General features: G+C 70.4%; 115 protein-coding genes (1 of these 115 cut by a window edge). 70 read left to right on the forward strand and 45 right to left on the reverse strand.

The features are described 5' to 3' along the window. Nucleotides 1–213 precede the first annotated feature (213 nt). The 3 genes from cobO to AB0M02_RS13235 are packed head-to-tail and all read left to right on the forward strand — an operon-like array spanning nt 214 to nt 2,502. The gene (gene cobO, locus AB0M02_RS13225; RefSeq protein WP_364225537.1) at nt 214–810 is read left to right on the forward strand and encodes a cob(I)yrinic acid a,c-diamide adenosyltransferase; all 597 of its coding nucleotides are present in this window, start codon (nt 214–216) and stop codon (nt 808–810) included. Continuing rightward, nucleotides 804–2,141, forward strand: coding sequence for a cobyrinate a,c-diamide synthase (locus tag AB0M02_RS13230; RefSeq protein WP_364225540.1), 1,338 nt, complete (start codon nt 804–806; stop codon nt 2,139–2,141). Before cobO ends, AB0M02_RS13230 begins: the two co-directional genes overlap by 7 nt. A gap of 7 nt (nt 2,142–2,148) precedes the next feature. Next, nucleotides 2,149–2,502, forward strand: a complete 354-nt coding sequence (locus AB0M02_RS13235; RefSeq protein WP_364226068.1) for a cobalamin biosynthesis protein — start codon at nt 2,149–2,151, stop codon at nt 2,500–2,502. On the opposite strand, the gene AB0M02_RS13240 is transcribed toward AB0M02_RS13235, so the two are convergent. The 4 genes from AB0M02_RS13240 to AB0M02_RS13255 form a co-directional block, all read right to left on the reverse strand. Beyond that, the gene (locus AB0M02_RS13240) at nt 2,495–3,973 is read right to left on the reverse strand and encodes a glutamate--cysteine ligase (RefSeq protein WP_364225542.1); all 1,479 of its coding nucleotides are present in this window, start codon (nt 3,971–3,973) and stop codon (nt 2,495–2,497) included. The two genes, AB0M02_RS13235 and AB0M02_RS13240, sit on opposite strands and share 8 nt — an antisense overlap. 202 nt (nt 3,974–4,175) lie before the next feature. Next, nucleotides 4,176–4,697 (reverse strand): hypothetical protein, encoded by a 522-nt coding sequence (locus tag AB0M02_RS13245; protein ID WP_364225545.1) that lies wholly within the window; start codon nt 4,695–4,697, stop codon nt 4,176–4,178. A gap of 426 nt (nt 4,698–5,123) precedes the next feature. Then, entirely contained in the window at nt 5,124–5,342 is a 219-nt protein-coding gene (locus tag AB0M02_RS13250; protein ID WP_364225547.1) for a hypothetical protein, read from the reverse strand. Nucleotides 5,343–7,428: 2,086 nt separating this feature from the next. Next, nucleotides 7,429–7,638: a hypothetical protein gene (locus AB0M02_RS13255; protein WP_364225549.1), complete on the reverse strand. Its 210-nt coding sequence runs from the start codon at nt 7,636–7,638 to the stop codon at nt 7,429–7,431. A 105-nt stretch (nt 7,639–7,743) separates the two neighbouring features. On the opposite strand from AB0M02_RS13255, the gene AB0M02_RS13260 reads away from it, so the two are divergent. Then, complete coding sequence (locus AB0M02_RS13260) at nt 7,744–8,079, forward strand: hypothetical protein (RefSeq protein ID WP_364225552.1); 336 nt, start codon at nt 7,744–7,746, stop codon at nt 8,077–8,079. A gap of 122 nt (nt 8,080–8,201) precedes the next feature. After that, nucleotides 8,202–9,338, forward strand: a complete 1,137-nt coding sequence (locus AB0M02_RS13265) for a SigB/SigF/SigG family RNA polymerase sigma factor (protein ID WP_364225555.1) — start codon at nt 8,202–8,204, stop codon at nt 9,336–9,338. Between the two features lie 18 nt (nt 9,339–9,356). Here the strand turns inward: AB0M02_RS13265 and AB0M02_RS13270 are convergent, their stop codons facing one another. From AB0M02_RS13270 to AB0M02_RS13285, 4 genes are all read right to left on the reverse strand, one after another. Further along, nucleotides 9,357–10,070 (reverse strand): ATP-binding protein, encoded by a 714-nt coding sequence (locus tag AB0M02_RS13270; protein ID WP_364225557.1) that lies wholly within the window; start codon nt 10,068–10,070, stop codon nt 9,357–9,359. A gap of 68 nt (nt 10,071–10,138) precedes the next feature. After that, nucleotides 10,139–11,977: a CheR family methyltransferase gene (locus AB0M02_RS13275; RefSeq protein WP_364225560.1), complete on the reverse strand. Its 1,839-nt coding sequence runs from the start codon at nt 11,975–11,977 to the stop codon at nt 10,139–10,141. A gap of 21 nt (nt 11,978–11,998) precedes the next feature. Next, a complete protein-coding gene (locus AB0M02_RS13280) occupies nt 11,999–13,036 on the reverse strand; it encodes a chemotaxis protein CheB (protein ID WP_364225563.1) in 1,038 nt (345 codons plus the stop codon). Beyond that, on the reverse strand, nt 13,033–13,773 hold the full coding sequence (locus AB0M02_RS13285) for an ATP-binding protein (RefSeq protein WP_364225566.1): 741 nt from the start codon (nt 13,771–13,773) through the stop codon (nt 13,033–13,035). Before AB0M02_RS13285 ends, AB0M02_RS13280 begins: the two co-directional genes overlap by 4 nt. Before the next feature lie 134 nt (nt 13,774–13,907). Here AB0M02_RS13285 and secA2 point away from each other — a divergent pair, with 134 nt between their 5' ends. The 7 genes from secA2 (at nt 13,908) to AB0M02_RS13320 (ending at nt 20,066) form a co-directional block, all read left to right on the forward strand. Then, a complete protein-coding gene (gene secA2, locus AB0M02_RS13290) occupies nt 13,908–16,199 on the forward strand; it encodes an accessory Sec system translocase SecA2 (protein WP_364225569.1) in 2,292 nt (763 codons plus the stop codon). A gap of 423 nt (nt 16,200–16,622) precedes the next feature. Beyond that, complete coding sequence (locus tag AB0M02_RS13295) at nt 16,623–17,180, forward strand: winged helix-turn-helix domain-containing protein (RefSeq protein ID WP_364225572.1); 558 nt, start codon at nt 16,623–16,625, stop codon at nt 17,178–17,180. 226 nt (nt 17,181–17,406) lie between these two features. After that, nucleotides 17,407–18,039 (forward strand): uridine kinase, encoded by a 633-nt coding sequence (locus AB0M02_RS13300; protein ID WP_364225575.1) that lies wholly within the window; start codon nt 17,407–17,409, stop codon nt 18,037–18,039. A gap of 202 nt (nt 18,040–18,241) precedes the next feature. After that, complete coding sequence (locus AB0M02_RS13305; protein WP_364225578.1) at nt 18,242–18,664, forward strand: TraR/DksA C4-type zinc finger protein; 423 nt, start codon at nt 18,242–18,244, stop codon at nt 18,662–18,664. Nucleotides 18,665–18,713: 49 nt separating this feature from the next. Beyond that, entirely contained in the window at nt 18,714–19,607 is an 894-nt protein-coding gene (locus AB0M02_RS13310; protein WP_364225581.1) for a DUF72 domain-containing protein, read from the forward strand. A gap of 17 nt (nt 19,608–19,624) precedes the next feature. After that, the gene (locus AB0M02_RS13315; protein ID WP_364225583.1) at nt 19,625–19,888 is read left to right on the forward strand and encodes a hypothetical protein; all 264 of its coding nucleotides are present in this window, start codon (nt 19,625–19,627) and stop codon (nt 19,886–19,888) included. Nucleotides 19,889–19,892: 4 nt separating this feature from the next. Then, a complete protein-coding gene (locus AB0M02_RS13320; RefSeq protein WP_364225586.1) occupies nt 19,893–20,066 on the forward strand; it encodes a hypothetical protein in 174 nt (57 codons plus the stop codon). On the opposite strand, the gene AB0M02_RS13325 is transcribed toward AB0M02_RS13320, so the two are convergent. From AB0M02_RS13325 to AB0M02_RS13345, 5 genes are all read right to left on the reverse strand, one after another. After that, nucleotides 20,056–20,763 carry a hypothetical protein gene (locus tag AB0M02_RS13325; RefSeq protein WP_364225588.1) on the reverse strand — a complete coding sequence of 236 codons (708 nt, stop codon included), beginning with the start codon at nt 20,761–20,763 and terminating at the stop codon, nt 20,056–20,058. The genes AB0M02_RS13320 and AB0M02_RS13325 overlap by 11 nt on opposite strands. Next, nucleotides 20,760–23,507, reverse strand: coding sequence for an FtsK/SpoIIIE domain-containing protein (locus tag AB0M02_RS13330; RefSeq protein WP_364225591.1), 2,748 nt, complete (start codon nt 23,505–23,507; stop codon nt 20,760–20,762). The genes AB0M02_RS13325 and AB0M02_RS13330 overlap by 4 nt, the downstream gene beginning before the upstream one ends. Before the next feature lie 39 nt (nt 23,508–23,546). Beyond that, the gene (locus AB0M02_RS13335) at nt 23,547–24,449 is read right to left on the reverse strand and encodes a hypothetical protein (protein ID WP_364225594.1); all 903 of its coding nucleotides are present in this window, start codon (nt 24,447–24,449) and stop codon (nt 23,547–23,549) included. A 4-nt stretch (nt 24,450–24,453) separates the two neighbouring features. Then, entirely contained in the window at nt 24,454–24,714 is a 261-nt protein-coding gene (locus AB0M02_RS13340) for a hypothetical protein (RefSeq protein ID WP_364225597.1), read from the reverse strand. A 270-nt stretch (nt 24,715–24,984) separates the two neighbouring features. After that, the gene (locus AB0M02_RS13345) at nt 24,985–25,425 is read right to left on the reverse strand and encodes a hypothetical protein (RefSeq protein WP_364225600.1); all 441 of its coding nucleotides are present in this window, start codon (nt 25,423–25,425) and stop codon (nt 24,985–24,987) included. Nucleotides 25,426–25,548: 123 nt separating this feature from the next. On the opposite strand from AB0M02_RS13345, the gene AB0M02_RS13350 reads away from it, so the two are divergent. Then, nucleotides 25,549–28,146 (forward strand): ATP-dependent Clp protease ATP-binding subunit, encoded by a 2,598-nt coding sequence (locus AB0M02_RS13350; protein WP_364225603.1) that lies wholly within the window; start codon nt 25,549–25,551, stop codon nt 28,144–28,146. 40 nt (nt 28,147–28,186) lie between these two features. On the opposite strand, the gene AB0M02_RS13355 is transcribed toward AB0M02_RS13350, so the two are convergent. Beyond that, on the reverse strand, nt 28,187–29,176 hold the full coding sequence (locus tag AB0M02_RS13355) for a LysR family transcriptional regulator (protein WP_364225606.1): 990 nt from the start codon (nt 29,174–29,176) through the stop codon (nt 28,187–28,189). Between the two features lie 116 nt (nt 29,177–29,292). Further along, nucleotides 29,293–29,871, reverse strand: coding sequence for a hemerythrin domain-containing protein (locus tag AB0M02_RS13360; protein ID WP_364225609.1), 579 nt, complete (start codon nt 29,869–29,871; stop codon nt 29,293–29,295). Between the two features lie 68 nt (nt 29,872–29,939). Between AB0M02_RS13360 and AB0M02_RS13365 the strand changes: the two genes are divergently transcribed. Both AB0M02_RS13365 and AB0M02_RS13370 read left to right on the forward strand, forming a co-directional pair. Further along, nucleotides 29,940–31,250 carry a M20/M25/M40 family metallo-hydrolase gene (locus AB0M02_RS13365; RefSeq protein ID WP_364225612.1) on the forward strand — a complete coding sequence of 437 codons (1,311 nt, stop codon included), beginning with the start codon at nt 29,940–29,942 and terminating at the stop codon, nt 31,248–31,250. A 22-nt stretch (nt 31,251–31,272) separates the two neighbouring features. Further along, a complete protein-coding gene (locus AB0M02_RS13370) occupies nt 31,273–31,953 on the forward strand; it encodes a hypothetical protein (protein WP_364225615.1) in 681 nt (226 codons plus the stop codon). A 66-nt stretch (nt 31,954–32,019) separates the two neighbouring features. Here AB0M02_RS13370 and AB0M02_RS13375 read toward each other — a convergent pair whose 3' ends face one another. Continuing rightward, a complete protein-coding gene (locus AB0M02_RS13375) occupies nt 32,020–32,211 on the reverse strand; it encodes a DUF5703 family protein (protein ID WP_364225617.1) in 192 nt (63 codons plus the stop codon). A gap of 132 nt (nt 32,212–32,343) precedes the next feature. Here AB0M02_RS13375 and AB0M02_RS13380 point away from each other — a divergent pair, with 132 nt between their 5' ends. The 4 genes from AB0M02_RS13380 to AB0M02_RS13395 all read left to right on the forward strand — a co-directional run bounded on the left by AB0M02_RS13380 (nt 32,344) and on the right by AB0M02_RS13395 (nt 34,988). Continuing rightward, nucleotides 32,344–33,177, forward strand: coding sequence for a tyrosine-type recombinase/integrase (locus AB0M02_RS13380; RefSeq protein WP_364225620.1), 834 nt, complete (start codon nt 32,344–32,346; stop codon nt 33,175–33,177). Between the two features lie 270 nt (nt 33,178–33,447). Next, nucleotides 33,448–34,005 carry a helix-turn-helix domain-containing protein gene (locus AB0M02_RS13385; RefSeq protein WP_364225623.1) on the forward strand — a complete coding sequence of 186 codons (558 nt, stop codon included), beginning with the start codon at nt 33,448–33,450 and terminating at the stop codon, nt 34,003–34,005. Further along, nucleotides 34,002–34,676 (forward strand): DUF2637 domain-containing protein, encoded by a 675-nt coding sequence (locus tag AB0M02_RS13390; protein WP_364225625.1) that lies wholly within the window; start codon nt 34,002–34,004, stop codon nt 34,674–34,676. The genes AB0M02_RS13385 and AB0M02_RS13390 overlap by 4 nt, the downstream gene beginning before the upstream one ends. A 15-nt stretch (nt 34,677–34,691) precedes the next feature. Beyond that, a complete protein-coding gene (locus AB0M02_RS13395) occupies nt 34,692–34,988 on the forward strand; it encodes a hypothetical protein (protein WP_364225628.1) in 297 nt (98 codons plus the stop codon). Nucleotides 34,989–35,384: 396 nt separating this feature from the next. Here the strand turns inward: AB0M02_RS13395 and AB0M02_RS13400 are convergent, their stop codons facing one another. After that, the gene (locus AB0M02_RS13400; protein WP_364225631.1) at nt 35,385–35,567 is read right to left on the reverse strand and encodes a hypothetical protein; all 183 of its coding nucleotides are present in this window, start codon (nt 35,565–35,567) and stop codon (nt 35,385–35,387) included. A 156-nt stretch (nt 35,568–35,723) separates the two neighbouring features. On the opposite strand from AB0M02_RS13400, the gene AB0M02_RS13405 reads away from it, so the two are divergent. From AB0M02_RS13405 to AB0M02_RS13420, 4 genes are all read left to right on the forward strand, one after another. Further along, on the forward strand, nt 35,724–36,518 hold the full coding sequence (locus tag AB0M02_RS13405; RefSeq protein ID WP_364225633.1) for a helix-turn-helix transcriptional regulator: 795 nt from the start codon (nt 35,724–35,726) through the stop codon (nt 36,516–36,518). Between the two features lie 3 nt (nt 36,519–36,521). Then, entirely contained in the window at nt 36,522–36,854 is a 333-nt protein-coding gene (locus tag AB0M02_RS13410; RefSeq protein WP_364225635.1) for a PPC domain-containing DNA-binding protein, read from the forward strand. Nucleotides 36,855–36,998: 144 nt separating this feature from the next. Then, on the forward strand, nt 36,999–37,661 hold the full coding sequence (locus tag AB0M02_RS13415) for a hypothetical protein (RefSeq protein ID WP_364225638.1): 663 nt from the start codon (nt 36,999–37,001) through the stop codon (nt 37,659–37,661). Continuing rightward, nucleotides 37,658–38,368 carry a hypothetical protein gene (locus AB0M02_RS13420; protein ID WP_364225640.1) on the forward strand — a complete coding sequence of 237 codons (711 nt, stop codon included), beginning with the start codon at nt 37,658–37,660 and terminating at the stop codon, nt 38,366–38,368. Before AB0M02_RS13415 ends, AB0M02_RS13420 begins: the two co-directional genes overlap by 4 nt. Nucleotides 38,369–38,413: 45 nt before the next feature. Here the strand turns inward: AB0M02_RS13420 and AB0M02_RS13425 are convergent, their stop codons facing one another. From AB0M02_RS13425 to AB0M02_RS13460, 8 genes are all read right to left on the reverse strand, one after another. Then, complete coding sequence (locus AB0M02_RS13425) at nt 38,414–39,583, reverse strand: phage major capsid protein (protein ID WP_364225642.1); 1,170 nt, start codon at nt 39,581–39,583, stop codon at nt 38,414–38,416. A gap of 108 nt (nt 39,584–39,691) precedes the next feature. Then, nucleotides 39,692–40,192, reverse strand: a complete 501-nt coding sequence (locus AB0M02_RS13430; protein WP_364225645.1) for an HK97 family phage prohead protease — start codon at nt 40,190–40,192, stop codon at nt 39,692–39,694. Nucleotides 40,193–40,195: 3 nt separating this feature from the next. After that, complete coding sequence (locus tag AB0M02_RS13435; protein ID WP_364225648.1) at nt 40,196–40,366, reverse strand: hypothetical protein; 171 nt, start codon at nt 40,364–40,366, stop codon at nt 40,196–40,198. A 1,192-nt stretch (nt 40,367–41,558) separates the two neighbouring features. Beyond that, entirely contained in the window at nt 41,559–41,795 is a 237-nt protein-coding gene (locus AB0M02_RS13440) for an HNH endonuclease signature motif containing protein (RefSeq protein WP_364225651.1), read from the reverse strand. 1,323 nt (nt 41,796–43,118) lie between these two features. Next, a complete protein-coding gene (locus tag AB0M02_RS13445; protein ID WP_364225654.1) occupies nt 43,119–44,225 on the reverse strand; it encodes a hypothetical protein in 1,107 nt (368 codons plus the stop codon). 64 nt (nt 44,226–44,289) lie between these two features. Beyond that, a complete protein-coding gene (locus AB0M02_RS13450; RefSeq protein WP_364225657.1) occupies nt 44,290–44,931 on the reverse strand; it encodes a response regulator transcription factor in 642 nt (213 codons plus the stop codon). Next, the gene (locus AB0M02_RS13455; protein ID WP_364225660.1) at nt 44,928–46,058 is read right to left on the reverse strand and encodes a histidine kinase; all 1,131 of its coding nucleotides are present in this window, start codon (nt 46,056–46,058) and stop codon (nt 44,928–44,930) included. The genes AB0M02_RS13450 and AB0M02_RS13455 overlap by 4 nt, the downstream gene beginning before the upstream one ends. Beyond that, nucleotides 46,055–47,050: an aldo/keto reductase gene (locus tag AB0M02_RS13460; RefSeq protein ID WP_364225662.1), complete on the reverse strand. Its 996-nt coding sequence runs from the start codon at nt 47,048–47,050 to the stop codon at nt 46,055–46,057. The genes AB0M02_RS13455 and AB0M02_RS13460 overlap by 4 nt, the downstream gene beginning before the upstream one ends. A 132-nt stretch (nt 47,051–47,182) precedes the next feature. Here AB0M02_RS13460 and AB0M02_RS13465 point away from each other — a divergent pair, with 132 nt between their 5' ends. The 8 genes from AB0M02_RS13465 (at nt 47,183) to AB0M02_RS13500 (ending at nt 53,834) form a co-directional block, all read left to right on the forward strand. Continuing rightward, nucleotides 47,183–48,235: an LLM class F420-dependent oxidoreductase gene (locus AB0M02_RS13465; protein ID WP_364225664.1), complete on the forward strand. Its 1,053-nt coding sequence runs from the start codon at nt 47,183–47,185 to the stop codon at nt 48,233–48,235. Continuing rightward, nucleotides 48,236–48,928 (forward strand): histidine phosphatase family protein, encoded by a 693-nt coding sequence (locus tag AB0M02_RS13470; RefSeq protein ID WP_364225667.1) that lies wholly within the window; start codon nt 48,236–48,238, stop codon nt 48,926–48,928. A gap of 110 nt (nt 48,929–49,038) precedes the next feature. Further along, complete coding sequence (locus AB0M02_RS13475; protein WP_364225670.1) at nt 49,039–49,632, forward strand: DUF3090 domain-containing protein; 594 nt, start codon at nt 49,039–49,041, stop codon at nt 49,630–49,632. A 17-nt stretch (nt 49,633–49,649) separates the two neighbouring features. Continuing rightward, nucleotides 49,650–50,444, forward strand: a complete 795-nt coding sequence (locus AB0M02_RS13480) for an SCO1664 family protein (RefSeq protein ID WP_364226071.1) — start codon at nt 49,650–49,652, stop codon at nt 50,442–50,444. 56 nt (nt 50,445–50,500) lie between these two features. Continuing rightward, nucleotides 50,501–51,745: a cysteine--1-D-myo-inosityl 2-amino-2-deoxy-alpha-D-glucopyranoside ligase gene (gene mshC / locus AB0M02_RS13485; RefSeq protein WP_364225673.1), complete on the forward strand. Its 1,245-nt coding sequence runs from the start codon at nt 50,501–50,503 to the stop codon at nt 51,743–51,745. A gap of 226 nt (nt 51,746–51,971) precedes the next feature. Beyond that, nucleotides 51,972–52,376 carry a hypothetical protein gene (locus tag AB0M02_RS13490; RefSeq protein WP_364225676.1) on the forward strand — a complete coding sequence of 135 codons (405 nt, stop codon included), beginning with the start codon at nt 51,972–51,974 and terminating at the stop codon, nt 52,374–52,376. Between the two features lie 148 nt (nt 52,377–52,524). Beyond that, the gene (locus AB0M02_RS13495) at nt 52,525–53,253 is read left to right on the forward strand and encodes a thioredoxin domain-containing protein (RefSeq protein WP_364225679.1); all 729 of its coding nucleotides are present in this window, start codon (nt 52,525–52,527) and stop codon (nt 53,251–53,253) included. Nucleotides 53,254–53,288: 35 nt separating this feature from the next. Continuing rightward, nucleotides 53,289–53,834: a vitamin K epoxide reductase family protein gene (locus tag AB0M02_RS13500; RefSeq protein ID WP_364226074.1), complete on the forward strand. Its 546-nt coding sequence runs from the start codon at nt 53,289–53,291 to the stop codon at nt 53,832–53,834. Here AB0M02_RS13500 and AB0M02_RS13505 read toward each other — a convergent pair. Next, entirely contained in the window at nt 53,813–54,514 is a 702-nt protein-coding gene (locus tag AB0M02_RS13505) for a response regulator transcription factor (RefSeq protein WP_364225682.1), read from the reverse strand. The two genes, AB0M02_RS13500 and AB0M02_RS13505, sit on opposite strands and share 22 nt — an antisense overlap. Further along, complete coding sequence (locus AB0M02_RS13510) at nt 54,511–55,641, reverse strand: histidine kinase (RefSeq protein WP_364225685.1); 1,131 nt, start codon at nt 55,639–55,641, stop codon at nt 54,511–54,513. The genes AB0M02_RS13505 and AB0M02_RS13510 overlap by 4 nt, the downstream gene beginning before the upstream one ends. 161 nt (nt 55,642–55,802) lie before the next feature. Between AB0M02_RS13510 and AB0M02_RS13515 the strand changes: the two genes are divergently transcribed. Then, the gene (locus tag AB0M02_RS13515) at nt 55,803–57,185 is read left to right on the forward strand and encodes a hypothetical protein (protein ID WP_364225688.1); all 1,383 of its coding nucleotides are present in this window, start codon (nt 55,803–55,805) and stop codon (nt 57,183–57,185) included. Between the two features lie 422 nt (nt 57,186–57,607). Here the strand turns inward: AB0M02_RS13515 and AB0M02_RS13520 are convergent, their stop codons facing one another. Then, on the reverse strand, nt 57,608–58,276 hold the full coding sequence (locus AB0M02_RS13520) for a response regulator transcription factor (protein ID WP_364225690.1): 669 nt from the start codon (nt 58,274–58,276) through the stop codon (nt 57,608–57,610). After that, on the reverse strand, nt 58,264–59,400 hold the full coding sequence (locus AB0M02_RS13525; RefSeq protein ID WP_364225693.1) for a histidine kinase: 1,137 nt from the start codon (nt 59,398–59,400) through the stop codon (nt 58,264–58,266). Before AB0M02_RS13525 ends, AB0M02_RS13520 begins: the two co-directional genes overlap by 13 nt. Before the next feature lie 109 nt (nt 59,401–59,509). On the opposite strand from AB0M02_RS13525, the gene AB0M02_RS13530 reads away from it, so the two are divergent. The 4 genes from AB0M02_RS13530 (at nt 59,510) to AB0M02_RS13545 (ending at nt 62,644) form a co-directional block, all read left to right on the forward strand. Further along, complete coding sequence (locus tag AB0M02_RS13530; RefSeq protein WP_364225696.1) at nt 59,510–60,898, forward strand: alpha/beta hydrolase; 1,389 nt, start codon at nt 59,510–59,512, stop codon at nt 60,896–60,898. 92 nt (nt 60,899–60,990) lie between these two features. After that, on the forward strand, nt 60,991–61,401 hold the full coding sequence (locus AB0M02_RS13535; protein WP_364225698.1) for a DUF6232 family protein: 411 nt from the start codon (nt 60,991–60,993) through the stop codon (nt 61,399–61,401). A gap of 91 nt (nt 61,402–61,492) precedes the next feature. Then, the gene (locus tag AB0M02_RS13540; RefSeq protein ID WP_364225700.1) at nt 61,493–62,410 is read left to right on the forward strand and encodes a helix-turn-helix transcriptional regulator; all 918 of its coding nucleotides are present in this window, start codon (nt 61,493–61,495) and stop codon (nt 62,408–62,410) included. Between the two features lie 36 nt (nt 62,411–62,446). Continuing rightward, nucleotides 62,447–62,644, forward strand: a complete 198-nt coding sequence (locus AB0M02_RS13545) for a DUF397 domain-containing protein (protein WP_364225703.1) — start codon at nt 62,447–62,449, stop codon at nt 62,642–62,644. A 48-nt stretch (nt 62,645–62,692) separates the two neighbouring features. On the opposite strand, the gene AB0M02_RS13550 is transcribed toward AB0M02_RS13545, so the two are convergent. Then, complete coding sequence (locus tag AB0M02_RS13550) at nt 62,693–63,484, reverse strand: GntR family transcriptional regulator (RefSeq protein ID WP_364225706.1); 792 nt, start codon at nt 63,482–63,484, stop codon at nt 62,693–62,695. 456 nt (nt 63,485–63,940) lie between these two features. Here AB0M02_RS13550 and AB0M02_RS13555 point away from each other — a divergent pair, with 456 nt between their 5' ends. Continuing rightward, entirely contained in the window at nt 63,941–64,138 is a 198-nt protein-coding gene (locus AB0M02_RS13555) for a DUF397 domain-containing protein (RefSeq protein WP_364225708.1), read from the forward strand. Between the two features lie 61 nt (nt 64,139–64,199). Here AB0M02_RS13555 and AB0M02_RS13560 read toward each other — a convergent pair whose 3' ends face one another. Beyond that, a complete protein-coding gene (locus AB0M02_RS13560) occupies nt 64,200–65,069 on the reverse strand; it encodes a PAC2 family protein (protein WP_364225711.1) in 870 nt (289 codons plus the stop codon). Between the two features lie 109 nt (nt 65,070–65,178). Here AB0M02_RS13560 and AB0M02_RS13565 point away from each other — a divergent pair, with 109 nt between their 5' ends. The 5 genes from AB0M02_RS13565 to AB0M02_RS13585 are packed head-to-tail and all read left to right on the forward strand — an operon-like array spanning nt 65,179 to nt 70,136. After that, nucleotides 65,179–65,733: a hypothetical protein gene (locus AB0M02_RS13565; RefSeq protein ID WP_364225714.1), complete on the forward strand. Its 555-nt coding sequence runs from the start codon at nt 65,179–65,181 to the stop codon at nt 65,731–65,733. Between the two features lie 57 nt (nt 65,734–65,790). Further along, complete coding sequence (locus AB0M02_RS13570; RefSeq protein WP_364225716.1) at nt 65,791–66,123, forward strand: metalloregulator ArsR/SmtB family transcription factor; 333 nt, start codon at nt 65,791–65,793, stop codon at nt 66,121–66,123. Continuing rightward, nucleotides 66,120–66,560 (forward strand): SRPBCC domain-containing protein, encoded by a 441-nt coding sequence (locus AB0M02_RS13575; protein WP_364225719.1) that lies wholly within the window; start codon nt 66,120–66,122, stop codon nt 66,558–66,560. The genes AB0M02_RS13570 and AB0M02_RS13575 overlap by 4 nt, the downstream gene beginning before the upstream one ends. Nucleotides 66,561–66,618: 58 nt before the next feature. Beyond that, nucleotides 66,619–67,125, forward strand: coding sequence for a hypothetical protein (locus AB0M02_RS13580; RefSeq protein WP_364225722.1), 507 nt, complete (start codon nt 66,619–66,621; stop codon nt 67,123–67,125). After that, nucleotides 67,122–70,136 (forward strand): M48 family metalloprotease, encoded by a 3,015-nt coding sequence (locus AB0M02_RS13585; protein ID WP_364225725.1) that lies wholly within the window; start codon nt 67,122–67,124, stop codon nt 70,134–70,136. Before AB0M02_RS13580 ends, AB0M02_RS13585 begins: the two co-directional genes overlap by 4 nt. Before the next feature lie 275 nt (nt 70,137–70,411). Here the strand turns inward: AB0M02_RS13585 and AB0M02_RS13590 are convergent, their stop codons facing one another. Both AB0M02_RS13590 and AB0M02_RS13595 read right to left on the reverse strand, forming a co-directional pair. Further along, the gene (locus AB0M02_RS13590; protein ID WP_364225728.1) at nt 70,412–72,949 is read right to left on the reverse strand and encodes an ABC transporter permease; all 2,538 of its coding nucleotides are present in this window, start codon (nt 72,947–72,949) and stop codon (nt 70,412–70,414) included. Further along, the gene (locus tag AB0M02_RS13595; RefSeq protein WP_364225731.1) at nt 72,949–73,716 is read right to left on the reverse strand and encodes an ABC transporter ATP-binding protein; all 768 of its coding nucleotides are present in this window, start codon (nt 73,714–73,716) and stop codon (nt 72,949–72,951) included. The genes AB0M02_RS13590 and AB0M02_RS13595 overlap by 1 nt, the downstream gene beginning before the upstream one ends. 213 nt (nt 73,717–73,929) lie before the next feature. On the opposite strand from AB0M02_RS13595, the gene AB0M02_RS13600 reads away from it, so the two are divergent. Continuing rightward, a complete protein-coding gene (locus AB0M02_RS13600; protein WP_364225733.1) occupies nt 73,930–74,610 on the forward strand; it encodes a neutral zinc metallopeptidase in 681 nt (226 codons plus the stop codon). Between the two features lie 84 nt (nt 74,611–74,694). After that, nucleotides 74,695–75,351, forward strand: coding sequence for an HAD family phosphatase (locus AB0M02_RS13605; protein ID WP_364226076.1), 657 nt, complete (start codon nt 74,695–74,697; stop codon nt 75,349–75,351). Here AB0M02_RS13605 and AB0M02_RS13610 read toward each other — a convergent pair. Beyond that, the gene (locus AB0M02_RS13610; protein ID WP_364225735.1) at nt 75,335–76,021 is read right to left on the reverse strand and encodes a response regulator transcription factor; all 687 of its coding nucleotides are present in this window, start codon (nt 76,019–76,021) and stop codon (nt 75,335–75,337) included. The genes AB0M02_RS13605 and AB0M02_RS13610 overlap by 17 nt on opposite strands. 101 nt (nt 76,022–76,122) lie before the next feature. Then, a complete protein-coding gene (locus AB0M02_RS13615) occupies nt 76,123–77,253 on the reverse strand; it encodes a PD-(D/E)XK nuclease family protein (RefSeq protein WP_364225738.1) in 1,131 nt (376 codons plus the stop codon). Nucleotides 77,254–77,436: 183 nt separating this feature from the next. Here AB0M02_RS13615 and AB0M02_RS13620 point away from each other — a divergent pair, with 183 nt between their 5' ends. From AB0M02_RS13620 to AB0M02_RS13630, 3 genes are all read left to right on the forward strand, one after another. After that, nucleotides 77,437–78,510, forward strand: coding sequence for a site-2 protease family protein (locus AB0M02_RS13620; protein WP_364226079.1), 1,074 nt, complete (start codon nt 77,437–77,439; stop codon nt 78,508–78,510). A gap of 10 nt (nt 78,511–78,520) precedes the next feature. Continuing rightward, nucleotides 78,521–79,459 carry a tRNA (adenine-N1)-methyltransferase gene (locus AB0M02_RS13625; protein ID WP_364225740.1) on the forward strand — a complete coding sequence of 313 codons (939 nt, stop codon included), beginning with the start codon at nt 78,521–78,523 and terminating at the stop codon, nt 79,457–79,459. A gap of 62 nt (nt 79,460–79,521) precedes the next feature. After that, the gene (locus AB0M02_RS13630) at nt 79,522–80,112 is read left to right on the forward strand and encodes a hypothetical protein (protein WP_364225743.1); all 591 of its coding nucleotides are present in this window, start codon (nt 79,522–79,524) and stop codon (nt 80,110–80,112) included. A gap of 22 nt (nt 80,113–80,134) precedes the next feature. On the opposite strand, the gene AB0M02_RS13635 is transcribed toward AB0M02_RS13630, so the two are convergent. Continuing rightward, entirely contained in the window at nt 80,135–80,428 is a 294-nt protein-coding gene (locus tag AB0M02_RS13635; protein ID WP_364225746.1) for a ferredoxin, read from the reverse strand. 174 nt (nt 80,429–80,602) lie between these two features. Here AB0M02_RS13635 and arc point away from each other — a divergent pair, with 174 nt between their 5' ends. The 10 genes from arc (at nt 80,603) to AB0M02_RS13685 (ending at nt 90,435) form a co-directional block, all read left to right on the forward strand. Continuing rightward, nucleotides 80,603–82,384, forward strand: a complete 1,782-nt coding sequence (gene arc, locus AB0M02_RS13640; RefSeq protein ID WP_364225748.1) for a proteasome ATPase — start codon at nt 80,603–80,605, stop codon at nt 82,382–82,384. A gap of 57 nt (nt 82,385–82,441) precedes the next feature. Further along, complete coding sequence (locus AB0M02_RS13645) at nt 82,442–83,668, forward strand: acyltransferase (protein ID WP_364225751.1); 1,227 nt, start codon at nt 82,442–82,444, stop codon at nt 83,666–83,668. 47 nt (nt 83,669–83,715) lie between these two features. Continuing rightward, the gene (gene dop / locus AB0M02_RS13650) at nt 83,716–85,233 is read left to right on the forward strand and encodes a depupylase/deamidase Dop (RefSeq protein ID WP_364225753.1); all 1,518 of its coding nucleotides are present in this window, start codon (nt 83,716–83,718) and stop codon (nt 85,231–85,233) included. A 101-nt stretch (nt 85,234–85,334) separates the two neighbouring features. Continuing rightward, a complete protein-coding gene (locus AB0M02_RS13655) occupies nt 85,335–85,550 on the forward strand; it encodes a ubiquitin-like protein Pup (protein ID WP_364225755.1) in 216 nt (71 codons plus the stop codon). A 6-nt stretch (nt 85,551–85,556) separates the two neighbouring features. Continuing rightward, nucleotides 85,557–86,240 carry an endonuclease VII domain-containing protein gene (locus tag AB0M02_RS13660; protein ID WP_364225758.1) on the forward strand — a complete coding sequence of 228 codons (684 nt, stop codon included), beginning with the start codon at nt 85,557–85,559 and terminating at the stop codon, nt 86,238–86,240. After that, nucleotides 86,159–86,998 carry a proteasome subunit beta gene (gene prcB / locus AB0M02_RS13665; protein WP_364225761.1) on the forward strand — a complete coding sequence of 280 codons (840 nt, stop codon included), beginning with the start codon at nt 86,159–86,161 and terminating at the stop codon, nt 86,996–86,998. The genes AB0M02_RS13660 and prcB overlap by 82 nt, the downstream gene beginning before the upstream one ends. Nucleotides 86,999–87,037: 39 nt before the next feature. Then, nucleotides 87,038–87,856: a proteasome subunit alpha gene (gene prcA, locus AB0M02_RS13670; RefSeq protein ID WP_364225764.1), complete on the forward strand. Its 819-nt coding sequence runs from the start codon at nt 87,038–87,040 to the stop codon at nt 87,854–87,856. 347 nt (nt 87,857–88,203) lie between these two features. After that, nucleotides 88,204–89,562, forward strand: a complete 1,359-nt coding sequence (gene pafA / locus AB0M02_RS13675; protein ID WP_364225766.1) for a Pup--protein ligase — start codon at nt 88,204–88,206, stop codon at nt 89,560–89,562. Between the two features lie 22 nt (nt 89,563–89,584). After that, entirely contained in the window at nt 89,585–89,791 is a 207-nt protein-coding gene (locus tag AB0M02_RS13680; RefSeq protein ID WP_364225768.1) for a hypothetical protein, read from the forward strand. An 11-nt stretch (nt 89,792–89,802) separates the two neighbouring features. Further along, entirely contained in the window at nt 89,803–90,435 is a 633-nt protein-coding gene (locus AB0M02_RS13685; protein ID WP_364225771.1) for a class I SAM-dependent methyltransferase, read from the forward strand. Here the strand turns inward: AB0M02_RS13685 and AB0M02_RS13690 are convergent. Continuing rightward, complete coding sequence (locus tag AB0M02_RS13690; protein WP_364225774.1) at nt 90,416–91,510, reverse strand: DUF3866 family protein; 1,095 nt, start codon at nt 91,508–91,510, stop codon at nt 90,416–90,418. The two genes, AB0M02_RS13685 and AB0M02_RS13690, sit on opposite strands and share 20 nt — an antisense overlap. A gap of 69 nt (nt 91,511–91,579) precedes the next feature. Here AB0M02_RS13690 and AB0M02_RS13695 point away from each other — a divergent pair, with 69 nt between their 5' ends. The 8 genes from AB0M02_RS13695 to AB0M02_RS13730 all read left to right on the forward strand — a co-directional run bounded on the left by AB0M02_RS13695 (nt 91,580) and on the right by AB0M02_RS13730 (nt 97,358). Continuing rightward, the gene (locus AB0M02_RS13695) at nt 91,580–92,575 is read left to right on the forward strand and encodes a WYL domain-containing protein (protein ID WP_364225776.1); all 996 of its coding nucleotides are present in this window, start codon (nt 91,580–91,582) and stop codon (nt 92,573–92,575) included. Continuing rightward, nucleotides 92,572–93,531: a YafY family protein gene (locus AB0M02_RS13700; protein ID WP_364225779.1), complete on the forward strand. Its 960-nt coding sequence runs from the start codon at nt 92,572–92,574 to the stop codon at nt 93,529–93,531. The genes AB0M02_RS13695 and AB0M02_RS13700 overlap by 4 nt, the downstream gene beginning before the upstream one ends. Nucleotides 93,532–93,540: 9 nt before the next feature. Then, nucleotides 93,541–93,789 carry a hypothetical protein gene (locus tag AB0M02_RS13705; RefSeq protein WP_364225782.1) on the forward strand — a complete coding sequence of 83 codons (249 nt, stop codon included), beginning with the start codon at nt 93,541–93,543 and terminating at the stop codon, nt 93,787–93,789. Nucleotides 93,790–93,922: 133 nt separating this feature from the next. Further along, nucleotides 93,923–94,237, forward strand: a complete 315-nt coding sequence (tatA, locus tag AB0M02_RS13710; protein ID WP_364225785.1) for a Sec-independent protein translocase subunit TatA — start codon at nt 93,923–93,925, stop codon at nt 94,235–94,237. Nucleotides 94,238–94,247: 10 nt separating this feature from the next. Next, complete coding sequence (gene tatC / locus AB0M02_RS13715) at nt 94,248–95,204, forward strand: twin-arginine translocase subunit TatC (protein ID WP_364225788.1); 957 nt, start codon at nt 94,248–94,250, stop codon at nt 95,202–95,204. A 458-nt stretch (nt 95,205–95,662) separates the two neighbouring features. Then, nucleotides 95,663–96,562: a diacylglycerol kinase family protein gene (locus AB0M02_RS13720; RefSeq protein WP_364225790.1), complete on the forward strand. Its 900-nt coding sequence runs from the start codon at nt 95,663–95,665 to the stop codon at nt 96,560–96,562. A gap of 42 nt (nt 96,563–96,604) precedes the next feature. Further along, a complete protein-coding gene (locus AB0M02_RS13725; RefSeq protein ID WP_364225793.1) occupies nt 96,605–96,790 on the forward strand; it encodes a hypothetical protein in 186 nt (61 codons plus the stop codon). Nucleotides 96,791–96,809: 19 nt separating this feature from the next. Further along, nucleotides 96,810–97,358, forward strand: a complete 549-nt coding sequence (locus AB0M02_RS13730; RefSeq protein ID WP_364225795.1) for a methyltransferase domain-containing protein — start codon at nt 96,810–96,812, stop codon at nt 97,356–97,358. On the opposite strand, the gene AB0M02_RS13735 is transcribed toward AB0M02_RS13730, so the two are convergent. Continuing rightward, complete coding sequence (locus AB0M02_RS13735) at nt 97,355–98,089, reverse strand: HAD-IA family hydrolase (protein WP_364225798.1); 735 nt, start codon at nt 98,087–98,089, stop codon at nt 97,355–97,357. The genes AB0M02_RS13730 and AB0M02_RS13735 overlap by 4 nt on opposite strands. A gap of 87 nt (nt 98,090–98,176) precedes the next feature. Between AB0M02_RS13735 and AB0M02_RS13740 the strand changes: the two genes are divergently transcribed. From AB0M02_RS13740 to AB0M02_RS13750, 3 genes are all read left to right on the forward strand, one after another. Further along, a complete protein-coding gene (locus tag AB0M02_RS13740; RefSeq protein WP_364225800.1) occupies nt 98,177–100,936 on the forward strand; it encodes a DEAD/DEAH box helicase in 2,760 nt (919 codons plus the stop codon). Nucleotides 100,937–101,075: 139 nt separating this feature from the next. After that, nucleotides 101,076–101,903, forward strand: coding sequence for an ATP-binding protein (locus AB0M02_RS13745; RefSeq protein WP_364225803.1), 828 nt, complete (start codon nt 101,076–101,078; stop codon nt 101,901–101,903). After that, on the forward strand, nt 101,904–102,245 hold the full coding sequence (locus tag AB0M02_RS13750) for an STAS domain-containing protein (protein ID WP_364225806.1): 342 nt from the start codon (nt 101,904–101,906) through the stop codon (nt 102,243–102,245). Here AB0M02_RS13750 and AB0M02_RS13755 read toward each other — a convergent pair. Continuing rightward, nucleotides 102,242–102,622: a VOC family protein gene (locus AB0M02_RS13755; RefSeq protein WP_364225809.1), complete on the reverse strand. Its 381-nt coding sequence runs from the start codon at nt 102,620–102,622 to the stop codon at nt 102,242–102,244. The genes AB0M02_RS13750 and AB0M02_RS13755 overlap by 4 nt on opposite strands. A 56-nt stretch (nt 102,623–102,678) precedes the next feature. On the opposite strand from AB0M02_RS13755, the gene AB0M02_RS13760 reads away from it, so the two are divergent. Then, complete coding sequence (locus AB0M02_RS13760) at nt 102,679–103,455, forward strand: inositol monophosphatase (RefSeq protein WP_364225812.1); 777 nt, start codon at nt 102,679–102,681, stop codon at nt 103,453–103,455. Nucleotides 103,456–104,124: 669 nt separating this feature from the next. On the opposite strand, the gene AB0M02_RS13765 is transcribed toward AB0M02_RS13760, so the two are convergent. Then, entirely contained in the window at nt 104,125–105,426 is a 1,302-nt protein-coding gene (locus AB0M02_RS13765; RefSeq protein ID WP_364225814.1) for an MFS transporter, read from the reverse strand. Nucleotides 105,427–105,696: 270 nt separating this feature from the next. On the opposite strand from AB0M02_RS13765, the gene AB0M02_RS13770 reads away from it, so the two are divergent. Next, on the forward strand, nt 105,697–106,224 hold the full coding sequence (locus AB0M02_RS13770) for a snapalysin family zinc-dependent metalloprotease (RefSeq protein ID WP_364225817.1): 528 nt from the start codon (nt 105,697–105,699) through the stop codon (nt 106,222–106,224). Between the two features lie 7 nt (nt 106,225–106,231). On the opposite strand, the gene AB0M02_RS13775 is transcribed toward AB0M02_RS13770, so the two are convergent. The 5 genes in view from AB0M02_RS13775 to AB0M02_RS13795 are tightly spaced (at most 21 nt apart) and all read right to left on the reverse strand, a layout consistent with a single transcriptional unit that may run on beyond the window. Further along, on the reverse strand, nt 106,232–106,900 hold the full coding sequence (locus AB0M02_RS13775) for an FHA domain-containing protein (protein WP_364225820.1): 669 nt from the start codon (nt 106,898–106,900) through the stop codon (nt 106,232–106,234). Next, on the reverse strand, nt 106,897–108,162 hold the full coding sequence (locus AB0M02_RS13780) for a VWA domain-containing protein (RefSeq protein WP_364225823.1): 1,266 nt from the start codon (nt 108,160–108,162) through the stop codon (nt 106,897–106,899). The genes AB0M02_RS13775 and AB0M02_RS13780 overlap by 4 nt, the downstream gene beginning before the upstream one ends. Before the next feature lie 21 nt (nt 108,163–108,183). Beyond that, entirely contained in the window at nt 108,184–109,668 is a 1,485-nt protein-coding gene (locus AB0M02_RS13785; RefSeq protein WP_364225825.1) for a protein phosphatase 2C domain-containing protein, read from the reverse strand. Nucleotides 109,669–109,688: 20 nt separating this feature from the next. Continuing rightward, nucleotides 109,689–112,025 (reverse strand): tetratricopeptide repeat protein, encoded by a 2,337-nt coding sequence (locus AB0M02_RS13790; RefSeq protein WP_364225828.1) that lies wholly within the window; start codon nt 112,023–112,025, stop codon nt 109,689–109,691. Further along, nucleotides 112,022–112,034 carry the 3' end of a hypothetical protein gene (locus AB0M02_RS13795; RefSeq protein ID WP_364225831.1) on the reverse strand. It continues 1,169 nt past the right edge of the window, so 13 of the gene's 1,182 nt are visible here — the last part of the coding sequence; its start codon lies beyond the right edge, outside the window; it ends in the stop codon at nt 112,022–112,024. The genes AB0M02_RS13790 and AB0M02_RS13795 overlap by 4 nt, the downstream gene beginning before the upstream one ends.

Raw genomic sequence — 112,034 nt, forward strand, 5'->3', positions numbered from 1 at the left:
GAGCGGGGCGCAACTCCACACGTGTACGGGTGGCGGTGGTTGTGTGTTGAGTTGGGGTGCGGAGGGGGGCGCAAGTCAACACACGGGGGGTGGGGAGTGGGGGTGCAACGGGGGTGAGTGGTGGGAGCCGGGCCTGGTGCCTTCGGGTGGCGGCGGGGCGGCTTGGATTCGGCGGTGTGGGGCGTTTACTCCGTACTGGAAAGGGGTTTGAAGTTGCCGCAAGGGAAAGTCGCGACAGTGCCCCAGGATGGGATGACCACCCGGCAGCGGCGGCGGCAGGCTGTGTTCGCCGTGCACACCGGGCCGGGGAAGGGTAAGTCGACGGCTGCGTTCGGGATGGCGCTGCGCGCGTGGAGTGCGGGGTGGCCGATCGGGGTGTTCCAGTTCGTGAAGTCGCAGAAGTGGAAGGTGGGCGAGGAGGCGGCGCTGAAGGCGCTGAACAGCCCGGAGACGCCGGTCACCTGGCACAAGATGGGTGAGGGATGGTCCTGGATCCAGCGGCCTGGCAGTGAGCGGGACCATGCCGCCGAGGCCGCGGAGGGATGGGCGCAGATCAAGCGGGACCTGGCCGCGGAGAGTTACAAGTTCTACGTGCTGGACGAGTTCACCTATCCGATGAAGTGGGGCTGGGTGGACGTCGCCGACGTGATCGAGACGCTGAACGGCAGGCCGGGTACGCAGCACGTGGTGATCACCGGGCGGGACGCGCATCCGGATCTGATCGCCGCGGCGGATCTGGTGACCGAGATGACCAAGGTGAAGCACCCGATGGACGCCGGGCGTAAGGGGCAGCAGGGCATCGAATGGTAGGCAGGGTGGTGATCGCGGCGCCGGCCTCCGGGCACGGTAAGACGACCGTCGCTACAGGGCTGCTGGCGGCGTTCGCGCGGCGCGGGGTGAGGGTGGCGCCGTTCAAGGTGGGGCCGGACTACATCGATCCGGGTTATCACGCGCTCGCCGCCGGGCGGCCCGGCCGCAACCTGGACCCGGTGATGGTCGGTGAGGAGCTGATCGGGCCGCTGTTCGCGCACGGGGCGGCCGGTGCCGAGCTGGCGGTCGTCGAAGGGGTGATGGGCCTCTACGACGGGCGGACCGGTGCCGGGGAGACCGGGTCGACAGCGCAGGTGGCACGGCTGCTCGGCGCGCCGGTGATCCTGGTGGTGGACGCGGCCGCGCAGGGCCGGTCGATCGCTGCGGTGGTGCACGGGTTCCGCAGCTTCGGCGACGTGCGGATGGCCGGGGTGATCCTCAACCGGGTCGGCTCGGACCGGCACGAGGCGATCCTGCGGGAGGCGTGCGAGGAAGTGGGTACGCCGGTGCTGGGAGCGCTGCGGCGGGCGGACGCGGTGGCGGCGCCGTCGCGGCATCTCGGGCTGGTGCCGGCGGTTGAGCGGCGTGCCGAGGCGGAGGAGTCGGTGGCGGCGCTCGCCGATCTGATCGCGGCGTCGGTGGATCTTGCGGCGGTCGAGGCGATTGCCCGGTCGGCGCCGCCGCTCTCGTCCGCTGCCTGGAGTCCCTCTGTTTCGGCGCCGGTCGCCGGCCGGCCGGTCGTGGCTCTGGCGGGGGGACCCGCGTTCTCGTTCTCCTATGCGGAGACCTCGGAGCTGCTGACCGCCGCGGGCGCTGACGTCGTGATCGTCGACCCGTTGCGTGACGAGAAGCTGCCGGACGGTGCCCGTGCGCTGGTGGTCGGTGGCGGGTTCCCGGAGGTGTACGCGGCCGAGCTGTCGGCGAACGTGCCGCTGCGGGATGCGGTGGCGTCGTTCGCCGGGCCGATCGTCGCGGAGTGCGCGGGGCTGCTGTGGCTGTGCCGGACCCTCGACGGAGCCCCGATGTGCGGCGTGCTGGACGCGGACGCGGCCATGACGCCGACGCTGACCCTGGGGTACCGGGACGCGGTGGCGCTGACCGACAGCCCGGCCGGGCCGGCCGGGATGCGGGTCACCGGGCACGAGTTCCACCGGACGACGGTGCATCCGCGCTCGGGGCTGCTGCTGTCGCCGGCGGGCGGTGCGGCGTGGGCGTGGCGCGGTGCGGACCCGGAGGGGTTCGCGACTTCGCGGCTGCACGCGTCCTACCTGCATCTGCACTGGGCGGGTGTGCCCGGATTGGCGTACCGCCTTGTCTCGTCGTTGGGGTGAGGTGGCGGTGGGTTTCGGGGCCCGGCCGTCCGCATCCGTGAGTGGCCCGGTCCACGCCGCGCTGGCCGCGGCCGGGCTCACCTCCTCTGACGTCACGGTGCTGGCGACCATCGACCGGCGCCTTCCGTTGGCGGCGGCGCTTGCCTCGGCCTCGGGCTGGCGTGTCGCTGCCTTCTCCGCCGCTTCACTGGCGGAGCAGCCCGTGACCGATATTTCGGGTATTTCGGGATTTGTGGCGGCCGCCGTCGGGACACCGAGTGTTGCCGAGGCGGCCGCACTGCTCGCGGCCGGGCGATTTTCTCGACTTATCATGCCGAAGACGGTTTTCTCCGGTGTGACGGTCGCGATCGCCGTTACTTGATCGTCGGCCATTCGTGGACGGGGATGTTCTCGTGCATCAGCGGCAGGTAGCGGCGCAGCATCTCGTGCAGCGCCTGCTGCCGGTCCTGCCCCTGCGCCTCCAGCGCGTGCAGCGTGTCCACCTGCCAGGACGCGCCGTTGCGGTGCAGCAGGCAGCGTTGCTCGACGATGCCGAGCAGCCGGTCTCGCTGTGCCGGGCTGACACCCCACAGGTCCAGCCCGTCGGCGGCCTGTGAGAGCAGCCGGCGCAGCACCAGCTCGGTGACCGGCAGGGTGCCGTGGCCGGGCCAGAACACGCTCGCGTCGATGCCGTGCCGGGCGCAGTTGTGGAAGTTCTCCTCGGCCGCCCGGAAGCTCATCTGGCTCCACAGGGGGCGTTCCGCCTCGGCGAGGGTGCGTACCAGCCCGTAGTAGAACGCGGCGTTGGCGATGGTGTCGGCGACCGTCGGGCCGGCCGGGAGCACGCGGTTCTCCACCCGCAGGTGCGGGCGGCCGTTGACCACGGCGTAGATCGGGCGGTTCCACCGGTACACCGTGCCGTTGTGCAGTCTCAGCTCGCTGAGCTCGGGGATGTCGCCGCGCTCCAGGATGTCGGCCGGATCGTTCTCGTCGCAGATCGGCAGCAGGGCCGGGAAGTAGCGGACGTTCTCCTCGAACAGGTCGAAGACGCTGGTGATCCAGCGCTCGCCGAACCACACCCGTGGCCGGACGCCCTGCGCCTGGATCTCCTCCGAGCGGGTGTCGGTGGCCTGCTCGAACAGCGGGATCCGGGTCTCTCGCCACAGCTCACGTCCCAGCAGCAGCGGTGAGTTGGCGCCCAGTGCCAGCTGGATGCCGGCCGCGATCTGCGAGGCGTTCCAGTACGCGGCGAACTGGGCCGGGCTGGTCTGCAGGTGGAACTGGGTGCTCGTGCAGGCGGCCTCGGGTGCGATGCTGTCGGTCGTCACCGCGAGCCGGTCCACCCCGTCGATGCGGATGTCCAGGTCCTCGCCGCGGGCGGCGAAGATCTGCTCGTTGAGCAGCTGGTAGCGCGGGTTCACGGTGAGCGCCTCGCCGGTGAGGTGCTCGCGGCGCAGCGTCGGCAGGATGCCGATCGTGACCATGTGCGTCCCGGCCGTGCGCGCCTGCCGCTCGGCGTGGTTCAGGCTGGCGCGCAGACTGCGCTCCAGCTCGGCGAAGTCGTCGCCGGCCAGCCGCCGCGGAGGCAGGTTGATCTCGATGTTGAACTGGCCCAGCTCGGTCTGGAAGTCCGGATCGGCGATCGCGCCCAGCACCTCCGCGTTGCGCATCGCCGGATCGGCGTTGTCGTCGATCAGGTTGAGCTCGATCTCCATGCCGGTGAGTGGCCTTTCGAACTCGAAACGGGACTCCCGCAGCATCGTCGCGAAGACGTCCAGACTGCGCCGGATCTTCTGCCGGTACCTGGTCCGGTCCTCACGGGTGAAGTTGGTCTGCTCGACTTTCTCGCCCACCGCGCACCACCTCTCGAGCCGTCAGTGACGGAGGAGATCGCGCGGCGCCGTGAGCGGGATCCCCTCGGCCATATGATGACGGCTGTCCTTCGCGGTTCCCATCGCGCCGACCGTCCATTCTCGCCAGATGGGCAACGGGCTGTGTACGTCGAACATGGACGGGGGGCTTTACCCGGCGGAATGACCTTCTACGCCTCGGCTGTCATCGCAGCACCGCCGCCAGCACCGCCCCGATGATCGTCACGCCCGCGGCGGCCTGCAGCAACAGTGCCGGGCCGATGTGCGACCAGCGGGTCGGGATGCGCGGGGTGAGCGGCTGCATCGTGGTCAGGTTCACCACCTGCATCATCTTCACCGGAAGCGTGTGATCGGCCTGCGGCTGGGTGCGCAGCTGGACCAAGTCGCCGCGGTGCAGGGCGGACTGCGGCAGCTGCCCGTGCATCTCCACCTCGTAGGTCTGGCCGAGGTCGTCGCGCAGGCGTACCGGCGTCACCAGGAACTCCGGGCCCTTGCGCAACTCCTTGAGGGTGCGCCGGGCCGGATTCATCCGCAGCAGCGAGGCGATCATCTGTGCGACGCCGGCCGCCACGAACACGGCCATGGCGAGCGGCCGCCCTACCTGGACCTCCCGCGTGTACGAGGCCTGGAAGCCGAGGAATCGGCCGGTGATGATCGGACTGACATGCCGGAGGATTCGCTCGCGGTGCAGTTCGGTGTCGTCCATGGGGGGTCACCTCCTGGAAGTTTCTTCATGCTACGGAGAGAAAGCATGTATGCACCGTGAGTGAATATCCCTCTTCGGGTCACGGCTGACGGCGGTTTCCGCCGAATCCCCGGAACGTCCCACTGATCTGCGGAAACTCGCCCGGCGGATACCCCCTTCAGGGTGAACTTGACTACGGGGCGCGTGGATGGGGGCGAGACCAGTGGCGTCGACGAAGGCGTACGTGAAACCCGAGAGCTTGCTGGCGCGCACCGCCCGGAAGATGGTCGAGGCGCACGGGGGAGGGCTCGGCCCGCACGACGGGATCACGGAGTGCCCGGCCTGTGGGGAGATGCTGCCGTGTCGTACGGGGCAGGCCGCGATCGAGGTTCTGGAGGCGGCCGGGCTCGCGGAGAGTTCGGGGCTGGTGGCGGCGGGGCGGCCGGCTTATGTGGCGCCGGCGTCGGAGTCGTTGTTCCCGTCCGGGGTTCCGGGGGAGTCGTCGCCGGGGGATTCGGCGGTTCCGTTCCCGGCTGGGTCGTCGGCTGCGTTGTTCCCGTCCGGGTCCTCGTCGGTGTCGGGGTCGGTGTCGTCTTCGGGGTCGGGTCGGGGTCGGATTCCGTTCGAGGAGGCGATTTCGCGGGCTTCGGCTGGGGGGTCGTTCACTGAGGCTCTGCTTTCGTCCCGGGAATCGGAGTCGGCGTCTGCTGAGCCGGTGCCGCCTTGGGCTGTGCCGGAGGTGTCCAGGTCTCGGCATCGGGCTGACGACGATGACTCGGTGGGGGTGGGGGATCGGTTCCCGCCGGATGCGGCTGGTGCGGTGGTTGGCGGGTTCGTGTCTGCGGCCGGTGGGTCGGTGCCTGCGGTTGGCGGGTTCGTGTCTGCGGCTGGTGGGTCGGTGCCTGCGGCTGGTGGGACCGTGCCTGCGGCTGGTGGGACCGTGCCTGCGGCGTCCGGTGCGATTCCGTTGCCGCCGCTTCCGGACAGTGGGCCGGGTGGGATTCCGTTGCCGCCGCTTCCGCCTCTTCCCGGTGACAGTGACCGGCAGGCTCAGGGTGTGCCGGCGGGGTCGTCGGTGCCCCCGTGTGAGATACCCGAAGAGGCTTCCGGCGGGCAGGCCTGGCCGCCGCGTGTCTCCGGCCCTTCCGCGGAGACGCAAACGTCCGGCGCTGCCGTCGCGGGCGCCGCAACTGGATCGGGGATCTCCGGTGGTGCTGGTTTGTCTGCTGCTCCTGCTGGCGCTGACGGTCCTCTCGCGGTTCCTGAGGTCGCCGGGACTGGTTTTTCCGCAGTTGGCGGTGTTTCCGCGGCGGTCGGTGTTTCCTCTTCTGGCGGCAACTTGCCCGGTGGCGGAATTTCCGATATGTCGGGTGCTGCGGGTGAGTCCGGCGGGGTGCCGTGGGACGGTGGCGGCCCGTTCGGTGCGCGTGCCGTGGGAAGCGGCGACGCCGGATCGCCGGACGGTGCCGGGCGGGGCGCCGGCGGGCCGGGCGCCGCTGGGCCGGGCGCCGCTGGGCCGGGCGCCGGCGGGCCGGGCGCCGCCGGGTCGCAGGGGGAGGCCTGGCCACCTCGTTCCGGCGGGGGTGGTGTCGGTTCGCCGGACAGCGTGGTGACCTTCGGTTCGACCGCTCAGTCTTGGCCGCCGCCGATTCCGGGTAGTGCGATGACACCCGGCCAGCCCTGGCCACCCTCCTCGGGGGCCGGCGAGCAGGGCCAGCCGTGGGGGACCGGCGAGCCTGCCGGTCCAGCGGCGCCCGGCGCGCCTGGTGGGATCGGCGGGCCCGGCGCACCCGGCGCACCCGGTGGGCCCGGCGGAGTTGGCGTTCCCGGTGGGCCCGGCGGAGTTGGCGTTCCCGGTGGGCCTGGCGGGCCCGGCGGGATTGGCGCGTCCGGTGTGCCTGGTGTGCCCGGCGGGGTGGGTGCGTCCGGTGTGCCCAACCCGGCTTGGCCTCCGCCGGATCCCGCTACGGTCGTCCAGCCGGGGAGTGTGATGCCGCCCGGGTCCGCGGGGCAGTGGGGGCAAGGTTCCCCTGAGGCTCAGCCGCCGCCGTGGCAGTCCGCGCAGGCCGGCGCAGGTGCGGCTCCCGGCTCGCAGAACTTCGGTCAGCCGCCGAACGGTCCGGGGGCGCCGTCCTCAGGTCACGGTCCCGGTAACGCCGTGCCGGCTGCGAGTCAGCCGCCGAGCGGTTCGGGACTTCCCAACGCGATGCCCGGGTCGGGCCACCTTCCGGCTGGGCCGGGACAGCCCCCGGCCGGCTCGCATCCCGGGACGCCGGCCGCTGCCGGGCCGTTCCCTGGTATGCCGCCTGCACCCGGCGCGGTGCCGGGTATGCCGCCTGCGCCCGGCGCGGTGCCGGGTATGCCGCCTGCGCCCGGTCCGCTGCCGGGGATGCCTCCCGCCGCCGGTGCACAAACCGGCATGTCGGGTATGCCGCCTGCCTTGGGTCAGCCGGGCATGACGGCACCTGCTCCCGGGTCGCTGGATGACATCGATGCGTTGATGCGGCAGCCGATGTCCTACAGCCAGCAGAACAGCCCGCTCGACGCGCCTCGCTTTCCGCGGTCGGCTCGGGCCGGCGGGGAGGGTGGTCAGGTTCGGGCTTCGGAGATCATCATGGGGACGCCGCCCCAGCCTCCGAACGGTGCGCCGCAGATTCCGCCGCCTGATACGACCTCGGCCGTACTTCCGTCAGTCGCGATGCTTGCCCAGACCGCGGAGGGTGGGCAGCCGCCGGCCGTGCTGCGACCGCCACTACAGGCGCCGGACATGGGTCAGCCCGGCGCCCCGGGTCAGCCGGGTGATGCCAGTCCGGGTGGTGCGCCGGGTCAGGTTGGCGGAGCCGGTCAGGGTGGTGGGCATGGCCAGGTCGGAGCAGGTCAGGGTGGTGGGCTCGGCCAGCAGGGTGGAGCAGGCCAGGGGACTGCGCGGCCGCCTTTGCAGGCGCCGGACATGGGGCAGCACAACGCCGCTAGGCCGCCGTTGCAGGCGCCCGACATGGGGCAGCACAACGCGGCTGCCCCGCAGGCTGCCGGTGCTGCTCAGCGACCGCGGCTGCAAGCTCCGGACATGGGCCAGCACAACCCGGCGCGCCCGCCGCTGCAGGCGCCGGACATGGGCCAGCACAACCCGGCCGGCGCGGCACCGGCCACCGCGCCCCCGGCACCCGGCCCAGCACCCGGCCCGGCACCCGGCCCGGCACCCGGGACAGCACCCGGGGCGGGCCAGGGGGCGACTCAGGCCGGGCCACCGATGAACGAGGCGGACGCGCCTTCCGGGCTTCCCGGGCGGGCGGCTGCCCCGCCCGCTGGGCCGAGGCCGGAGCGGCCGGCCGCGCCCGAGGTGCTGGAGGATCCCGCGAATGCGCCGAGTGGTCTGCCCCCGCGCCGGAACGCGCAGGGATGACCCCTCGGGGCCAAGACACGAGCGCACGTACGGCGGATGGTGTTTGGGCCTTTCAGCAAAGGGGCAGTAGCGTCCCGATGACTGGGCGCCCGCGGACGCGGTGCTGCCCGGAAAGGGATGCCATGCCCTCGCGGAGTCCGATCAGTGAACCGGCCGAGCACACTCTCGAGGATCTCGACGCGGCGGCGGGCGCCTATGCGCGGCGCCGGAGCGGTGCGTCGCCGAGCGAGGCGGACGCGATCCGTGAAAATCTGGTGCGCTACTGCCTGCCGTTCGCCGGTCGTCTCGCGCGGCGGTACCGGGGGCGCGGTGAGTATCTGGAGGATCTGGAGCAGGTCGCCCGGCTGGGCCTGGTCAAGGCCGTGGATCGGTACGACCCGGAGCGTGGATCTTTCACGGCGTACGCGGTCATCACCATCTCCGGTGAGTTGAAGCGGCACTTCCGCGACCGCACCTGGGGTGTGCACGTGCCCCGCCGGGTGCAGGATCTGAGCCTCGAGGTCGGGCACGCGTCGATGGTGCTGACCAGCATGCTGGCGCGAAAGCCGACCACCGCCGAGCTCGCCGACCAGCTCGGGGTGACCGAGCAGGCCGTGCTGGAGGCTGTCGAGTCGGCCGCCGGATACTCCCCGGCCTCGCTGAACGCGCCGGTGGCCGGGGACGGCGCGATGGAGTTCGGCGACCTGATCGGCGACGTGGACGACGAGCTGGAGGCGGTGACCGACAAGCTCACGGTGACCGAGCTGCTGCTGCGCCTTCCGGCGAGGGAGCGCCGCATGCTGGCGATGCGTTTCTACGGCAACCGTACGCAAGCCGAGATCGCCACCGAGCTCGGCATCTCCCAGATGCACGTCTCCAGGCTGCTCAGCCGAGCGCTGACCTGGCTGCGTGAGGCCATGCTCTCCGACGTCCCGCCGCGCTGGGACGGCGCCGAGGCGCAGGCGCGGCACGGCATGCAGGTCTCGGTGACGCGTGACGGGTCGTCGCTGACGGTGCGGGTGCGTGGCGAGGTCGACCGGGACACCGCCGAGCGGCTGGGCGCCGGGCTGCGGCACGCCGTCGGTACGCCCGGGGTGTCGGCCGTCGTCGTGGACATGTCCGGTGTGCCGCTGATCGACGCCGCGGGCGTGGCGGTGCTGGTGGAGGCCCTGCAGCTGGCCGCTTCCCGGGATGTCGGGTTCGGGGTCGCGGGCGCGCAGCCGTACGTTGCAAGGATCTTGGCCGTCTCCGGCCTGGCCGGAGTCCTCCGCAAAGCGTGACCGGGGACGGCGCGGGGTTCACCGTCGCAAGGCGGCCCAGACCACCTTGCCGTCGTGGGACGGCAGCCAGCCCCAGTTCGCCGCGACCGAGCTGACCAGCAGCAATCCCCGCCCGCGGGCCGGACTCGCCGGCGGCGGCGGCTTCATCTCGACCGGCTCACCCGGTGCCCCGTCCCGGACGGCGATGTTCAGGTGACGCGGGCGCAGTGACAACCGCAGCGTCATCATCGTGCGGGCGTGGTCCACGACGTTGGCCACCAGCTCGGTCACGATCAGGCTGGCCGGCGCGACCAGGCCGGGCAGGTCCCAGCGCAGGCAGACCTCGGTGGCCACGTTGCGGGCGTGCCGGGTGGACCCGGAGACCGGCAGCAGCTCCTCGCTGATCGCGGGCATGGTCAGGCGGCTGTCGCGCAGATGGTCGCGGGCGCGGGCCAGGGTGTCGAAGAGTGGCATCCGCTGGTACGCACCGGTGACCAGGTGTTCCCGGGTCGCCGGCGGCGGCGCGCAGAGCAGGACGGGAGTGCCGGGCCAGCGGGCGGCCTGATGCAGCACCGCGGTGAACACCGCGAGCGCGAGCGGCTGTTCCACGTCGAGCCCGGAGAGGTCGATCAGCAGTGCGCCGGGCTGCTCGGCCAGGCACTTGAGCAGCGTCTCGCGCATCGGCGCGGCGTCGGCCAGCCGTAGCCGCCCGGTCACGGCGACAGTCGTGATGGCGCCGTCACCGTGAACCACACACCGCACCGTCATCGCAGCCGCCCTTCCGAGCCGCCCGGATACCCCCGGAAGGGGCCGGGGAAACGTCAGGCCGTCTCCATGACGACGATGGCCCCGTCGCCGCCGCCGACTCCGCCGTCCCGTCGCCGCAGCGGGGTGCAGGCCACGCGGATGGTCACCGCCCGCCCGCGCCGGTTGACCGCGTCGAGCTGGATCTCGGCGGAGACCCCGTCGGGCCCGAGCGCGCCGCGCAGCAGCGGCCGGAGCCCGTCGATGGGCAGCCCGATGTCCAGGTTGAGGAAGTGCTGGCCGATCGCCTCGCTGGAGCGCAGGCCCCAGAGGTCCTCGGCGTGCCGGTTCCACATCCGGATCCGCAGGTCCGGGTCGACCACGGCGACACCGGCCTGGAGGCTGGTCAGCACGGTCTCCAGGAAGACGTTCGCCTCGTCGAGCTGGCCGGTGCTGATCCGCAGCTGGTCGTTGATGCTCTGCAGTTCGTCGTTGGTGGACTGGAGCTCCTCGTTCATCGTCTCCAGTTCCTCGTTGGTCGACTGGAGCTCCTCGTTGGTGGTCTCCAGCTCCTCGACCGTCGACTGCAGTTCCTCGTTGGTGGTCTCCAGTTCCTCGTTGGTGGACTGGAGTTCCTCGTACGCCGCCTCGAGCTGCTGGTTGGCGTGTTCCAGGTCGTCCTGCAGCCGGCGTGCGGAGGTGACGTCGTGGAAGATCAGGTTCACGCCGAGGAGGCTGCCGTCGGCGCCGCTGAGCGGGCTGATCTGGACCTCGAGGTACGTCACCTCGGTGCCTCGGTGGTACTCGACGTCGCTGACCCGCAGCGTGCGGCGTTCCAGCTGGGCCTGTTCGATGAAGCGGCGCAGCTCGACCGGGCGATAGGAGACCTCCAGGTCGCGGAACGGGCGGCCGATGTCGCGGGAGGAGACGCCGAACAGCTTCTCCAGCTGCCGGTTGGAGAGCGCGACGAGGCCGTCGGAGGTGAGCGAGAGCTGCGCGAGCGGACTGGCCGCGAAGACCTCGTTGCGCAGCTCGTCGAGACCGGTGACGCCGCTTCCGGCGGACGGCGGGGGATCGGCGAACGTGACGCCGGGCGGCGCGTACAGGCGGGGGACCCGGCGGAAGACCCGGCGCTTGAGGTCGATCGGCGTGAACAGGCTCGCGTGGCTGAGCAGCATCTCGGCCTTGCCGAGGAAGAGCACGCCGGTCTCGGAGAGCGCGAAGTGGAACCGGCTGAGGATCTTCGCCTGGGTCTCGGCGTTGAAGTACATCAGCGTGTTGCGGCACGTGAGCAGGTCGATGCGGGAGATCGGGGCGTCCTGCACCAGGTCGTTGCGGCCGAAGATCACCGAGCGGCGGAGGTCCTTGCGGAAGGTCCAGCGCCCGTTGACGGTCTCGAAGTAGCGCTCCAGCAGGTCGGGGTCGAGGCTCTGTGTCTCGCGTTCGCCGTACGTCGCCTGCCTCGCCTCGTTGAGCTGCTCCTCGTCGACGTCGGTCGCGTAGATCTTGACCCGGTCCTTGAACTGGTCCACGCCGATCAGCTCGGCGAGTGCCATGGCCAGGGTGTAGGCCTCCTCGCCGGACGCGCACCCCGCGGACCAGATGCGGATGAGGGAGCCGGCCGGTTTCGACGCCACCATCGGCTCCAGGACCTCGGTCCGCAGGTAGTCCCAGGCGTCGGCGTCCCGGAAGAACGCCGTCACGTTGATCAGGATGGTGTTGAAGAGCGCGGTGAACTCGTCGGGGTGGACCTGGAGATAGTCCAGGTACTCCAGGTAGTCGCCCATCTCGACCTGGGTCATCCGGCGGCTGACCCGGCGCATGAGGCTGGACCGCTTGTAACCGGTGAAATCGAAGCCGCGCGACTCTTTCAGATAGAGCAGCAGTGCCTCGAAGTGCGGGTCAGTCGCTTGCACGAACTGGAACGCTACCGCACGTCACGCCGGTGCGGTCGCGCCGGACGGCGGGGTTTCACCCGATGCCGCGGACGAGCCGAGCCGGGCGATCAGACGCCGGATCGTGTCGCCGGCCGTCTCCGCGTCCTCGGCCATGGCCTTGAACCGGTCGGCGCCGCCCTCCAGGGACCGGCCCGCGGCCATCCGCCGGCTCAGCGCCGCCTTCTCCTCGAGCGAGCGCAGCGCCATCCAGAGCGCGCTCTCCAGGGTGACGGCCTGTTCGTCGAGCAGGCTCTCCGGCGACCAGGCGTGCCCGACCCGGCACCGGAACCGGGGCAGCGGCCGGTCCTCGACGAGGAACAGGCTGCCGCCGCAGTCCGGGCAGCCGTAGCCGGCGGGCAGGGCGAACTCGTCGGTGTGCAGCGGGGCCAGGCCGGACATCGCCACCTCCGCGTCGAGAATCGGATCCACCATGGAGTTCGGCCCCTCCGGCAGTGGCCTGGCGGCGATCTCCGCCAGCAGGCCGCCCAGCTTGGCGGAGGGAACCACGTGATCGGGCACCACCCGCGCCATGGCGGCCCGGGGCATCCAGGGGCAGAGCGCGTCGTCCGGGTCCTGCACCACGGCCAGCCCGCCGGCGGCGGTGATCGCGGCGAGCCCCGCCGCGCCGTCGTCGCGCGAGCCGGAGAGCACGACGCCGACCGTCCGGCGTCCCGCGACCCGGGCGACCGAACGGAACAGCGGGTCGATCGCCGGCCGGTGGCCGTTCTCGGAGGGCCCTCGGGTCAGCCGGAGCCGCCCGTCGAGGACCAGCAGATGGTGGTCGGCGGGGGCCACGTAGATCCGGCCGGCGGCGAGCGGCTCACCGTCCTCGGCGGCGCCCGCCGGCAGGGAGCCGCTGCGCCGGAGGATGTGCGGCAGCGCGCTGGGTGCGGACGGGGGCACGTGCAGGACGACCAGGATCGAGCCCGGATAGTCGGTGGGGAGCCCGGCGGCCAGCGCTCGCAGTGCCTCCACCCCACCCGCGGACGCGCCGACGGCGACCAGGTCGCGGTACTCGGGTTCCGGGGGCTCGGTCACACGGCGGCTCCGGTGGTGAGTTGACTCCACACCACCTTACCGTCGGTGACCGGCAGAACGCCCCAGGCGTCGGTCAGGTCGTGCACCAGGCGAAGACCGCGACCACCCGCGTCGGTGACGGTGGGGTCGAGGCGGCGGGGCATCCGGCGGCTGCCGTCACGCACCGCGACGGTGAGCCGGCCGTCGCGCAGGGCCAGGGTGAACTCCATCGTGGTGTGGGCGTGGCGCACCACGTTCGCCACCAGCTCGGTGGCGACCAGGGCGACGGTCGAGCTGACGTCGGCGCGGTGCCAGCCCGCGCAGGTCTGCGCGACCAGGGTACGGACCTGACGGCAGGCTTCCGGCACCGGGCGTAATCGGACTCGGATCTCTCGGCCGGCCGGCTGGGCGTACGCCTCGGCGCGCGCGGTGGAGCAGCTCGCGGCCAGTTCGAGGCCGGTGCAACCGGGCGTCTCGGCGAGCGCCCGCCGGACCGCCTCGTCGGCACCGCAGATCACGATCGGGACGGCCGGGAACTCCTCGGCCTGGCAGACGACGGAGCCGAGCACGGTGAGTGCGAGCGGGTCGGCGACCCGCAGCCGGGTGACGTCCAGCAGCAGTTTGGCCGGCTGCACCGAGAGACTGCGCCGTACGGCCGTTCCGAGCGCGTCGCCGGTGAGCTTGTCCAGGGTGCCGCTTATCGTCAGCACCGCCACGGGGAGGTCCTGTTCCGGCCGGCAGACCAGCTGGCTCGGCATGCGCCTCCCTTCGGCGTCGACGAGCAGAGGCGTGGGACGACCAGTGAGGTGCCCCCGTATCCGCCCCGGCAAACGTGCGTACCGTGGGGAGTCCGTCACCAGACCCGGGACAAAATGAAGTACCGTTGCGCGCCATGGGTGTGTCGCAGCGGCTGAAGAGCCGGTTCCGCAAGTTTCTCCAGCGTCCGGGCGCGACGGTGGATCTCGGGCCGCTGTCGAAGCGGCTCCCGGCGATCGAGGAGCGTGAGGACGCGCTCAAGGAGCGGGACGACGCTGCGCTGACCGAGGCCGCGCGCGAGGCGAACGACTACGTCGAGATCTGCGCGATCGGCCGTGAGGCGGCCCGGCGCGCGATCGGCCAGAGGCCTTACGACGTGCAGCTCCTCGGTGCCATGTCACTGCTCGACAAGCGCGTCGCGGAGATGGCCACCGGTGAGGGCAAGACGCTCACCGCCACGATCGCGGCATACGGGCACACCCGCCTCGGCCACGGACCGGTGCACGTCCTCACCGTCAATGACTATCTCGCCAAGCGCGACGCCGAGTGGATGGAGCCGATCTACACGCTCCTCGGCCTCACGGTGGGCTCGGTGACCGAGGCCTCCACCCCGGAAGAGCGCCGGGAGGCGTACGAGGCGGACGTCACCTACGTCTCGGTGAGCGAGGCCGGCTTCGACTACCTCCGCGACCAGCTCGTCACCGACGTCGCCGACCGGGTCCAGCGCGATCTGGCCACCGCGATCGTCGACGAGGCCGACTCGATCCTGATCGACGAGGCCCGCGTGCCGATGGTCCTCGCGGGCAGCACCTCCACCGAGAGCGACCCGGTGCACGAGGCCGCCGCGCTGATGCGGACCCTGCGCAAGGGCAAGCACTACGAGGTGGCCGAGGACGGCCGCAGCGTGGCCTTCACCGACGACGGCCTCAAGTACCTGGAGGAGGAGCTCGGCGGCATCGACCTGTACGCCGACGACCAGGTCGAGCACCTGTCCGCGGTGAACGTGGCCCTGCACGCGCACGCCCTGCTGCGCCGCGACGTCGACTACATCGTCCGCAACGGCTCGGTCGAGCTGATCGACGAGATGCGCGGCCGGGTGGCACAGCGACGCCGCTGGCCGGACGGTCTGCAGGCGGCCGTGGAGGCCAAGGAGGGCCTGTCCGCCACCGCCGAGGGCGAGGTGCTGGACACGATCACGGTTCAGGCGTACATCGCGCTGTACAAGACGGTCTGCGGCATGACCGCGACCGCGGTGCACGTCGGCGAGCAGCTCCGGGAGTACTTCAAGCTCGAGGTGGCGGTCATCCCGCCGAACACGCCGAACATCCGTGAGGACGACCCGGACCGGATCTACTCCGCGCACGAGACCCGCGACGAGGCGCTGGTCGAGGAGATCAAGATCGCGCACGAGTCGGGCCGCCCGGTGCTGATCGGCACGCTGGACGTGAAGGCCTCCGAGCTGCTGGCCCGGCAGCTGGCCGACGCCGGTGTCTCCGCCAACGTGCTGAACGCGAAGAACGACGCCGAGGAAGCGGTGATCATCGCGGAGGCGGGCGCGCTCGGCGCCGTCACCGTCTCCACCCAGATGGCCGGCCGCGGTGTCGACATCCGCCTGGGCGGCAGCGACGAGAAGGACCGCGACGCGGTCGTCGAGCTCGGCGGGCTGTACGTGATCGGCGCCGGCCGCCACGACAGCCGCCGCGTCGACGACCAGCTCCGCGGCCGGGCCGGCCGGCAGGGCGACCCGGGCCGCTCGGTGTTCTTCGTGAGCCTCGAGGACGAGCTGGTCACCCGGCACGCCGGTGACATCATCCCGGCCTCGCCGCGGATGGACATCGACGGTGTCGTGCACGACCCGCAGGTCGACTACGCGGTCGAGCACGCCCAGCGGGTCGCCGAGGGCGTGAACCACGAGATCCACCGCAACACCTGGCGGTACAGCGTGGTGATCGAGCAGCAGCGCCTGCTGCTGGCCGAGCGCCGGGAGCGCCTGCTGACCTCCGAGGTCGCGGCGATCATGCTGCTGGAGAAGTCGTCGGAGAAGGCCAAGGAGACCGACGAGGACATCCTGTCCGACGCGGCCCGGGCGATCGCGCTCTACCACCTGGACCGGCTCTGGGCCGACCACCTGGCGTTCCTGTCCGAGGTCCGCGAGGGCGTGCACCTGCGGGCGCTCGGCAAGCTCGACCCGCTCGACGAGTTCCACCGTGCCGCCGTCCCGGCGTTCCAGGAGCTGCTGACCAAGGTCGAGGCCCGGACCATCGAGACGTTCGACGAGGTGGACCTGACCGACGGCTGGGAGCCGGACCGCGCGGAGATCGTGCGGCCCAGCGCCACCTGGACCTACCTGGTCCACGACAACCCGTTCGGCTCCGAGCTGGACCGGCTCATCGCGGCCGTCGGCCGCCGCCTCACGTCGGGCGGCTGATCTCCCAGGAATCGCGGAGATGGCGGGGCCTGGCGGCTCCGCCATCTCCGGTAGTGCTGTATCTCTCTCGCCGGCGGCCACCCGCGGCGAGTCGCGCTCGCCGGCGGGCCCACCCGCGGCGAGCAGCGTGCGCGCGGTCTTCGACAGCGTGCCGCCCCGTCGCTGGTGAGGTTCCCCGGCGGCCCTGAAGCGCGGCATCGTCTCTTCACCCAGGTCTGCCACGCACGTTCGGCAATCTTTAATGAGGCTGACAGAAAACGTTCCCGGAATGCATTTGTGTGACCGAGAACAATATGGAACGTCTTTCCCACACTGTGGTTGGCGACTTGACCGCCCAACCGGCGGTTCGGAAATATCGTCCCCGCTTTACGCACAGTGATCAGTCGTATTCGCTTGCCGCAGCAAATTCTGGGGGATGCATCAATGCCGGTCAGCGCATTGTCGCCGCGTGCCGATCGCCGTTCTGCCGGGCCGGGCCGAGGCTCCGGACGGCGTGCCGCCGAGCCGGCGCTGACCGTGACGCTCGCCATTCCACTCACCGGGGACGCGGTGTCTCCACAGGCTCACCGGCTGCTGGCGGCGGTCCGGGAACTGGTGGAGTTGAGCCGCGGCACGGTCACCGTCGAGCAGGCGCCCGCCGCCGACGTCCCGGAGGCCGCTGAGCCGCCCCTGGAGGGCCCGGAGGTGCGTTTGCTCCTCGGGTCCCGGCAGGCGCTCCTGGACGGCGCGGCGCTGCCTCTGACACGGCTGGAGTTCGATCTGCTGCTCTATCTGGCCGAGCGGCCGCGCCGGGTCTTCACCCGGTCCCAGTTGCTCACGGCGGTGTGGGGTTATGAGCGGGCCGGTGAGCGCACCGTTGACGTGCATGTCCGGCGCCTGCGGCTCAAGCTGGGCAACACCCTTCCGCTGATCACCACGGTCTACGGAGTGGGCTACCGCCTGGCCGACGACGCCCGCGTCACGATCATGCCCCACGACTGACGCCGCGGCCCGCAGCGCCGCGGCCTGCGACGCGCGGCTTGCGGCTTGCGGCGAGATCTTGGCGAGTTTGGGTCCGCATATGGGCGCAACTCTCCAAGATCTCGGGAAAAGTCGGCCGCGCGAGCAGCGAGCGTGGGTGGGCCGCAGCCCACGGGCAAGGAGCGTGGGCGCGTGGGTGACCACGAGCCAAGATCGCGGGTGGGCGCGCGGCGACTAGAGTGCACCCGTGCAGGTTCGCCCGATCTCCTTCGACCTCCTCGTCGAGGACCTGGCCGACCGCCTCGCGAGTCGGGAATCCGACAGAAGGCTGCGAGTCGCCGTCGACGGCCCACCGGCCGCCGCCCCGGACCGGCTGGCCGACGCGCTCGTGGATCCGCTCCGGGTCCGTGGCCGCCCGGCCGTCCGCGTCGACACCAGGGACTTCCTGCGCCCCGCCTCGCTGCGCCTGGAGTTCGGGCGGACCAACCCGGACTCTTTCTACACCGGCTGGTTCGACGAGGCCGGGCTGATCCGCGAAGTGCTGTCCCCGGCGGGCCCGAACGGCTCCGGCCGGATCCTGCTGCGGCTCTGGGACCCGGCCGTCGACCGCGCCGCCCGCGAGCCCTACCGTGACCTCCCCGGCGACGCGATTGTGCTGGTCAGCGGCCCGCTGCTCCTCGGTTCCGGTCTGGATTTCGACTTCACCGTCCATCTTGAGCTCTCCGCCGCCGCACTCGAGCGGCGTACCGGGCAGGACGAGCGCTGGACCTTACCGGCGTACCGGCGCTACACCGACGAGGTGGCCCCGGAAACCTTCGCTGACGTGGTCGTACGCCTCGACGACCCGAAGCGCCCGGCCCTGGTCGAGACCGGCCGGTGACGACCGGCACAAAGACCCGCATGCCGAGTCCGTGGCGGAACTGACCACTGACAGTTATGCTCCGGTTACTTTTTCGCGGGGGGTCCCGTTTGGGATCTCCAGTGGTGGGTATCGACCGGCGCTACATGGCGAGCCGGACCGGGACGAGGGTGACCCGGGCGATGCCCACCGGCTGGGGCTGAGTGAAGGGCAGGGGGACTGCATGCTCGTCAACGGAGCGGTTGTTACGGGTAAGGGCGCGAGCACGGCGAAGGTGCGCTCGGCCGATGAGATCGACCAGATCCGGACACTCCTCCGGAGCCGGTTCGAGGAGCTCAACACCGAGTACGAGGAGGCGGTCGCGCAGAACCACCGGCTGCGCCTCGTGGAGATCGGCGACGCGGCCGGCGACGACCAGGCGGACAGCGGTTCCAAGACCGCCGAGCGCGACGCGGCGACGTCGCTGATCAAGACGCTGCTCGACCGGCGCACGCAGGCGGAGCACGCCATCCAGCGCCTGGACGACGGGACTTACGGCAACTGCGAGGGCTGCCACAACCCGATCCCGGTGGAGCGGCTCGAGGTCTTCCCGTCCGCCACCTCGTGCGTGAACTGCAAGTCGGTCCGCGAGCGCCGGGCCAGCTGATCGGCCGCACCCGGGGTTCGCGGCGGCGAGCCCCGGGAAAGGACCAGCGATGGGCACTGTGAAGGTCGGCACCGCCTCGTGGACGGACAAGACCCTGCTCGCCTCCGGCTGGTACCCGCCGGGCGCGGACACCCCGGAGAAGCGCCTGGCGCACTACGCGAAGCACTTCCCGGTGGTCGAGGTCGACGCCACCTACTACGGCCCGCCGAACGAGCAGACCGCGAAGCTGTGGGCCGATCGCACACCGGACGGCTTCACCTTCGACATCAAGGCGTTCAGCCTGCTGACCGGGCATCCGACGAAGGTGTCGGCGCTCTACAAGGACCTCCGGCCGGAGACCGGCAAGGCCAACGTCTACCCACCGGACCTCGAGCCGCAAGCGTACGAACAGGTGTGGACCCGCTTCCTGAGCGCGCTGGACCCCCTCGCCGGGGCCGGCAAGCTGGGGGTGCTGCTCTTCCAGTTCCCGCCGTGGTTCGGCATCCGCAGGTCCAACAAGGAGTACCTGCTCGAGGTCGTCGCCCGCTGCAGGCCGTTGCGGCCGGTCTTCGAGTTCCGCAACGCGTCGTGGTTCGACGGCGGCAACCGCGACGAGACCCTCGACTTCCTGCGGGCGCACAGGCTCGCCTATGTCTGCGTCGACATGCCGCAGGGCCACAAGTCCTCGGTGCCGCCGCTCCCGGTCGCCACCGCGGACATTGCCGTGGTGCGATTTCACGGGCACAGCGACAAGTGGACGAGCAAGAACATCCACGAGAAGTTCGGTTATCGCTATTCCGACGCCGAACTCGCGGAATGGGCGCCGAAACTGCGATCGCTGGCGAGCGAGGCGAACGTCACACATGCGTTGATGAACAACTGTTACTCGGATTATGCGCAGCGGAATGCTTCGACACTCATCGACTTACTCGGCGACGCTGCGGCACCTGCGGCATACGCGTGACTTCAAGGCATCTCGGTGTGACCGGCCGCCCGCCCCGGTCCGCCCAGCACAGCGCCGCACCGGCGCCGAGATCTCCGACCAGGTGCTCCGTCGCGCTGCGGCTCGCCGGGCGGATGCTGCGCTTTCCGGCATACTGCGCGGCGGCCCTCCGCGCCGCCCTCGACGGTGCGCCGCACCCCGTCGCTGACCTGCCCCTCGACGACGACGAGGACCGCCTCGTGCCGGCCCGGCGCCTGCTCACCGAAGGTCTCGTGGTGCCCGCGCCGAGCGGGTTACCGTGACCCCATGACGGATCCGCAGGACGACATCCGGCCCGCGCCCGAGGTCGAGGCGACCGGACCGGAGTACGACGAGGCCGGCGACCTGAACTACGACGAGTCGCACGGCGCAGGCGAGCACCTGGACGTGCCCGCCGCCCTCCAGGAGGAAGCCGAGCGGGCCAGGTCCCTCAGCCGCTAGGCGGCTGGGCGAACTGGACGACCGTGAACAGCAGCCCGGCCGTGACCAGTCCACTGATCAGCACGGTGGCGACCGCCGCGGTGTCCAGCCCGACGCCGCGCCGGTCGGCCACCAGCTTCGCGGTGACCACCGCCAGGACGGGGAAGAGCAGCAGCACGAGCAGCGCCACCACCGGAGCCGCCTGCGGCCAGTCGCCGCCGGCTGCCTCGGCGGTGCGCCGCACCACGACGTTGCCGACCACGCCGAGCACGCCGCCCACCACGCCGAAGATCCCGAAGAGCAGCTGCGTGCCGAAGGTCAGCGGCCGGGCCGGCGGTGTGTACTTCACCCGCGCCTCCACCTCGTCGAGGTAGTCGGCGGCGTCCCGGTCGCGCTGGCGGGGGATGCTGGCGGCCGGCAGCGTACGCCCGAACCGCTCCGCCGCCGGGCCGACCCGGTGCACCAGGTCGGACCAGAGGCCGGCCGCGCGCGCGTCCACCTGCTCCAGATCGCGTTGCGCCACGCGGACGGCGTGCTGCGCCTCGCGTACCTCTCGTTCCGCCACCCGGACCGCCTCCTCGGCCGCGGTGGCCCGCTCGGCGTGCCATCGCTGCGCCTCCTCGCGCAGCGTGGCGGCGCGCTGGTCCAGCGTGGTGAGCCTGCGCAGGACGGTGCGGTAGTCGGCGCGGTCGAAGTCGGCCGGTTCCAGTTCGCTCATGAGGTTCCGTAGGGGATGATCACCTCGGCGCCACGGTGCACCGAGCGGTCGAAATGCAGGGCTCGCCACGGCCGCGGGTACCAGTTCGGCGCGCCCGTGCCGGGGTAGTAGGGCGACAGTTCGCTGCCGTGCACGTCCAGCGCCACCCAGGCGCCGATCGCGTCGGTGCGGGCGCCGTGCCCGCCGAGGCTGTCGCGCAGGAGCCCGGCGCCGCGCCACCAGCCGATCACGTGCAGCCGCCGCTCCGGGCCCTGCCGCAGGATCGTGCGCAGCTGCTCGGCGGTTGCCCGGCCGCCCGGCATCGCGTCGGCGGCGTAGATCAGGATGAAGTGCGGCCGGTCCGCCGGCCAGGCGGCGCCCGCGTCGGCGGCGGCGTCCTCCAGGAGCCAGTTCACGTTCTCCGCGTCGTACCACCCGCACTCCGGCAGCCGCGCGTGCAGCGCCTCGGCCGCCGCGCGGGCGTCGGGGTCCAGGCAGACCACCGAGAAGCGTGCGCCGTCCGGTGCGAACTGGGCGGCGAGGGAGCGCCCGGCCGTGGCCAGCACCGCGCACGCCTCCTCCAGCCGGGTGCCCAGCACCGCGATGTTGCGGCCCGGCGCGCGCCGCAGCACGGTCCGCGCCGACCGCGCCGCCACGTCGATCGTCTCGCCCAGCATCGCCACCGGGGCGGACGGCGACTCCGACGGCCGCAGCGACCGGAAGTCGGGGCTCTCCGCCAGCCGCGGGACCACGTCACCGTCGAAGAGGCGCGGCGGGCCCGGCTCGGTGGCGCGGCGCCGCCACAGCCGGTGCTGCAGGGCGCTCCACTGGTCCCGGTCGCCCGCGGCGGGCACCCGGACCACCTGGTTGGCCTCGGCCGCGCCGGAGTCGGCGTTGACCACCGCGTGGTAGCGGGGCAGCGACTCGGCAGCCTGGTTCGTCTCGGCGAGCACCCGCCGGGCCCGGGGCAGGGCGATCCGCAGCGAGAACTGGGCGACCAGCGCGGGCCGGCCCCAGAGCGCCTCGATGCCGGAGACGTCCTGGCTGGCCAGGATCAGGTGGATGCCCTGCGACCGGCCGCGCCGGGCGAGGTCCTCGAGCAGTTCCACGGCCTCGCCGGCGACCGCGTCGCGCCCGGCGAGCAGCACCTGGAACTCGTCGACCACCGCCACGATCCGCGGCCAGCTGCCCTCCGGGTCCTCCGCGCGCAGCTCGCCCAGGTTCGTCACCTCGTGCTGCTTCGCCGCGTCCGCCCGGCGCCGCAGCTCGCCGCTGAGGAACCGCAGCAGCGCCAGCCCGAACTCGCGGTCGGTGTTGACGTTCACCCCGACCAGCCGGACGTGCGGCAGCCAGCTGGGGTCCCGCCGACCCGGAGCGAACCGGGCGAACGACACGCCCTCCTTGAAGTCGAGCAGGTAGAACGCCAGCTCGGCGGGGGAGTAGCGGGCGGCGAGCGCGCCCAGCCAGGCGTAGATGAAGTTGGTCTTGCCGGTGCCGGAGGGCCCGGCGATCAGCGCGTGCGGCGGGTAGTCGCTCAGCGTCACGGTCACCCGGTCGCCCTGCGGACTGTCGCCGAGCGGCGCGGTGAGGCCGGCCGCGGAGTTCTCCCGCCACTCGGCGCCGGCTTCCGGCAGGAGGCTGTCCAGCGCCACGGGCGCCGGCCCGGCGGCGACGGCCTCGGCGATCTGCCGGCACGTCGCGGTCACCACCGCCTGCGGCGGACCAGGATCCAGACGTACGGGCAGAGCACCCGCGCTCGCCACCCGCGCCTCGTCGCCCGCGGCCGCCGTGACCACCTCGATGCCCGGACCCGGTTCCACGGCGAGCCCCCGGATCACCAGGTGCACCCCGCACGCGGCTCCGGTGCGCAGCAACCGGTCCAGCTGGGTCCGCTCGTGCCGGGACAGCTCCCCGCCGCCGAGCAGCACCGCGACCCGCCACGGTTCCGGGCGCCGCCGGGTGGCCGCGTGCAGTTCCCGCAGCGACGTGTACTCGCCGGCCAGCACCTTCTCGTTGATCCGCCGCACGTGGCCGACCAACTCGTCGAGAAGCGGCGCGAGGTCCTGCGGCCCGGTGAACGTGAGCACGCCGGCCGAGGCGAGCGGGGCGAAACCGGCCAGCCCGCCGCCGAGGTTGTCCGGGTCGAACCCGATCAGCTGCACCGCGCCGGGCGCGCTGGTGCCGAGCGCGCGCAGCAGCAGCCCGGCCACCACGTTGTCACCGATGCGCTGGTCGCCCTCGACCACGATGTGCCCGTGGTCGAGCAGCCGGACCAGCGCGGGCGCCTCCGGCGGCGCCTCGTCCTCGACCGGCGGCGGTTCCTCGTCGTTCTCCCGCGGTGTGCCCGGCGCGGTCGCCCAGGGCCCCTCCGGCCGCTTGGTGCGCTCCGGGTGCGGCAGTGGGGCGTCGGGCAGCATGAGCCGCCCGACGCGCAGCTCGGCCGCCGCGGTGAGCGGGGTCGGCTCCCAGCTGTGCCAGAGCTCGCCGGCCGCACCGGGTGCCGCCCGGTCCGCCGCCCCCGCCGCCGCTCCGGCCAGCGCGGCCAGCTCGGTGTCGTGCCAGGTGTCGATCTCCCGGAGCCGCTCGTCGCGGGCGGCGGCGAGTTTGCGCCGGCGTGAGGTGGCCGCGACGCTCACCCGTTCCCAGCGGGCGACCGCACCGGTCTCCGAGTGCTGGGCGCGTTCGAGAGCCGTCTGAGCGGCGCCGAGCGCGTGGGACAACCCCGCCCGGATCTCCATCACCCGCTGTTTGGTGGATTCAGCCATGACCTGCCGGCATCGACGCAGTTGTGGATTCGTTCGGGATCATCGCCGGCGCTCACCGGTCTCGGCGCCGTCCTCGCGGCGCACCGGCTCCGGCGCGTCCGGGTTCAGCGTCTGCGCGTCGCGGCCGAGCCGGGCCAGCAGGACGCCGGTGAGCACGCTCGCGGTCACGGCGTTGTCGGCCGGGTGGCCGGGCGGCCGGTTCTTCTGCTGCTGTTGCTGCACCGGGACGCGGCAGATGCGGTCGATCAGCGTCTCCAGGATCGCCGGCGAGGTGCCCGGCAGCAGCGACTTGACCCGGCCCTCGGCGGCGGAGCGCAGCCGGGGCACGTCCTCCGGGCGCGGTTCGTGACCGAGCAGGTCACCGGCGAGCCGGTGCAGCACCGGTGAGGTGACCGCGGACAGCCCGAGACCGGTCGAGGCGTTCACCGCGTGCAGCTCACGGCCGAGGCGGGCCCGGTCACCGGCGCGCACGCCGGCGGCCACTCGGCGCAGCAGCTCGGCGGTGTCGGTGCCGTCCTTGCCACCCTGCTTGTCCGGTGCCGGCTCGCCGGTCAGCTGAGCCACCCGCTGCTGCCACCACGGGCCGAGCGCCTCGGCCTCCGGCTCGCTGTCCGGGTCGGCCGGCGGAGCGGCATCCTCCGGCTTCAGCGCGGCACGCCACTCCTGCCCCGGTGCGGCACCGGGCTGCCCGGACAGACCGGCCGCGGCGAGATAGGCCGCGATCGCGTCCTGCGCGGCACGCAGGGCCGCGGCGGCGCGTTCCACGTGCTCGGTGGCGTTTCCCAGCTGGGGCACGCCCATCTGCTGGTGTGACTGTTCGCGCACCCAGTTCAGAATCTCGGTGGCCGTCCGCAGCCGTTCCATGGCGGCGGTGACCAGACCGGTGGGTAGCTCGTCGGAGGCGGCGCGAAGCTGGCCGCCGAGTTCCTGAAGCAGCGACATCGCGTCAGAGCATCGCCGTGTAGGTCTGCGCCTGCTCGACGGCCAGCAGTGTGGCGCTGAGGCACTCCTCGAGCTGCTGGTCCGCCTGCGACAGCGAGGCGTGCGCCGCGCCGACCGCGTCGTGGGCGCTGCCGTCGAGGGCCGCCGCCAGGCTCTGCTGGGCCTCGCCGAGCTTCTCCCGAGCCGCCTGTATCGCCGCCTGCCCCTCGGTGACCTGTTGAAGCGCGGCGTCGACGGCAGCTCTGACCTCGGCGACACTGGCCACCCGTGCAGCCTCCTGTAGGAATCCTTGCTGTCACTTGCAGACTACCGCCCGGTTCCGTTCCCGCCGTCCGCGGTGCCCGGATTTTGCGGCACCTGGCGAACCGGAAGTCACTGACCGGCCGTACCGTGCCCGGCGGTCACCACGGGAGATCTCCCTGGTGATCGCCACACCCGGCGGTCGTCCATTGTGGATCATGCGATTTCCCGGCGCCACCCGGGGGGCTCCTGCGCGGGCCGCCGGTTCCACCGCAGGAGGGTCACCCGACGGCGATCAACGGGGGACCGAGGTGGGGCCGCGCAGTTCCGCCCCGAGCGCCGCGACCCGGGCGCGCAGCCCACGGTCGGCCGTCACGACCACGACACGGCGACCGGAGTGCTCCCCCCGTACGATATCGACGATTTTGTCATCGCCGGAGCCGGGCGCGCGCTCGATGCGCACCCCGCCCGGAGCTTGCGGGATGTCCCGCGCCCTGCCCTCCACGACGAGAACGACCTCGACGGGCCCGGGGAGATCCGGCAGGCCCGCGGCGGGCACCGCCGCGAGATTGTCGCGGAGCCGGACCGCCGCGCCCGCCCGGTCCCGCCACCAGCCGTCCGGAACCGAGCCGACCACGTTGGCGCCGTCGACCACGACCAGCGGGACAGCCTCGCCGGATATCGCCGCCGGGCCGCTCGCCTGCTGCGATGCTGGCTGCGAGGGTGTGACGTCCATGAAGTTGAGCCTACTCCTGTCAACTTTTCGTGCGATCAGGGAATGCACCGGGGAGCCGGCGCGCTGACAACACTCGGCGGCGCGCACCTTGCCGCCCACGAGGTACCAGGAGAAGAGAGACTGATGAGCATCGGACCGTTCGGGCCCAGCGGGCCCGGCCAGTGGGACGACCTGTTCGCGCGCTTCTTCGGTGCGGCGGAGCCGCGCCGGGCGGCGCAGCGCTTCGACATCGCGCGGTACATGAGCAACGACGCGCGGCAGGTGCTCACCGAGGCGGCGCGGCGGGCCGCGGAGATGGCGACCGGCGAGCGGGCGCTCGCCGACCTGGACACCGACGACCTGCTCTGGGCGGTGCTCCAGCAGGAGCCGATGAAGCAGACCGTGCGCAAGGCCGGCACGGACCCGGAGACCCTGCTGCGCGACCTGGACAACCAGGCGGGCGGCGAGACGGCGCGCACCGCCGCGGCCAACCGCCGGGCCGAGATGGGCGCCGCGGGCCGTGACCTGCCGGAGCAGGTGGCCCTGACCCCGGCCGCCAAGCGCGCGCTGCTGGACAGCCTGCAGATCTCGCGGGCCGTCGGCGCGTCCTACATCGGGCCGGAGCACATCCTCATGGCGCTCGGCCTCAACACCGACTCGGCCGCCGGGCGGCTGCTCGCCGGGCGGCTCGACCCGCGTGCCATCCCCCACCCGGAGGCGCCCGCCACCAGCGGTGGCGGTGGCCAGGGCGGCTCGCGCGGCACGTCCGCGCCGACCCCGACGCTGGAGCAGTTCGGCGTCGACCTGACCGAGTCGGCCCGCCGCGGCGAGATCGACCCGGTGATCGGCCGGGCCGACGAGATCGAGCAGGCCGTGGAGATCCTGTCCCGGCGGACCAAGAACAACCCGGTGCTGATCGGCGAGGCCGGCGTGGGCAAGACCGCGATCGTCGAGGGCCTGGCGCAGCGGATCGTGGACGGCGACGTGCCGCTGACCCTGCAGGACAAGCGGGTCGTGCAGCTGGACCTGGCCGGTCTGGTGGCCGGCACCCGATACCGCGGCGACTTCGAGGAGCGCCTGCGCAAGGTGATCGACGAGATCCAGGCGTCCGGTGACGGCCTGATCGTCTTCATGGACGAGATCCACACGCTGGTCGGCGCCGGTGGCGGCGAGGGCGGCGGGATGGACGCCAGCAACATGCTCAAGCCGGCCCTCGCGCGGGGCAGGCTGCGGGTGATCGGCGCGACCACCCTCGACGAGTACCGCAAGAACATCGAGAAGGACGCGGCCCTGGCCCGGCGCTTCCAGCCGGTGCTGGTCGGCGAGCCGACCGTCGAGGACACCGTGGCGATCCTGCGCGGGCTGCGGGACAACTACGAGGCGCACCACCAGGTGCGGATCACCGACGAGGCGCTCGACGCCGCGGCGGTGCTCTCCGACCGCTACATCACCGACCGGTTCCTGCCGGACAAGGCGATCGACCTGATCGACCAGGCCGGTGCCCGGGTGCGGCTGCGCACCAAGACGCCGGACGCGGGCCTGCGCGAGCGGGAGCGCCGCCTGGAGCAGCTCTCCCGGGACCGCGACCAGGCGGTGGCGGCGGAGCACTACGAGCAGGCGTCCCAGCTGCGTGACCAGATCAACGAGCTGAAGGCGCAGATCGCCGGTGCCGGCGCCGGTCCCGGTGGGGTGCCGCAGGTGACCGACGCGGACGTCGCGGACGTGGTGTCGCGGGCGACCGGCATCCCGGTGGCGCAGCTCACCGAGGCCGAGCGGGACCGCCTGCTGCGCCTCGAGGAGCACCTGCACGGGCATGTGATCGGCCAGGAGGACGCGGTCGAGGCGGTCGCCGAGGCGGTGCGCCGCTCGCGTGCCGGGCTGGGTGACCCGGACCGGCCGGTGGGCAGCTTCCTGTTCCTCGGCCCGACCGGTGTCGGCAAGACCGAGCTGGCGCGCTCGCTCGCCGAGGCGCTGTTCGGCGAGGCGGACCGGATGATCCGGCTGGACATGAGCGAGTTCCAGGAGCGGCACACGGTGTCGCGGCTGGTCGGTGCCCCGCCCGGATACGTCGGCTACGACGAGGCGGGTCAGCTGACCGAGGCGGTGCGGCGCCGGCCGTACAGCGTGGTGCTCCTCGACGAGATCGAGAAGGCGCACCCGGACGTCTTCAACATCCTGTTGCAGGTGCTCGACGACGGGCGGCTCACCGACAGCCAGGGCCGGACGGTCAGCTTCAAGAACACCGTCCTGATCATGACGAGCAACCTCGGCTCGGACCTGATCAGCGGCTCCACCCGCAGCGTCGGCTTCGGCGGCTCGGACACCGGCCGCTCGCCGGACGAGGAGCTGCGTGACCGCCTGGACCGCCGGCTCAAGGAGCAGCTGCGGCCGGAGTTCATCAACCGGATCGACGAGATCATCATCTTCCGGCAGCTGGAGACCGGTCAGCTGCACCGGATCACCGAGATGATGCTGGACGAGACCCGGCGGCGGCTGCACGCGCAGGACGTCCAGCTGGAGATCACCGGCGCGGCCGTGGACTGGCTGGCCGAGCGCGGGTTCCAGCCCGAGTTCGGCGCCCGGCCGCTGCGCCGCACGATCCAGCGGGAGCTGGACAACCGGCTGTCCAAGATGCTGCTCGCGGCCGATCTGGCCCCGGGCCGCACGGTGAAGGTGGACGCCCGCGACGGCGAGCTCACCTTCGAGGTCTCGGCATCGCCCCTCTCGGCGCCCGCCCGCTGATCCGTTTTGCTCGATTTACCGGAGGCCGCCTGAACTGGACTCAGGCGGCCTCTCTGGTCGGCTCGAGGGGCGTGATTCCGCTGACCTCGGGCTCGGAGCGCATCCACTCCATGTAGGCGTCGTTGCGGGAGATGACGTCCTGGTAGGCCTCGTCGGCGAGCGCCATCAGCTTCGGCGCGCTGCGGGCGGCCGGCGAGTCCGGGTGCCAGCCCATGACCAGGCGCCAGCGCAGCGGCGCGCCCTTGAGCGGCCGGCTGGTGAGGCCCGCGGGCGGCCGGAACGTCGCCTGGCACAGCCCGATCGCGAGGCCCAGCTCGACCATGTCGACGCAGGCCCGGGCGTCGGTCTCGAGCATCTTGCGCGGCGCGAAGCCGGCCCGCGCGCAGGCCGCCGCGAAGCAGTCGGCGAAGCAGGTGTCGCCGGCGCCCGCCACCCAGTGCTCCTCGCCCAGCTCGGCGAGGTCCACCTCACGGTTCTTCGCCTGTGGGTGGTCCTCCGGCATCAGCACGCACACGGCGTTGACCGCGATCGTCTGCCAGACCAGGCCGAACTCCGCCGACGGCAGCGCGTCACCGCAGACGCCGACCTGGGCGTAGTCCAGCTTCCCGGCGAGCACCATGCCCGCCAGTTCCTCCACGTAGTACGACGCGTGGGTGGTGATCTGCGCCTCCGGCTGCGCCTCCGCGAGGCGGTGCATGAGGTGCGCGACCACCGGGCCGCCGACCGCGCCGATCCGATACCGGCTCATGGTGTCGCCACCGCCGGCGGCGAGCCGGGCGGCCTCGTCCTGCAGGCCCTTCATGGCGGGCAGCAGCACCCTGGCACGGGAGAGCACCAGCTCGCCCAGTGCGGTGGGGCGCGCGCCCCGGCGGTCACGGTCGAACAGCGGCCCACCCAGCGTCCGCTCGATGCGCTGGAGTTGCGCGGTGAGCGCCGGCTGGGCGAGGCCCAGCTGGGACGCGGCCTTGGTCACGCTGCCGGTCTCCGCGATGGCGCAGACCACCTTCAGATGCCGCAGCTCGAGGTTCATAGCGTGACGTTAGGACTAGAACGGGATCGAAGGCTAGCCCTGTGCGCCGCGGAAAGATCCGCAACCCGTGACAAACACATTAACGAACAGGACAGAAGGGTCTTAAACGGCCAGCGTTACAAATCCCGTACATATGTTTTGCGTGCGGTGATGAGATCACGAAACTTGTCCACGACGCCGATCGCCGGGTCGACCACCTTGTTCCAGGGCGGGCGGGACGGCGTACGCGGGTGCGGCCGCGTCGGCGCGGCCTCCTCAGCAGTCTCCACCCGGTTGCCCAGCCGGATCATGTCCTCGGCGGGGACCATTTGTTCGAGGAGCGGGAAAAGTTCCTCCGCGTCCGCCGCGACGTGCCGCCGGATCGCCTCGGCGACCGGTCCCGGCTCCTCGCCGCGCTCCAGACCGGAGAGCAGCATCAGAAGATCACGATCCTCGGCGAGCTCGCGGTCGGCGATCTCGTCGCCGCCGGGCACCGCGGTCCGGATCGCGGGGTAGAGGTACTGCTCCTCGGCGGAGAGGTGCCGGGAGAGCGTGGCGACCAGTACCGAGGCCACCTGCTTGTCGTAGTCGCCGGTGGTCAGCCGCTCGGTCAGCGCGAGCGCCTCGCGGTGCTGCTCGGCCAGAACGTCCACGACGCTGCGGCCGGAGGTCTCGCCGCCGATCGGCGGCAGCGGGGGGAGATTCACTTCAGACACGGCGCCGCTCATACCCACCGGTGTCGTCCCGGCAAACCTCCGTGACAAACGGCTGGTAAGAAGGGCGGATGAACACCACGACAGCCGTGGACGAGGTCACCGGGCTCTGCCGGGACCTGCTCCGCATCGACACCACCAACACCGGCGACCCGCGGACGACAGTGGGCGAACGGGTCGCCGCCGAGTACGTCGCCGAGCGGCTGGGCGAGGTGGGTGTCGAGACGCGGCTGCTCGAGTCGGCGCCGAAGCGTGCCAATCTGATCGCCCGGATCCCCGGCGCCGACCCGTCACGCGGCGCGCTGCTGGTGCACGGCCACCTCGACGTGGTGCCGGCCGACGCGAGCGAGTGGTCGGTGGACCCGTTCGCCGGTGAGGAGAAGGACGGCTACCTGTGGGGCCGGGGCGCCGTCGACATGAAGGACTTCGACGCCATGATGCTCGCCGTGGTCCGCGAGTGGCGCCGCACCGGGTACACCCCGCCGCGCGACATCGTGCTGGCGTACACGGCCGACGAAGAGGCCGGCATGGAGTACGGCTCGCAGTGGCTCACGCGCGAGCACCCCGAGCTGTTCGAGGGGTGCACCGAGGCGATCGGCGAGGTGGGCGGGTATTCGTACACGGTCAACGACGACCTGCGCCTCTATCTGGTGCAGACGGCCGAGAAGGGACTCGACTGGCTGCGGCTGCACGCGACCGGCCGGCCCGGCCACGGCTCGTTCATCCACGACGACAACGCGGTCACCGCGCTCGCCGAGGCGGTCGCCCGGGTGGGGCGGCACCGCTTCCCGGTGGTCGTCACCCCGACCGTACGGGCGTTCCTCGAACAGGTCAGCGACGCGCTCGACATCGACCTCGACCCGGCCGACCCGGAGCTGGCGATCTCGAAGCTCGGGCCGATCGCGAACCTGATCGGCGCGACGATCCGCAACACGGCGAACCCGACCCGCCTGGAGGCCGGTTACAAGGACAACGTCATCCCGGGCCGGGCGTCGGCCACCGTGGACTGCCGCACGCTGCCCGGACACGCCGACGCGTTCCTCGCCGAGCTGCGGGACGTGATCGGGCCGGACGTGGAGATCGAGCACGTGCACCAGCAGCCGGCCGTGGAGACCGCGTTCGACGGTGACCTGGTCGACGCGATGGGTGCCGCGCTGCGGGCCGAGGACCCCGGTGCGCGTACTGTGCCGTACCTGATGTCGGGCGGCACCGACGCCAAGGCCTTCGCCACGCTCGGGATCCGGTGCTTCGGGTTCGCGCCGCTGCGCCTTCCGCCCGATCTCAACTTCAGCGCCCTGTTCCACGGCATCGACGAGCGAGTTCCGGTCGAGGGACTAAAGTTCGGCGTGCGTGTGCTCGACCGATTGCTCCGAAACAGCTGAATTCCGGAAGGACCCCCATTTCATGACCGATCACAACGCCGAGCTCGACGCCGCCCTCGAACGGGTCGTCGAAGCGGCGCGAGCGCACCTTGCGGCCGTCAAGGCGGCCGCCGGGCGGATCGACGACGACGACGTCTGGCAGGCGTACGTCGACCTGAACAACGCGTCGTACGCGTACGACGAGAAGCTGCTCGACGCGTTCGGCGAGGTCACGCCGTGGGACGTCGAGGCGATCGACCCGGACCAGGCCGACGAGCGCTTCGCCCAGATCAGCGGTGGTGCGGACGGTGCCGGTGCGGACCCGTACCCGCAGGTGGTCTCCGTGCGGCAGCGCCGCGACTACCGGGTGCCCAGCGTGACGGCCCTGCTGCGGGTGGCCGAGACGGCCCGTCGCAGCTCGGTGCCGGACGACGAGGACGCCGGCCCGGTCGAGTCGGTCGGCGAGGCGGTCCTGGAGCTGCTGCAGGCCGGCGACGGCTCGCTGGCGTCCCTGGACGTGCCGGAGCTGGAGCCGCTCGACGGCCTGCTCACGGTCACCGAGGTCACCGAGCCCCTGGACCTGGAGGCGTTCGACGACGCCGACGGCAGCGGCCCGTTCGCCCCGGTCGAGGGCGACCTGCTGGTCGGCCGCCTGGACGAGCACCCGTTCCTGCCCGACGAGGACGACCACGACCACCACGACCACGCCGGTCACCAGCATTAAGGGCCCTGTGCCGCGAGGCGCAGAGCCGGGAGACGACGAAGCCCGTCCGGATCGGCCGGGCGGGCTTCAGTAACTCAGGTTGGGCTGAGGCGTGGGCTGGATCCTGCGGCGCAGCATCACCTTGCGGGTGCCGTCGCGGAAGAGCTGGACCGTGGCCAGCTCCCAGCCGGAGAACTCGGCCTGTATGGCGAGCTGCGCCGCCGCGGTCAGCCGATCGACATTCGAAGGTAACCGCAGCGGCGCGTATTCGTAGTCCATGGCAGTTAGAGTGCACCCGCTCTAGGCTCCCCGACAAGCACTGACCAGCGGTTATTCACTCCGAGCAACGATCGGAGCGAAGCGTTGGAGCGTGTACTAACGGATCTGGCCTGGTCAAGCTACGGCCGGACCTTGAAGCTGCGGCGGCGGTCACACAGCACCGTCCGTGACTACTGGTACAGCTACCGGACGTTGACCGAGTGGCTGGGGAAGCCAGCCAGCGAGGCAACCCGACTGGACCTTGAAGCGTGGTTTGAGTCACGCCTAGATGACGTCTCCGCTACTCGTGTCCGGCAGGACCAGCGCAACTTGAGCGCGTTCTACCGGTGGGCTCTCGCGGAAGAGATCATCACCGTCAACCCGTTGGCGCGCATTCCGCGCATCGAGGTGGAGGAAAAGCCCGCGAGGGTGCTCGACCCTGCCGACGGCAAAGCGTTGCTTGACGCTTGCAGGGGCAACAAGTTCAACGACGTACGCGACATGGCGATCATCCGAACTCTCCGCCTGATCGGCACGCCCCGCATGGGTGAGTTGAGCACCATGACCGTCGCTGCGGTCGATCTTCGGAATGACCTCCTGGCATTGAGTGGCAAGACCGGCTACCGGATGATCCCGATGGGCGACGCAACCGGCCTGGCATTCGAGCGGTACCTACGAGCGCGAGCGAAGCACCGCCACGCCGACGCCGAGGCGCTGTGGCTCGGCAAGAAGGGCCGGATGACCCGAACCGGCATCCAGATGCTGATTGCCCGACGGGTGGAAAAGGCAGGCATCCAGGTCCGGGTACACGCCCACTTGTTTCGGCACACCTCGGCGACGGAAGCGGCCGACGCCGGTCTCTCGCCAGAGGCCATGGAATTCCTCTACGGCTGGTCCCCAGGATCGCCCATGACGCGGCACTACACGCGAGCGACCAGGGCGCAGCGGGCGCAGGAAGCCGCCCGAAAGCTGACCGACCGCAACTAGCTGGGGCCTGACTCCCGCCCCTGAAACACCTTCACAAGACGTAGGTAGCCCCGGCGAGTGCGCCAACACTCCCGGGGCCTGACGGGAAGCGAGTCCCGCAATGAACCACCCTAACCGCCGGGTGCGTGCCGCACTCGATGCGCTCTCACTGTTCGGCCCAATGGATGCGGACACAGCCGTGTTGCTGCTGTTCGCCTGGAAGAACCGGCACACCCTCACACCCTCTGACTTGGCCGCTGTCCGCCGGATCGTTACTGCCGGGGGTACCAAGTGAGCCGCGCCGTCAAGGAGGCCCTGACCGCGTCCAAGGATCTCAAGCCGACTGACCGGCTGGTCCTGGTCGCCATCATCTCCCACCAGAACGCCAACACCGGTACGGCCTGGCCGTCGGTGCCGACGATCGCTGAATACGTTGGTTGCTCCATCCGGACTGTGCAGCGTGCCATTGGTCGCCTGGTGAAGCTCGGCCGCCTGGTCGTGAGTCAGGTCAAGGGCATTGCCACTCGGGTCTACCGCCTGGTGACAGCCGCACCGTCCGGGGTGACATCTGACAGCCAGGGGGTGACAGATTCGACCGCCGGGGGTGACAGCCAAGAGGTGTCACCCGAAGTTGGTGAAGAAGATCTAGAAGAAGTGAAGGGGCGCAAGCGCCCCGACTGGCGTCGATTCCTTCCGAAAACCAAGCCAAGCAACCCCGCGCCGACGTGGGAGCGACGGGGCGCAGCGTTGCCGCCCGCTGTCGGTGCCGACCGGTGCCAGCGGCACCTAGGGGAATTGGCCCACAACTGCCGTTGCTGCCGTGCCGAAGCTCTGGCCGGTGACAAGTGAGCAGCAGTGAGCGGGCGGAACGTGCCGCCCTGGTCCTCATCCTTCTAACCGTCGGCCTGGCCGCAGGGTGGGCATCCTTCACCCACGTACACGACTGGACCATGCGGAACTCGCCCCCAGGAACCCCCGACGCGTTCGGGTGGGTCAACGCCTGTGTCTCGGAGCTCGTACCGATCGCCGCTCTCCTGACGATCCGGCAGCGCCGCCGTGCCGGACAGTCGTTCCGGTATCCCATGTTCCTACTGGTGGCCGCCGCCGTGCTGTCTCTGGCGGCACAACTGGCCGTGGCCAAGCCAGGCGTCTCCGGATGGGTGTTGTCGGCCGTGCCTGCCCTGGCGTTCATGGCGCTGTCAAAGCTGGTGCTCTCAAGTTCCGGTGACTCTGCGTCGGTGCCGGCGCTAGCACACAGTGACGCAGCGACAGAAGTTCCGGCGGAACAACGGGAAGCCGTTGCCGATGTGGGAGCCAACCTGACACGGATGTCCACCAGCACCCCGGTGGATTCCCCCGAGGTGCCGCCCAAGACTGCCAAGCGCCGCCGTCCGGCCGCCGAGACTCGCCGCCTGGCCGTAGCCATGTTGGCGGAACAACCGGAACCAACGAAGGAAGACGTAGCCGCCCGACTGGACATCTCGCCACGACGGCTGCGCGCCGTCCTGGCGTCCGCCTAACAGGAAGGACCACCCGTGTTCCGCTTCTACGCTCGCAACCCGTACGTCACGGCCGGACGTAAGCGACTCGGCCTCAACACCTACGACAAGTTGGCAGGTGCCCTCGGCATCACCGACGACGAGGTGCTAGATCTGCTGTACGACGATGCCCCCTACGAGAAGGTGCCGCAGTCGGCCCTAGACCTGGCCGTCATGATGGAACTGTCCTTGACGGAGGTGCTGTACGTCACCGAGGACGCTCCGGATGCCCACCGCCGTTGGGTGGCGCTACATGCCGCCGACACCATGATTGCGGAGCAGAAAGCCGCCTAAACGATCAAGACGGCAGAGGTGCCCCGAACTTTGGTCCGGGGCTTTCCTCGTCTCTACGGCCGTTGTAGCGGCCTCAAACGCACCTCTATCCGCTCACGGTCACCGTCAACGTTGCCGTGGGTGCCTTTACACGCTTTGCACAGCGACCTAGCGGCATCCGGGGGACGCTCATCCGACGGCCGGTAAAGGTGGTCAAGATCGTCACCCTCCTCAACGATCACGTAGGGCACGATCGGAGTTAGGGCGAGCTTGAAGCATGGGCACTCTCTGTTGTGTGGAAAGTCGGTGCGCGCCAAGTCGTGAGATTTGGCGGTGCCGTTGCCGCCGAGTGTTGGGCACTCGGGAATGTGAAAAACCGCGATTGGCGGATAGTGGCGACGCCCTGACATTCGTTCCTCACCCGTCACATTCACGTTCGGTGAGTGAATAGACGCGCCCACGATCGTCGGCCTGGTCGTCGTTCACCACGCCAAGGTCTTTGACGGGCACCGCGAACTCATAGCCGGGGCCGCTTCCGGTGTCCATCCACACCCGCACGTCCCCATCGGGCGGTAACTTGCTTGGCCCCACTACCAGCACTGCCCCCACCTCTCCGCCAGAAATCGGGAAGACCCACTAGCCCCGTCGCCCCGACGGGGTGAAGATTCGTTGTGGACACAGCGTCAGGCGCGGCACAGTCGGAAGCCAGGCGGTAGCTGTCTTCAACGTGCTTCAAACCGACGACAGGGGTAGCGGGTGAGTGAGCTAGGGCGGATCTTGAAAGAGGCCCGAACCTCGGCCGGTCTATCCCTGGCCGGTATGGCGAAGCGGACCGGATACAGCCGGTCCCACATTGGCAACGTGGAAAACGGCACCCGTCAGGCCACCCCTGACGTTGTGAAGGCATACGAGAAAGCGTTAGGGGAAGACTTGGACCGCCGTAGCCTTTTGCTCGGCACCCTAGGCATTCTGGCCGCCGGTCCCGCCGACGACACAGCAATTGCGATCACCCATGAGATCAGCAATGGGCGGAGCGGCCTACTAACCGAGCTGCAAACAAGTCACGCCACCGACAGGGGAATTGCCGCCCTGGTCGGTCAGGATGCCGCAGCCGTGGCGACGCTCTCCAAATGGACCAACCGGGGTAACGCCCTGTTGCGTGTAAACGCTACCGGTGTCCTAGCGAAGGTTCCGTCACCGGTGATCGGTTCCGAAGCCGTGACAGTTCTCCGGAATGACGGCCACGTGAGAGAGCTATACGTCACCGCCGTACTTTCCCGAGTTCTGGCGTTACCGTGGGATGAGGCTGCCCAAATGGCGACGGCCGACGGCCTGAATGAGCATCAGGTCGGAACGCTCACGAAAGAGCTAGGCAATCCGAATGATGCCGGGGCCCGGTGGTGCGCTGCGGTCACCCTTTACCGGAATCGTGGGGCCGCCACCGAATCGGTAAATACGGCGTTGCTGGCTGCACTCCGAACCGAGACAGCCACAGAAAACGTCCGGACCATTGGGGCCGCCCTGGCGGGCGTTGACCCCCTCAAGCTGTAAGGGATGGGAATGCACCTAATCAAGGTCGGCAAAGGTGAGGAAGTCCTCGGGGCCGTCGGGGCCGCCGTCGAGGAACTGGGGATCACTGCCGCCTCAATCACGCTCATTGGTGCCGTACAGACGGCCACGGTGTCGGTGATGAAAAAAGACGACGCTCTCACGGACTACCTGCGGTCTTACAACCAGCCGCTAGAACTGTCCGGAACCGGTGAGGTAGCGGATGGAAAGGTGCACCTACACGTGACCCTCTACGGAGAGGATCTGGTGACCGGCGGCCACCTTCACGCGGCCACCGTTGAGACGTTCTTTGTGCACGCCTACGTACAGCCTCTCTAGGCGGCATGAGAGGGCCGTAGACTGACGTTGAGACCCCGGGCGAACCCAGCAATGTCCGGGGTCTTCTATACCCTGAACAGGGCTTACGCCTTCCACCCCCAAGGAGCCGGCACCGGCCTTGACGGGGCCCTTAAACATGGGTGCATGTACTTCGCTGCGGATGCGGGCCAGAGCACCACATACCTGCCCTTGATCATTGCCGCCGTCGGCATTTTGGGAACGCTGGCTGCTTCCGTTCTGACGCAATGGATGAACAGTAGGCGCGACACCAAACAGTGGGTACGGCAGAAGCAGCTTCAAGACGAGCGCTTCGAGAGGGAACGGGAGCAAGAGGCGCTGCGGTGGGAACGGGAACGCGGCGAAAGGCGGGAGCAGTGGCAACGGGAGGACACGGCAAGACTTCACCAAGAAAGGCTCTCGGCCTATCAAACGCTCTTGGCAAGCTTTGACACGGCCATCAAAGACCTTAAGAGACTCGCCATGAATGCCCATTGGGGAATCCTTGACGTAGAGGATCAGTTCGACAAAGCTTTCGCCGCAGAAAGTATCCTTGAAGAACCTGTTGCGCGCGTCGAGATAATAGGATCTCCGACCATCGTCAGCGCGACGAAGGATTGTGTAACAACCTTGAATCAATACGCGAGAATGATCGTGTGGATTTCGCCCGAGCCTGACGCCGAGTCAGAAAAGAAATCCAAGGGGCATCAGGAAACACTAGCACTACTCCGTAGCCAACTGGTCAGTCTTCGTAACGAAATTCGAAGCGACATAGGAAGCGAAATCAAGAGCGCGAAGAGGCCGATTTGAACGCGGAAGATCGTGACATCATCGATCGCTTTCGGCGATCGTTCTTCGAGGCAACCTTTAGATCCTGGGTAGAAGACGGTTCCATTGAAGTCGGAAGCCGGACTTTCGATGAATTACTTACAGACTTCAGAAGACTTCTTCAGGACTTCGTTAACGAACCTGATTTTGAAGAGACCGAGTTTCATCCAATCTTTGATCATCAGGAGAAGCTACTAGAACGCGCTGTTACGGAGACAAACGAGGGTGACGATCTCATCGGGATCATGTTCTACGCCACCTGGTTTGAACACTTCATCAACGGCATTCTGATCCGGAGTCTTCGGCGAGCAGGATTCGCAGAAGACATCTACATCCCGATGATCAGGACATTCAACCTTCAGACCAAGATGGCTTCGACCTGGAAGCTGGCAGGACTCCCCGAGGTGCCAGCCGAGATGATCCGCACCCTCAACCTAGTGACCGAACTTCGGAATGGATTCGTTCACTACAAGTGGTCCGCCTTGTCGCCACAGGCGGAAGAACAGCAGAAGACCAGACTTCGTGAAGCCACGAATCAGGTCGCCTCACTTGTGAGCTACTTTAAGGCCGTTGAAGACCAATTCTTCTGGAACGGCAGGGAGGCCGAGCTAATCGAGGCATTCCGCGCAGATCTGCTAGAAGCGGAGCGCGAGAATCCTCCACCGTATCCCGCTATCGTCAGATCCTAGAAACACAAAAAGGCCCGGAGGCTCAAAGCCTCCGGGACATTCTGATTAGCTGGCCGCAGCCACGATCTTCTGAACGCTGGTCGCCTCCGCGACACGAATACCCGCGTAGCGAGCGGTGCCCTTCCAAGAAACGACGTCCTCACCGTAGCCGTACTCATCACTGCGGTTCAGGCGAATGTCTCGCCGAACACCGACATAGATTCGGCTAGCGTCCGCCACAATGACGGTCCGCACCGGAAGGTTTGCCGACGGAAGAATCGGCAGGCCCCATGCCTGACTCATCGGGTCAGCAGTAACAGAACCGGCAAGATAGGCACCCGTGGTGCCATTCTCGCGGCTCTTGATAAGGCCCTTGTACTGGTCCATAGAGCACCACACAACGGTCGGGGTGCGACCGGTGGTGAGAACCGCAATGTAGGCGTCCAGAACGTCATCCCACGTCACCAGAGTCTTACCGGCGGAAAGAGTGGTCGTGGTGTTGCTCGCGGCCGTCGATGAAATGCCGAACAGCCCAGCGGTACCGCCGGTTCCTTGGAAAGCGTCAAAGTCAACCTTCACGGCCATGTCATCAATCATGGTTTCCGCAATAAGCTTCTCAAGCGGCAGAGAACTATCCTCCAGAATTTCCGAGGTGCCCTGATAAATGCTGCCGTACTTGATGGCGTTGAAATCGAGCGCGCCAAAGGTGATGTCACCCTTGGGAATGGTCGCGCCCTCGGCGACGACCGACGGGGTCGACGACGTGAGCTGCGCCGGAATCCGGAAAGAGGCGCTATCGAACGGGACCATGTTAAGGCCAGGGGCCGACATGAAAACCGATCGGTTGCGAAGCTTCTCGATCCACTGGCTAGCGATCTTCTGCGGAACCGAATAGCCACCCTGTGCCGGGGTACCCTCGGCCATGAGCGCCCGGTACTCATCGAAAGTCGGCACCAGGTGACGCCACTCGGGGCCGTCATCGGACTTGCCACGGCCGGTACCCGGTCGCGCCGCCGTCAGGCCGCCGAAGTGCTCATTGAGAGCGCGAGTCTCGGCCTCTTCGGTTTTGCGGATCTCCTCGGCCGCCTGGACCACGTCGCCGGAAAGCTCATTGAGAGCATTACTGCGGATCTCGGCCGGAAGGTCCTCATTGGCCGCAACCTTGGTCAGATTGTCGGCAAGCTTGGCCGCCTTGGTTCGCAGCTCATCACTGGTCGGGATAGGGCAAGTGCTCATTCAAACTCCTGTCATACGGGTGTCCTCTCGGCTGCGATGAAGCCGTTTTTGGGCACAAAAAAGACCGGCCCCGCATCAGCGGACCGGCATCGGTTGATTGGTTCCGCTCTAGTAAGCGGCTGACGTGCTCGACAAATAGGCCGGGTAGGTGACCGGGCTAACATCAAATAGAGAGAGGCTGTGAACAGACCGCAGAGGCGTATAGCCGTCATCCGATAGCGACCAACTGTCGCCATCAGGATTGGCCCTGAACCCAAACGAGGATTGCGAAACGTCGCCACGCTCAAGGGCAATGAGTAGGTCCCTAACGTAGGACTGGCGCTCGTCTGCCTCAACCTCGTAATGGAGTCCGAGGCTGTCCTCTGCTAGGCGCAGGGTGCCGCTAGTGGTGCGACCTAGAATCAGTTTAGGATCGTGATCCCACAGCGCCCGAATGTCGTCTACGACGATGCTTTCAGCCCCGGCGCCTGCCATGATTCGTTCTCGAAATCCGCCGAGCGGTTCCGACAGAGCGTCAAAGATGTAGGCATACCCGGTAATCAGGCGACGGCCATTACCAATAGCCCTGGATTCCAGCTCGGACGGAAGCGTCCGACGTTCATAGTTCATGTCCTATCGCGCCGCCAGGGCGTCAATCGCAGCGACCGAGAGGGCCGCGTAAAGCCGCACGTACGGAGAGCCGGTGTCGGCCGCCTTTTCCATGCGGGCGTAAAACTCGTCAGCCATCGCTTCTAGATCCCCGGTGTCCAGGTCGGTAAGCGCATTGGTCAGGTTGTCAGTCATGGTGTCTCCTCGGAGGGGATAGAAAGAAACCCCCGGCGCTTCTCCAAGGCGCCGGGGGTTATGGGCGAACCATCTAGAAAGGAGTGAGGGGCTGGATTAGTTCCCCCTCACCTTTATACGGATTAATCCGTCACGGCTGATCAGTGATGGACCAGCCGCCATCGGGGAAGGCGTCTAGGAAGTCCCGAAGTTCCGGGGACACCCGGTGTCCCTCATAGCCGCTGGTGCGTAGCTGCACCTGGTCAACCCAGCTATGGGGCCGCCGCTCCCGCTTACTGCGCGTAGGGGCCGGCGTCAACACACCGTTACGAATGAGCGTCCGCCGCTCCACCTCTCGGGCGTCGGCACAAGTCTGTGAGCACGTCTCACGGGGCCGCCCACGGCCACGTATGGCCCCGGCGTCAAAGGTCTGCCTACAGAACGCACAACGCCGGAAACGCTGGCCCCTGTTGTGTGCCCGCTTCCAGCGAGCTAGCCGCACCTCGTTGCGGACTTCGTTCTCTCGGGTGACCGCCTCCCACATGGGACACGTCGGCTCATCGTGTGAGTGGCCGACCCTGTGGGTGCTGCACCAGTAGTAGCCCTTCATCAGCGCACCTCCACCGGCGTGAGGTGCGGATACCGCTGGGGATTTCTGGCCGATGCCTCGGTCAGTATCGACCACCAATCCTCATTGCCTGGCCGCGACAACATGGCGTCCGTCCACATCTCGTCGTGGGTTGGGTATTGCTGCTCCCAGGGCGCTACAACAGGCCCGATCGGTTCGGCCCTGTCCGGACTATCACCGGCCGTCGTTTCGGCCGTCGTAGTGGATTCTGGGGCGCTTTTAGCGGCCCTCTGTGCCCGCTTCCGTTCGGCGTCCCGGACGCGCCGACAATCCGGGGCAGAGCAGTATTCACCCCGGCTCTGGCCTTTCGCGGAGAACGCTAGGCCGCCACCGCAGTTGCGGCACTTCCGCATCTCGTAAACCATTGCTGATCCTTTCTATTGGCAAAGTGGGACACGCTGTCCCACTTGGAAGGGCGTTTGTCCCACCGTTGGATAGGTGTTTGAGCACTAAAACCAGATGTGGGACAGCAATGTCCCATCTGTAGCGCGCACTCAAGCGAACTGAAACACGTGGGTCTTCCCCTTGGTCGTCCCAACCTTTTGATCCCCCTTCCCCTGGGCTTCGGCCGGATAGCGGGGCCAGCTACGCCCGATTCCCTCGGGCGTAATTGCATGGCCCGCATGAGGGCCGAAGGTTGGTTAGTTCGTTCGTCCCGCCTTTGGATAGGGGGACGATGTGATCGGCCGTCGTGGCAGATCTACGGCGGCATAGGGTGCACAGCGGCGATCCCTCAAGGATCGTTCGCCTGTTGCGTTGATAAGTTGAGTCGTAACCTCTGCGACTCGCACTCAATGCGTGACGTCGCTTCGGCTTATGCATTAGGCATCGTGAGGCCCCGTAGGGTACGGGGGTCTTGCATACGGTGCATGTTGATAGTGGTATCTATCCGCCTCTCCGCTGTGCCCTCCGAGGCGCAGCATTGTTGTTGCCGACGTAGGTGCGGAGGCGTTGTTTCGTTTCCACGCAATCGCTTGGCGGCGATTGGGAGACTTATTGCCTGTCGCTCCGTTGCTCTCCACGACGGCCAGTGCAAGCCCTGCTAGGGGGCTTGCAGCTCACTGCAAATGCATTAGGTACGTTAGACCTGTATGGTCTAACGGTATGCTAAATAGGTAGGGTAAACCGGTACGGTAGTCCGGTAAGGTAGATAGGTAAGGTAATCCCATCTGGGGAAGGGATTCCTACTTGAGCACACGAGGCAACGCCGACTCGTCGTGCGCATGGTCGCACTTCGGAATCGTCAGCCGATACCTGTCGGGCCGGTATCCACTTGGCCCAACCTCGCCCTTGCCGTCTCGGTAAATCCAGCCGTCATCCCGTAGTAGTTCGAGATTCTGTCTCACAGGGTCTGTTGATACGTACCCCAAAGATGCGGCCATCCAAGCTTGCGACGGCCAGGCATTCCGGCCCGTCGAGTAGTCGGTTCTGCTGGCAAGAACCATCCCCACGGCTTTAGCCATCCTGGGAACGTCGGGACAGTTCAGAAACGCCTTTTCCCACTCGGTCCGGCTATGTGACCGGGGTGCTTTTGGTTTTGGCGTTTCGTCGTGGAGAACCGATCCGGCGTTGTCTTGTATTTCTGGAACGGCAGCTACGTCGGCGATGGCGTCGACTCTTGGCTGTGGAACTTCCCTTGCAGGCTCCGCGAGACATCCGTCGAAACGAAGGGCGCATCTCCAATAGGGTGATCCGCCGAACATCACCAATTCGCGTTTGCCGTGACTGCACTCCGGAGGTGGGACGTACGTTGTAGACTCGATTCCGGGCAAAGGCGTCCCCAATCATCAATCGTCGGATGAGATCTGATCGCTGCGAGCGTTGCGCTCTCGCTGTTGACTGGGAGACCGTAACAACCGTTTTGGCGGCCATCCGAGATGTGAGCGGAATTGGCGCTGTGACATGGCCCAAGCGTTTACACGCACTGTGACCGACCCTCAAGCCGTGCTACGAGGGCCGGTCGTTGGCTGCACTACGAATCGACGCCGGTTAGGCGTGTGTATCGGGCGGCATGTGATAGCGTATTAGGCGCATCACCCGAACAGACAAGAACCGTGGATAACCGCAGGTCACGGGCTTGGTTGGGCGGCTACGAAGTAGCGTTCCGTTGCTTTTAAGACGGCGCGTATTCGTAGTCCATGCGATCTAATATGCTCTCGCGCCGGACTCTCGCACCAGGCCCGCCGGTGCCTGTTCTTTCGTGTCGCGGACCACGGTGAGCGGGGCCGGGCGGTGGCACTGCTCGCAGCGCGGGCGGCGCCGGAGGTGGTAGGCGTACGTGGCTGCCGCCAGCGCCGCGCTCCACAGCGGCCACAACAGCGCCGGCGCCGTGGCCAACCCGTTGCTGAGCAGGTCCTCCGAGCCCTCGCCGGTGTACAGCGAGATCGACGCCGACGCGACCAGGACCGCCACGATGCTCGCCGGGATCGTGGCCAGGCGGATCGGGACGCGGCGGCCGGACAGGCCGATCATCCAGCGGGGGAACACCTCGCCCCAGCGCTGGGTCAGGCCCAGGGTCAGGATCGCGCCGGCCAGGGCGAAGCCGCCCAGGCCCGCCGCGGCCACGGTGATGCCCTCGCGCTGCATCTCCTCGAGGAACTCGCCGGAGATGCCGAGCGGGATGCCGGCCGCCCAGGCCAGGCGGACCACCGCGTACATGGCCGGGATGGCCGCGGCGATCCAGACCGCGATCCGTCCCCAGCGGGCGGCCGACGACGGTGACGTCCAGCCGCCCCGGGTGCCGTCGCGGCCGCACGTCTCGCAGGCGCCTCGGGTGCGCCGCTGCCAGGTCAGCGCGGCGCGGGCGATCAGCACGCCGCCGATCGCGGCGATCGCCTGGTTCGCGACCGTCCAGGTGAAGACCGTGCTGTAGTCGACGTCCGGCGGCCATCCGAACGGCAGGCCGATGATCAGCATCGGGGCGTATCCGGCGATGGTCAGCAGCCGGGCGTCCGGCACCACGGCCAGCAGGGCGGCGGTCACCAGCCAGAGGTAGGTGAGGACGGCGTACCGGACGGGTCCGCGCGGTGCGGCGGAGCCACGGGTGAAGATCAGCGCGACGGCCGCGAGGAGCAGGACCACCGCGAAGATCGGGGCGCCGGCGGAGGGTTCCAGGGCGCGCAGGGCGCTGAGGTCGCCGCGTTCGTCGGCCGGGCCGAATGGGAAGCCGCGTCCGGTGATCGCCCATCCCAGGGCGAGGGTGCCGTAGCCGGCGGCCCATCCGGCCGCCAGGATCTGAGCTCGGTTCGTCATGCCTCTCACGCTCGCTGCCGCGCAGCGCCGGGAGATCCCCGGGCGGAGGGGGACCGGTCACCCTTCAGAGGGAGACAAAACCTGTTTTGTACGCGAGGACGACCGCCTGCGTCCGGTCGCGCACCCCGAGTTTGGCCAGGATGCTGCCGACGTGCGTCTTCACCGTCTCGACGCCGAGCACCAGCCGGGCGGCGATCTCGGCGTTCGACAGGCCGTCCGCCATCAGCGTGAGCACCTCGGCCTCGCGTGCGGTCAGGTCGGCCCGCCCGACACGGCCGTCGGGCCGCCCGTAGGACGCCGCGAGCCGCCGCACCGCCTCCGGGAACAGCAGCGAGTCACCCTGCGCCACCACGCGTACGGCCTCGGCGATCTGTTCCGGGCGGGCGCGCTTGAGCAGGAATCCGCTCGCCCCGGCGCGCAGTGCCTCGTAGACGTACTCGTCGTTGGCGAACGTCGTCACCACCAGGACTCGCGGAGCGCCGGCGCCGAACCGGTCCAGGAGCAGACGGGTGGCCTGGATGCCGTCGAGCTTCGGCATGCGTACATCCATGAGAACGACGTCCGGCCGCAGCCGGATCGCGGCCTGGACCACGTCGGCGCCGTCGGTGACCTCGCCCAGCACCTCCAGATCAGGCTCCGCGCCGAGGATCGCCCGCAGCCCGGCCCGGACCAGGGCGTCGTCGTCGGCGATCAGCACGCCGGTCACGGCCGCTCCACCGGCAGCCGGGCGACGACCGTCCAGACGCCGGACCCGGGTCCCGCCGACAGGGTGCCGCCGAGCAGTCGTACCCGTTCCCGCATGCCCTCGATCCCGTTGCCGCCGCCGGCCCGCGCGGCCGATGCCGCCTGCCGGTTCGTCACCTCGATCACCAGATCGTCCTCCTGCCGGATGCGCAGCGTGGCCGGCCCGGTCCCGTGCCGGGCGGCGTTGGTCAGTGACTCCTGCACGATGCGGTACGCCTCCCTCGACACCCTCGGCGGCACGTCGATCTCGCCGACGTCGGCCCGGACCCGGCCGGTCAGGAGCCGGGGCAGCTCGTCGAGGCCGGGGCCCTGGTCGCGGAGGATGCCGAGCACACCGTCCAGCTCGGCCGCCGCGGCACGTCCCGCCTCCTCGATCGCGCCGAGCGCCTGCCGGGCGAAGTCCGGGTCCCGGTCGAAGACGGATCGTGCGGCGCCGGCCTGCAGGGTGATCGCGGTGATCGCGTGGCCGACCGAGTCGTGCAGCTCGCGGGCGAGGCGGTTGCGCTCGGCCAGACCGCGCTCGCGTTCGCGCATGTCGGCCTCCCGCTCGGCGGCGGACGGCCCGAGCAGCACCGGTGCCATCGTGGCGGCCAGCCGGCCCAGACCGGCCGTGGCGTAGAGCGAGGCGACCAGCACCACCGCACCGAGGGGGTACCACCACCAGCCGGTGCCCAGGCTCTCGCCGCCGATCACGCCGAGCACGCCGACCGGCATCGCGACCAGGATCAGCGTGCCGATCGCCGCGCCGGTGAGCAGGTGCAGACCGAACCAGAGGGCGGCCCGCAGCCGGGTCTCCAGCTCCGGTGACCGTTCCCGGTCGTGGCCGGGCAGGTCGACGGCGAGCAGCGACCGGGCCGCCGCGATCTCCAGTTCCCGGGTGCCGCCGAGGAACGGCGGCACCAGCGCGATCCCGGCCACGATGGCCAGGATCAGCAGCTCGCCGGGCCGGCCGCGGTCACCCTCGGTGATCGACTGGACGACCAGGCCGGCGCCCAGCAGGTACGGCAGCGCGAGCACCCCGCCGAGCAGCAGGAAGACGGCCCGCCGGTAGGTGACGGGGTCGAGCAGCGGGCCCAGCAGCCGCCTCATCCGTCGCCGTGGGGGTAACCGACGCCCTCGCGCTCCGGGTAGCCGACGTCGATCGCGGACACGTCGTCGAGCGCCATGGCGATCTCCGCCGGGAGCGTGAGCTGCTCGCTGCGCAGCGCTCCCTGCAGCTGGCCGGCGGTCCGGGCGCCCAGGATCGGCGCGGCCACCCCGGGCCGGTCCCGGATCCAGGCCAGGGCCACCTCGAGCGGGGAGACGCCCAGGCCGCTCGCCGCGGTCACCACCGCCTCGACGATGCTGGAGCTGCGCGGCTCCAGGTAGGTCTGCACGAACGGGGCCAGATGCTCGGAGGCCGCCCGCGAGTCGAGCGGACGGCCGTTGCGATACTTGCCGGTGAGCACTCCCCGGCCCAATGGGGACCAGGCGAGTATGCCGAAGCCCAGCGTCGCCGCGGCCGGCAGCAGCTCCCGCTCGATACCGCGTTCGACCAGCGAATACTCCATCTGGGCCGCGACGATCGGGGCCCGTCCCGGATAGGCGGACTGCCACGTCGCCGCGCGGGTGGTCTGCCAGGCGGCGAAGTTGGAGACGCCGGCGTAGCGGACCCGGCCGCTGTTCACCGCGTGGTCCAGCGCGGCCATGGTCTCCTCGAACGGGGTCTGCGCGTCGTATCCGTGCACCTGCCACAGGTCGACGTAGTCGGTGCCGAGCCGCCGCAGCGAGGCGTCGAGGGAGCGCAGCAGGTTGCCCCGGGAGGCGTCGCGGGGACGGTACCGGTGCGGGGTGAGGCCGGCCTTGGTGGCGATCACCACCTCGTCGCGGGGGACCAGGTGGTCCAGCAGCGAGCCGATCACGGCCTCGGCGTCGCCGTCGCCGTACACGTCCGCGGTGTCGATCAGCGTCCCGCCGGCCTCGAGAAAGATCTTCAGCTGGTCGGCCGCGTCGTCCGGGTCGGTGTCCCGTCCCCAGGTCATGGTGCCGAGAGCGAGCCGCGAAACCGCTAGCCCGCTTCGGCCGAGCGGTCGCTGATGCATGAGTGAACCTTATTCAGAGTGCTTCGTCCGCGAAATGCTCACGGGCCTGTGTGCTGCGTCGGTTACCGGACCGAAACCCGCCAGTAGCCGATCAGTACGCTTGCAGGCGAACACAAGATCTCGGGAGGGCACGTGCGGCTCGGACTCAGCCTCGGCTATCAGACGGCGTGGAGCACACCCGCCGATCATCTCGCGATGGCCCGGGAAGCGGACCGGCTCGGCTACTCGGTGGTCTGGACCGCGGAGGCGTACGGGTCGGACGCCGTCAGCATGCTCGCCTGGATCGCCGGCCAGACCGAGCGGATCGACCTCGGCCCGGCCGTCATGCAGATCCCGGCACGCACGCCGGCGATGACCGCGATGACGGCCGCCACCGTCGACACGCTCTCCGGCGGCCGGTTCCGGCTCGGCCTCGGCGTCTCCGGCCCGCAGGTCTCCGAGGGCTGGCACGGCGTCCGGTTCGCCAAGCCGCTCGCCCGCACCCGGGAGTACGTGGACATCGTCCGGATGGCGCTGGCCCGCAAGCCCGTCTCCTACGACGGCGAGCACTACACGCTCCCGTTGCCGGACGGCGCGGGCAAGGCCATCAAGCTCGGCTTCCACCCGCCCCGGGAGGAGATCCCGATCTACCTGGCCGCGGTCGGGCCGAGGAACCTGGAGCTCGCCGGTGAGATCGCCGACGGCTGGCTGGCCATCTTCTTCGCGCCGGACGCGGCCGGGGAGCACCTCGCGCACATCGCCCGCGGGCGTGAGAAGCGCGGACTGACCATGGACGGCTTCGACGTGGCGCCGACCGTGCCGGTCGTGCTCGGCGACGACCCGGCCGCCTGCGCCGACGTCATCCGGTGGTACGCGGCGCTCTACATCGGCGGGATGGGCAGCCGCGAGCAGAACTTCTACAACGCGCTCGCGGTCCGGATGGGTTACGCCGACGAGGCCAAGCGCGTCCAGGACCTCTACCTGAGCAGGCAGGTGGCCGAGGCGGCCGAGGCGGTGCCGCAGGAGTTCATCGAGCGCACCTCGATCATCGGCACCAAGGAACAGGTCAAGCAGCGCCTCCGGGAATACGCGGCGGCCGGCGTCGGCACGCTGTCGATCAGCCCGTACGTGGGTGATCTGGAGGGCGGCATCACGACGCTGCGGGTCGTCGCCGAGGCCCTCGACGAGACCGGCCTGGCGGACTGAGTGGCGACCGTCCTGCTGCTGCGGCACGGCCGTACCACCGCGAACGCGTCCGGTGGCCTGGCCGGCCGGCAGCCCGTGGAGCTCGACGAGACCGGGCGCGCCCAGGCGGCCCGCGTCGGTGAGCGGCTGGGCGTCCTGCCCCTCGCCGCCGTGGTGACCAGCCCGCTGATCCGCTGCCGGCAGACCCTCGAACTCGCGGTGCCGGGCGTCACCCCGGTGACCGACGACGGCCTGATCGAGTGCGGGTACGGCGACTGGGAGGGCCGGCCGCTCAAGGAGCTGGCCAAGGAGCCGCTGTGGCCGGTGGTCCAGCAGCACCCCAGCGCCGCGGTGTTCCCCAACGGTGAGGCGATGGCCGCGATGTCGGCCCGCGCGGTCGCGTCGATCCGCGGCTGGGACGCCCGGGTGACCGCCGAGCATGGCCCGGACGCGATCTGGCTGGCCTGCAGCCACGGCGATGTGATCAAAGCCATCGCGGCCGACGCGCTGGGACTTCACCTCGACGAGTTCCAGCGGATCGTGGCCGACCCGGCATCGATCACGGTGATCCGGTACACACCGACCCGCCCGTTCCTGGTCCGGCTCAACGAGACCGGTGAGCTGGGGTCGCTCGTACCCCCCAAGAAGGAGGACCGGGAGCCCGCCGCGGAGAGTGACGCGGCAGTGGGCGGGGGTGCCGGCGGCGGGGTGTGATGCACGCAGCGTGATCGGTGCATCGCCGCAGCGTGTGCCCCTTTGCGCCCTCGGCGAACCGGCAACGGTGACCCGCGCGATCGGGCGTCGTCATGGTTAGGGTTGTCCCCATGACCCACCAAGTGCATGCCTTCGAGCCGCCCGAGCGGTTCGTCGCCGGGACGGTGGGCGAGCCGGGGGACCGCACGTTCTACCTCCAGGCGCGCGGTGGCGGCCGGGTGATCAGCGTCGCGCTGGAGAAGGTTCAGGTGTCGCTGCTCGCCGAGAAGCTGGAGGAGCTTCTCCTCGAGGCGAACAAGCGGTTCGGCGTCGACCTGCCCGAGGCCTCCCTGCCGACCGTGCACGACAACGAGCCTCTCGACAGCCCGGTCGACGAGGAGTTCCGGGTCGGCACCCTGGGCCTGGCCTTCGACGTGGACACCGGCACCGTCGTGATCGAGGCGATCGAGGCCGGTGAGCCCGAGGTGGACCTCTCCGGCGGCCCGCTCGGCGACGACGAGGACGAGACCGACGACGAGGACGACGACGAGCCGGACGACGACCTGGACCGGCTGCGGGTCCGGCTGACCCCCGAGGCGACCCGCGCGTTCATCGACCGGGCCCGCCGCGTGGTGGCCGCCGGCCGTCCGCCGTGCCCGCTCTGCGGCCAGCCGCTCGACCCGGCCGGTCATCTCTGCCCCCGGCACAACGGTTACCACCGGTGACGGCAGAGCCCACCGCTGTGCTTGCCGAGGCGGACGCCCTCGAGCTGCTCGGACGAGGCCGGATCGAGATCGAGGGCCGCCTTGTCGACGCGTCGAACACCACACTGCGTGCCGAGATCAGCCTCGGTGGACTGACCCGGCGCTGCGTCTACAAGCCGGTGCGCGGTGAGCGGCCGCTCTGGGACTTCCCGGACGGCACCCTGGCCGGGCGCGAGGTCTCGGCCTACCTGGTCTCCCGCGCCACCGGGTGGGACCTGGTGCCGCCGACGATCCTGCGGGACGGCCCGCTCGGCCCCGGCGCGCTGCAGCTGTGGATCGACGAGCCCGACTCCGCCTCGTCATTGATCGGCTTCGTCCCGGCTTATGACGTGCCGGAGGGCTGGTTTCCCGTGGCGGCGGCGCGGGACGACGACGGCGACGCCTACGCCCTGGCCCACGCGGACGACCCTCGGCTCGCCCGCCTGGCGATCTTCGACGCCGTGATCAACAACGCGGATCGCAAGGGCGGCCACGTGCTGTACCCGGCGACCGGCTCGGTGCACGGCGTCGACCACGGGGTGAGCTTCCACGTGGAGAACAAACTGCGGACCGTCCTCTGGGGCTGGACCGGCAAACCCCTGCCGGACGACGCCGTCGAGGTGCTCACCCGGCTGTCGGGGGAGCTCCGGAACACGCTCGGCGCCGCCCTCGAGGACCACCTGACCGTCTCCGAGGTGCAGCATGTCGGGCTGCGGGTGAAACGGTTGTTGCGGGCGTGCCGCTTTCCGCAGCCGCCGACGGACTGGCCGGCCATTCCCTGGCCGCCGATCTGAGAGGTTTAGATCACGCGCCCGGTCTCCGGCGGACACCCGCTGGATAGGCTCCGACCATGGATGCTTGGACCGGGCACGAGATCCCCAGCCTGCCGGACACGCCGGACCGCACACCGCTGCGGCTCTACGACACGGCGCGCGGTTCGGTGCAGCCCAGCACGCCGGGTTCGACCGCGACGATGTATGTCTGCGGCATCACGCCCTACGACGCCACCCACCTCGGCCACGCGGCGACGATGATCGCGTTCGACCTGGTCAACCGGTCGTGGCGGGACTCCGGGCACGACGTGGCATATGTGCAGAACGTCACCGACATCGACGACCCGCTCCTGGAGCGGGCGGCCCGCGACGGCGAGGACTGGGTGGTCCTGGCGATGCGGGAGACGGCGCTGTTCCGTGAGGACATGGAGGCGCTGCGGATGATCCCGCCGGCGCACTACGTGGGCGCGGTGGAGTCGATCCCGAAGATCGTCGCCCACGTCCTCGACCTGGTCGCCCGGGACGCCGCCTACCGCCTCGAGGACGGCACCGGCGACGTCTACTTCGACATCTCCGCGGCGCCCCGCTTCGGCTACGAGTCCCACCTGTCCCGCGAGGAGATGCTCACCCTCTCCGCCGAGCGCGGTGGCGACCCCGACCGTGCGGGCAAGCGCGACCCGCTCGACCCGCTGCTGTGGCGCGGTGCCCGCGAGGGCGAGCCGGTCTGGGACGGCGGCGACCTCGGGCCGGGGCGTCCCGGCTGGCACATCGAGTGCGCGACGATCGCCCTCGACCTGCTCGGCGACACGATCGACGTGCAGGGCGGCGGCAGCGACCTGCTCTACCCGCACCACGAGTGCTCGGCGGCGCACGCCGAGGTGCTCACCGGCGCGGCGCCGTTCGCCCGGCACTACACGCACGCCGGGATGATCGGGCTCGACGGCGAGAAGATGTCGAAGTCCCGCGGCAACCTGGTGTTCGTGTCGCGCCTGCGCGGCGACGGCGTCGACCCGATGGCGGTGCGGCTGGGCCTGCTCTCCGGCCACTACCGCACCGACCGGGACTGGACGGACGAGGTGCTCAAGGCGGGTCTGCAGCGGCTGGCGCGGTGGCGCGAGGCGGCGGCGGCGCCGTCCGGGCCGTCCGGGCTCGGGCTGCTGGGCGCGGTACGCGAGGCATTGCACGACGATCTCGACACGCCGGGCGTGTTGGCCCTGGTGGACGCGTGGGCCGAGGCGGCACTGTCCGGGGCGGGTGATGACCCCGATTCGCCCGAGTTGATGGCCCGGACCGTGAACGCCCTGCTCGGAGTGCGTTTGTAAGGTCCGACTAAATGCCCCCGGCCGCGTTGCGGACGGGGGCATTTTCGCGTCTATTCCGCACGAGAGAAGCGGGCGCCCCGCGAGACCTTAACCCCCGATTGCCGGGTCGCGGGCGAATACCAATAAATCCTGCCTAGTTGTATGTTCTCGCCGGAAATTCCCAGATTTTTGCCAGCGATTTGGGCAGACTCTTCTTCGACACACCAAACGTCCGAAAGGAAATATCATGCGTCGTACGGCCCTGTACCTTGGCGGTCTTCTGCTCGCGACTGGCGCGAGCCTCGCGATGGCCGGCCCGGCCACGGCGGCTCCGAGTGGCGGTTGCTGCGGCTACGACGACGAGGTCGTCTACGTCCAGAGTGACAACGACTGCTGCTACGACAACGGCGGCATCTACGACTACGACGACTGCAACGACGACGTCGTCTACGTCAACAGCAACCGTCGCAACCGCATCTATGGCGGCGGCACCCGGGTCATCAACACCGGCCAGTACAGCGTGGGCAACTCCGGCTACCTGAGCGGCAACAACGTGAACGTGGACCTGCTGGGTCACGTCCTGGGTGGCGGCTACGGCGACTACACCCCGCCGGTCTACGAAGAGGTCGAAGCGGTCGAGACCGACTACTAGGAAAACGGCCCGAACTGAGGCCTTCCTACCTTCGGACCCGGAGTGCTCAGGCACTCCGGGTCTGACGTTTGTCCGGGTATGTCCATTACTCTACGGTGTTCGGATCGTTACTCCACGTAGGCAATCAGCTGAAGAGGAGTCCCCGCCGGTGAGTAGAACCAAGACGCCGCCAAGCAACGTGGAGTCGGCCCGGGCGAGCGCCGCCAAAGCCGCCGGTCAGCTGCGCAGGACCGGCATCAGTACTAATCTCAAGGTGACTTTGGGCATTCTGGTCACCGCCCTGGTCGCTGTTCTGGTAGTAGTCGTCATCAACTTCCAGGGAGGCCCGCACGTGGGCCGCGCGGAAGTGATGCGCACCGACAGCAACCGCCTTTCCACCGGCGCCACGGCGCCGGAAGTCACCGTTGTCGAATTTCTCGACTTCGAGTGCGGCGGCTGCAGGGCCGCTTATGCCGACATTGAGAAATTGCGCGGCGAGTACCGCGACCGTGTCGCTTTCGTGATCCGGTACTTCCCCCTCAAAATCCATCCCAATGCTCAGAACGCGGCGTATGCGGCGGAGGCCGCCGCCCGGCAGGGCAAGCTCGAGCAGATGTACAAGACGCTGTTCGACAACCAGGCCGCCTGGGCGGGAAAGCGAGAGCCGCAGACCGCGACGTTCGAGAAGTACGCCGAGGGGATCGGACTGGACGTCGACCGCTTCAAGAAGGACGTGCGGAGCGCGGAGGTCAGGGCCCGGGTCAAGACGGACGTCAGCGACGGCACGCAACTCGGGTTGACCGGGACGCCGAGTTTCTTCGTCAACGGTGAGCCGTTCGCCGGGAAGGCCCGCTACGGGCCGCTCAAGGCCGCCATCGACGCCGCGCTCGCGAAGTGACGGCGACGCTTGACCGGGAGCTCACCGATCGGCCGGTGCTTTCCGGCCGGCTGGTCGGGTGGGTTCTCCTGTGCGCCGGGCTGGTCGGGGCGCTCGCGGCGTTCGTGCTGGCGGTGGAGAAGTTCGCGCTGCTGAAGGACCCCGGGTACCGGCCTAGCTGCTCGATCAACCCGATCCTGTCGTGCGGGTCGGTCATGACGACCGGGCAGGCCGAGGTGTTCGGCTTTCCGAACCCGCTGATCGGTGTGGCGGCGTTCCCGGTCGTGGTGGCCACCGGTGCGGCGTTGCTGGCCGGCGCGAGGTTGCCGCGGTGGTGGTGGCTGGGGATGCAGGCGGGCGCGCTGTTCGGGGTCGGCTTCGTGCACTGGTTGGCGTTCCAGAGTCTGTACAGGATCGGTGCGCTTTGCCCGTACTGTATGGCGGTTTGGGTTGTTATGATCTTGATCTTCACCTATGTCACGGTGCACAACGTCGGTGGTGTGCTGGCCCGGGTCCACACTGCCGTGCCCGTCGCCTGGCTGCTGCTGCTCGCCGGGCTGATCGGCGTCCGGTTCTGGGACTACTGGCGGACGCTGCTCTGACCGCCGCCGGCCCGGATCAGCCCGGACTCGTATGCGTAGACCACCGCCTGCACCCGGTCCCGCAGGTCGAGCTTCATCAGGACCCGCGCCACATGTGTCTTTACTGTCGCCTCGCCGACGGTGAGCGCGGCGGCGATCTCCCCGTTCGACATGCCGCGGGCCATCAGTCGCAGGACGTCGATCTCGCGGGGCGTCAGATCGTTGAGCTCGGGCGGCGGGACCGGTCCGGGGCGCCCGGCGAACGCGGAGATGACCCGGGTGGTGACCGCCGGATCGAGCAGTGCCTCGCCGGCCGCCACCACCCGGATCGCGGTGATCAGATGTTCCGGGGAGGAGACCTTCAGCAGGAAGCCGCTGGCGCCGGCCTGCAGCGCCCGGTACAGGTTCTCGTCAGTGTCGAACGTGGTCAGCACGATGATCCGGGGCGGGTTCGGTGTGGACAGCAGGGTGCGGGTGGCCGTCAGGCCGTCCTGCCGCGGCATGGCGATGTCCATGAGCACGACGTCGGGCCGCAGGCGCCGTGCCACCGAGACCGCCTCGGCGCCGTCGCTCGCCTCGCCGATGACGTTCATGTCGGGCTCGGTCTCGATCACCATGCGGAGGCCGGCGCGCAGCATCCGCTGGTCGTCGGCGATCACGACACTGATCTTCGCGGGGCTGTCTGCGCCTGCCTCGTTCATCGGCCCGCCACCGGGAGACGGGCCTCGATCGCGAAGCCGCCCGCTTCCCGGGGGCCCGCGGTCAGGTCGCCGCCGAACAGCGTGACGCGTTCCCGCATCCCGATCAGGCCCTGACCGCCACCGCCGGCCGGCGCGAGGACCGGGCCGTCGTTGACCACGCCGAGGTGCAGGCCGTCCTCCCGGTACGCCACCGTCAGCTCGGCCGTCGTGGCCTGCGCGTGTTTCAGCACGTTGGTCAGCGCCTCCTGGACGATCCGGTACGCCGACAGGTCGACGGCCGGCAGCAGCGGCACCGGGTCGCCGAGCCTGGTGACCCGCAGTTTGAGGCCGGCCTCGCGTACCTGCCCGACCAGGTCGTCCAGTCCGTCCAGCCCGGCCGGTGCCTGCGCGGAGCCGTCACCGCGCAGCAGTCCGAGCGTACGGCGCAACTCCGTCACCGCGTCCCGCCCCGACGACTCGATGCTCTCCAGCAGTTGACCGTCCACGGGAAGTCCCGCGTCCAGGCGCCGCCGCACGACCCCGGCCTGGATCACCATGACGGTCACGCTGTGCGCCACCATGTCGTGCAGCTCCCGGGCGATCCGGACACGCTCCTCCATCACGGCCTCGCGCGCCTGCCGCTCCCGGAACGACGCCTGAATGCCCGCCGCCTCGGCCAGCCGGCGCGCCTGGAACGAGACGACCACCCCTAGGACGTACGGCGACACGGGTATGAAGATGTCGATCATCGGGTCCTGCGGGTTGAACCGGTAGTAGGTCGCCACCGTGAAGACGATCGTGGCCACGCCCAGGGCGCCCCGGCGGTCGACCGGCGGCACCCAGCGCCCCACCGTGTACGCGCAGATGATCATCGAGACCACCTGCCACAGCCGGAAGTTGACCGTCTGCTCACCGGCGATCGTCGCCTCGACGTAGAACAGGTCCACGACGCTCAGCGCGTTCGGGATCATGGCGAGCAGCGGGATCAGCCGGCGCACCAGGATCAGCAGGGCGAAACCGGTCAGCGCGAGCGGCCACCAGGCGCCCGGCATGTCGATCAGGAGCTCCTCGAGCAGGGCGAAAGCCACGAATCCCGCGGTCACCGCCACGTCCGAGCGCCGGATCCGCCTGAGTTGTCGCCTCAACACGGGTCGAACCTACGGCCCCGGCGCCCTCGCCCGAACCCACCCCGAGGATGACGGCCCGTCCGCCTCGCGGGGGAGAGCCGATCACTCCGCATGCGGGCGACGCCGCGGCCGGCCGTTCGTAACGTTCCCGCCGACGTTCGACAACGAGGGGACAAACGACGATGTGGCGTAAAGCAGCGGCCGCGAGCCTGGTGGCCGCGCCGATCCTGCTGGCGGTGGCGACCGGGGTGGACCCGGCACTCGGCGACGATCAGGGATATGGCATCTATCGGCAACATCCGGACGCGGTCCAGGCCCATTCACTCCTGCTGCATTGGGCGTGGGCTCTGTTCGTACCCGGTCTGCTCGGTCTTCTGACCCCCATCCGGCGCCGCGGCGCCGTGCTCGCGCGCATCGCCTGGCTCGCGGTGATCTTCGGCCTGATCACTTTCTCCGCGCTGATGGCCAACGACTTCTTCCTGCTCGCCCTGGAGCAGACCCTGCCGGACGCGCGGGTCCAGGTCGTCGACGAGCGCTTCCTGGCACTCAGCGTGACCGTCGCCGGCTGGCAGTGGCCCGGTCTCGCCGGCTGGGCCCTGTCGCTGATACTCACCCCGATCGCGGCCGCCCGCGCCGGCGTCATCAGCTGGCGTGTCGCGGCCGGGGCGCTGGCGGGCATGGCGCTCTACCTGGCGTTCGCCATCTCACCGGTGCCGCTCTGCCTGCTCGGCCCGGTCGTCATGACGGTCGCCTACACGTTCGCCGCACGCAGCCTGCTCGATCCGGCCTCGGCTGCGCCTTCGGAACCTGACACTTTCGGGACCTTCCGTCGCCGCTTCGGCCTCTTTTCGATGTACGCGGCGCCGCTCACGTTCGCGGCGGGAATGGCCACGGTCCCGGACTGGTCCGGTGACGTCGCGGACAGTGTGGCAAGTCCGGTGTTGACACAGGTCAGTGCGCTGTTCCTGCACTACGCCTGGGTCCTGTTCGTCCCGGCCGTGCTGATGATCGCCGCCCAGACGATCCGTTCGTCCGGGCTCGAGGCCTCCACCGGCGGGGCCGGCGCGGCTTCTTCCTCGGGTGGCGTGGTTCCCTCCTTCGGAGGCCCGGACCGGAGTGCTTCCCGGGCGGCTCGGTTCACCGGGGTTGCCGCGGGGGTCACGGTGCTTGCGCTGATCAACTTCAGCGGGCTGATGGTGGGTGACAGCGCCGATCTGGCCGCCCGCCAGGCCCTCGACCCCGCCACAGCCGAGAAGGTGAGCGAGACGATGGGCGGTCTGGCGGCGTTCACGTTCGGCTGGGCGCTACCCGGCATGGCCCTGACCCTCCTCGGCCTGATCGCCGTCCCGATCGGCGCCGCCGTAGCGGGCGCCACTCGCTGGTGGACCGCCGCCCTCTCCACAGCCGGGATCGTCGCGTTCCTGGTCGCCGGCCTCGGCCCGATCGGCGTGACCGGCCCGTTGCTGCTCCTCGCGGGCTTCGCGCTGATGGCCCGCGACTTCCGGCGCCCGGCTGTGGGTGAGGCCGTCCCGAACTCACCCACAGCCACCCCCACCACAGCCTGACCACCCCCGACCCACCGGCCCGTCCCGCCGGCCCATCCCACCGGCCCGTCCCGCCGGCCCATCCCACCGGCCCGTCCGGGTGCGTCCCGCCGGGTGCGTCCCGCCGGGTGCGTCCCTCAGGGTGCGTCCCGTTGGCGTGGCCCTCCCACCCGGCGTGTCCGGCCGGCGCGGCCCACGGGCGTGGCACGCCGAGCGGCGCGGCCTACCCGCTCGGCGTGGCCTTCCGGCGGCGGGCCACCTGGGCGCGGCACGCTCACTGTCTGGCCGGCCCGCTCCATTCGCCTTCCGAGGGAGCACGACGTGGGGAACGCGACCGAGGGGAGCGCGACCGAGGGAGCCCGACGGAGGGGAGCACGACGTGGGGAGCGCGACGGGGGGCGACGTGGGGCGACGTGGGGAGCGCGATGCGGGGAGGTGGGGGGTCAGAGGAGTTCGGCGTCGTGGACCAGTAGGGCTATCTGGACTCGGTTGTTGAGGTCGAGTTTCTGCAGCAGGCGGGAGACGTGGCCCTTCACCGTCGGGAGGCTCATGGTCAGGTCGGTGGCTATCTCGGCGTTGGAGCGGCCCTGGCCCACCCGCACCGCTACCTCGCTCTCGCGTTCGGTCAGGGTGGACAGGCGGGTTCGGGCCTGTGCCCGGCGGGTGCCCGCCGACGGGTCGGCGACGTGGTCGATGAGGCGGCGGATCACGGTGGGGGAGAGGCTTGCGGCGCCGGAGGCCACCGTTCGTACGGCCGTGAGGATGTCGCGGGGTGGTGTGTCCTTGAGCAGGAAGCCGCTCGCGCCGCCGCGGAGGGCCTCCAGCACGTACTCGTCCGCGTCGAACGTGGTCAGCACGATCACCTGGGGTGCGCCCGGCCGGGCCCGGATGCGGCGGGTCGCGACCAGGCCGTCGACGCCGGGCATGCGGATGTCCATCAGGATCACGTCGGGCCAGTGGGCGCCGGCCAGCGTGATCGCCTGTTCGCCGTCGCCGGCCTCGGCCACCACCTCGATGTCCGGCGAGCCGCCGACGAGGATCCGCAGTCCGGCCCGGACCAGGGGGTCGTCGTCGACGATCGCCAGCCGGACGGGGCGGTTCAACGCGGCCACGGCAGCTCGGCCTCCAGGCGGAACTCGCCTCCCGCGGCGCCGTACCTGACCTGCCCACCGGCGAGCGACACCCGCTCGCCGATGCCGACCAGACCCTGCCCCGGACGAGTGCCGAGCGCGGTACCCGTACCCGAGAAGGGGTTGATGATCGTGATCCGGAGACCGTTTCCGGCCTCACCCGCGAGGCGCACCGCGGCGGCCGGCCGAGTGCCGTGCTTGCGCGCGTTGGTCAGTCCTTCCTGGACGATTCGATAGGCCGTCCGTCCGAGAACGATCGGCGGCTCGTCCGGCGGTACCGCGGAGGTGAAGTCCACCGCCATCCCCGCGTCCCGAGCGCTTTGCACCAGTTCATCCATGTCCGCCAGGCCGGGCTGCGGCGGTTCGGGACGGCCGCTGGGCACGCCGACCACCGCGCGCAACTCCTCGAGGGCCTCGTGCGCGCTGGTCCGGATGGCGCCCGCCGCGATGCTCAGCTCGTCGGGAGAGACCTGACCGCGCACCTCCAGCGCACCCGCGTGGAGGCTGATCAGCGACATTCGATGGGCGAGGACGTCGTGCATCTCGCGCGCGATCCGTGCACGCTCCGTGAGGCGCGCCTGCTCCTCCATGCGTGCGGCCTGAGCACGCAGCGAGGCCGTGAGCCGTCGGTAGGCCTGCATGAACAGCCCCCAGCCGAGTGCCGCTACGGTGATCACCGTGCGCAGCAGGAAGTCGACCCAGACGTCGTAGGCGGGGTTGTCGTGCAGCAGGAAGTAGATGCCGCCGGTCGCGACGTTCACGGCTCCGAGCAGCAACAACACCGGTGGCCGCAGGCGGATCGCGGCGGTGAACAGCGCCATGGTGATCGCGCCGGTGGCCATCACGGAGATCGCGCCGAAGGGCAGCAGTGCCACTGTCAGGCCGAGCGGCCGCCGCCGGCGGATCACCAGAGCGGCGGCGCAGACCAGGCCTACCGCCACGTCCGCCTGCCACGGCAGGAACGCGCCGGGATCTTTGGCGTCACCCAGCGTGACCATCACCGAGCCGTAGAGCACGGCGATCAGCACGGCGAGCGCGTCGGCCAGCCGGTCGCGCAGGACCGCACGGCCGCCACCGGGCTCCGGCACCAGCAGGGCGAAGAGCATGCGGGCAGCCTAAGAGGTGGGCGCGCCGCGGCGGCACCTACCAAAGTAGGGCCCGGCACGGTTCCGCAGGCCGGTGCGCGGCCGCCCCGGCGACGGCGATCGTTTCGCCATGACCGAAAAGAGAATCAGGTGGGCGGCCGCGATGATCATCGCCGCGGGGTGGGGAGCGCTCTCCGCATGGTGGACGCCGCGCGGGCCGCTGACCAACGTGGAGGCGATCTGGTCGATAGTGATCAGTGCCGCGGTGGGCGTCGGCGCGGGCTTGGCGACGCGGTCGCGCTGGGCGATCCCGCTGACCCCTTTGATGTACGCGACGACACTCGAACTCTGCCGCATCACCGTGTCCGGCCCTTCCGTGGACGCACCGCACGCCAGCGCGTTCGGCCTCGTCGCGCTGATCACCGGCCGGGGCGTGCACGGGCTGCTGTCGTTGCTGCCGATGGCAGTGGGCGCGGCATGCGGCCGGGCTCTCGGCGCCGCCGGAAGGGCTCGCGGTGGCCCGGGCCGAACCCGCGCCGTCGCCGGCCGCGTCCTGCTCGGGCTGTCCACCGCGGTCGTGATCGCCGTCGCGGCACTGGTCGCCCTGCCCGCCCGTACCGCACCCGTCCCGGGCGGCGTCGCGGAGCTGACCACTGTAGACGGCCTCGGCGTGATGATCCGCGGCGTCGACACCTCACGGCCGGTGCTGCTGTTCGTGCCCGGCACGCCCGGTGGCTCGGAGGTCGGCGCGATGCGGCTGCACCTCGCCGAGCTGGAGATGCACTTCGTCGTGGCGACCCTGGACCGCCGCGGCGGTGGCGCCTCCTATCCCGCCCTGTCGCCCGGCAGGCTGACCGTCGACGGCACCGTGGCGGACATCCTCACGGTCACCGACCACCTCCGGGCGCGCTTCCGGCAGGACAGGATCTATCTGCTGGCCTTCTCGGGCGGATCCGTCGCGGGCGCGCTGGCCGCCTCGCGGGCACCGTCGAAGTATCGCGCCTACATCGGCACCGGGCAGACGGTCGACGTGCGGGCGAGCGACGAGATCTTCTACGCCGACATCCTGGCGTGGGCCCGGGCCGGCGGTCGCGACGACCTGGTGCGGCAGCTGTCGTCACAGGGGCCGCCGCCCTACCCGGACTTCTGGTCCTACGAGCCGATCGTCCTGCATGAGAACCAGGCGTACGGCCAGAACGCGCCCGCCGTCGACATCGACGTCCCGGAGTTCACGATGCTGCAGAAGGCGCACACGCTGACCGCCGTCATGGACACGTGGTCGATCCTCTACCCGCGGATGCAGGAGACCGACCTTCGCCGGGAGGTGCCGAGTCTGACGATTCCCGCGTACTTCATCCAGGGTGAGAACGAGATGCGGGGTCTGTCCGTTCTGTTCGAGCAGTGGTACACCGCTCTGCGGGCGCCGAGCAAGCGCCTCGACGTGATCCCCGGCGCCGGCCACCGGGCGATGTTCGAGGAGCCGGCCCGGTTCGTGGCGATCCTGGCGGCGCTCGGCTGAACTTTCTCGCCATCTGCGGTACCGCTATCGGCTGTATAGCTATCACGACCGCTTCATGCCACTCTGGGGTCACGTACGCCAGGAGGCACACGATGGTCGTCTTCTACCGAGGTCCGCGCGCCCTGATCACCGACGAGACGTTCGAGGCGGGGCGCTTCCGCGTCGCCCTGTGTTCGCTCTCCGACGTTCGTCAGGTCGAGCGCGACGAGCGGGACGGGCGGCGCGCGCGACTGCGGGCGGTGGGTCTCGTCAGCGGGGCGGGTGCGATGGCCGTGATCCCCTTCCTCGACGCCGCCGGCCCGGTGCAGGCCGCCTCCTGCGCGCTCGTGGCGATGGCCTGCGCCGGATTCTCGCTGAGCCCCGAGCGCAAGATCGCGTTCGACCTGGTCGGCGTGCGGGACGGCCGGGTGACGGTGTTGTTCAGCTCCGCCGATCCACGGGAGTTCGGGCAGGTCTCCCGTGCCTTGCGGAGAGCCCTTGAATACCAGCGGGCGGGGGCATGAATTGACATCGACCCGAAGCGGTTATCGAAGTCATTATCGGAAAATTGTATTGTGTGGAGGCACCCTCGTTCTCAGGAAGGTAATCGAATTCATGAAAGAGCTGCCTCGCGATTTCCCGGCGGTCTCCCGGCGTCGGGTTCGCCGCGCTCTGCGTGCCGAGCGGGAGGCCGCGGGGTGGAGCCAGGGCGAGGTGGCGCGGCGGCTGGAGTGGTCGCTGTCCAAGATGCAGCGGATCGAGACCGGTGAGGTCACGGTCTCCGGCACGGACCTCAGGGCACTGCTTGATCTGTACGGGGTGACCGACCCCGACCGCGTCGCCGCTCTGATGGAGGACTCCCGGATCGCACGCCGCGAGCGCTACTGGGTGCCCGGCGAGTTCCGCGAGTACCTGCCGCCCGGCCTGGTGCAACTCGTTCAGTACGAGAGTGTCGCCACCGCGATCCGCGCCTACCAGCCGCATCTCGTTCCCGGGCTGCTGCAGACCACCGACGTGGCGAAGGCCGTCCTGGACTGGTGGGCGGGCGAGACGGCGGAGGCCGGCGACGGTGTGCGGGTGCTGGACGAGACAGCCACCGAGGCGCGTCGTTCCGCGCGGTTGTGGCGGCAGCGGCTGGTGCTCGGGCGCGAGGATCCGCCGGAGTATTCTGTGCTCCTCGACGAGTCGGTCATCCAGCGGGTGATCGGCGGCCCGGGACTGATGGCCGACCAGCTGGATCACCTCGCCACCGTCGGCGGGAATTCGAATGTCAGGATTCGTCTGATCCCGGCGGACTCGGACGGGATCATCGGCATGGCCGGCCCGTTCACGATTATCGAGCTGGGTTCAGGCGACGCTGTTCTGTACCGGGAGAACGACACTCGGGACTCGCTCTCCGAGGACGCCGACAGGGTCGCCGTCCATCAGAAGAGATTCGAACGCTCCTGGCTGGGTGCGTTTGACGAAGAAGAAAGTCATGCGCGTATCACCAGCCGGGCATCCTGGCTCCGGTCGTCGACCGGGGGAGGATAACACCAACCCAATCGCCCTGGGGAGGAAGAAAAATACATGTCGAATGCGGTGTTGTACTGGAGGCGCAGTTCCTTCTGCGCGGACGGCGCCTGTGTCGAGGCGGCGGCTGACGGCGATGACGTTCTGGTTCGTGACAGCAAGAACCTGGACCAGCCGCATCTGCGGTTCAGAAAGCCCGATTGGAACGAATTCCTCGACGGAATCGCAGGGACCGGCGGGCGCCCGTCTTTCTGACAAATAGGAACGCCGGTGCGGCGGCGACCATGGCCGCACCGGCGTTTCTCAGGCCAGGGCGAAACCCGGATCGGGCCCGGGTTCCGGAGCGGGTGCCGGGATCCGGTATTCCTCGGTGAGCGTCGTCATCGGCCCCGGCCAGGTCGCCTGCGCCACCTCGATCGGCTTGCGGGTCTCGTCGAACGCCACGTGCAGCAGGTGCAGCACCGGTGTGTCCGGGCGGATCTGCAGGATCTCCGCCTCCTCCCGGCTCGGCTGGCGTGCGCTGATCGTGTCCGTCGCCCAGGTGTAGGCGCGGCACAGTTCCTCCTCCGCCTCCTGGTACAGCGGCCGGCCGAACGCCTCCATCCGCTCCAGCGAGGTGCCGTTCGCGTCGGTCACCCGGAACCAGGACGCTCCGACCTCGACGGTCGCCTCCTCGGTGCGCACCACGTGCCGGCGCACCAGCAGTTCCGTACCGTCGCGCACGCCGAACGCGTCGGCCACCTCCGGCGGCGCGGGCTCCCGGCCGACCGAGGTGAGCTGCTGCCGGTACCGCGCGGCCAGGTCGGCGTGGTATCCGCGGTGCACACCGTAACGGCCACGGGACAGGCGGTTGAGGCGGCGGCGGGTGCCCCGGACGTAGGTGCCGGAGCCGGGTTTGGTGATCAGGATTCCTTCGAGGCGGAGCTGGTCGACCGTACGCTGAACGGTTTGTTTGGCGACGCCGAACATCTCCGCCATGGCCGGGATGGACGGCAGCCGCTCGCCCGGTCCCCAGTCTCCGCGCCGGATTCGCTCACGCAGCTGGGCGGCGATCTGCCGATGCGGGAATTCGGCGGCGCCCGGGTTGATCGTCATCTGACCTCCGAACCACTGGCTAGGCTCCTAGGATGCGGTATGGAGTGCGGTTGTCGTCGATGACACGCCGTTGTCCGCAGGGAAACTGCCCGCTGGCAATGTGCCATATGGCGATTAATTGTGTTTGACTTCGTGTGATAGCGAGATTGGCGAACACTTTCGAGTGACCCACCGTTTGGCTACCGTTCCGTTCCGTGTATGACGGCCATCTGCCACTTGGCACCGCTTGCGGTCCCTGAGTATCATGAGTCAAGCATTCGGACGGGGCGGCGCCAGAAGCGGTTTGATCCCGTAAGAAATGCTCTAGAACGGGTTCCCCGGTTTGGTGATTTGTTGTTCGAAAGGGCGGTCAAATGCCCGGCGATGTCGCGGAACTCGTTGCCATCTTTCTCGTTTTGATCGGTCTGTAAATCGCGGCCGAAATGCTGGTCGCGGAGCCAGAGAAAGGTACCTGCGATGGTCGAATCCACATTGGAGTGGAGTCGGAGCTCGTTCTGTGCGGATGGCGCTTGCGTCGAGGTGGCACCTCGCGGAGACGGCTGGGTGTCGCTCCGGGACTCGAAGAACCCTGATCAGCCGCCGCTGGAGTTCTCCAGCCTCGACTGGGACGGATTTCTCGCGAGAGTGGTGGCAGGGGAGTACCGCGACCTCTGACCGCGGCAGATAGCAGGCGGCGCACGTCCTGGTCAGGACGTGCGCCGTTCAAAAAGCCGTCTTACCAGGAGCCGGCGGTTGGGCCGGCCGAACCGCCGCGGCGGCGCAGGTACTTCTCGAACTCGCTGGCGATCTCGTCGCCGGTCAGCGGCTGGATCCCGGCGTCACCGACGCGCTCCTCCAGCTCGCGCACGTACTCCCCGAGCTCCGCGTCCTGTTCGGCGGCGGCGCGTACCCGCTTCTCCCACTCGTCGGCCTGCTCGGCCAGGTCCGCCATCGGGACCGGCAGGTCGAGCACGTCCTCGATGCGGCTCAGCAGGGCGAGGGTGGCCTTCGGGCAGGGCGGGTTGTTCGCGTAGTGCGGCACGTGCACCCAGAACGACAGGGCGTCCAGCTCGGCGCGGGTGGCGGCCTCCTGCAGCACCCCGACGATGCCGGTGGGCCCGTCGTAGCGGGTCGGCACCACGTTGTACTTCTCGGCGCTCTCCCGGTCCGACGCGCTGCCGCTGATCGGCAGCGGCCGGGTGTACGGCACGTCGGCGAGCAGAGCCCCGAGCAGCACGATCCGGTCGACGGCGAGGCTGTGGCAGATCTCCAGCACGGACTCGCAGAACGTGCGCCACCGCATGCTCGGCTCGATGCCGCGGATCAGCACGACGTCACGGTCCGCGCCGGGCGGGCTGGCGACCATGAAACGCGTGGTCGGCCACTCGATCTTTCGGGTCTCACCCTCGGCCATGGTGATGGTGGGCCGGCTGACCTGGAAGTCGTAGAAGTCCTCGGGATCGATGCTGGCGACCTCACGGGCCTCCCAGACCTGCTCGAGGTGTTCCACGGCCGCGGTCGAAGCGTCCGCAGCGTCGTTCCAGCCCTCGAAGGCGGCGATGGCCACGGGGGAGCGGAGCAGCGGAAGGCCGTCGAACTCAGTCATGGGAGACAGCCTACGTGCGGGTTCGGGCATGCACCCGTCGGCGGGCTCGGTGTGCCGCGCCACGGCTGTTTGCGCCCAGACCTTTCCGATTTCTCGCATAATTCGGCATATGAGCGAGCATGTCGACCAGGTCCTTGGCCCGACCGACGACACCGTCAGCTTCATCCAGGCACGCGGGATGTTCTATGTCACCACGCTCTGGGTCCTGGCCGCGTGCTGGGTGCCCATGCTCGCGCTCACCCTCCTGATCAAGATGGCCGCCGGGTACCGCCTGACCGGCGGCGACATCGTGATCTATCTGGAGGCCACGCTGATCGTCCCGGCCGTCGTGGCCGCCCTGATCCTGCTGCTGTTCTGGCGCCGCCTCGGCTGGCTGCACACCTCCGTGCACGGCATCGACTTCGCCGCCACCGGGCGCCGGCCGGTTCATCTGCCGTGGTCCGGCATCGCGTCGGTGGCGCTGCACGGGCGGGGCCCGTTCACCGAGCTGGTGATCACGCCGGTCGCCGAGGACTACGTGACCGTGCTGCCGGGCCGGGGCGGCCCACCCCGGGTGCGGCGGCGGGGCGCCGAGTCCGCGTACGTCGTCGATGTCGGCCTGATGTCCCCGGGGCCGGAGGTCCTGCTCGCCGAGCTGCACCGCCGGGTGCCCAGCAAGGTTTGACACGAGCGGCGCGCGCCGTTAGCTTTTCACCTGTCCGTTAATTAACGGGAGGGTTAAATGGCTGACGACCGGCTGAGCGTGATCTTCGCGGCGCTCGCCGACCCGACGCGGCGCGCCATCCTCGCGCGCCTCGCCGACGGTGAGGCGACCGTGACCGAGCTCGCCGAGCCGTTCGACATCAGCCTCCCGGCGATCTCCCGCCACCTGAAGGTCCTGGAGAACGCCGGTCTGATCTCCCGCAGCCGCTCCGCGCAGTGGCGCTCCAGCCGTCTCGAGGCCGCGCCGCTGCGCGAGGCCACCGCATGGATGGAGCGTTACCGCCGGTTCTGGGACGACAACTTCGCCCGGCTCGACGCCCACCTCAAACGTCTCCAGGAGTTGAAGCAATGACCGACCTCGTGATCACCCGCATCTTCGACGCGCCCCGCGAGCTGGTCTACCGTGCCTTCACCGACCCCGACCAGCTGTCCGCCTGGTTCGGCCCGGTCGGCTGGTCGGTGCCCCGCGACAGCGTCGACATCGACCTGCGTGTCGGCGGCCACCAGCGCTTCACCATGGTCAACGAAGCCGATCCGTCGATGAAGTCCCCGCAGAACGCCACCTTCGTCGAGGTCGTCGAGAACGAACTCCTGGTCGGCGAGGAGAGCGTCGCCCACATCCCCGACTTCGGCGCCGAGGTCCTGCGCCTGCGCATCGAGTTCCACGACGAGGAGGACGGCCGCACCCGCGTGGTCCTCACCCAGAGCCCCTTCCCGGAGGCGATGGCCGACAGCGCCCGCGGGGGCTGGGGCAGCAGCTTCACCAAGCTCGACAAGCTCCTCTCCTGACCGCCTCCGATTGACGGAGGTTGGTAGCGTCGACGGAGTTCGATGCGGGGAGGACCGGATGACGGCGCGATCCGATGCGGCCGACGATCTGATCATCTCGGCGGCGCGCCGTGCCGTCGCCGAGCTGGCTCCCGAGGAGGAGCCGTTCTTCGACGAGGTGGCGCGGGCGTGGCGCGCGGGAAACCGGTCCAGCCCGGGTTCCTCGGTCGGCTTCGGCGTCGACGAGATCCTCATGACCGAGCTGTTCCTCCAGACCATCGCGGGCGCGGTCGGCGAGGTCCTGGTCGTCGGCGGCGGCCTGCTGGCCCGCCGCCGCTGGAAGAGGCGACGCGCCGGATCGGATGAGGCCCAGCCTGCTACCGAGGAGGCCCCGGCCGCCGTGGAGACGGCGGCGGAGGAACCCCCGGCAGCCGTGGAGACGCTGGTGGTCGAGGAGGCCGCCGGCCGGGACCAGAGGCTGCGGGAAGCGGTGCGCCGGCACGCCGTCACCCTGGGGCTCACCTCCGAGCAGGCGGACCTGCTTGCGGACGCGGTGATCGGCGCGCTCGGTCCCGACTCGCCGTGACCTCGCCGGACCGGCCCCGGGCGACGTCCCTGGGCTGGGTCTACGTACTGCTCGGCGGTGCCGTCGTGATCATCGGTGCGACGGCCGGCCGGGTGTTCTACAGCGGCACCGACGCGAACCTCGCCGGCAGCATCGCGATCGACCGGTGTCATCGGCGATTCCCGCTGCCGGAGTCCGTCAACGACTGGAACGAGCCACAGGTGCGGGCGCTGTTCCGGTGCGCCGTGGACGCCACGCGGACCTCCCAGCTCACCGTGCTGACCGTAACGCTGCTGGTGGTCGCGGCGATCGGGATGCTGACCGTCCTGCTGCCGATGGCCGACCGGTGGCGGCTGCGCGGGCAGTTCGGCCGCTACCGCGTTCCGGCCGCCGAAGCTGCTTTCGGCCGCCTCCGCGAAGAGCACGGCCTCGCCGGCCGACGACAACCCACCCTGCTGGTGGCGGGACCACCGGTCCGGCAGGCGTTCACCACGGCACTGCCGGGCGGCGTGCCCCTGGTCGTTCTGCCGCTGGCGGTCGCCCTCCGCGCGGACCACGAACGCTTCGCCGCGACGGTACGCCACGAGTTCGGCCACATTGCCGCCCGCGACATCCGCTGGGTCGCGGCACTGCGCGGCCTGAGCCTCGGCGCCGTGCCGATCATGCTTCTCGTGGTCGCCTCCCGCTATGCCGCGGGCCTCCGGGGGTACGCGGCGGACCTCGGCCTGCTGGCCAGGACGACGCTTGTCGCGCTCGGTGTGGCCCTGCTCGCCGCCGCCCTGCTCCGGCGGCGCGAACACGAGGCCGACCGCTACGCCGTGGCCACCGGCGGCGAGGCGGCCCTGCTCGCGGCGCTGGCCGCCCCCACACCACCGAGCCGGTGGCGGCCCTTCGCCCGCCACCCGTCCGCCACCGACCGGATCAGGGCGGTGCACACGCCGGTAGGGGTGACCGAGGGCGGCTTCGTGCACGCGCTGGTCGCCGGCGTGGTGGCCGCGAGCGTGGCCAACACCATCGACCAGGTCTTCATCTTCACCGGCATGTATGTGACAGACGTCCCGATCGTCGTCTCCTCGGCGGTGGCGCTGGTACTGACGGGCGCCCTGCTGCCGTCCCTGATCCGGCTGGCGGCACACCCCGGGTCCGCGGGTTCCGCTCCGGACTCCGCTGAGCGGGTCGCGATGCGCACCTGGTGGCGCCCTGTGGCCGGCGCCGCTGTGGGGCTGGTCCTCGGTGGGTACCTGTGGCCGAGCCATCCGCAGGACCTGCGAACCGGGTTCCTCAACGTGCCGGGCTGGGAGGGCGCGGCCCGGTCCACCCTGGCGCTCAGCCTGGCAGGAGCGGCCGTAGCCGGAATCCTCGCGCTGCTGTCCGAGGTGATGGCGGGCGTGGACGCTCGATGGCGGGACGTCACGGGTGCGGCCCACCCCGGCCGCCGATGGCTGGCGGCGACGGCGGCGATCGCGGGCGTGTGCGCCGGTGCCTCGCTGCTCTTCGCTGTGGATGCGCTCCATGGCGCAGCCGACGGTGCGGACGCGGTGACGCGGGGCCTGAAACTCACGCGCGACTCCTGGATCCTGCTCGGCCTGGCATTGCCGATCGCCCTGGCGGTGTTGCTGCGCGCCCGCCGGGTGCCGGAGGGACTACCGCGGCCGCCGGTCCGTGGTGTGCGCGCGGTGTTCTGGGCGGCGGTGTGCACCGGTGGCGCAGCGGTCGTCGCCCACTCGACGCTGCTGTACTTCACCCTCGACCACGTGCGCTGGCTCAAGCTGGGCGTCGAGCGGGTCTGGCTGGCGGCCCTGACCGCGCTCGCGGTGGTGCTGATCGTCGGCCGGCGCTCCGGTTCCACCGGTCTGGCCCGCGCGGTGGTCAGCGGCGTCGCTGCCGGCACCGCGATCGGCGCGGCGCACCTGGGCGCCGAACTGGCGGCCGGCCGCCGGCCGTCGGTTTTCCTCCTTCAGGCGACGATCGCGGCATCGGTCGTGTTCACGCTGGTGCTGATCCTGCTGCTGATGCCGCTACTGCTCAAACTGGCACAGCCGGCGGGACGAGGGGCGGAGGCTCCGGCGGGCCGAGAGGGTTCGGCGGGCCGAGAGGGTTCGGCGGGCCGAGAGGTGGAGGCTCCGGCGGGACAGGGGGCGGAGGGTCCGGCGGGACGGGATGCGGGGCGGGATGCGGAGCGGGTGGGAGCGGAGCCGGCCGAACCGGCGGGATCAGGGCCGGGCCAGGTGGCGGAACAGCGCCCGGCGGGGGAGTCGCGGAGCGCCGGGCGCCGCGGCGTGGCAACCCTTGTGGCCGGTGGTGTGATCGCGGCGGCCGTGTTGCCCGCGCTGATACACGCGACGCCGACCGCGAACGTCCGGGCGGCAGTGCCCTCGCCGCCGCCGGTCACGCCCTCGGTGGCTGAGCCGCTGTCGCCGGGGGTGAAGGATCCGGGTCGTGTCATCGAGCCGGGCGACGGCCGGCGGATCGTCGCGGCTGCGCGGGATGTCTTGCCTGGTCACTGGGTTTCCGAGCCGGTGGTGGAGGGGCATCGGGACGAGCCGAGGGAGACGGCGGATCCGCCCGCGTGTGAAGGACTGGCGAACGACGACTTCGTGGACCGCTGGGGCATGACGCGGCGGGGGGAGTTCAGCGGTTCGTACCACACGAAGGACGAGGGCGGCGCGGTCGTCAACAGTTCGCTGATCGTCACGCTGACGACGGCCGCCGAGCCGCTGCCCGCGCGCGCGAAGGCGGATGCCGTGGAGACCGTGGCGAAGTGCCCGGCCTGGTCCACGCCGGGCGGCAACGCGCGGACCGGGCCGATCGAGGTGCGTGTGACTCCCGGTGGCGAACCCGGGCTGGGCGAGCAGAGCTGGTCGGTCCGTTACACCATGCAGGACAACCTGCTCAGCGGCTCCTTCATCGACGTCTGGGTGATCGTCGGCCACAATGTGGTGCGGCTGCGGTACACCGCGATCGAGGAACCGATCGACCCGGCGCTGCTGGGCGGCGCGCTGCTGCGCACCATGACCGCGATGACGATTTGAACAACCGCCGCGAGCCCGGCCGCAGCGCCGGCCGCGGCTCCGGGTGCGGCGTGGCGGCCCCGCACAGCGCTGTGACCCCGGCACGGGGCCAGGGTCACAGACAACGGGTGCCGCCAGTCCGAGCGGCGGCACGAGGGTGCCGCCAGTGCGGGCGGCGGCAGGAGGGTGCCGCCAGTGCGGGCGGCGGCAGGAGGGTGCCGCCAGTGCGGGCGGCGGCAGGAGGGTGCCGCCAGTCCGGGCGGCGGCGCTGAGGAGGCGGGCCGCCCGGAGCGTGGTCAGTCGTGGGCGATGGCGCCCAGGACGTTGAGGCGGGCGGCCCGGATCGCCGGTGCCACGGCGGCGATGACGCCGACGAGGGCGGCCAGGGCCAGGTACGTGCCCATGCGGGTCCAGGGGAGGACCAGTTCGGTGATGCCGTCGTTCTCCAGGGCCTTGGTGACCGCGCTGCCCAGGCCGGCGCCGACGACCACGCCGAGGAGGGCGCCGAAGACGGAGATGACCACGGCTTCCACGGTGACCATGCGCATGGTCTGGGCGCGGCCCAGGCCCACCGCGCGGAGCAGGCCCAGCTCGCGGGTGCGTTCGAGGACGGACAGGGCAAGGGTGTTGACGACGCCGAGTACCGCGATCAGGATCGCCAGGCCCAGCAGGATCTGGATCATCGTGATGATCTGGTCGAACTGGGCGGCCTGGGCGTTGACGAAGGTCTGCTGGTCGGTGGCGGAGACCTCGGGGCTGTCCGCCAGCAGGTCCTTCACCTGCGGGAGGACGGACGAGACCGCGACGCCGTCGTCGAGGCGGATGTAGCCGAGGACCGGCTGGGTGATGCCGAAGTCCTTGATCGCGGCCGCCGGCATGATGATGCTGCCGGGCAGGGTGTCCTCCGCGAAGATCAGGGCCACGGTGTACGTGTGCTCCTCACCCCGCGACGCCTGGATCGCCACCTTCGTCCCCGTCTGCCAGCCGCGCTCGGTGGCCTCCGGGGCGTGCACCGCGATCTGGTCGTCGCGCAGCGTGGCGGCGTTTGTGCCGTACGCCTGCCCGAGGACGGCGAGGTCCTCGGTTGCGGCCACGTAGACGCGCTCGCCACCGATCGCCACCAGGTCGTTGTAGAGTCCGGCAGCCGCGCGTACGCCGGTGATCCGGGACGTCTTGTCCAGCACCGCCGGGTCGTACGTCGGTGGCCGCGGCCCGTTCAGATCGCCGCTGATCATGATCTGGGCCTTGAGGATCCGCGCGGCCTCGGCCTTGAGGCTGCTCTTCGCCGAGTCCATGATCACGGTGACGCCGGTGACCAGCGCGATGCCGACCATGAGGGCGGCCGCTGTGATCGCGGTACGCCGCGGGTTGCGGCCCGAGTTGAGCCGGCCCAGCCGCCCCGGCACCGACCAGGCGAAGAGCCGACCGAGCATCGACACGACCGGCTTGCTGATCAGCGGGGTGAGCAGCGCGATGCCGATGAACGTGACCAGCACCCCGCCGAGGATCAGCCAGAGTGTGGCGTCACCGGCGTCGGCGAACAGCCCGACGCTGAGGGCGGCCGCCCCGGCGGCGGTGACCACCGAACCGAAGACCGTGATCCTGGTCAGCGGCCGATCGGGCGTGGCGACGTCCTGCATCGCCGCGACCGGGGCGATCCGGGAGGCGCGCAGCGCGGGCAGCACCGCCGCGACCACGGTCACCACGATCCCGACCACGAACGAGCTGATGATCGCGGACGGTGGAACGCCGATCGGGGCCAGGTCCAGCCCGCCGCCGCCCATGCTGCTGAACAGCGCGCCCAGCCCGGCGCCCGCACCGACGCCGGCGGCCAGGCCGAGGACCGCGGCGATCAGGCCGACGATCACCGCCTCCACCAGCACCGAGTTGATCACCTGGCGGCGGCTCGCGCCGATCGCGCGCAGCAGAGCCAGTTCCTTGGTGCGCTGGGCGACCACGATCGAGAACGTGTTGAGGATCAGGAAGATCCCGACGAACAGCGCGACACCGGCGAAGCCCAGCAGGATCTGGTTGAAGAAGCTGATGCCCTCCTTCAGGCTGGCCGAGTTCTCGTCGGCCAGTTGCTCGCCGGTCCGCACCTCGTAATCGGCGCCGAGCACCGGCGCGATCCGGTCACGCAGCGCCTCCGGGGTGACGTCGTCGGCGGTGCGCACGGTCACCGAGGTGAACACGTCCTTCTCGCCGAGCATGAGCTCCTGCGCGACGGGCGTGGTGAACGCGACCTCCTGCAGGCCGCCGATGCTGTCCCGGTCACCGGCATACCCCCAGATGCCGACCAGCGTGAACTCGCGCTTGGGCTGCTGGGTGAGCACCGGGACGGTGTCGCCGATCCGGTAACCGGACAGCGAGGCGGTGGTCGCGTTCATCGCGATCTCGCCGGGCGCCTCCGGGCCCCGTCCCTCGCGGAGCTGCAGCAACTCGTCGGTGCCGGTCCAGTTGGTGCCGATCCGTGGCGGCCCCATCGAGGTGAGCACCTTGCCGTCGGACCCGATCACACGGGCACCGTCCGAGTCGACGCGGCCGACGGCAGCGCGTACCCCCGAAGTGTTTTTGATCTTGTCCACGACGGAAGCCGGCAGCGGCGTCGCGACCTCTTCACCCTCGAACTCCGACACCTCGACGTTGGGCTTCGCGGAGACCGAGACGTCCGTCGTCGAGTAGGCGTCGGAGAAGATCGCGTCGAACGTGCGGTTCAGCGTGTCGGTGAGAACCAGCGCGCCGGACACGAACATCACCCCGAGCACGACCGCCAGGCCGGACAGGATGAGCCGCAGCTTGCGGGCGAGCAGGCTCTTCAGCGTGGCGCGCAGCATCAGAGCATCACCGGGGCGGTGTGCGTGTCCAGCCGCTTCATCGTGTCCAGCACGGTCTCGGCGGTCGGGTTCGCCAGTTCGTCGACGATCGCGCCGTCGGCCAGGAAGACCACCCGGTCGGCGTAGCTCGCGGCGACCGGGTCATGCGTGACCATCACGATCGTCTGGCCGTGCTCGCGCACGCTGTCGCGCAGGAAGCCCAGCACCTCGGCGCCGGAGCGCGAGTCCAGATTGCCGGTCGGCTCGTCGGCGAAGATCACATCGGGGCGGCCCATCAGCGCCCGCGCGCACGCCACCCGCTGCTGCTGGCCGCCGGAGAGCTGGCTGGGCCGGTGCCCGAGCCGGTCCTGCAGGCCGACCGTCTTGATCACGATGTCCCACCACTGCGGGTCCGGCTTGCGGCCGGCGATGTCCAGCGGCAGCCGGATGTTCTCCGCCGCGCTCAGCGTGGGCAGCAGGTTGAACTGCTGGAAGATGAACCCGATCCGGTCGCGCCGCAGCCGGGTCAGCGCCTTGTCGTTCAACTTGGTGATCTCGGTGCCGCCGACGTGCACGGTTCCCTTGTCGACCGTGTCCAGCCCGGCCAGGCAGTGCATGAGCGTCGACTTGCCGCTGCCGGACGGTCCCATGATCGCGGTGTACCGGCCGCGCCCGAAGTCCGCGCTGACCCCCCGGAGCGCGACGACGCGAGCCTCACCCGACCCGTAGACCTTCCAGACCTCGTCCGCCCGCGCCGCCACCGGCACACCGGTATCCGTCGCTGTCACGATTCCCCCTCGTTGTTCACCGTCGTGGTCCGGCCGGGGCGCCTGTCCCCGGCCGGCCAGATCAGTGTTGCGGCGCGCGGGGGCGCGGGCGTCAGCCCCGAGGGTGACCGGGTGCGGAGATTTCGCTGGGGGTGACCACCCAGCCCGGCTCAGGGACACCCCGGATTCCGGGTAAGAGGGTCTACCGTGGAACGACCCGTCCAGGAGGAGCGCATGCGCCGACTTCTGCTCGCTCTCTTGCCTCTCACCCTTCTCACCGGCTGTCTGGCTCCCGCCGAGGACACCGGGCCCGCGCCCGCGCCCACCACCAGCGCCGTCGACCCGCAGGACGGCAGCGACACGCCGGAGGAGTTCGCCGGCGACATCGAGGCGTCACGAACCATCGCGGAGGAATACTGGGCTGAGCGACTCGGCTCCGGCTTTCAGCCGATCAACGACCTGATTGCGTACGAGAGAAGCGGCGAAGTTGATTGCGCGGGTGAGCCGCTGCCACGGAACAATGCCGTGTACTGCTCGGCCGGTGACTTCATCGCGTACGACGTGAACTGGGCGTACGCGGCGTTCCAGCAGATCGGTGACGCGTTCGTGTTCTACCTGCTCGGACACGAGTACGCGCACGGGATCCAGGCGCGACTCGGCATCCGCAAGCAGTTCACCATCGAGCAGGAGCTCCAGGCCGACTGCATGGCGGGCGCTTTCATCGGCGACAAGGTGCGCGAGGACCGGCTGCGGATGCAGGACGACGACACCCGGGAACTCGCGGACGGCCTGGCGGCGGTCGGTGACGATCCGGGCCAGCCGTGGTTCGCGGAGGGCGCGCACGGTACGGCGGAGCAGCGGATGGACTTCTTCGCCAAGGGGTACGAGAACTCCCTCGAGGAGTGCGGGCTCTGAAATGCAGTGTCGGTCACATTCGATCGGCTGCGGGCGGGGTGACGACGCAGAATTGGCTCCGGCGGATCGACCTGGGGGGCTGTTCTGGACGCCGTACTCTTCGACATGGACGGCACGCTGGTCGACAGCGAACGGGTGTGGGGCGCGGCACTGACCGAGCTGGCGGTGCACGCCGGCGGTGTCCTCTCCGAGCGGGCCCGCCTCGCGATGGTCGGCACGAGCATGCCCGTCAGCATGGAGATCTTCCGCGCTGACCTGGGCCTGCCGGCGGACCGCCCCGAGGAACCGGACGTGACGTGGCTGGTCGACCGGGTCCTCACACTGTTCGCCGAAGGTCTCGTGTGGCGCCCGGGCGCGGCGGAACTCCTGCTCGCGGTCCGCTCGGCGGGGATACCGACGGCGCTCGTGACCTCGACCGGGCGGCGCCTCGCGGAGGTGGCCCTCCAGACGATCGGCGCGGAGAACTTCGACGTCGTGGTCTGCGGTGACGAGGTCGCGAAGCCGAAACCGGACCCGGAACCCTATCTGACGGCGGCGTCGCTGCTGGGTGTGCCGATCTCCCGCTGCGTCGCGGTCGAGGACTCGCCGAGCGGGACGGCCAGCGCGCTCGCGGCGGGTGCGGCGGTCCTGGCGGTGCCGGCGGAGCTGGAGCTGCCGCCGACCGACGGGGTGCACCTGCGGTCGTCGCTGGTCGGGGTGGACGTCGCCTTCCTGGCCGAGCTGCTCACGTCCCGGGTTTGACCAGCCCCGTCTCGTACGCGAGGACGACCGCCTGAGTACGGTCCCGCAGCCGCAGCTTCGTGAGCATGTGACCGACGTGGGTCTTCACCGTGGTCTCGCTCACCTGGAGCAGGCCGGCGATCTCGGCGTTGGTGCGGCCGCGGGCGACGTGTACCAGAACCTCACGTTCCCGGCCGGTCAGCGCGTCGAGGCGGGCTCCGCCGTCGCCGGTGGCACCGGGCAGCACCTCGGCGACCCGGTGCAGAACCCGCGCCAGCAGCAGCGGGGCGATCACGGCCCCGCCGGTGGCGACGGCGCGGACGGCGGCGACGAGTTCCTCGCGGGGCGCGTCCTTGCACAGGTAACCGGTGGCACCGGCGGCGACCGCGGCCAGGATCTCCTCGTCACTGTCCCGGGTGGTCAGGATCAGCACGCGCACCGGCAGCCGCGCCTCGGTGATCGCCTGAACCACCCCGCGCCCGTCGAGCCGCGGCAACGTCAACTCGGTGATCAGCACGTCCGGCTGCAGCCGCCGGGCCAACTCGACCGCCTCCACGCCGTCGCCGGCCTCCCCGGCCAGCACGATCTCCGCCCCGTCCTGACCGTTTCCGGCCGGCGGCGCCAGCATCGCGCGCAGCCCGGAGCGTTGCAGCGGCGCCGGATCCGCGATCAGGACACGCAGCGGTCTCATCCCGACATTGTCCGATGCCACCCGGCGCGGACGGTGACCGCGGTCGGATCACCGATGGTCGGCCGGCCGCCCTCAGGTCACCGATGGTCGGCCGGCCGGCGTCAGGCGCGGGGGACGGTGGTGAGGCGGTCGGGTTCGGTGTCGGCGGTCAGGTCGAGGGTGGCGGTGGGTTTCTCCGGGAAGGGCGGGGGTGTGCCGCCGAACTCGGGGCACCGGGCCTGGTGGCTGCACCAGCCGCAGAGGCGGCTCGGTTTGGGGCGGAAGTCGCGGTCGCGCTTGGCGCGTTCGATGGCGTCGGAGAGGGCGATCAGGGTGCGTTCGAAGCGTTCGAGCTCGGCGGCCTCGGGGCTGTAGTCGCAGACCTCGGCGTCGCGCAGGTAGAGCAGGCGCAGCACGCGCGGGACGACACCGCGGGTGCGCCAGAGGACGAGCGCGTAGAACTTCAGCTGGAACAGCGCCCGCCCCTCGAACGCCTCGCGGGGTGCGCCGCCGGTCTTGTAGTCGACCACCCGCATGTCGCCGGCCGGGGACACGTCGAGCCGGTCGATGTAGCCGCGCAGCAGCAGATCCTCGCCGATCAACGTGGAGATCAGCGTCTCCCGCTCGGCCGGCTGGAGGCGCTGCGGGTCCTCGACCGCGAAGTATCCGCTCAGCAGACTGGTCGCCCCCGCCAGGAAAGCGGCGACGCGGGCGGCGTCGGCACCACCGGGCACGTCGATCAGAAGCTGCTGCCCGGTCGCGTCGGACTCCGCCTCGACGGCGGCCGGGTCACGCATCAGCGGCACACCGGACGCGGCACCCCCGTCGCCGGCGGTGGCGACTGTGCCGTTGTCAGCGGGCGGGGCCGGGTCGGTGAAGAGGGCTGCGAGGGCCGGCTCCTGGTCGAGGAGGCGCTGCCACTCGGGGGCGACCAGGGCGGCGGCTGCGTCGGGGGTGCGCTCGGCGGGCGGCAGGTCGAACAGGCGCTCCAGGACGGCGTGGACCAGGGTGCCGCGGACCTGGTCGGCGGAGGGGGTCTCGGGCAGCCTGTCGATGGTGCGGAACCGGAACAGCAGCGGGCAGGTCTTGAAGTCGGCGGCGCGTGACGGCGACAGCGACGGCCCGGGCGGCGCCTCCGGGCGGCGGCCCCGAGCCGCGGGCACCGCGTCCGAGGATGCCTGATCCGAGGAGGCCGGGGCCGGGGGTGCGGCGCCGGGGGCCGGCTGCGCGGTCACAGGAATGGGGGCCGTCATGACAGAAAGGCTAGGCCAGGGGAACGACGAAAACGCCGGGGTGGGTCCCGTGGCGCGGGTGTCCGTAGCATCGACCGCGTGGAGGAGAGCCGAGCATCGCGGGATCCCGGTCCGCCCGCACGGCCCGGTGCGGGGCGGCCGGTCGGGCACGTGCTCGGCATTCCGGTCCATGCGAACGCGTCGATGCTGCTGCTCGCGGTGCTGGTCACCGTCGTCTACGGCAACTATGCGAGGACGGAACTGAAGCTTGGCGACCCGTGGGCGTACCTTGTCGGTCTTGGTTTTGTGGTCTGTCTTCTCGGCTCGGTGCTGCTGCACGAGCTGGGCCACGCACTGACCGCGCGCCGTTTCGGCATCGGCGTGCGGCGGATCACTCTGGAGCTGCTCAGCGGCTGGACCGAGATGGACCGGGACGCGCCCACGCCGCGCATCGACGCGCTGGTCTCGCTGGCCGGACCGGCGGTGTCGCTGGTGCTCGGCGGAGTCGCCACGGGTGCCGCGCTGTTGCTGGCGGAGGACACCGTGCCCGGCCAGATCGCGTTCCAGCTGGCGGTGAGCAACGTCCTGGTGGCGGTCTTCAACGTGCTGCCCGGGCTGCCGCTCGACGGCGGCCGTGCGCTGCGCGCCGCGGTCTGGGCGCTGATCAAGGATCGGAACCGGGCGACCGAGGTGGCCGGCTGGGCCGGGCGGATCCTGGCCCTGGTGACCGCCGCGACCGTCGTCTTCCTCCACCAGATCGGGATGCTGACCGTGTTCGGCCTGGTCTTCGTGCTGCTCGTGGTGCTCACCCTCTGGCAGGGTGCCGGCCAGTCGATCCGGCTCGGCCGGATGACGCGCCGGTTCCCGCTGATCGACCTCGGCCGGCTGGCCCGGCCGGTCCTCGCGGTGCCGGCCGGCACACCGCTCGGTGAGGCCCAGCGGCGCCGTGCCGAGGACCCGAGGCCGGACGTGGTGCTCGCCGTCGCCGACTCGGCGGGTAGCCTCACCGCACTGGTCGACCCGGTCGCCGCCGAGCGGGTGCCGGTCGACCGGCGGCCCTGGGTGAGCGTGGAGAGCGTGGCCCGCTCGAGGGACGCGCTGACCACCCTGCCGCTGGGCCTGACCGGCGAGCAGGTGGTCCGGGCGTTGCAGGCCCACCCGGGTGCGCACTACCTGGTGACCGCAGGCGAGGATGTCGTGGGCGTCCTGCGGGTCGCCGACGTGGCCGCCGTGCTGGAACCACGGCGTGCCGCACCGAACCCGAGAAGAGACACCTGAGAGAAGAGCAGTGACCACAACTCCAGTACCCGCCGTCGAACAGCCACTGCCCGCACACCGCGGGCCGTTCCGGGCCGGCGACCGTGTCCAGCTCACCGACCCGAAAGGGCGGATGCACACGATCGTGCTGGAACCCGGCAAGGCGTTCCACACCCACCGCGGCGCTCTGGAGCACGACGCGCTGATCGGGCTGCCGGACGGGAGCGTCATCACCGCGTCCAGCGGTACGGCGTACCTCGCCCTGCGCCCCCTGCTCTCCGACTACGTGCTGTCGATGCCGCGTGGCGCCCAGGTCATCTACCCGAAGGACGCGGCGCAGATCGTCGCGATGGGTGACGTCTTCCCGGGCGCCAAGGTCCTCGAGGCCGGCGCCGGGTCGGGCGCGCTGACCTGCTCGCTGCTGCGGGCCGTGGGCCACACCGGTGAGGTGCACAGCTACGAGCTGCGCGACGACTTCGCGGCGATCGCCCGCAGGAACGTGGAGGCGTTCTTCGGCGGCCCGCACCCGGCCTGGCACCTGCACAACGGCGACGTCGCGGGCAACGAGATCACCGGGTTCGACCGGATCGTCCTGGACATGCTGACGCCGTGGGAGGCCCTCGACATGGTCGAGCGGGCGCTGGTGCCGGGTGGGGTGTTCATCGGCTACGTGGCGACCACGCCGCAGCTGTCCGAGCTGGTGGAGGCGCTGCGCGAGCGGGGCGGCTGGACGGAGCCGCGTGCGTGGGAGTCGCTGGTGCGTGACTGGCACGCGGACGGGCTGGCGGTCCGGCCGGATCACCGGATGATCGCGCACACCGCTTTCCTGGTCTCTTCGCGCAAGCTCGCGCCCGGGGTCACCGCACCGCCGAGGCGGCGCAAACCGAGCAAGGGCGCGGAGGCGTACGCGGCGCGCAAGGCGACGCAGGCCGCGCTCCACGCTCAGCGCGAGGACACCGCCGGGGAGTGACCGTCGCCGTTGAAGTCCGGTAGGTTCCGGTAGGGCTGATTGGGAGGGTTGGGGTGGGCGCGATGAGTTCTCCGCCGTTCGGCGGCAGCAACGAGATGCCGGCGGTGTTCCCCGACTGGTCGCCCTACCCGGACCTGGACTCGGCTGCCAGGGCCTACCTGCGCGACCCGGACGTGGCCCTGGAGGCCCTGTTCGGCGTGCTGCGCGGCGCTTCCGTTCTCTGTTTCACGCTGGAGCGCTTCGTCAACGAGGTGAACGGTGTGTGGCAGGAGGTCGTGGTCTGCGACGGCAGCCGCCTGGTGCTCTGGCACGGCGAGGACGTGGCGCCCGGCGACGGCCCGGTGGGGGCGATGACCTCATCCCTGCGGGTGGTGCCGCTGTCCACGGTCACCGAGGTGGGCTGCCGGCGGCGCCTGACCCGGACGCCGAACGGGCAGGCTCGTGTCGACAGCATCGACGTCTACCTGCTGTTGAGTTCGGTCGACGACGCCGTGCCGCCGCCCGGTGTCGGTGAGGAGGAGGGGCGTGCCCCGCTGCGCCACGACGCGCTGCGGTTCGGCAAGACCCTCGACGACGGCGGGCCGGGTCAGATCGCGCGGCTGGAGGAGTTCTCCCGCGTCGTGGCGTCCCTCGTGGGCCGCCCGACGCTGTAAGAGCTCAATCACTCCAGTTCATTCACTCGATCGCGTCGGGGCCGGCGACCGACACGCCGTCGGTGGCCCGGATCACGTGAATGCAGTCGCCGGGGCACTCCTTGGCGGAGTCGATGACCTCCAGGCGCAGGTGAAGGGGCACGCCGGTGCGGACACCGGGTGTCTGGAGCAGTTCGCCCGAATTGTCCTTCACGTACGCCAGGCCGTCGATGTCCAGTTCGAAGACATCCGGGGCGTACTGGGCGCAGAGGCCGTCGCCGGTGCACAAGTCCTGATCGATCCAGACCTGCAGCTCTCCTGTTGTGTCCGTCGACACTATTGCCTCCCACAGATGGCCCCGTCCGACCGTACCCGAAGGTCTGATCCACCCCTCAACTGCGGGTTGATCAATCGATCAAGACTCGGTGACGAGGGTGTTGCAAGGGTCGAAAACCGCTTCGCAACAGCTAGTGTTATCCCAAGACGTTCGAGCCCCCCGGGGAGGTGGGACGTGGCACGTAGCGACGAAGCGGACTCCCGCGCCGCACGATGGGAGAAGGAAGCCAACGATCTCTCCAGCCAGGTCGCGTTCCTGCAAGAGGAACTCGCTCTGGTTCGGCGGAAGTTGACTGAGAGCCCCCGACACGTCCGGCAGCTCGAGGAACGGCTCGCGGCAACGCAGGCGCAGCTGGCCCGAGTGACCGAGAACAATGAGCGGCTCGTGGCGACCCTCAAGGAAGCCCGAGCCCAGATCGTCACTCTCAAGGAAGAGATTGACCGGCTCGCCCAGCCGCCCAGCGGCTACGGCGTTTTCCTGGCAGCACACGAGGACGGCACGGTGGACGTGTTCACCGGCGGGCGCAAGCTCCGGGTGGCGGTCTCGCCGTCGCTCGCCGTCGACGAGCTCAAGCGCGGGCAGGAGGTCCTGCTCAACGACGCGCTCAACGTGGTCGACGCCTTCGGCTACGAGCGCACCGGTGAGGTGGTCCTGCTCAAGGAGGTCCTGGACAACCCCAGTGGTGGTCCGGCCGACCGGGCTCTGGTGGTCTCGCACGCCGACGAGGAGCGCATCGTGTTCCTCGCCGACTCTCTGGAGATCGTCAAGCTCCGCGCCGGTGACTCGCTCATGATCGAGCCCCGCTCTGCGTATGCGTATGAGCGGATCCCGAAGAGCGAGGTCGAGGAGCTCGTCCTGGAGGAGGTCCCCGACGTCGACTACACCGACATCGGTGGCCTGCACTCGCAGATCGAGCAGATCCGCGACGCGGTGGAGCTGCCCTTCCTGCACGCCGACCTGTTCCGGGAGCACCAGCTGCGCCCGCCGAAGGGCATCCTGCTCTACGGCCCGCCCGGTTGCGGCAAGACCCTCATCGCCAAGGCGGTGGCCAACTCGCTCGCGAAGAAGATCGCCGAGCGGCGCGGCGAGGAGAAGCACACCAGCTACTTCCTCAACATCAAGGGCCCGGAGCTGCTGAACAAGTACGTGGGTGAGACCGAGCGGCACATCCGCCTGGTCTTCCAGCGGGCTCGGGAGAAGGCCGGCGAGGGTACGCCGGTGATCGTGTTCTTCGACGAGATGGACTCGATCTTCCGGACCCGTGGCTCCGGTGTCTCCAGCGACGTGGAGAACACCATCGTTCCCCAGCTCCTCAGCGAGATCGACGGCGTCGAGGGCCTGGAGAACGTGATCGTCATCGGCGCCTCCAACCGGGAAGACATGATCGACCCGGCGATCCTGCGGCCCGGCCGTCTCGACGTGAAGATCAAGATCGAGCGCCCGGACGCGGAGGCGGCGAAGGACATCTTCGCCAAGTACATCCTGGCGGACCTGCCGCTGAGCTCGGACGACCTGAACGAGCACGGTGGCAACCGGGACGCCACGGTGGCCGCCATGATCGAGGCGGTCGTCCTGCGGATGTACACGGAGACGGAGGAGAACCGCTTCCTGGAGGTCACCTACGCCAACGGTGACAAGGAGGTTCTGTACTTCAAGGACTTCAACTCCGGCGCGATGATCCAGAACATCGTCGACCGCGGCAAGAAGATGGCGATCAAGGAGTTCCTCACCTCCGGCAAGAAGGGCCTCCGGCTGCAGCACCTGCTCGACAGCTGCGTCGACGAGTTCCGGGAGAACGAGGACCTGCCGAACACCACCAACCCCGACGACTGGGCCCGCATCTCCGGCAAGAAGGGCGAGCGGATCGTCTACATCCGCACGCTCGTCTCCGGCGGCAAGGGCGCCGAGGCCGGCCGGTCCATCGAGACCGCCACCAACACCGGTCAGTACCTGTAGGGCACTCGCGGCGCGGGCGGAGGGTTTCCCTCCGCCCGCGTTGTCGTTTCCTCCTGTGTGACCACCGCACCCCGCCTGGCCTGGCTCGACGCGCTCCGCGGTTACGCGGCGGCCGTCGTCGCCCTCTTCCACCTCAGCCCGGTCGTGCTGGGCAGCGAACGGCACCTCGCCGTCTACCGCCAGTTCGACCTCGGCAAGTACGGCGTGCTGCTCTTCTTCCTCGTCAGCGGATACGTCATCCCGATGTCCCTGGAACGCCACGGATCGCTGCGCCGGTTCTGGATCGGCCGGATCTTCCGGATCTATCCGGCCTATCTGTTCACCATCGGCATCGCGGTCGCGCTCGCGGCGGCCGGGCTCTATCGTCTGCCGCCGCAGTGGGCCGCTGAGACCGCCACGACCGTTCTCGGTCACGCGACGATGATGCAAGACCTTTTAGGGGTACGGGGGATCGTACGGCCGTTCTGGACGCTCTCCTTCGAGATGCTCTTCTACCTGCTGGTGGCGGCCCTGTTCGCCGTCGGGTGGCACCGGGCGAGTGCCTGGTGGGCGGCCGGGCTGACCCTGGTGGCGGTGCTGGGGGGCAGCCGGCTGCCGCCCGACCTGCTCGGTGCCACGGAAGCGGACCGTCTGTGGTCGGCGGTCGTGGTGAGCTTGCTGATTTCGGTGTGCTTTGTCGCGTACGGTAAAAATGCTCTTTTCGGTTTGGGTGTTCTCGTCCTCGCCCTGGCCAATGGTCACGCCACGAGCTGGGTGACCAGCGCATCCTCCGCCCAGGCCCTGCTGATCCTCGCGGTGATGTTCGCCGGAACCGTGATCTGTCGCGCCCAGCACGGGCAGATCGGGCGGCGCGCGGCGACCGTGACCCTGCTGCTGGTTGCGACCGGCCTCGCGGTGCACCAGTGGCAGGCGAGCGGCACCGGCCTGCTGCGATGGACCCTTCTGACCGCCGCCGTGGCCGGCACCTTCGCGCTGGCCTGGGCGCTGCGGAGGCGGCGCGTGCCCGGCGTGCTGACCTGGCTCGGCACCGTGAGCTACTCGCTCTACCTGCTGCACCTGCTCGTGCTCGGCGCCGTCGTCCGGCTCACCGGCGACCCGGTGATCACCGTGCTGGCGTTCGCGGCAGGAACGCTTTCGGTCGCCTGGCTGGCCCACCGCTGGGTGGAACGGCCCGGACAGGCCATCGGGCGGCGGATCGGGGAGCGCTTCGGAGTGGCCGAGATCGCCACGCAAGGTGGCACGCCGCGCACGGGCAGCTTCGGAAAGCAACGTGAGAGCGTCTAGGCTCGATGCATGAGCAGGCTTGGCTTCGTGGCGGACAGGGTGGTCGCATGAGCGTTCGACGGATTATGGGTACCGAGGTCGAGTACGGGATTTCGGTGCCCGGGCAGCCCGGAGCCAACCCGATGGTCACCTCGTCCCAGGTGGTCAACGCCTACGGCGCCCGCCCCGAGCTCACCCGCGGCGGACGCGCCCGCTGGGACTACGAGGAGGAGTCGCCGCTGCGCGACGCCCGCGGCTTCACCTACTCGGGTGCGGCGTACGACCCGGCCGAGGCGCTCGCCGACGAGGACCTCGGCCTGGCCAACGTGATACTGACCAACGGTGCCCGCCTCTACGTCGACCACGCCCACCCGGAATACAGCACCCCCGAGTGCACCAACCCGCTCGACGTCGTCAAGTGGGACAAGGCCGGCGAGCGGGTCATGGCCGAGGCCTCCCGGCGCGCCGCCACCATCCCCGGCGCCCACCGGATCCAGCTGTACAAGAACAACACCGACAACAAGGGTGCGTCGTACGGGTCGCACGAGAACTACCTGATGCGCCGCCAGACCGCGTTCGCCGACATCGTCGCCCACCTGACGCCGTTCTTCGTCACGCGGCAGATCTACACCGGCGTCGGCCGGGTCGGGATCGGCCAGGACGGCACCGGCGCGGGCTTCCAGATCTCGTCGCGCGCCGACTTCTTCGAGGTCGAGGTCGGGCTGGAGACCACCCTCAAGCGGCCGATCATCAACACCCGCGACGAGCCGCACGCCGACGCCGACAAGTACCGCCGTCTCCACGTGATCATCGGCGACGCCAACCTGTCGGAGATCGCCAGCTACCTGAAGATGGTCACCACCGCCCTGGTCCTCAACATGATCGAGGAGAAGGTGTTCACCGGCGAGCTGGGCATCGCCGACCCGGTCTCCGAGCTCAAGGCGGTCAGCCACGACCCCACCCTCACCCACCTGATGCGGCTGCGCGACGGACGCCGGCTCACCGCCCTCGACCTGCAGTGGGCGTATTACGAGCGGGCCCGCCAGTTCGTCGACGACCGCTACGGCACCGACGTCGACGAGCAGACCGCCGACGTGCTCGACCGCTGGGAGGACGCGCTCGACAAGCTCGGGCGTGACCCGATGCTGCTCTCCGACACCCTCGACTGGGTCGCCAAGCTGCGCCTGCTGGAGGGCTACCGGGAGCGGGAGAACCTCGGCTGGTCGTCGCCGAAACTCCAGCTGGTCGATCTGCAGTACTCCGACGTCCGTCCGGAGAAGGGGCTTTACCACAGGCTGGTCGCCCGCGGGTCGATGAAGACGCTGCTCGACGACGAGCAGACCGAGCGCGCGATGTACGAGCCGCCGGAGGACACCCGGGCGTACTTCCGGGGCCGCTGCCTGGCCCAGTACGCGTCCGAGGTGGTCGCCGCCAGCTGGGACTCGGTGATCTTCGACGTCGGGCGGGAGTCGCTCGTCCGGGTGCCGATGATGGAACCCGAGCGCGGGACGAAGAAGCACGTCGGTGCCCTCTTCGACACCTGTGAGAGTGCGAAGGACCTGCTGGAGGTCATTACGAGCCGGTGAGAAAACACCACCGACCGGCGGGGTGTTTTGTCACAGGCGCGAGGTAGGTTTTTCCCAACCCGATGTTGCAGGACTTCGGGTGGCTGAGAAGGGGGACATCCATGGCAACCCGAGACACAGGTGGTCAGTCGCAGAGCGGGAAGGGCCGCAGCGACCAGGAGATCGAGGACGTCACCGTCGAGGCCAGTCCCGAGGTCGCCGAGCGGCACGCGGAGATCACCGAGGACGTCGACGACCTCCTCGACGAAATCGACTCGGTTCTCGAGGAAAACGCAGAAGAATTTGTGCGTGGATACGTCCAAAAAGGGGGGGAGTGACCCTAATTGTCCGATTTGCCGGAACGGGTGGACGGCGTTCGGATGTGTCGCGACTGCGGAGAGATCAAGCCTCTTGAGGATTTCCACGTAAGTCCGAAACGCAAGCACGGCAGGGGTAGCTACTGCAAGAACTGCTTCAACGAGCGGTCGAAGAAGAGCTACGCGAAGCGGGTGCAGGAAAAGTATGGCCGTCAGGTCCGCGAAGCCATCGCGATTCCTGACGGCCACCGGCATTGCCCGGACTGCGACGCCGTCAAGCCGCTGAGCGAGTTTCCGCGGAGCAGAGCGGGCAGGGCCGGCTATGGCGGCTACTGCAAGCCGTGCCACAACGCCCGGGGGAAGGCCAGTGTCGAGAAGCGGGGCGGTTCGCGGGAGTACCACCTGCGCCGTCGCTACGGCATCGGGCAGGTTGACTTCGATGAGCTGCTTGCGGAGCAAGGGGGTGTCTGTGCGATTTGTGGCGCGGACGACCCGCAACACGTAGATCACGATCATCGCACCGGGTGGGTGCGCGGGATATTGTGCTTCAACTGCAACGGCGGACTCGGGCAGTTCAGGGACGACCCGGGACTCCTCGCCGATGCGATCACGTACCTGAAAGGAACCACGTGGCGACGGGCTTTGATCCATCCGGGCGTCTACCGGATTTCTTCACCAGCACGGGGACGTCTTCCTTCACGCAGTTCCTGAGTCAGGCGGCGCCGGAGTTGTTGCCGGGCCGCCGGCCGCTTCCGCCGGGGCTCTCGGCTGATGTCGCGCCGCACGGCACCACGATCGTCGCGATCGCGACGGCCGACGGTGTGGTGATGGCCGGTGACCGGCGCGCGACCATGGGCAACCTGATCGCCAGCCGGGACATCAAGAAGGTGCACCCCGCCGACGCGTATTCGCTGATCGGCATCGCCGGCACCGCCGGTATCGGCATCGAGCTGATCCGGCTGTTCCAGGTGGAGCTGGAGCACTACGAGAAGATCGAGGGGGCGATGCTCTCCCTCGACGGTAAGGCGAACCGCCTCGCGGCCATGGTGCGCGGCAATCTGGGTGCCGCGATGCAGGGTCTCGCGGTGGTCCCGCTCTTCGCGGGGTACGACCTGTCGCCCGCTGACCCGGCGAAGGCCGGCCGGATCTTCAGCTTCGACGTGGCCGGCGGGCTGTACGAGGAGACCGGCTACGAGGCGATCGGCTCGGGCTCGCTGTTCGCGAAGGCGGCGCTGAAGAAGCGCTACCGGGCGGGTGTGAGCACCGAGGACGCGATCCGCCTCGCGGTGGAGGCGCTCTACGACGCGGCCGACGACGACACGGCGACCGGTGGGCCGGACGTGACCCGCAAGATTTACCCGGTCGTGATGACGGCGACGGCGGCGGGCACGCAGCGGCTCAGCGACGATGAGATCACCACGGTGGCCGAGCAGGTCGTCCAGGGACGCATGGAGAACCCGGGCGGTTGATCCGCGCGATTCTTCTCACGAGATAGGGAGTAGCCACCCGTGGCCATGCAGTTCTACGCATCGCCCGAGCAGGTCCAGCGGGACCGCTCGGAGTACGCCCGCAAGGGCATCGCCCGCGGCCGGTCGGCCGTGGTGCTCACCTACGAGGGCGGCATCCTGCTGGTCGCCGAGAACATCACCACCCTTCGCAAGATCAGCGAGATCTACGACAAGATCGCGTTCGCGGCGGTGGGACGCTACAACGAGTTCGAGGCGCTGCGGCGCGGCGGTGTGCGGATGGCCGACATGGTCGGTCTCAGCTACGACCGGCGCGACGTCACCGCGCGGGCCCTCGCCAACACCTACACGCAGACCCTCGGTGCGATCTTCTCCGAGACCCAGAAGCCGTACGAGGTGGAGATCTGCGTCGCGCAGGTCGGCGCCTCGGCGGAGGCCGACGAGCTCTACCGGATCACCTATGACGGTTCGGTCATGGACGAGCCGGGCTTCATGGCGATGGGCGGCCAGTCCGAGGCGATCGCCAACGTGCTGCGCGAGCGGCACGACGAGGCGGCCGACCTGACGACGGCGCTGGCCCTGGCCCGTGAGGCGCTGGGCAGCGTCGGCGGGGAGAACGGGCAGACCCGCACCCTGGACGCCAAGCAGCTGGAGGTGGCGGTCCTGGACCGGCGCCGGCCTGGGCGGGCGTTCCGGCGCATCGCGGGTGCGGCGCTGACCAGCCTGCTCGGGCACGAGTCGGTGCCGGAGTCGGAGCTCGGCGACGTGGACGCCGCGCCGCCGTCCCCGGCCGAGGCCAAGCCGACGATCTCGGCGGCCTCGGAGGACACCGAGGGCTCCGGGAGCGACGAGAAGAAGTAGTGATCTGATCGGGGCGCGGCCTCGGCCGCGCCCCGCTGCAGACAGCCGGGCCACGCGACGCGCCGGCGGTCGCGCCGCGGCCCGGGAGTGGGCAGGGCGGCCGCGGGCTGCGGCGTGCCCGGCGGGTCGCGTTGTGGCCTGGGGTGGGCAATCCGGTCGCGGGTCTGGCGGAGGCAGAGCGCGATTGCGCGTACCTCTGCGGTGGAAGCCTGCGCCGACGCGGCCGTGAGTGTCCCCGGCAGAGTGCGTGGCGCGAAGGCCGGGAGGTGGGGCCGCCCACCGCGAGTAATCCGGAAAGCGCGAGTGGTGACTGCCGCTGAACCGGTCCTTACCGCTAGTGTTTCGTCATGGAACGGCGAATTTTCGGCCTCGAGACCGAGTACGGAGTCACGTGCACCTATCGGGGGCAGCGGCGGCTGTCGCCGGACGAGGTGGCCCGCTACCTGTTCCGCCGCGTGGTGTCGTGGGGGCGCAGCAGCAACGTGTTCCTCCGCAACGGCGCCCGTCTTTACCTCGACGTCGGTTCCCACCCGGAGTACGCAACCCCCGAATGTGATTCCGTCACCGATCTGGTCGCGCACGACCGGGCCGGTGAGCGGATCCTGGAGGGCCTGCTCGTCGACGCGGAGAAGCGTCTGCACGACGAGGGCATCGCGGGGGAGATCTACCTGTTCAAGAACAACACCGACTCGGCCGGCAACTCGTATGGTTGTCACGAGAACTACCTGGTCAGCCGGCACGGGGAGTTCGGCCGCCTGGCCGACGTGCTGATCCCGTTCCTGGTCACCCGCCAGCTCATCTGCGGCGCCGGGAAGGTCCTGCAGACGCCGCGCGGTGCGGTGTTCTGCCTGTCGCAGCGGGCCGAGCACATCTGGGAGGGCGTCTCCAGCGCGACCACCCGGTCCCGGCCCATCATCAACACCCGCGACGAGCCGCACGCGGACGCCGAGCGGTACCGGCGGCTCCACGTGATCGTGGGCGACTCGAACATGAACGAGGTCACCACCCTGCTCAAGGTGGGCAGCGCCGACATCGTCCTGCGGATGATCGAGGCGGGTGTGGTGATGCGCGACCTGACCCTGGAGAACCCGATCCGGGCCATCCGCGAGGTCAGCCACGACGTCACCGGCCGCCGCAAGATCCGCCTGGCGAACAACAAGGAGGTCTCCGCGCTGGAGATCCAGCAGGAATATCTCGCAAAGGCGACCGAGTTCGTCGAGCGGCGCGGTGGCGACCCGGTGGCGAAGCGGGTCGTGGAGCTGTGGGGACGGGTGCTCAACGCGATCGAGAGCGGCGACCTCGACCCGGTGTCCCGCGAGATCGACTGGGTGTCGAAGTACAAGCTGATCGAGCGCTACCAGGCCAAGCACGAGATCCCGATGTCGCACCCGCGGATCGCGCAGCTGGACCTGGCCTATCACGACGTACGCCGGGGACGCGGGCTGTACGCGCTGATGGAGAAGCGCAAGCAGGTCGACCGGATCTCCAACGACCTGCAGATCTTCGAGGCCAAGGAGACGCCGCCGCAGACCACGCGGGCGCGGCTGCGCGGCGAGTTCATCAAGCACGCGCAGGAGAAGCGGCGCGACTTCACCGTGGACTGGGTGCATCTCAAGCTCAACGACCAGGCGCAGCGGACGGTGCTGTGCAAGGACCCGTTCCGGGCGTACGACGAGCGGGTGGAGCGGCTGATCGCCAGCATGTGACCGGGGTTAGGCTGGCCGGGTTATGACATCCCCCGGCCGGCCCGAACCGGAACCCACTGAGCGCACCGACTCCGAGGTGCGCTGGCGCCGCGTCGAGCGCCGCCGCGAGAAGGTCTATCGGCAGGTGCAGCAGGCCAGGCACGGCAAACATCTGGTGCCGACGTGGCTCCTCGCGACGGTGCTCGCGTTGCTGCTGATCGGATGGCTCTACCTGATCATCACGTCCTGAGAAAGGACTGCATGTCGGATTTAGACGGATATTTGCTGGCGCATTGCACGCCTGCTGACGAGGTCCTTCGCGACCTGGCGGAGGAGACCCGGGCGAAGTATCCGGGCGACGCCGAGATGCAGATCTCGCACGACGAGGGTGAGCTGCTCACGATGCTGGTGCGGCTGACCGGCGTGAGTTCCGCCGTGGAGGTCGGCACCTTCACCGGTTACTCGTCGATCTGTATCGCGCGCGGGCTGCGTGACGGCGGCCGGCTGCTCTGCTGCGACGTCTCCGGCGAGTGGACCGGGATCGCCCGCTCCTACTGGGCCCGCGCAGGCCTCGGCGACCGGATCGAGCTGCGGCTGGCGCCGGCCATCGAGACGGTGCGCGCCCTGGACGGCAGCCCGGCGATCGACTTCGCGTTCGTGGACGCCGACAAGACGGGCTATCCGGACTACTACGACGAGCTGGTGCCGCGGCTGCGGCCCGGCGGGCTGATGGTGTTCGACAACGTGCTGCGTGGCGGCCGGGTGCTGGCTCCGCGGGACGCGGCGGACCGGGTGGTGGCGGGGCTCAACGACCGGATCGTCACCGACGACCGGGTGGAGTCGGTGATGCTGCCGGTGCGCGACGGGGTCACCCTCATCCGCAAGCGCGGCTGAGGAGATCCGCCGCGTGGCGGCCCGCTGCCGCGGCCGCCAGGAAGTATCCGTGGTCCTGGTCCAGCTTGCGGCCCATCGTGGAGAGCGGGACGGGGCAGGCGCGCAGCGCGGCGTCCAGGCCGTCCGTGGCGACGCGGACCAGGCGGTGGCGAGCGGCGAGCGGCGCGAGAGCCTGCTGCACCGCCGCGGCCAGCTGCGGCTCCAGGCCGTCGGGCACCGGCAGGTCCGCGCTGGTCAGGGCGACTTTTCCGTACGCGGTGAGGCTGTGATGCGACACGCCGCGGTGCCGGTCCCGGCCGTCGCCGTCGGAGATCCGCAGTGAGCCGACCGCCCGCCCGCCGAGCGCGGCGACCGCGTTGACCGCCTCGCCGAGCGCCACCCCGGAGAACCCCCACGTCGTGCCGGTGCCGAGGTTGCCCGGGCCCTGGGCGACGATCGTGACGTCCGCGTTCAGCACGTGCCTGGCGGCCAGCAGGCCGGTGTGCACGGTGCTCGCCTCGAGGTCGCCGCCGAACGCCTGACCGGTGGTGACCGTGCCGGCCAGGTGACCGCGCAGGCCGTCGAGGGTGCGGGAGAACCAGGCGGGCAGCGCGCCGCCGTCGGTCATCAGGTACGCCACCCGGGCGTCCGGGCGGTCGGCGTGGACGCCGGCCAGGATCGCCGGGAGCGCGGAGTGCAGATCGGCGGTGACGACCGGCATGCCGCCGATGCCGGTGGCCGCGGCCATCACCTCGCGGTGCGGGGAGGACTCCTCGTCGACGCCGAGCAGGATCGGCTGCAGCGGGGTGTAGCGGGCCTTGACCAGGTGGCCGTGGTCGCGGGTGGCGCCGTCACTGTCCGGGTCGGCCGGCAGCCGGTCGGGCAGCGCCACGACCAGGGCGTAGCCGCCGGTGCCCAGGCCCATGACCAGCGCGCCGACGTTGAGCAGGACGCGGTCGCCGGGCTCCGGGGTGCCGACCAGCGCGGGGTAGGCGAGCGCCCGCAGCGGGCCGTCGGCGATGTCGACGTCGAGTTCGATCGCGCCGTGCCAGATCCTGCGCACCGACAGGACTGTCCCGGACCGCCATCGCACCATGCCGGGACCCTACCCCCCAGGGGCGGCATGGATAACCGTGTACCCCAGTGGGCTGCTAGCGTTGCGGCCGTGTCGCGCACTCGTACGGAGCGCCTGGTTAACCTGGTGATCTGCCTCCTGTCCACGCGGCGGTTCCTGACTGCCGCCCAGATCGCCGCGACCGTGCCCGGATACGAGCACGACCCCTCCGACCCACGCGACCACGAGGCGTTCCAGCGCAAGTTCGAGCGTGACAAGGCCGAGCTGCGTGAGCTGGGCGTTCCCCTGGAGACCGGCACCGCCAGCATCTTCGACCAGGAGCCGGGTTACCGCATCGCCCAGCGGGAGTACGCGCTGCCCGACATCATCCTCGAACCGGACGAGGCCGCGGCCGTCGGCATCGCCGCCCGGCTGTGGCAGCACGCCGGGCTGGCCGCGGCGGCGTCCTCCGGGCTCGCCAAGCTGCGCGCCGCCGGTGTCGAGGTCGATCCGCAGGCCACACTCGGCGTCGAGCCGGTGGTGACGGTCGACCCGGCGTTCGGCCCGCTCACCGCGGCGGCCCGCGAGCGCCGCGCGGTCACGTTCAAATACCGCCGCCCCGAGGGTGACGAGCCCAGCACCCGCCGCCTGGAGCCGTGGGGCGTGGTCTGCTGGCGCGGCCGGTGGTACGTGGTCGGCCACGACCGGGACCGGGACGCCACCCGCTGCTTCCGGCTCTCCCGGATCCAGGGCGACGTGCGGATGATCGGGCGCGGCGACGCGTTCACCCCGCCGGGCGACGCCGACCTGATCAGCCACGTGGCCCGCTCCACCGGGCCGATCGCGCGCAACGGCCGGGCCGTCGTCACGGTGCGGGCGGGGCGCGCGGCGGGCCTGCGGCGGATGGCCACCGAGTCGGTCAGCCTGCCCGAGGGGGACCGGCTCACCATTCCGTACGGGGACGCCGAGTGGCTCGCCTCGCGCATCGCGGGGTACGGGCCGGACGTCCGCGCCGAGGGGCCGCCGGAGCTGCGCGACGCGGTGATCCAGCAGCTCAAGGAGCTCGCGGTGCGCTACGAGCGGGTGCTGCCGGCGGTGACGCCGTGACCGCCCGGACCTCCGCCGACCGGCTCGGGCGGCTACTCAACCTGGTGCCCTACCTGCTGGCGCGACCGGGCATCGAGGTCGCCGAGGCGGCGGCGGACCTGGGCATCACTGGCAAGCAGCTGCGGGAGGACCTGGAGCTGCTCTGGGTGTGCGGGCTGCCGGGGTACGGTCCGGGCGACCTGATCGACATGGCGTTCGACGGCGACCGGGTGACGATCAGCCACGACGCCGGGATCGACAAGCCGCTGCGCCTGAACCCGGACGAGGCGCTCGCCCTGGTGGTGGCGCTGCGGATGCTCGCCGAGACGCCGGGCATCGGCACCCGTGACGCGATCGAGCGCGCCCTCGCGAAGATCGAGAGTGCCGCCGGCGACCTGGCCGACGCGCCGGTCGAGGTGCGGCTGCCGGCGAACCAGGAGAAGCTGGCCGCGGTCCGGGCGGCGGTGGACTCGGGGCACGCGCTGCGGATGACGTACTACACGGCCGCGCGCGACGAGACCACCGAGCGGGTCGTGGACCCGATGCGGATGCTCACCGTCGGCGGCCTGGGATACCTGGAGGCCTGGTGCCGCCGGGCGGAGGGGACCCGGCTGTTCCGGGTGGACCGGATCGACGCGTTCACCGAGCTGCCGGAGCCGTCCCGGCCGCCGGTCGGCGCGGTACCGCACGACGTCAGCGACGGCGTGTTCCGGCCGGGCCCGGAGCTGCCGCTGGTGACGCTGCGGGTGGCCCGGGGCGGCCGGTGGATCACCGAGTACTACCCGGTCGAGGAGGTGCGCCGCGACGCGCCCGAGTGGCTGGTGACCATGCGGGTCACCGACCTCGGCTGGGCGCAGCGGTTCCTCGCCGGTGTGGGCCCGGAGGTCACCGTGCTGGGTCCGCCCGAGCTGGTCGAGCGGATCCGGGCGCAGGCCGCCACGGCGCTGGATCAGTACGGCGTGCCGTCCGGCGGGTAGGGTGGCCGGGTGGTCACATGGGTCTGGATCGCCGTCGCGGCGATCGCGCTGATCGTCCTGGTCTCGGCGGCCGTCCGGCTGCTGGGACGGCTGTCCGAGCTGCGGCGCGCGGCGATGCGGCTGCAGCAGCGCCAGGAACAGGCGCTGCGGGTGCAGGCGGGCGCGGAGCGACTTCAGCAGACCGTGCAGAGCCTCCAGGAGCGCGCCGAGATCACTCAGGGTAAGGTGGCGCGGATCCAGGCCGGGCTGGGTCGTTGAGTCCCGTCTCGCGCGTGTTCGCCCGGACTTTGCAAGATCATAAGAATCCCTGGGCGTCCGCTGGCCGACTTCGTGGGAAACCACACGTACGATGGACCCCGCAACCTGATCCGACCCGTCTGGAGTCCACCCCATGAGCGTCCTCAAGCCATGGCACATCATCGTTCTCGTCGTCGTGCTCGTGCTGCTGTTCGGCGCGAAGCGGCTGCCGGACGCGGCTCGCTCGCTGGGGCGCTCGCTGCGGATCATCAAGGCCGAGACCAAGGGTCTCGTCGACGACGACAACAACGTCGCGGAGAAGGCCGAGCCGCAGCACAGCCGCACGCCGTTGCAGGGCGAGGTCCAGCAGCCCTACCAGCAGCAGCAGGCGCCGCCGCCCGGCTATCAGCAGCAGCCGCCGGCCGCCCAGCCGTACGTGGACCCGGTCCAGCGCACCAACGAGCGCTGATCATCCACCGATGGCACTGAGCCTGCGCCTCAAGAAGGGACCGACCAAGTTCCAGCAGGCCTCCGACGGCTCGATGACGCTCATCGAGCACGTCCGGGAGCTGCGCAACCGGCTCTTCGTCGCCTCGCTCGGCCTGGTCGTCGGCCTGGTCGTCGGGTTCGTCCTGTCGCAGGCGACGTTCGACCTGCTCAAGGAGCCGTACTGCAGCCTGCCGGGCGCCATTGACGCCAACGGCGCCTGCAAGGAGTTCGTCCAGCTCTCCCCGGCCACCGGCTTCATCATCAAGTTGAAGATCGCGCTGTGGGTCGGGATCGTGGTGAGCGCACCGGTCTGGCTCTACCAGCTGTGGGCGTTCATCGCACCGGGCCTGCACCGGCACGAGCGCAAATGGGCGTACGTGTTCGTCGCCCTCGCCGCCCCGCTGTTCGCCGGCGGCGCGGTGCTGGCGTACGCGGTGGTCGACAAGGGTCTGGAGTTCCTGCTCGACGCCGGTGTCACCGGTGCCGGGACGACACTCGAGGCCTCGGCGTACGTCGACTTCGTGACCAGCATGATCCTGCTGTTCGGGGTCGCGTTCGAGTTCCCGCTGATCCTGCTCATGCTGAACTTCACCGGCGTGGCGAGCGCCCGCCGGCTGCTCAGCTGGTGGCGGGTCGTGGTGTTCCTGTCGTTCGCGTTCGCCGCGGTCGCGACACCGGACCCGGGGCCGTTCGGCATGACGCTGCTGGCGGCGTCGCTGTCCGCGCTGTACTTCATCGCCGTCGGCGTGGCGTTCATCAACGACCGCCGCCGGGGCCGGGGTAAGGAGATCTACGCGGGCCTGGACGACGATCAGCTGTCGCCGCTGGAGGAGGAGCGGGTGCCGGTGGGCGCGTCCGACCCGATCGAGGCGCCTACGGCCATCGACGCGCCGGCTCCGGTTGATCGGCCGGCCTCGCTGGAGCGCCGCTTCGACGACATGACCTGAGCCGCCCGTGCGGACGTCCTGACCGCCGCGCTCCCGCCACGGGAGCGCGGCGGTTTCGCATCCGCGGGGGCGCGCGCGACGTTGCGTGTGGAGTTGGGGTGCGGAGCGGGGCCGAACTTCACACGCGGGGGCGCGCGCGACGTTGTGTGTTGAGTTGGGGTGTGGAGTGGGGCCGAACTTCACACGCGGGGGCGCGCGCGACGTTGCGTGTTGAGTTGGGGTGCGGAGTGGGGCCGAACTTCACACGCGGGGGCGCGCGCGACGTTGCGTGTTGAGTTGGGGTGCGGAGCGGGGGCGAACTTCACACGCGGGGGCGCGCGCGACGTTGCGTGTTGAGTTGGGGTGCGGAGCGGGGGCGAACTTCACACGCGGGGGCGCGCGCGATGTTGCGTGTTGAGTTGGGGTGTGGAGCGGGGGCGAACTTCACACGCGGGGGTGGGGGCGTAGCGTGCTCGGCTGTGACGACGGGATTTGTCGGGGTGCTGGCCAACCCCTCGGCGGGGCGGGGGCGGCACCGGGGGCTGCTGCCGGGCGTGATGCAGGCGCTCGGGGCCGGCGGGCGGCCGGTGCGGCTGCTGGAAGCGGGGAGCGGGGCCGAGGCGGAGGCGGCGTGCCACCGGGCGGTGGCGGAGGGCGCGGCGGCGGTCGTCGCTGTCGGTGGTGACGGCACTGTTCACCGTGCGTTGCAAGCTGTGGCGGGCGGAGCTGTCGGCTTCGGGGTGGTGCCGGCCGGGACGGGTAACGACTTCGCGAGCGCGGTCGGCGTACCCCATGATCCTTTGAAGGCCGCGGAGGCGATCAGCGCGGCGTTGCGTGATCAGCGGGACCACCGGTTTGATCTGGCCCGGACCGAAGACGCCCAGGGTGAGCAGCGATGGTTCTGCGCGGTGCTGGCGGCCGGCTTCGACGCCCTGGTGAACGAACGCGCCAACCGGATGCGGCGCCCGAAGGGTCCGCGACGCTACGACCTGGCCATCCTGCTCGAGCTGGCGCGGCTGCGGGCGCGCAGTTACACCGTGCACATCGATGACACCGCGCATTCCTTCCCGGCGGAGATCGTCGCGGTGGGTAACTGCGCGAGCTATGGCGGCGGGATGCGGATCCTGCCCGGCGCGGATCCGGCGGACGGGCTGCTCGACGTGATCTTCGCGGCGCCGCTGGGCCGCGTGCACCTCACGCGCCTCAAGCCCCGCCTGCGGCAGGGCACGCACGTCACCGATCCGAGGGTCACCGTGCTGCGGGCGCGCCGGGTGCGGATCGAGGCGGAGGGCATCATCGGGTACGCCGACGGCGAGCGACTGGGCCCGCTGCCGCTCGACGTCACGTGCGTGCCGGGTGCGGTCCGGTTGCTGCGCTGAGTTACGGGTCAGATTCTCCCGGACGGGCCGAACGTGTCTGGCATGACCAACACGATCGGTAGCAACGTCAACTCGATGGCTTCCATGGCGTCGTCGGTCTTCGGCAGCGCGCGTGAGGCGTTCAAGGCGATGGCGGAGGCGGCCACCAGCCCGGAGACCGCCGCCAAGCCGTCCGAGGAGGCGGCCAAGCGGAGCCGCCGCGGGACGGTGCTCGACTGCTACGCCTGAGGGCGGCAAGCTGTGCGGTGTGAATCGCATCCATAACCTTCTCTGCCGCTCGGCCTGGTGGGAGCGGACCGCCCGGGAGCGGCTGGTGCCGTGGGTGCTGCGCGGCACCGACCTGGGCGACCGGGTGCTCGAGATCGGCCCGGGGTTCGGGGCGACCACGCGAGTTCTCGCCGGCGGCGACCACCGGCTGACCGCCGTGGAGATCGACGGGGCGCTGGCCGGGCGGCTGCGGCGCGGCGGCGTGAGCGTGGTGCGCGGTGACGGCACGCGGCTGCCGTTCCCGGACGCGACGTTCAGCGGGGCGGTCTGCTTCACGATGCTGCACCACGTGCCGTCGCCTCAGGCGCAGGATCGGCTGTTCGCGGAGGTGCGGCGGGTGCTGCGGCCCGGTGGGGTGTTCGCCGGGAGCGACAGCCTGGTGAGTACGACGTTCCGGCTGCTGCATCTTGCGGACACGATGGTGACCGTTGATCCGGGGACTCTGCCGGAGCGGTTGCGGGCGGCCGGGTTCTCGCAGGTGAAGACGTCCGTGGCGGGGCGCAGCGTGCGGTTCCGGGCGTTTCTTTAGGCTGCTGAGCACCCGGCCAGGGCGAGAGTGGCGCTCAGGCCGTTGACCCGGCCCGGCTCGGCGGCCGGCAGGACCAGCGCGGCGCATCCGGCCTTCACCGCTCCGGCGTCGGCGGGGGAGTCGCCGACCATCAGGGTGCGCTCGGGGTCCGCGCCGAGCATGCCGCACGCGCGCAGGAAGATCGCCGGGTCCGGCTTGACGCGGCCGATCTCGAAGCTCAGCGCGTACGCGTCGATCAGTGAGTCCAGGCCCCAGCTCGCGAACAGCGGCCGGATGTCGAAGCCGATGTTGCTGACCACCGCCACCTTGATGCCGGCGTCGTGCAGGCGGCGCAGGGTCGGTTCGGTGTCCGGATAGGGCAACCAGCCGTCCGGCACGAGCAGCCGCTCGTAGAGGGCGTCGGCAAGACCCTCCACGTCGGTGTGCACGGTCGACGCCAGGCCCGTGTAGGCGGCGCGGTGACTGTGCGCGTACAGATCCCGGTCGGCCCAGTGCTCGGCCAGGTGCGGCGGCACCCGGTGCGGCAGCGGCCCACCGGCGCGCCCGGCGGTGAGCAGGCGGTCGGCCAGGATGGTGGCCCGGCCACGGTCGAGCACCGCACCACAGGCGGCGGCTGCCGCGACGACCCAGGTCAGGGGATCCTCCACCTGGGCCAGCGTGCCGTGGAAGTCGAACAGCACCGCCTCGACCGGCCGCACGGGATGGGGAGGGTGTTCGTAGGCATCCGGCACGCGTTGCACGATACCGATCGGCCCGGACCGGCCCGGCAGCCACCACCGTGTCGCAAACTGTCATATCCACGAACTAGCCTGGTGGTCATGACGAGTCCCGCCGAACGGTACGCGGCTTCCAAGAGGCGGGCGGCGCGGGTCGCCGAGTTCCCGGCGCTCGAGGACTTCATGCTCGACGTCGGCTTCGACCTCGACGACTTCCAGCGGTCGGCGTGCGAGGTCCTGGAGCGGGGCAGCGGCGTGCTGGTCTGCGCACCGACCGGCGCCGGCAAGACGGTCGTCGGCGAGTTCGCGGTGCACCTCGCGCTGCGGTCCGGCGAGCGCAAGTGCTTCTACACCACGCCGATCAAGGCGCTGTCCAACCAGAAATATCACGACCTCGTGCAGCGCTACGGCGCCGACAAGGTCGGGCTGCTCACCGGCGACAACGCGATCAACGGCGACGCGCCCGTGGTGGTGATGACCACCGAGGTGCTGCGCAACATGCTCTACTCCGGGTCCGACCAGCTGCGCGGTTTGGCGTACGTGGTGATGGACGAGGTCCACTACCTGGCCGACCGGTTCCGCGGCGCGGTCTGGGAGGAAGTGATCATCCACCTCCCGGCGTCGGTCACGCTGGTGTCGCTGAGCGCCACGGTCAGCAACTACGAGGAGTTCGCCGACTGGCTGGTCACCGTCCGCGGGCAGACCGAGGTCGTGGTCAGCGAGCACCGGCCGGTGCCGCTCTGGCAGCACATGCTGGTCGGGCGCCGCATGTTCGACCTGTTCCACGACGCCGACGCGGCCAAGAAGCACGACGTGCACCCCGAGTTGCTGCGCTACACGCGGGAGATGGAGCGCCGCCTCGAGTTCACCGACCGGGCCTCCGGGTGGAACGGGCGGGGTGGTGGCCGGGGCCGCCGCTGGACACCGCCGCCGCGCGCCGAGGTGATCGACCGCCTCGAGCGCGCCGGGCTGCTGCCGGCCATCGTGTTCATCTTCAGCCGGGCCGCCTGCGACGCGGCCGTCCAGCAGTGCCTGGCCGCCGGGCTGCGGCTCACCGACCCGGAGGAGCGCGCGGAGATCCGCCGCATCGTCTCGGCCAAGGTCGCCAGCATCCCGGCCGAGGACCTGTCCGTGCTGGGCTACTGGGAGTGGCTCGACGGCCTGGAACGCGGTGTCGCCGCCCACCACGCCGGGATGCTGCCCGCCTTCAAGGAGGCGGTCGAGGAGTGCTTCGTCAAGGGCCTGGTCAAGGCGGTGTTCGCCACCGAGACCCTGGCGCTGGGCATCAACATGCCGGCCCGCTGCGTGGTGCTGGAGCGCCTGGTCAAGTACAACGGCGAGGCCCACGTCGACCTGACCCCGGGGGAGTACACGCAGCTGACCGGCCGGGCCGGGCGGCGCGGCATCGACGTCGAGGGCCACGCCGTGGTGCTGTGGAGCCCGGACGTCGACCCGCGCCACGTTGCCGGGCTCGCCTCCACCCGGACCTATCCGTTGCGCTCCTCGTTCCGGCCGTCCTACAACATGGCGGTCAACCTGGTCGGCACGGTCGGCGCGGAGAAGTCCCGGGAGCTCCTGGAGAGCTCATTCGCCCAGTTCCAGGCGGACCGCTCGGTGGTCGGCCTGGCGCGGCAGGTCCAGCGCAACGTCGAGACCATGCAGACGTACGGGGAGGACGCCGCCTGCCACCACGGCGACTTCGACGAGTACTTCGGGATCCGTGTCGCCATCGCCGACCGGGAGAAGTCCCTCGCCCGGCAGGGTGTCGCGCAGCGCCGGTCGGCGGCGGTGGGTTCCCTGGAGAAGCTGCGGATCGGTGACGTGATCCGGGTGCCGCAGGGACGGCGTGCGGGACTGGCCGTGGTGCTGGAGCCGGCGGCGAGCGGGTTCGGGGAGCCTCGGCCGCTCGTGCTGACCCAGGACCGGTGGGCGGGGCGGGTCAGCCCGGGGGACTTCGGCGGCGAGGTGGAGGTTCTGGCGCGGGTTCGCGTACCCAAGAATTTCAACCATCGCTCGCCGGGCGCGCGCCGCGACCTTGCCGCGCAGGTGAGCGCGACCGGTTTGGATCGCCACCCGGACCGGCGACGCAGCCGCAACCGCGGCACTCCGGGTGAGGATGCCGAGATCGCGCTGCTCAAGGTGCAGCTGCGGCAGCACCCGTGCCACGCCTGCCCGGAGCGGGAGGACCACGCGCGCTGGGCCGAACGCCGGCACCGGCTGCTGCGCGACACCGACGCGCTGCGGGACAAGGTCGCCGGGCGGACCGGCTCCCTCGCGCGCACGTTCGACGAGGTGTGCGCGGTGCTGACCACCCGTGGTTACCTGTCCGCCGACGGCGAGGTCACCGACGCCGGCCGCACGCTCGGCCGGATCTGGTCCGAGGCCGACCTGCTGGTGGCCGAGTGCCTGCGCCAGGGCGTCTGGGACGGCCTGGCCCCCGACGAGCTGGCCGCGGCGGTCTCCATGGTGCTCTACGAGTCGCGGCGCGAGGGCGAGGACCGCGCCTCCGTGCCGAAGGGCCCGATCACCGCGGCCGTGGACGCCTGCGCCAAGCTGTGGGGGGAGATCGCCGCGGACGAGAGCGAGCACGGCCTGTCGCTGACCCGCGAGCCCGACCCCGGCTTCGTGTGGCCGATGTTCCGGTGGGCCCGCGGTGAGCCGCTCGCCCGCGTCCTCGCCAGCGGCCATCAGTACGACGCGGACATGCCGGCCGGTGACTTCGTGCGCTGGGCGCGGCAGGTCCTCGACCTCCTCGGGCAGATCCGGGAGGCCGGCGCCGCGTCACCCAGCGTCAAGGAGACAGCTCGTAAGGCGGTCACCGCGGTCAACCGTGGCGTCCTCGCGCTGCAGGGAGGTCTCTGACTCCCCGGAGGGGATCGCCGGCTCCCCGGAGGCGATCGTCGCGGATGGTGAATCTGCGTTGACGAGATCTTCCGGACAAATCAAGAATTGCGGGCGGCAGCACAGACGTCGCTGACGGAGATTCCGGGAGAAGGGCGCGATGACCGCGGGCTCACCGCATCTGATCGGCTGGTCCGGTGACGCCCTGACGGACTCGGTGCTGGCGGTCATCGACGCCGACACCGCGGTGATCGAGTTCTCGGTGTGGGGCGGCTGGGACCGTTCGCTGTCCACGCAGGCCCGCACGGTCCTCGACAAGTGCCTGGCCGAACACCCCAGCGGCATCGTCGTCGACCTGCACGAGCTCAGCGACCCGCACGCGGTCAGCGCGCCGCTGTGGCTGACCGCGTGCTCCCAGGCGGCCGCCATGGAACCGCCGGTCACCATCGCGATCTGCACCCGGGCCAACGCGCCCCTGGCACGCCGGATGACCCGGCTCGGCGCCCGGGACTGGCTCGTCCTCTACGCCACCGTCTCGCAGGCCCGCGCCGCCGTCGCCGGGCGGCACGTCCTGCCCGACCGGATGCACCTGGCGCTGCCACCGGACACCGCCGCCGCGATGTCCGCCCGCGGCCTGGTCAACGACGCCTGCCGCGACTGGGGCCTGCAGCACCTGGGCCAGCGGGCCCGCCTGGTCGTCTCCGAACTCGTCGTCAACGCCGCCGAGCACGCCGGCACCGACATCGAGGTGATCATCTCGGCGCGCGGGTCCGGTCCGGCGGCCGCGCTGCACCTGGCCGTCTACGACGGCGACCTGATGCTGCCCCGGCTGCGCGATCCGGTGTCCGGCCCGCTCGGCCCGTCCCTCGTCGACCGCGGGCTCGGCCTGCGCATCGTCGGCGCGGCCGCCTCCGCCTGGGGCGCCCTGCCGGCCCGCAGCGGCAAGCTCGTGTGGGCGATCGTCCGAGCGCGGCCGGAGGTTCCCTAGATGACTGGTACCCGGATCGTGGGTTCCCGGGACGGCGACCGTCTACTGATCACCCTGCGCGGCAGCCTCGACGCGATGTCGGTGAGCGCGCTGCAGACCCAGCTCTACGATCTGGCCCAGGTCTACGACCTCGTCGGGTTCGGCGCCCCGGTCCGCCAAGTGCACATCGACCTCGCCGAGGTCGACTTCTGCGACGCGGCCGGGCTGCGCATGCTGGTGGCGGCCCGGCGGGTGGCCGAGGCCCGGCAGGCGACCTGCCACCTCCATGATCCGCAGCCACATCTGCGCTGGCTGCTGCGAGCCACCCGCGCCGCCGACCTGTTCCACCTGGAGGCCGGCTAGCTCCAGGTGCGGGCGGTGCTGTCGAACAGGGTCTGCTCGCTCTGCACCGGCACGACGCAGAACAGGTGGCCGCCCGGAGCCCGCAGCGTCGTGTGGCCGCCGTGGTCGACCACGACGGCCGCGCCCAGGCCGATCAGCCGCTCCCGCTCGGCCGCGACGTCGTCGGTCTCGATGTCCACGTGGTAGCGCGGCGCGTCACCGACGGCCTGCACGTCCACGGCGAAACCGGCGACCGCACCCTGGAGCTGGATGAACTCCTCCTCGCCCGGCACCGGCCGCGCGGGCGTGCCCAGGGCCGCCGACCAGAACGTCGCGGCGGTCGCGGCCTCCGCGGACGGGGTGTCGATGAACAATCCGAAAAGGCGGCTTCGATGCATGATCCGACCCTAAGGTACTTCGCACACCGTTCACCCCGGGCGGGCAGGATGGAATCGTGAACGACGATCTCAACCTGGCCCGGGCAGCGGCGATCGCCGGTGCCGCCGAAGCGATGCGCCACTACGCGGCTGTTGCCGACCTGCCGCGCGAGGTGAAGGAGGACGGCTCCATCGTCACCCGCGCCGACCGCGCGGTCGAGGCGACGATCCGCTCGGTGCTGACCGCGGCGCGTCCCGGCGACGCGATCCTCGGCGAGGAGGAGGGCGAGACGTCCGGCACCGGCGGCCGTCGCTGGATCATCGACCCGATCGACGGGACGGCACTGTTCGTGGCCGGGGATGATCGCTGGCTCGTGCTCGTTGCCCTCGAGGAACACGGCGAGATCACGGTGGGGGTTGCGGCGGTGCCCGCGCTTGCGCGCATCTTCTCCGCGGCGTCAGGGCAGGGGGCGTACGAGGGACGCCTCGACAACGGCCGCGTCGCCGACGAGGTTCGGATCTCGGTGGCCGCGGACGCCGCCCGCAAGATCTCGGACAGCCGGCTCGGTGTGGTGCCGGCGTGGGGACGCGAGGTGGCGGCGCCTCTGCTGGACGTGGCGGACGAGGTCTCGTGGCCGTTGCACCCGCCGTTGATGATCGCCCGTGGGGACCTGGACGTCGCGGTCCAGACGTGCGGATCGGTGTGGGACTTCGCGGCCACCTCCCTGATCATCGAGGAGGCGGGCGGTTTCTATCGAGGCGTCGACGGCCGGGTGGGTCCCGCGGCGGGGCCGTCCCTGTTCACCGCCAACGCCGACCTGCGGGATCAGGCCCTCGAACTCCTCGCCGACTGATCCCCTCCCGGCCCGTCACCCAGTCTCGCCGTCCCACCCGCGCCCGTCCCACCCGCGCCGCCCGTCCCACCCGCGCGCCCGCGTCCCGTGCGCCCGCCCGCGCCGCCCGTCACGCCCGTCCCGCCCGCGTCCCGCCCGCCCGCGTCTCGCCGGTCCCGCCCGCGTCCCGCCCGCCCGCGTCTCGCCGGTCCCGCCCGTCCCGCCCGCGCGCCCGCGTGCCTGGCCGCGTCGCCCGCGCCGCCCGCGTCCGCTGGCGCGACCGCTCATGTCCGCTGGCGCGACCGCTCATGTCCGCTCGCGACTGCGTGCGCGACAGCTCGCGACTGGATGCGTGACGCGCGCCGCCGCCTCGCGCGATGGCCACGCGAGATTCCTGCGAGATCTTGGAGAGTTGCGCCCGTATTTGAGCCCGAACTCGCCAAGATCTCGCGGCCCGGGAGGCAGCAGCCGTCTATAACGCGAAATTTCCGGCACGAAGCGCCGGATCGCGGTGAGGCGGCACCTGAGGTGGTGCCCGAGGTGGCGGGTGAGGCGGCACCTGAGGTGGTGCGCGAGGTGGTGGGTGAGGCGGCGGGGTGAGGTGGTGCCCGACGTGGCGGGTGAGGTGGGACCTGGGGGTGCCGCGGGCGGTTCCTGGCTGGGGCCTGGAGCCGCCCGCGGCGTTTGGAACTACGGAAGGTGGGGTGTGTTGGGAACGGAGGAGGGGAGGTGGGGGGAGTCGGGGCTGTGCGCGGTATGGGAGTCGGCGGGGGTGGTGGTCGGGGTTGCTTTGGAGGCCAGGGACATGGGTTTCCAGGCGACCGCGGCGATGGCGGCCATGGACAGCGCGGCCAGATAGAACGGCGTGGTCAGGGACCAGACCGTGGCCAGGAGGCCGCCGATCAGGGTGCCCAGCGCGGCGGCGCCGCCGGACTCCAGGAGGGTGTAGACGCTGCCCACCCGGCCGAACAGGCGGGACGGGACCAGGCGCTGGCGCAGCGTCGAGACCGTGACGCCCCAGACCATCGTGTGTACGCCGAAGACGACGATCGCGGCCGCGGCGACCAGCGGGTGGGTGGTGACGGCCAGGACCAGGTGGAAGGCGACCTCGATAAGGAGGCCGGCCCGCAGGACGGTGGTGGCGCCGAGTGAGCGGGCCAGGCGGACGGCGGTGAGGGAGCCGAGGACGCCACCTACGGCGAAGGCGGTCAGCAGGAAGCCGAAGCCCACGGAGGAGAGGCCCAGGCGGTCGCGGGCGTAGAGGACGAACGTCGCGAAGGCCGCGCAGAAGGCGATGTTGCCGAGGCCCATGGCCAGCGCGAGGGTGCGGAGCAGGCGGTGCCGCCAGAGCCAGGTCAGGCCCTCGCCGATCTCGGTGAACAGGCCGCGGCGCGGTTCGGGATCGGCGGCGGGGATCGGTGGCAGGGTCAGGACCAGCAGGGCGGAGACGGCGAACGTGACGGCGTCCAGGCCGAACGGGATCGCCGCGGAGAGTCCGAACAGCCATGCTCCGAGGGGCTTCGCGGCGAACTGGTTGATGACGGTGAACGTGAAGCCGAAGCGGGCGTTGGCCCGGTCCAGGTGTTCGGCGGGCACGATCGCGGGCACGAGCGCGCCGGCGGCCGTGTCGGCGAGGGTCTCGGCCACCCCCAGGACGAACACGACGGCGTAGACCAGCCAGACGGTCGCCTGGCCGGTCGCGACCGCGGCGGTGAGTGCCGCGAGCGCGAGGGCCCGGACCAGGTTGACCGCGACGATCAGGCGGCGGCGGTCGAGCCGGTCCGCCCAGGCACCGCTGATCAGGGCGAACAGCAGCCACGGCGCCTGACCGGCGAAGACGCCGCCGGCGATGAGTGCGGGGTTGTCGGTCAGGGAGACGAGCAGGAGTGGGCCGGCCACCATGGTGACCCCGTCGCCCAGGTTGGAGACCGCCGAAGCGGCCCACAGACGGTTGAAGCCCGCGCCGATACGCGGGCCGAAGAGGGTACGCAAAAGAGCTCCTCGAGCCAGGAAGGAAACGGTCGTCGTGGACCGCTCCGCGGCGAGGAGCGAACACCGCTCGCGTCTCTAGGCGGCGGCGTGCTCTCGCGGCGAAGCGGAGACCGTGACCATGTCGAGGCGCATTACCTCTCCCGTCCGTAGCAGGGGCAGTCCATCACTCGGTGCACCGGCGGCAACTGGTATGACCTTAACCATCGATAAGGATCATTGGATTTCCTAGGGTCGGGTGCAGGTTTCCCCCGTCCCCCGAAGGAGACACCGATGATCCTCCGAAGAGTCATGGCCGCGCTCTGTGCCGTCGCCGCGCTCGGCGGCGTTCAGGCTATCAGCGCCGCGCCCGCGCAGGCCGCCCCGCGTGTCCTGTACTACGACGCGAGCCAGGCCCAGGAGTTCGTGAGTGTGGTGCACCAGGGCGCGCAGATCTGGAACAGCCGGGTCACCAACGTCCGGCTCGAGCCGGTGACCGCCGGGCGCACCCCGAACATCCGGGTCTACGCCGACAACGGCTGGCCGCGCGCGCAGACCACCTCGCTCGGCAACGGCCGCTGGTACATGGGCCGCCAGGCGGTGAACCAGGGCTACTACCAGCCCCGGATCGCCGCGCACGAGTTCGGCCACCTGCTCGGCCTGCCGGACCGCCGCACCGGACTCTGCGCCGACCTGATGTCCGGCAGCAGCGCCCCGGTGAGCTGCACGAACGCCAACCCGAACAGCCGGGAGGCGTCGACCGTGAACAGCAACTTCGCCACCACGGTGGCGGTCTCGCCCCAGGTTTACGCCTGGCAGTAGGAAACGGCTAGCCGGCGGGCGGGGCGTGCAGCGTGATCGTGGTCCAGACGCCGACGTGGACCTGGTCGCCGTCCTTGAGCAGACGCGACTGGCCCGCGCCGAGCGGACGGTCCTCGTCATTGAGGTACGTCCCGTTCGTCGAGCCCAGATCGGAGACCAGCCACACCCCGTCCACGCTCAGCGTCAGCAGGGCGTGGCTGTGCGAGACCCCGGGGTCGGCCGGGGTCTCGGAGAGGTCCAGCTCCGGGTCGGTGCCCTTGGAGGCGCTGCGCCGGCCGATCCGGACCTGCGGCGGGGCCAGGATCACCGTCCGCTCCGGTGAGTCCTGCGGGAAGTCGACCCCGTCGGTCTCGTTGAGGTCGAAGTAGGCGCGGTCGGCGAAGACGGTCGCGGTCCAGTCGGCCGCCACCGCCTCCGAGGGTGCGACCAGCTGCGGGATCTTCCCGGTGGTGTGGTCGAAGCCGCAGTCCTCACAGAACCGGGCGGTCCCGCTGCGCGGGGTGCCGCAGTGCGGGCACTGCGGCCCGGCAGCCGGAGCGGGCTCCGCGAGAACTGCCGTCGGAGCGGATGACGGAGAGGCCGAGGGCTCGGCGGAAGGCGAGATCCGTGCACCGCAGGTGTCGCAGAAGTCGCTCTCCGCCGAGGTGTGCCCCTTCGGGCAGACGTACGAGGTCACTGCGCCCGCCCCACCCGGACCGTCTTGGTCGACCGGGTGTCCAGAGCCATCTCGTCCTCCGCGCTCACCCTGCGCCGCAGCCGCACCGTCCCGGTGGCCGCGTCCTCGATGTCCACCACCTTGGCCAGCAGGTCCTCGGTCGCCTTGTTGCCGCTGGAGTGCGCGAGCTGCGCGGCCCGCCCGAACTTCAGCGTCGCCGTACGATCGTCCCCCGCCTCCCGCGCCGCGATGCCCGCCTGGATCGCCTCCGCCAGCTCCGCCTGCCCGGTGTAGTGGGCGACCTGCCGGTTGATCCGCGTGGACAGCGCGGTGTCGTCCGTCCACACCGCCCGGACCAGCGACTGCGCGTGCACCGTGTCACCCTCGACGATCGAGATCCGGGCGGCGAGCATCTCGTCGCCCGCCGCACCCGGGTTCACGTCGATGCAGACGTGGTAGTCGCGGCTCTCCTGGCCCCAGGCCCCCAGCGGGTACCGCCCGGCGCGCGGCCCGTCCTGCACCCGCTTGCCGGTCAGGTCGACGACCTGCGGCTCGACCTGCTTGACGTACCGGACCGTGGTGTTGACCGGCGTCCAGACCTTGAGCTGCACGTCGGCGCTGGTCTTGCCCATCGCCGAGGTCATCATCTGCTCGAACGCCGCGGTCAGGTCCATCGGCTTGGCGACGATGTCGACCGTGCCGAGCAGCGCGGAGGAGATCTTGCGGAGCTCGGAGACCTTCCAGTTGGTGCCGACACCGCGGCAGTCACAGGTGAACTTGCCGGAGATCGTCTCGAGCACGCTCTCCAGGTAGCCGTACCGCTCGCCGTTGTCGCCGTCGGTGAGCAGGATCGCGTGCGCGATGTCGCCGGGCCGCATCTGGAACAGCTGGGCGGCGAGCAGCAGCCAGGCGCCCATCGCGGTGCCGCCGCCGGGCTGCAGCCGGTCGATCGCCCGGGACGCGGTGGCACGGGTCTCCGGCGTGGCGACCGCGAGCTGCCCGGGGTCCGGGAAGAGCTGCTGGGCGGTGCTCACCCCGGCGATGATCGCGAAGTGGACGCCGTCGTCGATGCACTCGACGGCGGCCTTCGCGGCCTGTCGCGCGGCACCGATGCGCCCCTCGGCCTGCATCGACCCGGACGCGTCCACGATGATGATCTCGGTGGCGCCGGAGGTGCGGCGGCCACCCTCGGCGCCGGTGGACGTCACGGTGACGATCGCGTTGACCTCGCTCGCGCCCAGGGCGAGGTACTCGTTCTGGAAGGCCTCGGCGGTGTACGGCACTGGGGTCTCCTTAACTCGCTGCTACGGGTGGACCGGCACCAGGGCGACGGTGATGTTGTCGGCACCGCCGGCCTTGTTCGCGTACGCGACCAGCGACCGCGCGGCGTCGAGCAGGGCCGAGGGGCCGCTCGCCGACACCAGGCAGGCACGGACCACGTCGGCGAAGGCGCCCGGGTCGGTCAGGTAGTTCCAGAGGCCGTCGCTGCAGAGCACCAGCAGCCCCGGCTGGGTCACGGTGAAGGCGCCGACGCGCGGCCGCACCGGTCCGGCGTCGGCGCCGAGCCAGGCGGTGATCGCGTGGGCCTTCGGGTCGTTCATCGCGGTCTCCGGGTCGACGCCGAGCGCGATGACGTGCTGGGCCCACGAGTCGTCCTCGGTGAGCTGTTCGGCCGGTCCCTCGGGGCCGAGCCAGTAGGCACGGCTGTCACCCACCCAGCCGAAGCCGACGTGCGGTCCGCGGACGGCGGCGGCGACGATCGTGCAGGCCGGGTTGGAAGCGGAGCGGCGGGGGTCACCGGTGTGCGCGAGCGAGGCGACGGCTTCGGCGGCGGCGGCGACAGCGGCGGCGACGACGCCGGCCACCGCGATGGCCGGGCCAGGTTCATCGGTTTCGCTTTTCTCGGGTACGCCGGAAGCGCGCGGAACGACAGTCGTGGCATCCGGGTCGATCACCGTGGTGCTGTCCGAGTCCGTCTCGTCGGCCGTGCTCAGGTCCGTGGTGACGTCGGCGCTCTCCTCCGCGGCCTCCGGCTCGCCGGAACCCGGGTGCTGGGCGACCGCCAGCATCTCCCCGGCCGTTCGCGCCGCGATCTCCGAGGCCGCGTCCGGGTCGTAGGAGGCCGACACGCCGTCACAGACCACCACGTCCGCGGCCGCCTCGCCGACCGCCAGCCACATCGCGTCCTCGTTGCGGTGGTGCCGCCGCCCTCGGTCGCTCACCGCCGCGCCGGCCGCGCCGCCGTCCGCCTCCAGGTGGTCACGGGGCCGTCCGGCGAGCATGCCGCACTCCTCGCAGTACCCGTCCGGGCCGACCGCCTGATGCGTGCCGCAGTGCGGGCAGTCCATCCAGTCCTTCGCCGACTTCTCCGGCTTCGGCGCCGCCGCGGTGCTCCCGGCCACCGGTTCCCCGGCGGCCGGCGGATCGCCCGGCGACGGCAGCTCCACGGCCTCCTCCGGCTCCGGCAACACAGCCGTGACCTCCGCACCCTCCGCATCGACCGCAGGGGCGGCGGGCGGGCCGGCGGGCGGCAGCACGACCGTCGCGTCGGCCGCCGGCAGCGGCGCGGTGGTGTCGGCGCCGTTGGCCGCCGGTAGTGGCGCGGTGGTGTCGGCGCCGTTGGCCGCCGGTAGTGGCGCGGTGGTGTCGGCGCCGTTGGCCGCCGGCAGTGGCACCGTGGCGTCGGCGCCGTTGGCCTCCGGCGGGGCGAGTTCTCGCCCGCACACCTCACAGAACGCCGCCCCGGCCGCGCGCTCGTCGGCGCATGCGGTGCAATCGGTCAGGATCATCGGCGTCGTTCCCGCCCTTCTCACGTACGCGTACGCGGCCGCGCCGCGTTCGCCATGTCAACCAGGCGGATCTTCTCCGGCCCGTGTGTCGCCCGGGCCATCTCCCGGTAAGCGGCCTCCAGCGCGAACCGTACTTCGCGCTCGCCGGTGTGCCCGGTCCGGGTTCCGCCCAGCACCACGGCCGGAATCCTCGTCCCCGCGCCGAGCGTGCGCAATGCCTGCTCCAGCAGTTCCGCCCGCAGCGCCGCCAGCTGGGCCGTCTCGATCTCCAGCCGCTCGATCAGCTCGGCGGCCGAGGCGAGGGAGTCCACGTCGACCGCCGCCGACTCGTGCGCCCGCACCAGGGCCCGGACCGCGCCGACCTGTGACACCCGGTACGCCGACGACGTGCCCGGCACCCGGTTGTACGCCTCCACCGCCCCGGCCCGGTCGCCCCCGGCCAGGCGGCAGCGCGCCAGCCCGGCCGCCGCCGTCGTGTACGCCGGGTCGGTTCGGCTCACCACGTCGTAGTAGCGGGCCGCGCCCACCCGGTCGCCGGCCGCCTCTGCGGTGAACCCGAGGGCCAGTTGCGGCGCGAGTTCGCCGGGCAGGGCCGCGTACACCGCGTCGAAGCGGGCGCGGGCCTGCGTGTGGTCGCCGGTGGCGAGGCCGAGCAGGCCGTCGTACCAGGCGACCCGCCAGTCGTCCGGTGCCGACTCGGCGAGCAGGGCGCGGGCGGCGCGCGCGTCGTCGTACCGGCCGGTGCGGGCGCCGAGGTCGATGTGGGCGCGCAGTTCGCGGAGCCGGACCTCGACGGTGTACTGGGGTGCCTTGCCGAGCAGCGTGAGCACCTCGGACGGGTCGGTGACGGTGACCGAGGCGAGGAACGCGGCCGCCGGGTCGGTGAGGTCGATCAGCGGGGTCGGCAGGTCCTGCCAGCGCACGCCCTGCTGGAAGACGGTGTCGTCGCGCAGGTCGGTCCGCAGCTCGCCGGTGAACAGCCGGGACGGCGCGGGCCGCGGCTCGCCGTCGGCGGCCAGCACCTGGCGCAGCACGCCGAGCATCTGCTCGGTCATCTCGCCCGCGTCGACGAACCGCTCGGCCGGGTCGGTCATGGTGGCCCGCACCAGCAGCCGGTGGAACGACTCGTGCCGCTCGTAGACGTCGAACTCGCCGCGCGACGGCAGGCTCTCCTTGAACGTGCTCTGGTAGCCGCGGAAGTCGGTGGTGAGCACGGCCAGGGTGCGGCCGATCGTGTACAGGTCGGAGGCGATCGACGGCCCGTCGACGGCCATCTCCGGCGCCTGGTACCCCACGGTGCCGTAGATCGCGGCCTCCTGGTCGTCGACGTGCACGACGCCGCCCAGGTCGATGAGCCGCATCTGGTCGCCGGACTGGATCACGTTGTCCGGCTTGAAGTCGCAGAAGATCAGGCCGCGGTCGTGGAGGTAGCCGAACGCCGGCATGATCTCCAGCACGTACGCCAGCGCCTGGTGGACCCCAAGCGGTTTGCCGGCCTGTTTGAGCAGGTCCTTGAGGGACTTGCCGCCGACGTACTCCATCACGATGTAGCCGGCGCCGTCGTGCTCGACGAAGTTGTAGATCTTGACGATGTTCGGGTGCTCGACCTCGGCGAGGAACCGGCGTTCGGCGACCGCGGCGGCGAGGGCGTCCTCGTCGCCGGAGTTGAGCAGGCCCTTGAGCACCACCCATCGGTCCGAGACGTTCTTGTCGACGGCCAGGTAGATCCAGCCCAGGCCGCCGTGCGCGAGCGGGCCGACCACCTCGTACTGCCCGCCGACCAGGTCGCCCTTGGCCAGTTTCGGGGTGAAGTTGAACGGCTCGCCGCAGGCGGCGCAGAAGCCGGAGGTGCGGCCCGTCCGGTCGCCGCGGGCGCGCCCGACGGGCTTGTCGCACTTGGCGCAGTACCGCTTCGACTCGGGCACCTCGGCGACCGCCATCACCGCGGTGGCCGGGTCGGCCTGGGTGACCGGCGCGATGTCGACGAGCCCGCCGCCGAAGCGGCGCCGGGACTGGCTGCGGGAGCCGCCGGCGCGGCTGCTCGATCCGGTACGCGTGGACAGCGCACCGCTCCGGGTGGACCGGCTGGAGGCGGCGGCTCGCGAGGCGGCCGTCGCCGTGCGGGGCTTCAGGACGGCTCCGGCCGCCGGGGCGAGCCCGCACGTGTCGCAGTACCCGTCCTCGATCGTCCCGTCGCAGCCGGCCCGCCCGCAGGCGAGCGGCCCGGTGGCCACCGGCTGGGGTGCCGCGACCGGTGCGGCCACGGGCGTGGCGGCCGGTGCCGCGGCGGGCGCCATGCCGCAGGTGTCGCAGTAGCCGTCCTCGATGGTGCCGGGACAGTCACGCAGGCATCTCATCGCGCCTCC

Source organism: Actinoplanes sp. NPDC051861, assembly GCF_040681145.1.
GTDB lineage: Bacteria > Actinomycetota > Actinomycetes > Mycobacteriales > Micromonosporaceae > Actinoplanes.

Excerpts from the sequence above, each read along its gene's own strand:
- dop (WP_364225753.1), top strand. The coding sequence starts at position 83,716 with ATGAGCGTTCGACGGATTATGGGTACCGAGGTCGAGTACGGGATTTCG.
- AB0M02_RS13475 (WP_364225670.1), top strand. The coding sequence starts at position 49,039 with ATGACCCACCAAGTGCATGCCTTCGAGCCGCCCGAGCGGTTCGTCGCC.
- AB0M02_RS13365 (WP_364225612.1), top strand. The coding sequence starts at position 29,940 with ATGAACACCACGACAGCCGTGGACGAGGTCACCGGGCTCTGCCGGGAC.
- AB0M02_RS13350 (WP_364225603.1), top strand. The coding sequence starts at position 25,549 with ATGAGCATCGGACCGTTCGGGCCCAGCGGGCCCGGCCAGTGGGACGAC.
- AB0M02_RS13425 (WP_364225642.1), bottom strand. The coding sequence starts at position 39,583 with ATGAGCACTTGCCCTATCCCGACCAGTGATGAGCTGCGAACCAAGGCG.
- AB0M02_RS13410 (WP_364225635.1), top strand. The coding sequence starts at position 36,522 with ATGGGAATGCACCTAATCAAGGTCGGCAAAGGTGAGGAAGTCCTCGGG.
- AB0M02_RS13330 (WP_364225591.1), bottom strand. The coding sequence starts at position 23,507 with ATGGCTGAATCCACCAAACAGCGGGTGATGGAGATCCGGGCGGGGTTG.
- AB0M02_RS13325 (WP_364225588.1), bottom strand. The coding sequence starts at position 20,763 with ATGAGCGAACTGGAACCGGCCGACTTCGACCGCGCCGACTACCGCACC.
- AB0M02_RS13630 (WP_364225743.1), top strand. The coding sequence starts at position 79,522 with ATGAGTTCTCCGCCGTTCGGCGGCAGCAACGAGATGCCGGCGGTGTTC.
- AB0M02_RS13310 (WP_364225581.1), top strand. The coding sequence starts at position 18,714 with ATGGGCACTGTGAAGGTCGGCACCGCCTCGTGGACGGACAAGACCCTG.
- AB0M02_RS13690 (WP_364225774.1), bottom strand. The coding sequence starts at position 91,510 with ATGGTGCGATGGCGGTCCGGGACAGTCCTGTCGGTGCGCAGGATCTGG.
- AB0M02_RS13260 (WP_364225552.1), top strand. The coding sequence starts at position 7,744 with ATGGGCCAGCACAACCCGGCGCGCCCGCCGCTGCAGGCGCCGGACATG.
- AB0M02_RS13490 (WP_364225676.1), top strand. The coding sequence starts at position 51,972 with ATGCGTCGTACGGCCCTGTACCTTGGCGGTCTTCTGCTCGCGACTGGC.
- AB0M02_RS13285 (WP_364225566.1), bottom strand. The coding sequence starts at position 13,773 with ATGCCGAGCCAGCTGGTCTGCCGGCCGGAACAGGACCTCCCCGTGGCG.
- AB0M02_RS13415 (WP_364225638.1), top strand. The coding sequence starts at position 36,999 with ATGTACTTCGCTGCGGATGCGGGCCAGAGCACCACATACCTGCCCTTG.
- AB0M02_RS13430 (WP_364225645.1), bottom strand. The coding sequence starts at position 40,192 with ATGAACTATGAACGTCGGACGCTTCCGTCCGAGCTGGAATCCAGGGCT.
- AB0M02_RS13375 (WP_364225617.1), bottom strand. The coding sequence starts at position 32,211 with ATGGACTACGAATACGCGCCGCTGCGGTTACCTTCGAATGTCGATCGG.
- AB0M02_RS13355 (WP_364225606.1), bottom strand. The coding sequence starts at position 29,176 with ATGAACCTCGAGCTGCGGCATCTGAAGGTGGTCTGCGCCATCGCGGAG.
- AB0M02_RS13555 (WP_364225708.1), top strand. The coding sequence starts at position 63,941 with ATGGTCGAATCCACATTGGAGTGGAGTCGGAGCTCGTTCTGTGCGGAT.
- AB0M02_RS13540 (WP_364225700.1), top strand. The coding sequence starts at position 61,493 with ATGAAAGAGCTGCCTCGCGATTTCCCGGCGGTCTCCCGGCGTCGGGTT.
- secA2 (WP_364225569.1), top strand. The coding sequence starts at position 13,908 with ATGGGTGTGTCGCAGCGGCTGAAGAGCCGGTTCCGCAAGTTTCTCCAG.
- AB0M02_RS13590 (WP_364225728.1), bottom strand. The coding sequence starts at position 72,949 with ATGCTGCGCGCCACGCTGAAGAGCCTGCTCGCCCGCAAGCTGCGGCTC.
- AB0M02_RS13655 (WP_364225755.1), top strand. The coding sequence starts at position 85,335 with ATGGCAACCCGAGACACAGGTGGTCAGTCGCAGAGCGGGAAGGGCCGC.
- AB0M02_RS13530 (WP_364225696.1), top strand. The coding sequence starts at position 59,510 with ATGACCGAAAAGAGAATCAGGTGGGCGGCCGCGATGATCATCGCCGCG.
- AB0M02_RS13345 (WP_364225600.1), bottom strand. The coding sequence starts at position 25,425 with ATGGACGTCACACCCTCGCAGCCAGCATCGCAGCAGGCGAGCGGCCCG.
- AB0M02_RS13770 (WP_364225817.1), top strand. The coding sequence starts at position 105,697 with ATGATCCTCCGAAGAGTCATGGCCGCGCTCTGTGCCGTCGCCGCGCTC.
- AB0M02_RS13460 (WP_364225662.1), bottom strand. The coding sequence starts at position 47,050 with ATGCATCAGCGACCGCTCGGCCGAAGCGGGCTAGCGGTTTCGCGGCTC.
- mshC (WP_364225673.1), top strand. The coding sequence starts at position 50,501 with ATGGATGCTTGGACCGGGCACGAGATCCCCAGCCTGCCGGACACGCCG.
- AB0M02_RS13575 (WP_364225719.1), top strand. The coding sequence starts at position 66,120 with ATGACCGACCTCGTGATCACCCGCATCTTCGACGCGCCCCGCGAGCTG.
- AB0M02_RS13440 (WP_364225651.1), bottom strand. The coding sequence starts at position 41,795 with ATGCATAAGCCGAAGCGACGTCACGCATTGAGTGCGAGTCGCAGAGGT.
- AB0M02_RS13680 (WP_364225768.1), top strand. The coding sequence starts at position 89,585 with ATGACATCCCCCGGCCGGCCCGAACCGGAACCCACTGAGCGCACCGAC.
- AB0M02_RS13545 (WP_364225703.1), top strand. The coding sequence starts at position 62,447 with ATGTCGAATGCGGTGTTGTACTGGAGGCGCAGTTCCTTCTGCGCGGAC.
- AB0M02_RS13320 (WP_364225586.1), top strand. The coding sequence starts at position 19,893 with ATGACGGATCCGCAGGACGACATCCGGCCCGCGCCCGAGGTCGAGGCG.
- AB0M02_RS13445 (WP_364225654.1), bottom strand. The coding sequence starts at position 44,225 with ATGACGAACCGAGCTCAGATCCTGGCGGCCGGATGGGCCGCCGGCTAC.
- AB0M02_RS13785 (WP_364225825.1), bottom strand. The coding sequence starts at position 109,668 with ATGATCCTGACCGATTGCACCGCATGCGCCGACGAGCGCGCGGCCGGG.
- AB0M02_RS13745 (WP_364225803.1), top strand. The coding sequence starts at position 101,076 with ATGACCGCGGGCTCACCGCATCTGATCGGCTGGTCCGGTGACGCCCTG.
- AB0M02_RS13685 (WP_364225771.1), top strand. The coding sequence starts at position 89,803 with ATGTCGGATTTAGACGGATATTTGCTGGCGCATTGCACGCCTGCTGAC.
- AB0M02_RS13245 (WP_364225545.1), bottom strand. The coding sequence starts at position 4,697 with ATGGACGACACCGAACTGCACCGCGAGCGAATCCTCCGGCATGTCAGT.
- AB0M02_RS13610 (WP_364225735.1), bottom strand. The coding sequence starts at position 76,021 with ATGAGACCGCTGCGTGTCCTGATCGCGGATCCGGCGCCGCTGCAACGC.
- AB0M02_RS13455 (WP_364225660.1), bottom strand. The coding sequence starts at position 46,058 with ATGAGGCGGCTGCTGGGCCCGCTGCTCGACCCCGTCACCTACCGGCGG.
- AB0M02_RS13790 (WP_364225828.1), bottom strand. The coding sequence starts at position 112,025 with ATGAGATGCCTGCGTGACTGTCCCGGCACCATCGAGGACGGCTACTGC.
- AB0M02_RS13600 (WP_364225733.1), top strand. The coding sequence starts at position 73,930 with ATGCGCCGACTTCTGCTCGCTCTCTTGCCTCTCACCCTTCTCACCGGC.
- AB0M02_RS13515 (WP_364225688.1), top strand. The coding sequence starts at position 55,803 with ATGTGGCGTAAAGCAGCGGCCGCGAGCCTGGTGGCCGCGCCGATCCTG.
- AB0M02_RS13505 (WP_364225682.1), bottom strand. The coding sequence starts at position 54,514 with ATGAACGAGGCAGGCGCAGACAGCCCCGCGAAGATCAGTGTCGTGATC.
- AB0M02_RS13580 (WP_364225722.1), top strand. The coding sequence starts at position 66,619 with ATGACGGCGCGATCCGATGCGGCCGACGATCTGATCATCTCGGCGGCG.
- AB0M02_RS13535 (WP_364225698.1), top strand. The coding sequence starts at position 60,991 with ATGGTCGTCTTCTACCGAGGTCCGCGCGCCCTGATCACCGACGAGACG.
- tatC (WP_364225788.1), top strand. The coding sequence starts at position 94,248 with ATGGCACTGAGCCTGCGCCTCAAGAAGGGACCGACCAAGTTCCAGCAG.
- AB0M02_RS13755 (WP_364225809.1), bottom strand. The coding sequence starts at position 102,622 with ATGCATCGAAGCCGCCTTTTCGGATTGTTCATCGACACCCCGTCCGCG.
- tatA (WP_364225785.1), top strand. The coding sequence starts at position 93,923 with ATGAGCGTCCTCAAGCCATGGCACATCATCGTTCTCGTCGTCGTGCTC.
- AB0M02_RS13230 (WP_364225540.1), top strand. The coding sequence starts at position 804 with ATGGTAGGCAGGGTGGTGATCGCGGCGCCGGCCTCCGGGCACGGTAAG.
- AB0M02_RS13435 (WP_364225648.1), bottom strand. The coding sequence starts at position 40,366 with ATGACTGACAACCTGACCAATGCGCTTACCGACCTGGACACCGGGGAT.
- AB0M02_RS13295 (WP_364225572.1), top strand. The coding sequence starts at position 16,623 with ATGCCGGTCAGCGCATTGTCGCCGCGTGCCGATCGCCGTTCTGCCGGG.
- AB0M02_RS13560 (WP_364225711.1), bottom strand. The coding sequence starts at position 65,069 with ATGACTGAGTTCGACGGCCTTCCGCTGCTCCGCTCCCCCGTGGCCATC.
- AB0M02_RS13335 (WP_364225594.1), bottom strand. The coding sequence starts at position 24,449 with ATGTCGCTGCTTCAGGAACTCGGCGGCCAGCTTCGCGCCGCCTCCGAC.
- AB0M02_RS13725 (WP_364225793.1), top strand. The coding sequence starts at position 96,605 with ATGACCAACACGATCGGTAGCAACGTCAACTCGATGGCTTCCATGGCG.
- AB0M02_RS13565 (WP_364225714.1), top strand. The coding sequence starts at position 65,179 with ATGAGCGAGCATGTCGACCAGGTCCTTGGCCCGACCGACGACACCGTC.
- AB0M02_RS13570 (WP_364225716.1), top strand. The coding sequence starts at position 65,791 with ATGGCTGACGACCGGCTGAGCGTGATCTTCGCGGCGCTCGCCGACCCG.
- AB0M02_RS13525 (WP_364225693.1), bottom strand. The coding sequence starts at position 59,400 with ATGCTCTTCGCCCTGCTGGTGCCGGAGCCCGGTGGCGGCCGTGCGGTC.
- AB0M02_RS13370 (WP_364225615.1), top strand. The coding sequence starts at position 31,273 with ATGACCGATCACAACGCCGAGCTCGACGCCGCCCTCGAACGGGTCGTC.
- AB0M02_RS13620 (WP_364226079.1), top strand. The coding sequence starts at position 77,437 with ATGCTGCTGCTCGCGGTGCTGGTCACCGTCGTCTACGGCAACTATGCG.
- pafA (WP_364225766.1), top strand. The coding sequence starts at position 88,204 with ATGGAACGGCGAATTTTCGGCCTCGAGACCGAGTACGGAGTCACGTGC.
- AB0M02_RS13615 (WP_364225738.1), bottom strand. The coding sequence starts at position 77,253 with ATGACGGCCCCCATTCCTGTGACCGCGCAGCCGGCCCCCGGCGCCGCA.
- AB0M02_RS13305 (WP_364225578.1), top strand. The coding sequence starts at position 18,242 with ATGCTCGTCAACGGAGCGGTTGTTACGGGTAAGGGCGCGAGCACGGCG.
- AB0M02_RS13740 (WP_364225800.1), top strand. The coding sequence starts at position 98,177 with ATGACGAGTCCCGCCGAACGGTACGCGGCTTCCAAGAGGCGGGCGGCG.
- AB0M02_RS13550 (WP_364225706.1), bottom strand. The coding sequence starts at position 63,484 with ATGACGATCAACCCGGGCGCCGCCGAATTCCCGCATCGGCAGATCGCC.
- AB0M02_RS13750 (WP_364225806.1), top strand. The coding sequence starts at position 101,904 with ATGACTGGTACCCGGATCGTGGGTTCCCGGGACGGCGACCGTCTACTG.
- AB0M02_RS13265 (WP_364225555.1), top strand. The coding sequence starts at position 8,202 with ATGCCCTCGCGGAGTCCGATCAGTGAACCGGCCGAGCACACTCTCGAG.